Raw genomic sequence first — 112,805 nt, 5'->3', positions numbered from 1 at the left:
CAGGCGGTACCCACGCGGCCAGTTGTCTGTTCGATCCGGCGCTGACGGCGTCGCGCGGCGGCACCGGGCACGGTGTTGCCGGCCTGATTCTCGTGAGCGCCCGCCTGTTTGCCGACGTCGATCCGCGTAATCCGAATGCGACGCCGGTGCGTGCCTACTTCGGCGCCGATGAGACGCGATATGTCGAGCGTTCGCCGCTGACCCATGCGGCCCGTGACCCGGTGCCGACGATGATCGCCATTGCCGAGTATGAAAATCGCTTCCTCGATGAGTACGGCGCGGCGTTCTTCCTGACGTTGTCTCGCGTTCGCGGCGTGGCGCCGCGCTTCGTGCAGATGCGCGGGCACAATCACACGTCGATCGTCGCGCATTTCAACTCGGGAGAGGATTGGCTCGGACAGGAGATGCTTGCCTTCATGACTTCAGTGCCGCGTTGATCCTGTCGTGCGAAAGTGACCGCCAGATCGTGTACAGTCTACAAAAAGCCGTCGCTGCTATAAAATACGGTGTTTGTCGCGGTGCCGGGGGCTCGGGAACGGCCCGTCCGTCGGTGCGGAAATGTCGGTTTTTGGAGACTGGAATTATGGTGCGGGGAGCCACAGGGGCCAACGGTCGTGAGCCGATCATGCACCAGCAGCTTTCGGATCTGGTGATTGCCCGCCTGCGCGAGTCGATCACGTCGGGGGTATACAAGCCCGGCGACCGTCTCGTGGAGGGGCGGATCGCCGAGGAGCTCGACGTATCGCGCGTGCCGGTGCGAGAGGCGCTGCGTGCGCTTGCCGTCGAGGGACTGGTGGAAGTGCGGCCGCGCCATGGCGCCGTCGTCGCGTCGTTCGATCCGGCAACGGCGCGCGAACTGGTGCAGATTCGCGCCACGCTCGAAGGGCTCAATGCGCGCCTGGCTGCAGAACACTGCACGCCGGACTTGGTCAAGCGCATCGAAAAAGTGCTGCAGGAAGGTAACGCCAAGGTCGCCGCGGGAGAGACATCCGGTCTGCTCGAGCTGAACGCGCGCTTCCACGACTTGCTCTATTCGGCCGGCGCCAATGCGATGCTCGCCGAGCTCATGCGCTCGATGCGCGACCGCTCGCGCATGTTGTTCGTCAATGCCAGCGATGAAGAAGTGCGCATTACGTGGGAAGAGCACGCCGCGATCTTGAGAGCCGTTCAATCCGGCGATGCGGCATTTGCGGCGTTGCTCGCCGAGCGTCACGTCACCCGCGCCGCACAATACTATCTCGACAACATCGCCCGCTGACACGTTCGCCCGCTCGGGATCCCTACATCATCGAGAGAATTTTCGATGCCGGCGGCGCATTCGCCGCGCCGCGGCGTCAATCGTGTCAACCCGGCTGTCGATAGGCGCCGGACTCCGAATCGTCTGTCAAATGGCGGGCTCGGACGCCTCCTGCCTACCACCGAATGCGGTAAAAAGTCCAGTCGGCTCGTCCTTGACCAATGCGTGTCAACGGCGATAGCATCGACTCCGCTTGTTGGTGCTACCCGTTTTCCCTACATAAATGGTTCAGAGATCCGCCCGACGGCGCTCGCGCGGTGTGTTCACTTTCAACGGGTATCATCGCGATCGATGCGGGCAGTCGATTCGTTAGGACTGTTACCGACGTAGGTTCCCGTCGAAAGCGACAGGGAACGAGAGCCATTGGCTACCGGCGAACTCGCCCGATGCCAGCGCACAATGGTCGCTTTGCGTGGGGGGTGCCCGGCCGTCCCGAAATAACAACCAATAATTCTGACTCCCGGGGATGTTCGTGAAAAGTGTGCGGGCGAAATGTTGAAGATTAGGGTTTGGGCCATTTGCCTGGGGCTGGCGCTCTGCGGCCCCGTCACGGCGGTACAGGCCGTGCGCGACCGTCTCGAACTGGACGTGTCGTGTGACGGCTGCAAGCAGGTGGGCCGCAAGAGCGCCAACGCCGACGTGCGCCGCATTGTCCACTTCTCGCGCATGGCGTTGCTCTCGCTCCCCATGCATACGATCGACACGTCAACGCTCTGGACCACTTCCGCACGCTGGGAAGGACCTCGTCTGGCGGATGTCCTCGCCCGGGCCGGTTTCAAGGGCCGCATGCTTCGCGTCTACAGCTACGATGGCTCGGTGCAGGACATCCCCATTGCCTTTGTTCATCGTTATGAGCCGATTCTCGCCTACCGTGAGAATGGCGTGGAGCTGTCCCTTCGTAACTTCGGTCCGCTGTTTCTGATCTTCCCGCGCGACCAGCATCCCGATGTACTCGCCTCCGAAGTCGGTTCGCGCCGCTTCGTCTATCAGATCAAGCATATCGAGGTTCGATGATGGCTTCGGACGGCGTGTCGCGACGCATTCGGATCTTCATATACACGCTGCTCTTCGTGCAGCTCGTCGGCCTGTGGGCGTTCTCCGGCTACCTTTTCATTGCGTCCCGTACCCAGTCGGAGTCTGCCGGCCCTGTGGGCGCGGAGGCCAGTTTCGCCTCGGTCATCGGTACGGAGCAGGCCGTCGATCGCACGCAGATCGACATGCTCAAGGTTGCCAATGGGCTCGCGAGCACCGACGACATCGACGCCTCGCTCCAGATTCTCGAGTCTCGCATCGCGCAGATATCGGGGCGCGGCGCCATGTCGCGCTTCATGGAATATCCGCAGTATGTCGCGAGTGTCGACAAGGTCAAGACGATATATGCCGATATCGAGGCCATGCGCAATCAGGCAGGTAACGCCGTTACCTGGATCACGCCGGGGATTGCAAAATTCGACGAGATGCGCGCGCCGCTCTCGGAACTCGAGATGGTCGTCGGCGAGATCAATGCCCGTCGGCGCGACGAAGTTCGTGAAGACTATGAGCATCGTCGCAGCATGCTCATGGGGTCGAGCATCGGTGCGACGATTGTGCTGCTCACGCTCGCCTATCTGTTCGCATCGAACGCGCGCAAGTTGCGCGATGTCAGCGCGAAGCAAAAAGAAGCGCTGCAACGGGAGATGGCCGCCGCTTTGTCCGCCGCGAACGCCGTGAATGCGCGCAACGCCTTCCTGGGCATGATCGGGCACGAGCTTCGCACACCACTGCAGAGCATCATGGCCGCCACGGATGTGCTGGTGGAACGCAATTTCACCGGCACGGACAAGCTGCTAATCGACCAGTTGGCTCGCGCGGCCAACGTACTCGAAGCGCAGATGAAGGACCTGACGGACTTCTCGCGGATGGAGGCGGGACAACTCGCGCTGCGCAAACGCATCTTCAATCCCTACGGGGTTCTGAATGCCGCAGTGGAATCGGTTTCCGAGCGGGCGCGCCGCAAATCGCTGGCGCTTCGTCTGGAGTTCGAAGACTGGCAGGTCAAGGTACTTTCCGACCCGTTTCGAATTCAGCAGATCGTGACCAACCTGCTCGACAATGCGATCAAGTATGCCGATCGGGGCAGCGTTACCCTGCGTGCGAATCTCGAGCGGCTGCCCGGTGTCGACCGTCTCAGTGTCGACGTGATCGACACGGGCCGCGGCATCGACCGCGTGAGCCAGGAGCAGATTTTCCAACCCTTCACGCAGATCGATACGCCGGAGAGCAAGCGCGTCGACGGCATCGGCATGGGGCTGACGATCGTTCGTGGCCTCGTCGAGCTGCTGGGTGCGAAACTTTCGCTGGAGAGCGAAGTCGGCAAGGGGTCGAAGTTCAGCGTGGTGTTCGATCTCGAACATGTCGCGAGCGAGACGGAGGCGTCTGATTCTGAACCGGGCGCGGCGGCCGTCACCTTGCCGTTGGATGCCTCCGCTACCGACGACTCGCCGGCCACGACAATGACGCGCGCATCAGGGGCACCGGTCGCTGCCGATGCCAAGTCGGACGTCAGCGCGGTGGTGATGCCCGCCGGGCAGACACCGCGTCGCGTGCTGGTGATCGACGACCAGGCCGACGTGCGGCACACGATCGAGATGCTGCTTCGCGTGAACGGCATCGAGTGCGAGAGCGTGTCCAACGCACGTGAGGCGTATCGCCTCATCGAACGCACTCCGTACGACGCCATCATGCTCGATCTGAACATGCCGGAGATCGACGGCGTGTCGGCCGCCATGGAAATTCGGCGCATGGGCGGCATCAATGCGGATGTGCCGCTCATCGCCTTTAGCGCCCAGGCACCGGAGGTCATTCCCGCCCATCACCTGAGCCTGTTCGAGCATTACCTCATGAAGCCCGTGCGTGGCGATATTCTGCGGGTTGTCCTCGAGAGCATCTGGGCGACGCGCGGCGTCGGACTGTAGCGGCCCATGCGTGGAACCGAATGAGTCAGGGGGAGGGAAGCACGGGAAAGCCCGGCGAAGCGCCGGGCTTGTGGGCGCTCAGCGCTGCGCCAGCCGCTTGTTGAGCTCGGCGACAAGCAGCGGCAATCGCGCCGGTTTCTCCAGCACGTCGACGTCGAACGCCGTAATCGCCCGGGCGATGTCGGACTCGTTGACGTTGCCCGCCTGCATCTGTCCCGTCAGGATAAAGACCGGGGCGTCGGGATTGTCGGACGTGCGAATCTCCGAAAGCGCGGTCTCGGCCGTTTCGTGATCGAGCATCCAGTCGACGACGTAGGCGTCGAAAACCGTCTGCTTCAGTGCTTCGCGAAATGCCGCGGCGCTGTAAAACGCGCGAGCGTCGTACCCTTTGCTGTTCAGGTACATGCACACCGTGTCGGCCGTGCGTAATCCACCTTGCGCGTCGCTGCCGCCATCGTCGTCCACCACGGCTACGGTGAGGCGCGTCGGCACGAGCGACTTCGGCCGGATCTCGATCAGCTCCACCACGAACTTCTTGCCTCGCGGCGCCATGTCCGTCGGATAGAGGCGCCAGCTCCCCGCCGTCGACATCGCGACATACTCGGACCCCTGACCCGTCAGGATCTCCGGGCCTATCCACGCCTGGCACGCCACGAGATGGTTGCCGAAGTCGAGCAGCGCAGGCACGCCCTGCGCATGTTCCGATGTCTCGGGATCGAGCAGCGCCGTAATGGACGCGTTGAATGCGGCGGCCACGTCGCGAAGCTCGCCGTAAGTCCAGTTGCTCTGCCCGCGCATTTTTCGATGCGCCTGCGCGGGACTCAGCCCGAGCGTCTTGGCGAGCGCGCCGGTCTGCTTCGATTTAGGGATGGCGTGACGTTCCATCAATTGGCCCACACGCTGGGCCATCAACAGGTTGTCGTCCGAACTTTGCATGTGCGTTATGTCGTCCTGAATGAAAGGGAGGCGTTCCGCGTGCGGCCACGCACCTCACAGCGGCTGTCTCCGGGTCTTGCGTACGTCGTGGAACCGGCGCCTAACGCTAGCGCAAGTCCGAACTATCAGAAATGATGGGTTTGTTTCAATGTGTTACAAAAATGAATGCGAAAAGCGATTGAAAGCCAAAATTCACTTCGTATAATCTCGCAAAACGCAATTCAGTTTGCATTAAACGAGAAAATTTAGGACTTCTCTCTCTCATTTGATGCTAAGGGTGGAGCGTGTCGCTGCCGGTGGACGCCGGTGCCGTGATACGCGACGCCCATGACCGGGGCAATCCCGGCCGTCTTTTCCAGCAAACGAAATATGTCGTAACGCGAGGCTCTGCGCCCGGTCGCGTGGGGCCTTCTTTTGCCCGTAGCACCCTGCCGTACTTCTTACCAACGAGGAGCGTATCATGCTGCAACCCAAGACTGTTCGCAAATTTCGTCCCCGTCACCAGCGTGGTCAAGGGATGACCGAGTACATCATCATCGTCGCGCTGATTGCCGTGGCCGCCATCGGCGTCTACGCCGCTTTCGGCAAGACCATCCGCAACCAGACTGCCGGTCTGGCGCTGGAAATGGCGGGCGACTCGAACTCCAAGAAAGCCATCAAGAATGCGGGTGACGCTGCCCAGGATTCCAGCAGCAAGGCGAATCAGCAGAAGAACCTGAGCAACTACGCCGACGGTAACCAGTAACGACCGACTGGGCCGGCACGGCGGAGGATGCATCATGGACGTTCGATTCCGACGGCAGGGTCGCCGCGCTCGCGAGCGCGGTCAGGCCCTGCCACTCGCAGCGGTACTGATGGCGGCCGGGGCTGCCGCCATGTATCTGGCGTTCAATGCATCACAGCTGGTGCATGCAAAGACGAAACTCCAGGACACGGCCGACGCTGCAGCGTACAGCGTCGGCGTGCTCCAGGCGCGCGATCTCAATTTCGCCGCCTATACCAATCGGGCGATGATTGCCAATCAGGTGGCCACTGCCCAGATGATCAGTATCAAGTCGTGGATCGATGAGGTCGACGGCACCTATAAGAACGATCACTGGTTCGACACGCTCATCCAGAGCACGGTCACGCCGAACCAGCTGTGGACAATTCCCAAGAAGACGCTCGGCAGGGAAGTCAGCCTCGCCAAGCGTGTGCTGGACCGGGCGACCACGATCGCCACCCTCGGACTGGACCAGCTCGATTCCGCACTGAGCCTGGAGCAGTCCGCCTATCACAGCGCTATTGCCCTGCAGATCCCGCTCGTGGCCGAAGAGATCGCCCAGGCCAACGAGCCGAACACGCACGTCAGCAAGACCTATTTCGCAACACGCGGCGCGCTGTCGCTCTCGTCGGCGCTCGGTTTCCTGTCCAAGAACACGCCGCAGGGCAAGACAGGCAAGGACCGCTTCGCCGACGTGCTCACGGACAAGACCACGCTAGACGAATTCGTCAAGCAGCGCGGCGTCAACATCCGCACGCCCATGGTGCCTGTCGGCATGGTGCAGGGTTGCCCGGAGAGCTTCGTGACGGCCACCAACTGGCACGCGGGCGGAACGCAACTCCGTCAGGACAAGAAGGGATGGGAAGGGCTCGACGCCACCGACGTGAACGGGGTGTGGATCTGCGTGGTCGAGGTCTTTCCGATCATCATTCCGCTCAAGTGGACGGCCGGTTCGGGCGGCGCCGCCAACGGTCCGGGAGGACGCTATTCCGGGCGCACCGGCTACGGTGGCTACAAGGATTACGGCGGCTCGCTCACCAATATGCTGACCACGCTGGCCGCCAATTCACAATACAAGTCGGGGCCGGGCAAGTCGCTCTCGCGCAGCGGCGGACTCCAGCCGTATCTGGAACTCAAGACGCAATCGACGCCGACGAACGGCGCCGACTTCAATCGTGCCCCGACGCTCGTCATCGAGGCGCAGCGCGCTTCGCCCTCGATCAACACCACGGACCGGCTTCAGATCGCGCAAGGCTCGCTGGCCGTGTCCGACGGCACGGCGTCGCAACAGATGCGAGCGATGTCCAGCGCCAGCGCCTATTTCATTCGCCCGGGCGACAGCGGTGGCGTGGCGGGCGCGCTGCGCAACGCCGCGAACTGGCGGCGCGGCGACAACAAATGGGAGTACCCCAGCGTGTTCAATCCCTATTGGCAGTCGTCGCTCGTCGAGACGAGCACGCTCGCGCTCACGGCCGGCGATGCGGCTCAGGCATCGGGGGCGCCATGAAACACCGCCTGCTCATTCCTACGCGCGGGCGCCGGGCCATACCCCGCGCGCAACGCGGCCAGGCGATGGCCGAGACGGTCGTCATCGTGGGCAGCGCGTTGCTCTTCGCATTCTGGGCGATCAACATGATCGGCCATTTGTCGGACGTGCGCGATCGCACCGAGGCAGCCGCGCGCTATGCCGCGTGGGAGCGAACGGTCTACTACGACGACAACGGCTGGGCGCCGAAGTACGGAAACGCCGCGACCAAATCCGACGCCGCGATTCGCAGTGAGATTGCGCAACGCGTGCTGGGTCGTGGCACGAAGATCGATCGTGCCGACGGCACCCGCAATCAGTTGCCGTCGTCTGAAGAGCCCATGTGGCGAGACATCGCGGGCAACACGATCCTTCAAAAGTATGGCGACCTGCAGGTCTCGCACAACGTGGGCGGCACCGGCACGGTTGCCGATAAGGCCCTCAATGCGCTCGGCTCGCTCAGCGGCATTGGCGCCGGTTTCGACCTGCCGACGAAGAACCAGCAAAGCGCCAGCGTCTCGCTGCGCGTGGCCGGAGACAGCCCCAGCCTTGTCGCGCTGTGGCCAAACTGGGCTGGCGTGACGTTCAGCGACAGGCACGTTCTCCTGACGAACACCTGGACCCCCGACGGGAGCAACAACGCCAAGTCGGTCATCGCGGGCGCGGTGCCGACCGCCAAGGGGGCCGTGCTCGATTACGCCCTGGACGTGCTCGCCCCGGCGGCGATCGATATCACCACCCTCGACCTCGGACGCATCCAGCCCGACGTCGTACCTGCCGACCGCCTGGGGAACAAATGAAACGTGCCTTTGCAGTAATTGCGCTCGGTCTGGCCTGCATCGGTGCACCGGCGTGGGCGGACAGTGCTTGCGACGACGTGCCGGTCAAGGCGAAACAGGTGTCGTGGGCCGGCGAGGACATGGTCGTGAACGGCCTGAAGATGCGTGCCGCGGTCATGACCTTTTCCGAGCCCGTGAGCGCCGTGCGCGAGGCGTTTCTCTCGTACTGGCGCGCTCGCAATGCATCGATGCGCGCCGCGGACGACGGCAAGACCCTCACGCTCTCGGCCATTGACGGTCAGTGCAGCTACACGCTGCAGGTGCTCTCGAACGCCCAGGCGGACTACGCGGGCATTTTCAGCGTGGCGCATCTGGATCCGGAAGCGGCCAAGACGCCCCGCGTACTCCAGCCATCGAACTACCCGTTGCCCGAAGGGCGGGTCGTATTCGACATGCAGTCGCAGGACGGCGGCAACGTTGCGCGCACCGTCCAGTTGGCGTTGACGGCGGTCTCGGCGCGCCAGGCGATGGGGCGTTACGCGCAGACGCTGCGTCAGCGCGGTTGGCGGACCCTGGCGGCGGGCGCATCGAGTTATCAGCGAGCGAACCCGCAGGGCTACGCGCTGGCCATGCAGAAGGACGGCTACCGCCTGGACGCGTCGTTTACCGACGCCACGGGCAAAACCATGGTGATCGTCAATGTTGCCTTTACCAACGGATAAGTCGCGCCGGGCACGGCGCGCGGGCCTCGAGTCGCAACGTGGACAGGCCTATGTGGAGTACGTCGTGGTCGTGTTGCTGGTGGTGGTCGTATTGCTCGCGGGCAACGGCTCCGTCATGACACAACTGCTCGCGGCGTTCAAGTCGTTCTATTCGGCGTTTTCGTACGCCCTTTCGCTGCCCTGACACACGGGCAGGGCGATCAACCGACTGATGGATAAACAGAAATGATGTTGAAGAGGATCAAGACACAGGCGTTGATTCACAATCCGTGGGTCATGCTCGGGGTGGCGGTTTTCGCGGCGGCGCTGCTGACCGTGTGGATATACAAATACATGTCCGGCCGAGAAGAGGCGATGCGTCGGTCGCTCATGGAATCGATGAATTCGAACACCCGCGTTTCGGTGCTCGTGCCGACGTCGGACCTGAAAGCCGGCGCGATCGTGACGACGGGTAATTTCGCCGCGCGTCAGGTGCCGGCCGACTTCGTCTACGAGGACACCGTGCGCGCCGACGAATTCGACGCCGTCGAGAACCAGACGCTGGTGCGCGCGGTGCATCGCGGCTCGCCGATTCGTCGGGCGGACATTTCGGCCATGCAGGCGCGCGACTTCTCCGACATGCTCAAGGCGGGCACGCGCGCGCTGACGATCGACATCGACGCGACGAACTCGGCGGACAACATGCTCAAGCCGGGCAACCACATCGACCTGTTCCTGATCGCCAATCCGCCGACCAGCGCGCCGGGCTCGGGCAACGGTGGTTCAGGCACCAACGCGCAATCCGCCCAGCTGCTGCTCTCCGACCTCACGGTGCTGGCCACCGGGCGCGACGTGCGCCCGCGCGACTACGGCGAGCAGATGTCGCGTGATCGCAGCGAAGACACGCCCAGCGACGAATACGGCAGCCTGACCTTGCAGGTCACGCCCGAGCAAGCCGGCAAGATCGCCCTGGCGCAGAAAATCGGCAGCCTGCGCGCGGTGCTGCGCAACCGCTCCGACAAAGCCGCCACGCCCGACGTGGTGGTGCATCAGTCCGCGCTGTTCGGCGACGCGGGCGCCGACGGCATCCAGTACATCATCGGCGGCTCGCACGACAGCTCCGTGTCGGTGCGCCCCGAACTGGCGATGCCTGGCATGCGGACACCGATCGCCGACGCCGCAGCGGCGCCCCGGCCCGCGCTCACGCCGAGCGACGCGCAGCGCCGGGTCATGGAGCAGGTTCAGTCCGCACTGGCAGGACGACGGGGGCAGTAACGCGCCGGTCAGGCACACGGGGGCACACGCATTCGCCCAAGGCGAGGCGCGCATGACACGACATGACCGCGCGCCCACTCAAACGTAAGAAAACGACACGCACGACAATGAAAACCGAATTTCAGGGAGTGCCTTCGCGAGCCAAGCGAGGGGTTTGTTTGTTCACCGCGGTGAGCTTCGCATGGCTGAACATGACGGCCCCGGTCTTCGCGCAGCAGACATCGGCCGTCGCACCAAAGGCACCGAGCCAGCAAGTGCCGGCCACGGCACCGAAAGCCTCCGCACAGCAGCTCGCCGCTCGCAACGCGTCGGTCAACGACGCAGCGGCCGTGATCTACGAGAACCGCAACGCCCGCTCGGCCGCCAGCGCCCCCATGTTCATGTACAAGGGCGAAGTGCGCGTGATCCCGATCGAGGGCAAGGTCAAGCGTGTGGCCGTCGGGAACGGCGACCTGATCAATGCTTCCGTCGTCGACCATCAGTTGCTGCTGCTCGCGCAGGCCCCCGGGGAGACGTCGCTGGTCGTTTGGACCGACCAGGGCATGGCGATCAACACGAAGGTCTCAGTCTCCACCCTCGATCGCAACGCCACGCTCGCACGGCTGCAGCGTTCGCTCGGATTCGTCGAGGGGCTCAGCATCGACGCGAACGGTGGTCATTTCATCGTCCACGGCAAGGTCCACGCGGAGCAGGCCAAGATGCTCTCGAATGCGCTCGACGGCCTGCCCGACGTCATCAACCTGATCGAGACCGACGAGGGTTCGTCGCTCAAGAAGACGGTGCACTTCAAAGTCGACATTCTCGAGATTTCGAAGACCGCCGAGCGCAATCTCGGGATCAAATGGGACTCGCAGATCAACGGCCCGCAGGGATCGCTCGCCGGCAACGCCGTGCGCACGGGGCGTTATCGTCCGTTCCCCGATACCGGCACCGCCGTCTTCGACAATGCGCCGAGCTCCGCCGGCGGTTCGGTGGGCGGCGCCTTTCTCGGCATTGCCACGAGCATCACGTCGAAGATCAACATTCTTGCGGCGAACGGCGACGCGTTCGTGCTCGCCCAGCCTGAACTGAACTCGCGTAGCGGCGGCAAGGCGACATTCCTGTCCGGCGGCGAAGTGCCGATTCCAGTCTCGGCGGGCTTCGGCGCGCAGGACGTGATCTACAAGGAATACGGTATCCGCCTGGAGATCGCGCCGACGGTCGATGCGACGAACACGATCAGCGCCGACCTCATGACCGAAATCAGCCAGATCGACCCGTCGATGAACGTCAACGGCTACCCGGCGTTCCTGACACGGCGCTCGACGACGCAGGTATCGGTGCGCCCGGGCGAGACGTTCGCCATCGCGGGTCTGGTGAACGCCGACGCCTCGAAGGCCGTCGACAAGGTGCCGGCGCTCGGCGATATCCCGATTCTGGGCCATCTGTTCAAGTCGACCGATTTCCGTAACAACAAGAGCGATCTCGTCTTCCTCGTCACGCCGTACGTGGTAGATGCGAGCAGCCCGACGAACACAAGCCTGATCAATCGCGGTGCGGACGTGGACGCGAACTACCGCCACTCGTTCGGCGATCCGAGTCCGCTGCCCGAAGCGAACGCGCGGCGCGAGGAAGAGGTCCGCGAGCAGAACGCTCCGACGCCGCAACTGCCGAAGGCCGATCCCCAGGACCGTCCTTGAAGCTTGTCGATATCACGGCGACCCGCCAACGTCTGGAGATGGACATGAGCACCGAGAACGAAGTGCTTCCTTTGAAAATCCGCGTGCATGACCGCGCGGGCAAGGAGGCCGAGTACACCTTCGCCGGGCGCGCGTCGCTCGGCAAGGACCCCGGCTGCGATGTCGTGCTCAAGGGACTGCTCATCGGCAAGACGCAGGCCACGCTCGAACCGCGCAACGGTCATTGGTACATCGAGGATCAGGGCGGACTGGCCTCGACGCTCGTCAACGGCGAGCAGATCACGTCGTATGGCCCGCTCACGAGCGGCGACCGCATCGAGATCGGCGCGTTCCGGATCAGCGTGCACAGCGATACCGTCCACCGCCAACCGGCCACGGTGCAGCCAACGGTGCGCGCCGACGCGAGCAACGACGCCGTCCAGGCCGGGCAGGGCAGGGTTCAGGTGGCGCCCGCGGTGGCGTTGCGCGACGAAGCGCCGAAAGTCGTCAACGGGCTGAACCCCGTGCGCGCCGACGCCGCCGTCGGCGTCCCGCCATTGTCACAGGGTCGGCAAGCGCCGGGAGGCGGGGCGGTCCCGGTACGAGCCGCGCAGGTGAGCGTGCCGGCGGCGTCATCGGACGCCCCGTCGCGGCATCACGAAGCGACAGCCCGTCCGGAGCCCGTGCGCGCCGCGCCGGTGGCGCTCACGCCGACGCGCCCCGCGTCGCCGCCGTCGGTCGCACCTTCGGTCGTTCAGGTCGAGTCGACGGCCGCGCATCCCGACTCGGCCGGCCTGAACTCGCCGGAGGGCATCGAACTGCGCAAGACGGCGCACGACCGCCTGATCGCGGCGATGGATCTTCGGCGCGTCAACGTGGCCCGCATGAGCGAAGCCGAACTCTCCGAGACGGTCGGGTCGCTGCTGCGCTCGGTGCTCGCCGCGGACCCGATCTTCAAGACGACCACGATCTCGCACGATGCGCTCTTCAAGAGCATCTTCGACGAAGTGATCGGCCTTGGGCCGCTCGAATCATTGCTGGCCGACGATTCGATCACGGAAATCATGGTCAATCGCTACAACGAAATCTTCATCGAGCGTGGCGGTCGCCTGAGCCGCACCGAGACGACCTTTACCGATGACCAGGCCGTGCTGGGCGCCATCGAGCGTATCGTCGCGCCGCTCGGGCGGCGGATCGACGAGAGTTCGCCCATGGTCGATGCGCGCCTGAAAGACGGTTCGCGCGTGAACGCGGTGATTCCGCCGCTCGCGCTCAAGGGTCCGAACATTACGATTCGAAAGTTCGCCAAGCAGAAGCTGCAGGGCGACGATCTGGTGCGCTTCGGTTCCATCTCGCCGGCGATGATCGCGTTCCTGCGCGTGGCCGTGGAGCAGCGCGCGAACATCGTGATTTCGGGGGGGACGGGCTCGGGCAAGACAACATTGCTCAACGTACTGTCGAACTTCATTCCCGACAACGAGCGCATCGTGACGGTCGAGGACGCGGCCGAACTCAAGCTGGTGCAGAGCAATCTGGTGTCGCTCGAGGCGCGGCCGGCGAACATGGAAGGCAAGGGTGCGATCCACATTCGAGATCTCGTCAAGAACACACTGCGCATGCGACCGGATCGGATCGTCGTGGGCGAATGCCGTGGCGGCGAGGCGCTCGACATGTTGCAGGCCATGAACACCGGGCACGACGGCTCGCTCACCACGGCGCACGCCAACTCGCCGCGCGACTGCCTGTCGCGACTCGAAGTGATGACGCTCATGGCGGGGCTGGATCTTCCGGTCAATGCGATTCGCGAGCAGATCGTGTCGGCCGTCGACCTGATCGTGCAGCAAACGCGCTTCTCGTGCGGCACGCGGCGCGTGACGCACATCACGGAAGTGAGCGGCATCGAGTCGGGCACCGTGCAGTTGCAGGACGTGTTCGTGTTCAAGCAATCCGGCTACGGCGAGGATGGCCGGGTCCAGGGGACATTCCATTCGACCGGCTACGTGCCGGACTTCTACCAGGATCTGATTCGGCGCGGCATTCCGGTCGATACGTCGATCTTCGCCGATTGAGGCGGGCAGGGTGCGTCGGCACCCGCCCCGGGACTTGCATCAAGGAATATCGTCATGATGACCGCAGTGGTACTGGCTTCGTCATTCATCGTGCTCACGCTCGTGGGGTGGGCGCTCATCTTTCAGGGCAAGACGTGGTTCGTGCGTCGCTCCGCGCGTGTGGCCGATGAAGTCGGCACGGGGCTCGCCGACCTCTTCATTTTCATCAACACCAGCCAGGTGGCCATGCTCAGCGCGGTGGCGGTGGTAGCCATCCCACTGGTGGTGTTTGCGATTTCGGGCAACGTCGTGCTTACCGTCGTTGTGATTCCCCTGAGTCTGCTGGCTCCGCGCTTTCTGGTGCGCCGCATGCAGCGAAAGCGCCTGCTTGCCATCGAGAAGCAGTTGCCGGACGCATTGCTGATGGTGTCCGGCGCATTGCGTGCCGGTGCGAGCTTCCCGGTCGCGCTCGAGAGCGCCGCACAGGAGGTGCCGCCGCCGATCTCGCAGGAGCTCGCATTGCTCATTCGCGAGGTACGTCTCGGGGTGGACATGGCCGACGCCCTCCAGCACATGGAAAAGCGGCTGCCGATGCAGGACTTCCTGATGGCGACGGCTGCGATCTCGATTGCGCGCGAAGTCGGCGGCAATCTGGCCGAGACGCTCGAGACGGTGGCGCGCACCCTGCGCGACAAGCAGCAAATGGAAGGCAAGATCCGCTCGCTCACGGCACAGGGCAAGGCGCAGGGCCTGGTGATGACCCTGCTGCCGGTATTCCTGATCGTGGTGCTCGCGCAGATGGAGCCGGTCGCCATGGCGCCGCTGTTCGACAAACCGATCGGATGGGCCACGCTCACCGTGATCTTCATCATGGAAGTGCTCGGCTACCGATCCATCAGCAAGATCACCAATATCGACGTCTAAGCCATGTTCATCGCCATCGCTTTCCTTCTCTCGCTCGGGCTGATCATCTTCTTGGGCGTGATCGTGCGCTCGCTTACCACGCTCAGCGGCAGTATTCCCAGCGAGGACCGCGAATTTCTCGATCCACTGTCGCGTCCGCTTCGGATGTTGTGGCCGCTGGTGCGATTCGCCGAACACCACTTCGGCAGGTACTACCCCGCGAAACTGGTCGAGCGCACGCAGAATCAGTTGCAATTGACGGGGCGAAGCTTCCTGATGTCAGCCACGCAGTTTCTGTCGCTGTCGATCGTCGTGATGCTGATCGCGTTCGTGCTGGGCTCGCTGGTCAACCACTGGCTGGAGCTCAACACCATTCTGTTGCCGCTGGCCGCGGCGGTGCTGGGGTTCTTGCTGCCGCGGATGTGGCTACGTGACATTCGCGCCCGGACCGTCAAGCAAGTGACGCGTCAGTTGCCGGTCTACCTCGACTTCCTGACGCTCTCGATCGAGGCGGGCCTGAACATCAACGGCGCCATGACCCAGGCCGTGAGCAAGGGGCCGGCCGGCGCGCTCAAGCGCGAGTTCGAGCACGTGCTGCGCGACCTGAAATCCGGCTTGACGCGCGCGGACGCACTGCGTCGAATGGATAACCGGCTGCAGGTCAAGGAAGTCACGAACTTCGTGGGTGCCGTGGTGCAGGCCGAGCGCATGGGGGGCGGACTCGCGACCACGCTGCGTTTCCAGTCGGAGCAGCGTCGCACCGAGCGCTTCCAGCGCGCCGAGAAGCAGGCGATGGAGGCGCCGGTCAAACTGATCTTCCCGCTGGTGATCTTCATCTTCCCCGTGACGTTCATCGTGCTGGGCTTCCCGATCGTCATGAAGTTCATGCAGGAGGGCCTGTTGTGAAACCTGTCAACCTGTATCTCGGTGCGCAACCGCTGGCACTGGCGGCGCAATTGACGACACGGGCGCACGAGCGCATGCGGGGCTGGCTGGGCAAGCGTCACGTGGCCCCTGGCGATGCGCTGTTGATCGCGCCGTGCAACGCCGTGCACACATGCTTCATGCGAACGCCCATCGACGTGGTGTTTCTCGACAGGCAAGGGCGGGTGCTGGCCGTGCACGCCAACGTGGGCGCCTGGCGCTATCGCATGCACTGGCGCGCGCGCATGGCGCTGGAGCTCGCGCCAGGGCGCAGTCGTGCGCTCGGTATCGAGCGCGGCAAGGCGCTCAGCGTGCGCCCCATCGGATCTTAAGGAGAACGGAATGCGAGCCAGGCGTCGGCCCAACGCGCGCAACGGCAATGCGCCCACGTCAGGCGCAACCCGCGCCCAGCGGGGACAGGCCGCCACGGAGTTCATTATCGTGGCGCCCATCGTCCTGTTGCTTTGTCTTGGATTGATACAATTTGGTCTGCTATATCAGGCGAAGAGTACGCTAAACTACGCGGCACTCATGGCAGCACGCGCCGGCGCCGTCAACCACGGCACCAAAAGCGCGATGCTCTCCGGGCTCGCACGCGGACTGGCGCCATTGTTCACCCATCAGACGGGCCTCAGCGCCCAACAGATGGCGATCCTGAGCGCGCAGACCGAGGCGCGCAACCCGGGCATTACGAAACTGACCGTGCTCAGTCCGACGGCGGCCGCTTTCTCCGACTTTGCCCGCACGAACTATTACGCCGGCAAGACGGTTCGCGAGATTCCGAACGACACGTTGATGTACCGGGACAACACGCCCGGCAACGGATCGCGTATCTCGATCCAGGATGCCAATCTGCTGAAGATCAGTGTGCAGTACTGCTATGAGTTATATGTGCCGTTCATCAACCGGGTGATCTATTCGCTGGTCAACGGCACGAGCGATATCTTTTCGACCGGATCGGTCGACGGTTCGCTCGATTTCGGCACGGACGGCAATAGCTGCCGCGCCTATTCGGCGATCTCTGGCGGATATCGCATACCCATCCAGGCCGAAGCGGTGGTGCGCATGCAGTCGCCGTTTCGTGGAGGGTGAACGATGCGGCTGCGTGAAAGATTCGTGAAACATGCCGTCGTCATGCTGGTCGCCGTGTACGGCACCGCGGTGACGACGCCCGCCGACGCGGCGTCGGTCGTGTCGACGCGCAAGGAAGGCGGTGTGGAGATCATTTCCTCCCGAAGTGTGCCGACGCTTGCGCCTACGCCCGTCATGCCCGCGTCATCCGCTGCGGCGTCGGCATCGTCGGACCTGGCGACACCCGCACTCGTGCAGATGGGGCCTTCGACGACCCTGGGGAGTTCGCCGGGCACGGTCGTGACGGTCGAGCCCGACGCGGCGATGCCCGAAGGGCGGGAGGCGTTGAAGGGCCTGGGGGCAGCGAAGCCGTCGGGCCCGAAGACGCGTATCGACGAGACCTCGATTCGCGGCGATCACCGGCTGCGCGCCAATTTGCTTACGCGCAACGGCACGCCCAACGAAGAAGCGGACAACGAAGCGCACCGGCTGGTGCGCGAGCATCGCGCGAAGGTCGAGGCCGACCTCAAAGCGACGCTCATTGCGTATGACGAAGGCAAGCGCAATGGCGCCAGCCGTGAGAAGTTGAACAAGTTACAGGAACGTATTCGCGCGGATCTGGATCTCGTGTCCACGTTGTCCCGCGCGGAACAAAATTAGGAGCCAGTCTGCAGTGATGCATTCGAATTCCCGCCCGGCGCGCAAAGCGCTGGCATGCACGATCCTCGCGCTGGGATGCGCGCTCGCCCTCGCCGGTTGCCACAAGAAGGCGCCCGAGAAAAGCTCGGAGCCGTCGCTCGATTCGAACGCCGCGTCGGCGCCCAGCTCGTCGCAATCCGTCGCGTCGAGCCCGTCGAGCGCGCTGGGAGCCACGCCTGTCGCAGCGTCGCCGGCCACGCGGGAGGCCGGCGACGTCAACGTCGCATCGCTTCCTCAGGGCGCCTTTGCGCTGAACCAGAAAAGCGACGACGACGCCTGGTTCCGTCTGCTCAACGACGTCCCCGATTCGACAGGTATTCAGGACAGCCGGAATCCGTACACCATCTCGATCGCGCTGCCGGGTAACGCCACCATTCACGCCTTTCGCTTCGTGGCGAGCAACCAGGTCAAGGTCACACCGAACCACCTGAAGGTCGAGACGTCGGGAGCATCGGCCGACGGACCGTGGACCGTTGCCTACGACCAGGATGTGCCGGGCGCCGCCGATATCGCGCCGGGCAAGGTCATCGAAGCGGAAATGGCGGCGCCCGTCACGGCTCGCTGGCTTCGCCTGACGTTGTCGTCGCCACCGGGGGCGGCGCCCTACGGCATCGGCCTCACGCAGTTCGCCGCACTCGGCAAGTTCGACAATGCAGAGGCTCCGGTGCGCAACGTAGCCGGGCTATACCACTTTCCGCTGAACTTCGGCTCCGACGGGTACGTGTTGCTCAAGCAGCAAGGTGCCGGCATCGACGGCTGCTATTTCGAAGCGGCGCGCGGCGGCGGCAACGGCGTGCGTATCGGCAAGCTGCTCGGCACGATCTCCGGTGGCATCGAGCACGGCGGCGTGCTGCGCTTCACCCGTACCGAAGCGGGCAGCAATGCGGTCACCCCGGGCCTGATGACGTTCGAGCCCAATGGCAAGCACGTCTATACGGCGCTCATGCTGGGCGACACGCGGGACTTCGATCACGTCAAGGAAGTCGGCGGCAATCGCATCGGCGACAGTGCGCTGGAGTGTAAGGTCGGCAATGCGTCGCCTGCCGAAGCGCAGCTCGAGAAAACGGGCAAGCTGGCGCTCTACGGGGTGAATTTCGATCTCGACAAGGCGACCCTGCGTGCCGATGCGAAGCCGGTGCTCGATAACGTGGCCGGTATTCTCAAGGCACACCCGGACTGGAAAATCGAGATCGGCGGCCATACCGATTCGACCGGCACATCGGGTCACAATCAGACGCTCTCGACGGAACGTGCCGAAGCCGTGCAGCAATACCTGACGGCGGCGGGGGTGAAGGCGGACGGATTGAGTGCGAAGGGATACGGCGACACGCGCCCGATGGCGCCGAACAGCAGTGAGCTCGGCCGCTCCCAGAACCGTCGCGTGGAACTCGTGCGGCAATGAGGCGAGGCACCGCTCGGCGTTGGCGCGAGGGTCTGCGCATGGCGGGTGTAGCCTGGCTGCTCTCGCTCCCGGCATTGGCAACGGCAGGGGGTGTCGTATATATTGTCGGCGGTTCGGGCGCTGGCGCGGGGGCGCCGGCCCGGAACACGGCGACGGCGTTATCGCCGAGCGGCATGACCGGAGCGACTCCGCTGGCGGGAAAAGCGCGCGGCGTGCTGTTGAGCGGTGCGGCATTGCGAGCCGGATCTCCCGTTTCGAACGGCATCTTCGTTGCACCGGCGTCCGCGCGCAACGCCTGCGAGGGTTGCGATTACCGAGCGTTTTCCGCATTGATTGGTGCAGCCGCCAGCGCAACGCGCATCGATCCCGCGCTGGTCGCCGCGGTAATCGACGTGGAATCCGGCTTCGATCGCTCCGCGCGCTCGCATGCGGGGGCCGGCGGGTTGATGCAATTGATGCCCGGCACCGCAACGAGCCTCGGCGTGACGGATGTCACGGACCCGATGCAAAACGTGGTGGGCGGCACGCGGTATCTCGCCCAGTTACTCGACCGTTTCGGCGGCAACGTGCCCTTTGCATTGGCGGCGTACAACGCGGGGCAGGGGGCGGTGCTCCGTCATGGCGGCATTCCGCCTTACGCCGAAACTCAGGCGTATGTCCCGAAGGTGCTGGCGCGCTATCAGCATTACACCCGTTTGAACGCGGAAGGTGGCACGGAGACGCTCCGTGCACAGAACCCGATGAGAGCGCCGACGAGAGCGCTCCGTAAATTCCAACCAGATGACGGATCCGCTTTCCGGGGTGAACGAGCGCACGCGCAATTGATCGATTACCGCCGCTGACGCAATGCGCCGGCGGCGTCATGAAAATTGCCGTGCATGCCCACCATTTTGGAGAACGTTCGACATGAGTTCGACAACCCGTCTTCGACGCAAGGCGCTACTGGCCGCCTGTCTCGGCACGCTCGCATCCGCCGCCTGGGCAGGCGCATGCGATGCCCCATGGATGCATGAGGGCGGCGGTTTCACGCTCAGTGCGCAACCCGGCGCGCGCACCACGCGCTTCACGCTCACCCAATTCAAGAAGGATAACGGCGACCGATGCAGCGGCAAGCTCACGGCGCGCACGTCGATGAACGTGGGCGGGCGCAACTTCAACAGCGAAAGCGCGGTCGATCTGAGCATCGACCACGGCAAGTTCCAGGCTCGCGGCACGACGGGCAGCAAGCTCCCGGGCGACAAGCACGGCAAGGGGGTGGACTCGCTGGCCGGATCGACATCCGTCGAAGGCAGCGGGCTGATGAGCTACATCGGCCAGGTCTCCGCGCCCGGCCAGCGCCTGCCGGCAATGAAAATGACGCACAACATCAACGCGCAGATGGCTGCCATGGGCGCCAACATGGGTCAGGTGCGCATACCGCAAATGACCACGCAGACGTCGGAACGCTCGGTAGGCGCCTCCGAAACGCTTCAGACGGCGGGCGGGCGCCTGTCGTGCTGGCCGATCAGCTATGAGCGGTCGACCGACACCGGCAGCGTTCAAATGCCCGGCATGACGCGTCAGGGTAACACCAGGACACATATCGTCGACCATTTCTGTCCCGCGACGGGACTGGTGATGCGTCAGGACATCGAGCAGGGCGGGGAGCGCTCGTCGCTGGTCGTCACCGATATTCACTAACTTACGACGGAGTTTCATGACGATGATGCAAAAGACGACCGCACGCGCATGGATTTCAGCGGCCGCCTGTGCCCTGGCACTGGCGGGGAACGCGGCGCACGCGCAAACGGCGGAACAGACGAAAAAGCTGGTCGCGACGGGCGTGCAATTCGCGGCGAGCGACGCGCACGTTTCGATGGCGCTTTGCGGCGCCGATGCCAAACGCGTCGAGGAAATGAAGGCAAAAGCCAAGCGCGAATTCGCGGACGACCCGAATTTCGAGGCCGACTGGGCGCGCGGCTGGCAAGCGGCTCAGCGCACTATCACGGGGGCCAACGAAGTCAAGGCCAAAAACCCGTCGGAGTACGCCAGTACGCGCGAGGACATCTGCCGCGACGCGATGGCCCCCAAGTCTTGAGACGGCTGCCGGCGCGGGCGCGCATCGCGAGCGCGCGTCAGACGACGGGCCGCGCCAGCGGCCCGACAAGCAGTGAGACGACGCCGGCGATGGCAAGAAATGGACCGAAGGGGAAGGGATTCTCCCGGTCCATTTTTTTGAGCGCGATCAGCGCGAGGGTCGTAACTGCCGCGACGACCGACGAAACCAGGATCATCTCCAGCAGATGGCCGGTACCAAGCCAGGCGCCCAGCGCCGCGAGCAGCTTGAAGTCGCCGAATCCCATGCCTTCCTTTCGCGCCAACAGGCGAAACCCCCAGTACAGGACCCAGAGCACGCTGTAGCCCGCTGCCGCGCCGAGCACGGCCGATGCGAGCGGAGCGAACGTGCCTTGCACGTTGACGAGCAGGCCGGCCCAAAGCAATGGCAATGTCAACACGTCGGGGAGCAATTGGTGCTCCAGATCGATCACGGCAAGTGCCACGAGCAGGACACATAATCCCGCCGCCGCAGCCCCCTTGAAGTTGATACCGAATACCGCCAACGACGCGCCAATCAGAGCGATGCACATCACGATCACCCACCAGAACCTCGCGGTACCCAGCGAGGCGCGCAGCGTGATCGGCGGTGCCGGAGCGAGCGCCGGTGTCTGCGCCGACGCGTCTCCGAAGGCGCCGAGGTAGTCCTGAACGTCCGCGTGAAGGCGTCGCTCGACTGCCCAGGGAACGTGACGAATGAGCGCGTCGGCGGCAAGGCCGGCCACCAGGCCGGTCGGAATGGCGATGAAGGGGATCGAAAATTCCACGCGAGCGTGTCTGCGATTGAGTCAATGGGGGAGGCGCACACCTGGCATCGAGATCCGGGCGGGGCGCAATGTGCCGTGTTCAAGCCAAATGCGTATCGATTGGAATACCGGACTTCAGCGTGAGCGTCACGGGCGTGCGCTCTGCAATCTCGGCCAGGCGTGTCTTGCCGGCGTCGTCCAGCCCTTCGATCGTCAGTTTACGCTCGATTCGGCGTTCGTCGCCGCCGACGATGCGTAACGACACGTCAAGCGACGTCAACGGCCAGCCTTTACGCTGCGCATACATCTTGAGCGTGATCGCGGTGCAGGCGCCGAGGCTGGCGAGCAGCAGGTCGTACGGTGCAGGGCCGACTCCCTGGCCACCGAGTGCCGGTGGCTCGTCGGCCGTCAGGGAATGACCACCGACGACGATGTCGGTGCGGTATGGCGTCGATCCGATGTGGGCAGTGCCGTGCGTCATGGAGTAAGTTTCCTTGGGCGGAGAGGGCGGGAGAACCTGAGAACCTATCCGCCATTGTAAGAGCCGCCGCACGAATCGTCGCTGAAGTAACAATCTGAAATCTCTCTCCCCCAGCCCGTTACGGATCGTTACCCGATTTCCCTGGCTTCGCGGGAGCCGATTTTCTATAGTTTCGACAGCGGCAGCCGGCCTTTCCCGGCGCAGCCGTGCGGCCCCGGAGGGGCATACGATTCCCCACTTGCAGGAAGGTGTTCCATGGATGTTCAGCAACTTGTTTCCGAATTTCTGGCCTCGGAGCATGGCGATCAGGCGACCCAGGCGCTTGCGGCCCAGGGCATTAGCGGCGATGACGCCCAGCAGATGTTGAGCGAGGCGACGCAAGCCGCTCACGCCAATGCGGAAGAGCAGGGGGCGGGCCTGATGGGCGAGCATGCCGGAAAGAGCTTCTTCGCTGCGTTCGCCGCCGGTCTCGTGCGTGGCGACGGCTTCCTCAAGTCGCTGGGGGAAGGCGGCGAAGGCGTGTTGACGGGCCGCGTTGCCGAGTCGCTCGCCGCCCGCATGGGGATCGACCCGGCGACGGCGTCCACGGTCGCCGCAGCGGCCACCCCCTATATCGTGTCGTTCCTCAAGGAGAAGTTCGCCTGAGCTGAACGTCGGCGAGCGCTCCCGGCGTCATCCGGGAGCGTGCTGCAAAAAGGGCTGCCATATGTCGCCATATGCAGCCCTTTTTGCCCCCCCCCCGGGTTGCGCTCAGCCCGGCGACGCGCGCCAGATCTGTTTGCGGTTGGCCAGCAGCGGAATGACCCCGATGGCGATGCCGCCCATGCCCACGACATTGGTCACCCAGTCGAAGGTCGGAATACTGTAGAGCGCAATAAAGAAAAGGAACAGGCCGCTGGCCACCGGCCAGATCACGTGGGTCACGGCTGTCCACGGCCCCTTCGTGATCGACTTGCGGTAGTACCACCCGCAGGCAAGCCCGGTCAGCCCCAGGTAGAAACAGATCTGGAAGCCAATGGCGGTGATCGAATCCTGCAGGATCACGTTGATCGTCGGCAGGTACGAGGACATCAGCAACAGCGCCATGCCCGCGACCCAGATGAAGAAGATGGCGATGTGGGGGGTTTGCCAGCGCGCGTGCAGGCGCGCATAGCGGTGGTGGAGCGCGCCGTCGCGGCTCTTGGCGAACAGCGTGCGCGTGAACTGCAGGACCTGCGTCTCGACCGTGCCCACGGTGCTCAGCAGGACCGCGACGATGGCCACATAGCCCCACGTCTGACCAAAGAGCTTTTCCGAAATGGCGAAGATGATATTGGTGTTGTAATGCTGGATCTCGGCGTCGGACAGGCCAAGCAGCGTGATGACGATGAAGACGAGGAAAAACACCATGAGGAAAACCATCGACCAGAAGGCCGCGCGCCCGGGGGTGCGGTTCGAGTCCCGCGTCTCCTCGCTGAGGTTCATCGTCACGTCCCAGCCGTAGAAGAAGAAAATCGCCACCAGCGCGCCGTTGGCGAACTGTGCGGGCGTGAACGCCAACGGCGAGAACCAGTGCAGTTCGAACGGATGCTGGGGGGCGTGCGGGAAGACCAGGAAGCTCGCCACGATAATCGCCAGCAGGATCACGCCTTCGACGATCGTCATGAGCACCTGCACATAGCTGGTGAGCTTGATTCCCTTGACTACCACGGCACTCACGACGGTGAGCCACGCGGCGGCGATCAGCGTCACGTAATGGACGTTGTTCATCATCGGCCGGTCGAAGATGAGCAGCGTGGCGTTGGCCGCCGGAATCATCGCGGACACCATGAATACGCAGCAAAGCACCAGCAACGCCCAGCCGGCAAAGAAGCCGAGTGTGCGGCCGAATACCATGCTGACCCATGAGTAGGAGGTACCGGCACTCGCCACGGCGCGGTTCATATTGATGAACGCGAAGGCGATACCGAACATGATGAGCCCGCACACCAGAATACTGGCGGCAGAGAGCGTGCCGGACGTGCCGATGATGGTCGACGTCGTGATCTCGATGCTGTAGGCCGGCGCCGTGCCGGCAATGCCCATGATCACTGACTCCACGAGGCCCAGCGAATTGGCGTTGAGCTTGACGGGCTGATCCATGGGGGGGCGACTCGCGGTAGTTGACGATGGCTCCTTTTACTCTCACCTGAACCCGCACGCAAGTAGGGACTTGCCAGACTGTCGACGCTTTCCCCACGCAGCCCCCGTTGAACGGCGCGGGGCGCACGCCGGCGTGCGGGCGAGGCGGGTTAGCGCCCCCGGATCATCGCGAGAATCGCCGTCGAAAGATCGCTGCCGGATTCTCCGACACGGTCGACGGCGTCGAAATGGTGGCCGTCACGCTGGCGCACCACCTTGACGTCGAGCCCATGATCGTCGAGCCGCGTCTGGAATTGCGCCTGAAGCCGGTGAAATTCGTCGGATTCGTCGCCACCCACACTGAGAATATACGGCAGCGGCACGGGGGGGAGATGATGGATGGGACTGAAGTCCGCCACTTCGGACGGATCGAGCCGAACCGCCTGGTTCAGGTAGCACAGGCGGATCGGCTCAAGGTCGTAGAGCCCGCTGATGGCGCACGCCCCCTTGATCAGGTTCGCGGGCAAGTCGTAGCCCGTCCAGTCGGTGCCGGCCAGCGCCGCGGTGAGATGCCCGCCAGCGGAACTGCCGCACACGTACAGCGCATCGCGGTCGATGCCGAGCTCTGCCCCGTTGCGATACAGATGCAGTAGCGCCTGACGATTGTCCTCGACGATGTCGCCCATGCGCACTTCCGGTGCCAGACGATAGTTCACCACGGCGAAGTTGATGTCGTTCGCCTGATACAGGCCCGCGAGCGCGCTGAAATCAGACTTGTCGAGCGACTGCCAGTATCCGCCGTGAATGAACACCAGCGTTGGCCGGCCGGCGTGCTGCGCGGGGAACAGGTCATAGGTTTGCTTCGCGTGGTCGCCATAGGCGACATCTTCCCTGAACGTCGTGGCGCGGCGGAAGGCTTCCCCCGTGCGGGCCCAACGCGAAAATATCTCGAGATGATCAGGAATCCCTGCGCGCACGTTGTACTGACGATCGAGCGCCTCTTGATCAAACGAACGGTAAACCGGCATGCTAGCCTCACTCATCGAAATGGAAGTCGAATTCGCGCCGCGGAGTGGCGACGCAATGTCCGAATCTAAGAGAGGTGCGCCCCAACCGCGCGCGAACAAGTGTCAAATGATGCCGAGGTTACGCCATGTTTGGAAAGAGTGAGAACCGGGACGACTATCAGCGAATTTCACGACCGGTGGGCGGCATGGCACGCGACTTGCCCGATCGTTTCTTCATCGACGATCACGAGCATGTGCGCGGACAATTGATCTACGCAAGCTCAGGCTCCATTGTGGTCACCACGTCCAAGGGGACATGGGTCGTGCCGCCGCTGCGTGCCGTTTGGGTGCCGCCCGGCGTGCGCCATTGCATGCAGGCGGTCGGCGCCATCGAGATGCGCACACTGTACTTCGACCCGGCACACTCGCCGCTCGCGACGCAAGACTGCTGTGTCGTGTCGGTATCTGCGTTGCTGCGCGAGCTCATCGCGGCGGTCACACGCATGCCGCTCGATTACGCGCTGACGGGCCGGGATGCCGCCGTCGTGGATCTGCTGTTTCACGAGATCCGGCCAGTGGGCGTCGAGCCGTTGCATCTGCCGATGCCTTCGGACGAGCGTATTGCTCGCATCTGCCGGTGGATCCTCGCCAATCCTGCGGAAGAGACCTCCGTGGCGGCGTGGAGCAAAGTTGTCGGTGCGAGCGAGCGGACCATCATCCGCCTGTTTCCCGAGCAGACCGGGATGACGTTCACACGCTGGCGGCAACAGGCCCGGCTGCTCGAGGCGGTGCAGATGCTCAGCGCCAATCGCCCGGTCACCGACATTGCTTCGTCGCTGGGCTATGACAGCACCAGCGCTTTCAGCGCCATGTTCCGAAAGGCGCTTGGCTGCACGCCGACGGAATTCTTCCGCATCGACGCCGCCTGACGCCAATCGGCGTCGGCGCGACAAACGTCGGCGTTGGCGCGACATTTTCCGTAGACCGGATCGCCCAGAATGAATGGTCGCCGTTGCGGCGCCATTCAGGAGATTCCATGAACGTCTACGAACGCATCAACGCCGCCGGGCTCGAGCTGCCCAACCTCACGCTCGCGCCGGCCCCTTTCAAACCTTTCAAGCTGCACGGCGACACGCTGATCGTCTCGGGACAACTGCCGGTGCGCGACGGTGCGCCGGTCTGCGTTGGCAAAGTGCCGTCGGACGTCAGCGTCGACGACGCGCGACTCGCCGCGCGCCTGTGCGTCATGAACGTGCTGGGCTGGGCCCACGTTGCAACAGACGGCCGGCTCGAGCGCGTCGCAGGCGTGCTGCGGGTGGGGGGCTTCGTCGCGACCTCGGAAGGCTTTGCCGACGCCCCGTCGGTCATCAATGCCGCATCGGATCTGCTGACGCACATTTTTGGGCACGCGGGCGAGCACGCGCGCATTGCCATCGGGGTGGCCAGCCTGCCGCTGAATGCGCCCGTCGAAGTCGAAGCGACCTTCGCGCTGGCGTCATGAAGACACGCACGGGGTTTGCCGACGTGCTGGTCGGCATGCAGTACGGCGACGAAGGAAAGGCCAAGATCGTCGACCGGATCGCCGGCGACTATGACATCGTGGCGCGCTTCAACGGTGGCGCGAACGCGGGACATACGGTGCAAACGCCGCAAGGACAGGCACGGCTCGCGCAGATCCCCTCCGGCGTGTTTCATCCGGGCCTCTCGCTCTATATCGGCTCCGGATGCGTCGTGAACCTGACAAAACTGGCCGATGAAATCGCATCGCTCCGGGACGCGGGGGCACGCATCGACGGGCGGCTTTACGTCAATGAACGCTGTGCGGTCATCCAGCCGATGCACCTCGACTTCGACGCCAGACACGGTGCTGGCATCGGAACGACGGGCAACGGCATTGGCCCGTGCTATGCCGACCTGGCACTGCGATGGCACCGCGGGATGCGCTCGGTCGTGCAGGTCCGCGATCTCGTGGCCGATGACGCCGGCGCCTTCGAGCAGATGCTTCGATACGCGGCGCAGTTCGACGACGCACCGGCCGCACGCGCCGCCACGGCAGACAGGGTCGCGCGCATGCGCGCCGCCTGGCGAACCCTTCGGGAGACGATTGTCGTGACCGATGCGCTCTGGCTGACGCACCGGGTCAAAGCCGGGGCGCGCGTGTTATTCGAAGGGGCGCAGTCGGTCATGCTCGATGTCGCAGGAGGTGAGCAGCCCTACGTCACATCGAGCCATACGGCGCCAGCGTTCGCATTCGTGGGGGGCGACCTGTCCAACCGTTATCACCGCAAGACGATCGGCGTGGCAAAAGCGATCGTCTCGCGCGTGGGCGAGGGGCCGTTTCCCACCGAATTCGGCGGCGAGCGCTCCGCCCGGTACTGCGCGGACGCAGCGCTACGCGGCACGGGCTGGCGCGAGGAGCGCGACCGCTTCGACGCGGCGTCGATGCTCGCATCGGAAGACGACTTCGACATGGGAATCGCGCTGCGCATGCTGACCGGCGAATACGGCACGGGCAGCGGACGGCCGCGGCGTCTGGGGTACCTCGACCTTGCGGCGCTCGCGAGCGCGGTTGAGCGCCATGCGGTGGACGAGCTCTATCTGAACAAATGCGATTGTCTTTCGTGGTTTGCGAAGACGCATGCGGGAGAGATACCAGTCCTGGGCATCGCCCTATCCGAGGGCGGCCGAAGTGTCCCCGCGATTCGCCGTTTCACGGCGTTCGAAGCATTGCCGCGAAACGTCCACCGCCCGGAAGATCTGCCGGGCGCACTCCAGGCACTGCTGCAAGCCGTGGAACAAGCCACGTCATGCCGCATTGCCGGGATCGGCCTGGGTCCAGGCCGCAACCAATTGCTCACCCTTTCAGAAGGAGACGGCGCTCATGACGCCTGACTATCTCGATCCCGAAATGCGCCGCACCGATCTGGCGTGGACCGACTGGCCCGCCATCGAAGCGTTCCTGCGCGACGAACTGATCTGCCGGGTGGCAGTCAACGACTCACCGCATCCCTATGTCGTTCCGCAGAGCTTCACGTTTGCCGGCGATGCCTTCCTGATTCACTGCTCGCGCTTCGGAAAATTCGCAAAATTGCTCGCCGAAAATCCCCACGTCACCCTGGTGGTCGACCGCCCGGTCGCGTTGCTCAAGGCGCCAAAAGGGCAGAACACGAGCCTGGAGTATTACAGCGTCATTGCGCGATGCAAGGCGGTCATGCGCGAGCAAACGCAAGACGTCATTTCGCATCAGAATGCCGCGCTCGAAAAATTCCGGCCGGAGAAGGATTACACGCCGATCGAGTCCGGTGCGGCGAATCAGATCGTGGCCATCCGCTGCGAAATCGAACGGCTGAGCGCCAAGAAGCGCATCCTCGCCGACGGCCAGTATTCGCCGCCGGGACAGCCTCGGGCGCCGTACATGCGCTTTCCCTTCGAGCGCGGCGCGTCACTGTCCGGCCTCGCAGACGACGCGTTTGATCCGGACCGATTTCGTCCCGCGAAGTAGCCGCATGCGAGCGCTCCGATGAATCGGTCCGCAGGGGCTCCGCATGCACATGGTCGGGGCGGCATACCCCTTGCCATCGTGCAGCGGGCCGCAGGATTGCTGATAAGATCGCCCGCATGGATTTACTGGCCGCCATGCGCATCTTTGTTCGGGTTGTCGAGCGGGGCAGCATGTCCGGTGCGGCACGCGATCTCGGCATCGGACAGCCCGCCGTCAGCGAACGCATTGAACGACTGGAACAGTACCTCGGGGTACAGTTGCTTCGTCGCAACTCGCGCGCGCTCGCCTGCACGGATGAAGGGCTGTTGTTTCATACGAGATGCCAGCACGTACTGGACGCTGCCGAGGAGGCTTGCGCGGCCGTCGCCAAAGGCGCTGACGGGATTTTTGGCACGGTGCGCATTGCGGCGCCGCAGTGCTTCGGAGGCGTGGTGCTTCCCCGGGCGCTCTTGCGCATCCGGGAGCTGCACCCGCGATTGTGCATCGAGCTCGTCCTGAACGATCTCGTCGTCGACCCGGTGACCGAGGGCGTGGACATGTCGCTGCGGCTGGGGGCTACGGGCGAGGGAAACTTCATAGCGCATCCCCTCGGCCACGTGCGTCGAATGCTGGTATGCGCGCCGGACTACCTCGCCCGCCATGGCGACATCGCGTCCCCCAGGGATCTGGCAAACCATCCGTTCATTCACGTCAAAGGGCAGTTCAATAACGAGTACCTGCCGCTGATCGGTGCACGACAAAGCGAAATGCTCGTCCCCATTCGCCCGTGCATCGTCGTCAGTCATTGGCGGCCGATGTACGAAATGCTGCTGGCCGGCGCCGGGGTGGGAGTGGTTCAGGAACCTGCTTGCGCGGACGCCCTTGCCGTCGGCCGCCTCGTTCGGCTGCTTCCATCGCACGCCGTGCCCGCCGTTGAACTCAATGCTCTCGTCCCCGCCGCGCGGCCCGTGCCATTGAAAACGCAGGCGGTCGTGGCGATCCTCAAGGCGCACTTGCCGGGGGCTGCCGCGCTGGGAACCGGCCCGTTAACCGGGCCGGGCCAGCCCATCTGAGCCGGGCGCAACGCTCGCGCCGCACCAGCGCCGACCGGCGTTTTCAACCATCTCTTGGTTTTTCCAATACGTGTCATCGGTCGCGTCGGCCAGCCACGCCTTACGCTTCGACACTAGCCTCTTGTTGGCCAACGCCTTCCGCCTGGTGCGCATCCGAACAAGGGTGCGGGGGGGCAATTTCACGTCAACGATGGGGATCGAAAGCGATGGGAAAGCCATTCAGGATTGTGGGAAGCGAGCGGTCCGGAGCGCATGGGACGCCCGCCAAGCGAGTTACTTACCGGGAAGTGCCCGCGCGCAGCACTCGTCATCGTTTGCTGCGCACGGTCCTGGGTGCTGCTACGCTCGGCTGCCTCGCGGCGTCGCCTGGTGTCCACGCCACCACTTACCCGTATACGTCCTACTCGGTTGACTGTCCGGCCCCTACGGTCCAGCAGGGGCCGGATGGTGTCGTTCGAAAGGACAGCAAAAAGCCCGTGGACGGCACTGGATTCTGGTCTAACGTGATCGGTTGTTCGGCAAGCGGCGGCGATAAGCTGGGGGTTCAGGTGATCGGTCCGTATTCGACTGCCACCGGTAGCGGTGCCGTTGCCATCGGGTTCAGCACGACCGCCGCGCAACGGGCTACGGCCGTGGGGATAGCGGCGAGCGCCACTGCCATGGGGTCGACGGCACTCGGGCAATGGGCGAGCGCGACCGGCACCGGAAGCATCGCGATCGGTGGAAGCGACGCCTCCAACACGGCGGCGGCGGGTGCACAGGCCCCGGGCACGAATGCGATTGCGATCGGCGGGGAGTCTCGTGCGACCGGTGCCAGCGCCATCGCGCTGGGCAGAAATGCCATCGCCTCCAATGCGGGTGACGTGGCCCTCGGTGCTGGCGCCAGGACCGCCGTGGCCGTCGGCACGAGCGGCACGACGCTCGGTGGCAAGGCATACACGTTCGCGGGTGCAACACCGTCGGGCACGGTCAGTGTCGGCGATACCGGCAAGGAGCGGACCATCACCAACGTCGCAGCCGGTCGGGTCGACGGCACCAGCACCGATGCGATCAACGGCTCGCAATTGTTCGCGACATATCAGGCGTTGCTGTCTGCGTCACCCGCCGCAGGCGCCGTCGAGTACGACAAGACGCCTGAGGGCACCATCAACTTCAGTCGCGTGACGATGAATCCGGCCGGATCCCCCACGACCGTTACCAATGTCGCGCCCGGCAAACTGAGTCCCTCGAGTACCGATGCCGTTAACGGGGCGCAGCTCTATGAGACTAACCAGAATCTGCGAAACATTGCCGGCGATGCAGGACAAGCCGGCACAGACGCCAACGGTGTCGGTATTCGCTATGTACGCACAAACGACACGGGGCTCGATCGCAGGGACGCGTCGGCACGGGGGCAGGGCAGCACCGCAGTCGGGTACAACGCCCTGGCGGGTGCGGCGAGCGCCCTCGCCGTCGGAAGGGAGGCTCAGGCGACCGGTGCGCAAGCGATCAGCCTGGGCAATAGCAGTGTCGTAAGCGGTGCGCAGGCGGTGAGCCTGGGGGGATCGAACATCGTCAGCGGCGATGGCGCAATCGCGATCGGGAGTCGGAATGTTCTGGTACCGGCGAACGCTCTCGCACTGGGTAACGGCATCGCGGTACGCGACGCGACTCTTGCCGGCGCGGTCGTCCTGGGCAACGGATCGACCGCGACGGCTGCGGTGCCGATTCAGGGGCTCGTCGTCGACGGGATGGTCCATTCGTTTGCGGGCGGCCACCCGGCGCCCGGCGATGTGCTGAGCATCGGCAGTGTCACCGCGCCGCGCCAGATCCAGAACGTCGCGGCTGGCCGCCTGACGCAGGACAGCATCGACGCGGTCAATGGGTCGCAGCTGTACGTGACCAATCAACTCGTGCGGGCGCTTGACGAGGCTGTGAAAAATATCGGCGAAGGTGGCAATCGCGCCAAGTACTTCAATGCGGATGGCGGCGTGGCTCCGCCGCTTCCCGATTCACTTGCCGCGGGTCCCGGCAGCGTGGCAGCCGGGCCGATGGCGCTCGCCAAAGGCGTCGATTCCACCGCCGTCGGCAACGGTGCAATTGCCGGCGAGGATGGCGACGTTGCGCTGGGCGCGGGTGCCCTCGCGGCCCAGGGCAGACAACGCTATGTCGGTGACTATTCCGGCGCGATGAACGACACCGTGGGCTCGGTCGCGGTGGGCGCCGCGGGCGCGGAGCGGACCATCAGTCATACCGCCGACGGCCGCTTCGATACCGACGCGGTGAACAAGCGGCAACTGGACGGCGCCGTCAGTCGAGCCGTCGCGCTGGCCATCGGCCTTACCAATCAAACCCTGGTCAAGAGCAGCAACTCGCCCGTCGGCCCGGCCACCCCCCTCACGCGGCGCGACGGCAGCCTGAACGAGATTCGGCACGATATCGCGCATCGCATGGATGGCAACGGCGAGATGTTCAAGATCAATCCGGGCAAGACGATCCAGCCGCCAACCAGGGCGTCCGGCGAAAACTCGATGGCCGTCGGCGCCGGCGCCGAGGCGTCCGGGGAGAACAGCGTCGCTGTCGGCAATGGCGCAAAGGCGAGCGGCAACCATTCGACGGCGCTGGGCAATGGAAGTCGCGCGTCGGCGACCCAATCCGTTGCGCTTGGCGCGGGCTCGGTGGCGACCCGCGACAACACGGTTTCGATAGGCATCGCAGGCGGGGAGCGGCAAATCGCCAACGTTCGGCCGGGAACCGCCGGAACGGATGCCGTCAACGTCAACCAGCTTCGCGCCATTCACCGCGACTTCAGTCAGCAACTCGCCGGCGTGCGAGGGGACATGCAGCATCTGGAGGGAGAACTCAGCGCCGGCATTGCGGCCGCGATGGCCATGGCAGGACTGCCTCAGGCAACCGAACCAGGCAAACACATGTTCAGTTTTAGCGGCGCGACCTGGCGGGGAGAAGGCGGTCTGGCGATGGCATTGTCGTCGGTTTCCGCGGATGGCCGGTGGGTGCTGAAGGGCGTGGCGAACACGTCATCGCGCGGGGACGTTGGCGCTTCGGTGGGCGTGGGCTTCCTGTGGTGAGTCGCATTGGGAGACGGCGCTCGTACTGATCCGTGTTCACTTTTGGGGGCACCCAAAAATAGCATCTTGGCGTAACTTCGATTGCGCACGACATTTTCCAGCGCGCCCCTCCGCTTTTGGCGTCCGATATTGATGCAGGCGGTGCCGATCCCGGGACCGACCGACGAACAAAACGGCTCGGACCGAAACGGAGGAGGGCGTATGAAAATGAACTCGATTGAAGTAGGCCGCATCACGGCAGCGCAGCGCCTGGAGCGACTGCCCGTATGCGGGTACCACCGATGGTTGTTTCTCGTGATTGCGCTGGCGTTCTTCTTCGACAACGTCGATCTGGCAACGATGACATTCGTGCTGGGCTCGATCAAGACGGAATTCGGGTTGTCGAACGTGCATGCGGGGATGATCGGCAGCGCGAGCTTCGTCGGCATGGCGATCGGCGCGGTGTGCTCGGGCATGGCCGCCGATCGCTTCGGGCGCAAGCCGGTGTTCCAGATCAGCATGGTGGTATGGGGCGCGGGCAGCCTGCTGTGCGCGAGCGCTTCCGGCCCGGTCGAACTGGGCGTGTTCCGGCTGCTGCTTGGCGTTGGCATGGGCATGGAATTGCCGCTTGCCCAGACGCTGCTTTCGGAGTTCATTCCGACCGCGCGTCGCGGCAAGTACCTGGCGCTGATGGACGGCAATTGGCCACTCGCGTTCATCACGGCCGGGTTGCTCTCGTATGCGGTACTGGCACACCACAACTGGCGTGTTCTGTTCGCGCTGGAAGCCATTCCCGCCTTGTTCCTGTTCGTGATTCGGCGGTACGTGCCGGAATCGCCGCGATGGCTGGAGTCGCAGGGGCGCCATGCGCAGGCCGACGCCGTCGTGGGCGCGGTCGAGACATCGGTGATGCGCCGTCTCAAGCTCGACGTGCTGCCGCCGATCTCTCCCGCCAGCCCCGACGCCCAGACGCAGGCGCGGGGCATGCGGGTCATCTGGTCGCCGAGCTACCGGCGGCGCACGGTGGTTGTGGGCACGCTCTGGTTCTTCGCGTTGCTGGGGTTTTACGGACTGAATACCTGGCTCGGCGCACTTCAGCAGGCGGCCGGCGTCGTGGTGACGCAATCCGTGCTCTTCACGGTGTACATCTCGCTGGGCGGCATTCCCGGATTTCTCGCCGCCGCCTGGGCCGTGGAGCGTCTCGGACGAAAAGCGACCTGTGTCGGGACGCTCGTGGGCGGCGCGTGTGCGACGTATGCGTTCGGTCAGGTCCTGGTGACCGGTGCGGCGCCCTGGTCGGTCTATGCGGCAGGCGCGAGCATGCAGTTCTTCGCGTTCGGCATGTGGGCGGTCCTGTACGCCTACACGCCAGAGCTGTTTCCCTCGCGTGCTCGCGCCACCGGTTGCGGGTATGCGTCGTTCTGCGGACGCATCGGCGCGCTGCTCGGGCCTACGCTCGTGGGCGCGATCGTGACCTGGTCGACAAGCGGCATGGTGTTTGCCTTCGGCGCCGCGTGTTTCGGCGTCGCCGCCGTGTGCGTCTGGTGCTTTGGTGTGGAAACGCGGGGCGTTCAATTGGAGGCAGTGTCGCAGTGATACCGCACGCATCGCGCGACGTTATCTGATCTCGCCTGCGATGCGCGTCGCGCCGGTCGCCAGCCCACCAGAGCTCATCATCCGTCCCGGCAAGGCGGGCACTCCATGCCCCAGCGGAAGTGGCCGCTTCGCAGCAGGATCGGCGCGCCCTGACAGAGCTTGAGATAACGCGCCGTCATTTTCTCGATCGACGGGCGGTGGGCGCGGAAGGCAACCATCAGGTCCTCGGCATTGATGGACTTGGCGTCGCAGTGGTCTTCGAGTGCCTCGGCCGAAATGGCGCACACGATTCGCTTGCCGTCGCAGTCGACGGCAAACTCGATGGTCATGTCGTCGGCGTTGTAGACGGCGGCGACGCGGGGGAACTCAATCTTCACGGCCAGGCTCCTGTGGCGGGGGACGATGCGCCGACGCGAGGCCCGCGTCGGACAAGCTCACCTGCTCCATGAACTCCACGACATGGCACGGCCAATCGAAGCGCTCCGAAATACGTCTGCGCAAACTGTCGGACGCCGCAGGCTCCCCGTGATTGAGGAAGATGTGACGCACCGGCCGGTCGAACTTCGCGAGCCAGTTGAGCGTTTCAGCATAGTCGGCATGCGCCGACAGCGTATCGAGCTGTATGACTTCGGCCGTCACATGAACATACTCACCGAAGATCTTCACCTCGCTCGCGCCGTCGACCAACGTCGATCCGCGTGTGCCGGGCGCCTGAAATCCGGTAAACAGGAGGGTGTTGCGCCAGTTGCCCGCCATCGCCTTGAGATGGTGCAACACCCGGCCGCCCGTGGCCATGCCGCTTCCCGCGATGATGACCGACGGCATGGCCCGCGTGTCAAGCCACTTCGATTGATCGACGCTCGTTACAAAGGTAGCCGCGCCACACATTTGAGCGCATTGCGCCTGGTCCAGTCGCTGATCAGCCAGATGCGCCGAATACACCCGGGTCACGTCGATCGCCATCGGGCTGTCCAGAAACACCGGTATGTCCGGAATCTCGCCGGCCGCCTTGAGGCGCGCGATCCAGTACATCAGGCTTTGCACCCGGCCCACGGCGAACGCAGGCACGATCACCGTGCCGCCGCGTGCGAACGTCCGGTGGAGAATCTCGGCGAGTTGTCCGCCAGGATCGGTGCGGTCGTGCAGCCGATCTCCGTAGGTCGACTCCAGCACCAGATAGTCCGGCGTCTCCGGGTTTGCCGGCGCCGGCATGATCGGGTCGTCGGCCCGGCCAAGGTCGCCCGAGAATAGGATCTTTGTCGCGCCAACGTCGAACTGCGCCATGGCCGCGCCAAGAATATGACCCGCGTGACGGAATGTGACCTCGATGTCAGGCGAAATGGCGAACGGTGTGTCGAACGCCCTCGGCTTGAGCAGCCCGATGGCGCGCCTGGCATCCGCAGTCGTGAAGAGCGGAAGGGCGGGATGATGCTTCGATTTGCCGTGCCGGTTCAGAAAGTCCGCCTGTTCCTCTTCCAGGTGCGCGCTGTCGAGCAACATGATCTCGCACAGGTCGCGCGTGGCCGCCGTGCAGTACACCGGGCCCTGGAATCCATAGCGGGCCAGCACCGGCAGGTATCCGCTGTGATCGATATGGGCGTGAGTGAGCACGACGGCGTCGAGACGATGCAGATCGAACGCCGGCGGCGCCCAATTGCGCGCACGAAGGTTCTTGATGCCCTGAAACGCGCCGCAATCGATCAGCAACTGCCTTCCGGCAGCCGAAAGCAGGGTTTTCGATCCGGTGACCGTTCCGGCCGCGCCCAGAAAGCTCATCTGCATGGAAACACCTCTGACAGGGACCGGAGCGAATATCGTCTCCGGCACTGAGAGCATAGCCGTCGTGAGGCGAATCGCCCGGTGACGCGCGGCGCGACGTTGATGTGAGTCAATGCCCGGTCGCGTGCCGGCACACGGCGAGTGCCGGCGGCGCTACTGTCTAATCGCCAGCGTAACGTCACCGTAATGCCGGGCGAATCATGTCACCGGCGAGCGTCACGCACATTTCACCGCACTCTTCCTGTGAGGACGACGCAATGTCTCATCGAATCCTGCTTGCCACAGACGGCAGCGAGACCTCATGGCACGCCCTGCACGAAGCGATCCGGTTCGCCATGCCAGACGATGTCGTGAGGGTAGTCAATGTCATCGACGATCCGTTCACCCATTACCAAGCGGCGTTTGCCACCTACATCGACCTTGAAGCGATTCGGGAGGGCCTGATCGCCGAGGGCCAGCTCACCCTGGCGGACAGTTACAAGAAACTGCACGACGAAGGCCTGCAGGCCGACACGCGCTCGATCGATCTGCGCACCTGGGGTGGAACGGTCGCCGACGCGATCCTGCGTGAAGCCCAGCACTGGCAAGCCGATCTGCTGATCCTGGGCACGCACGGACGCAGGGGCGTCCGACGCCTGTTGATCGGCAGTGTCGCCGAGCAGGTGCTGCGCCGCGCGCACCGCCCCGTCATGCTGGTCACGGGAGCGGACGGCACCGCGCCACGCGCGGCGGGCCTGCCGACGGTCACCGAGGAGGGCGGACATCATGTATGAACGAATCCTGGTCGCTATTGACGGCAGTCCGACCGCTGACGCCGCGTTCGATTACGCATTGGCCATGGCAAAGGCACGCCGGGCGCGGCTGCACGTGCTGTTCGTGGTGGACATTCCCGTCGCCTATGTCACTGATGCCGATCCGTTCCCCTTTATCGAAGCCCTTCGGATGCAAGGGGAGAGCATGCGCCAACTGGCCACGAAGCGGCTCAACGACGAGGGCGTGAGCGGCGACGTGGAGATTCGCGACCTGCTGCCGCTGGGCGGAGACGTGGCGGTGCAGATCAATGCCGCCGCCGACGAGTGGCAAGCCGACCTGATCGTGATCGGCACGCACGGCCGGCGAGGCTTCCGGCGATTGGCGCTGGGCAGCGTTGCTGAGAACTGCGCGCGGCAGGCGCACCGCCCGGTGCTTCTGATCCCCCCGACAGGCGTCGAACCTTCCGAAGCTCCCGGGAATGTTCTATAGACGCCACCTGTCGAATGCGCCTGCCGGAAGCGTCAGGCCGCGTGTAGAATCGATTTCATGGACGCCCGGGCATGGGCGTGCGTGGGTATTGCACATGCAATGCATCGAACGGGGTATACGACAGAAAGGCGGGCAAATGACTCGCATCATCGTTGCGGACGATCACACGCTGGTAAGGGCTGGATTGCAGCGCATCCTGGCCGGCAATGAGGCCCTGGAGATTGTGGGCGAGGCATCGAACGGCGCCGAGGCGATGTCGCTGCTTCAGACCACGCCATGCGATGTGCTGCTGCTCGATCTGTCGATGCCCGGACGCAGCGGCGTTGACCTGATTGCCCATATCAAGGCCACGTTTCCGCGGCTTGCCGTGCTCGTGCTCACCATGCACGGCGAAGAGCAGTACGCGGTCAGGGCGCTCAAGGCCGGCGCCGCGGGCTACCTGACCAAGGAAAGCGCGCCGGCGGAACTGGTGAGCGCCGTGCGCAAGGTGCATGACGGCGGGGTATATCTGAGCCCATCGATGGCCGAGCGAATCGCCAGGGACCTGGCGAGCACGGTAGACGAGGGCCCGAGCTTCCGGCGCCTGTCCGACCGGGAATTCGATGTCTTCCTGATGCTCGCGCGCGGTCTCTCGCTCTCGGACATTGCGGACAGCCTGTGCGTGAGCGCCAAGACCGTGAGCACCTACAAGGCGCGCGTCCTGCAGAAGCTCCAGCTCAGAAGCCAGACGGAACTGGTGCACTACGCGATCCGCCACGAGCTGCTTCGCGACAATCCCTGAACGCACCGTTTGTAGTCCAATGCCTACAGGCTGTCGTGTCGGCTGACACGACGTCGCGCAACGCGCTTATTTTTTTTCCGGCGTCTGTCTCCAATACTTCAAGCGTGATGACTTGACTTGAGGCCGTTGAGACGGAGTTGCCATGTATGCCCCTTCTTCCCTTTCGAACCGTTCGCCCCTCGCCCCGATTTCGCCGCTCGCGCCCGTTCCCCGCGGTCCGGCCGATCCCTCGGAGACCTCGGGAATCGCAGCGCGAAGCATCCGGATCCATCGGGCTTTCGATGACGTCGACGCCAGCGCACCCCGTTGCAGCACCTGCCTGCTCCGGCAGTTCTGCCTGGCGGAAGGCCTCTCCGACGAGTCGGCACGCCGGCTCGATTGTGTGACACGGGTGCGCCGCACGGTCCGGCGGGGCGAGGTGCTATTTCGGCCCGGCGACACGCTGGAATACATCTATGCCGTGCGTGCCGGCTCGTTCAAGACCGTGCTGACGCACCCCGACGGTCGCGAACAGGTCACGGGCTACCTGATGGGCGGCGAGCTGCTCGGGCTGGCGGGGATCGCAGGCGGCCAGTACGTCTCCGAGGCCGTAGCGCTGGAGGACAGCCAGGTCTGCGCCATCCAGTTCTCCGAGCTGGAGTCGATCGGCACGCAGGCACCCGCCGTACAGCACCAGCTTCACCGTCTCATCGCCGCCGGCATCGTGCGGGAACAGCAACAGTTGCTGCGTCTGGGCACCGCCCGCGGCGAGGCTCGACTGGCGGGCTTCCTGCTGGACGTTTCCGCGCGTCTGGCCGCGAGAGGCTACTCGCCGAACGCCTTCCTGCTGCGCATGACGCGTGAGGAGATCGGTAGTTTCCTCGGATTGCAACTGGAGACCGTCAGCCGGATGCTATCCCGGATGCAGGCACAGAACGCGCTTCGCGTGCGCCAGCGCGAGATCACGCTGCTCGACATCCGGCAGTTGACGCTCATGGCGAATGCAGCACAATCCTGACGGCGGGACGGGACGGGCCGCGCAAGCGGCACGAGACATAAGCACACGTACGGCACGTACGAGACTTGGCGAGGCGCGGCCGCGCGAACCGGTATGCGAGCGATGCAACTCTCCGGGGCAGACCACAGATTGCGGCTGGTCGACATCCCGGTTCCCGAGCCAAGTCCCACCCAGGTTCTCATCCGGGTGAGCGTGTGTGGCGTGTGCCGTACCGACCTGCACGTCGTCGACGGCGACCTTCCGAACGTTCCCGACAAGATCATCCCGGGGCATGAGATTGTCGGTACGGTTACCGCGCTGGGAGGCCGTGTGGAGGATTTGCAGATCGGCGATCGTGTCGGCGTTCCATGGCTTGGTGCAACCTGCGGGTGCTGTCGGTTTTGCCTGAATCGGCGCGAGAATCTTTGCGACGACGCGCGATTCACCGGCTACACCCTCAATGGCGGCTATGCAGAGTACGTTGTCGCCGAATCCCGGTTCACGTTCCGTCTGCCGGATCGCTACGACGACGCCACCGCGGCGCCGCTGCTTTGCGCCGGCCTGATCGGCTATCGCTCGCTGTCGATGACTGGCGACGCCCGCCGACTCGGCATTTACGGATTCGGCGCGGCGGCACACCTGATCGCGCAGATTGCCAGCGCGCAGTCCCGCGAGGTCTACGCCTTCACGCGCCCCGGCGACATTCAGGGGCAGGCGTTTGCACTGGCCCACGGCGCCGACTGGGCCGGGCCCAGCGATGCGCCGGCGCCGCAGTTGCTCGATGCCGCCATCCTCTTCGCCCCGGTCGGCGAACTGGTTCCCCAGGCGCTCGCGTCGACAGACAAGGGTGGCGTCGTGGTCTGCGCCGGCATTCACATGAGCGATATTCCGTCGTTTCCGTACCGTCTGATCTGGGGGGAGCGCCAGGTTCGCTCGGTGGCGAATCTGACCCGAGACGACGGGCTCGAATTTCTCAAACTTGCCGACACGATTGCGCTGAAGGTGACTACGCACGAGTACCCGCTGGAGCGGGCCGGTGAGGCGCTCGACGATCTGCGCCGTGGCGCGTTCTCCGGCGCCGCGGTGTTGCGGGTCGGGGCGACGTGAACCCGGTGCCGGCGCGATCGCGCGCCGCGTCGTGCGCAACGAAAGCGCGGTGGGCCCTCAAACGGCGGGGGCGCCGGGTGAGGGCGGTTTCTCCAGCGGAATCACCGAGGTGACAACGGTGCCGCCCTCGGATGGGCTGCGCACTTCCAGCGACCCGCCAAGCAGGCGAGCTCGCTCGCGCATGCTGATCAGTCCCAGCGCGTCGGGCTTGGGCCGGGTAGGGGGTAGGCCCCGGCCATTGTCGGAGATGCGCAGTCGACATTCCCGGTCGCAGGACAGTTCGATCGTGATAGACGTCGCTCGCGCGTGTTTTGCGACGTTGTTCATCGCCTCCTGAACGATACGGAACAACGCGGTCGCCACGGCCGGTGGAACGGGCGGCAGGCCCTGGGCGCCGGTGACGTCGACGGCCACCCCGTAGCGCCGTGCAAAATCCTGCGCGTACCACTCGATCGCGGGACCGAGCCCGAGATCGTCGAGCATCGGCGGGCGCAGTTCGGCGGCCATCTGGCGCACCGCGCTGATCATTCCGTCGATCGCCATCTCGATACGCTTCACATCGGCGCTTGCGGGGGCATGGCCGTCGAGCGCGCGCTTGAGCATTGCGGCGTCCATTTTCAGCGCGGTGAGCCGCTGGCCAAGATCGTCGTGGAGTTCTCGCGCGATTCGCAGCTTCTCGTCTTCACGCACTTCAAGCAGGCGCGCGTTGAGTTTCTCAAGCTCGAGCCGGGAGTTCTGCAGCGCGTTCGCCATCTGGCGCTGCTCGGTCACGTCGCGCAGCACCACCGTATAGAACTTCCCTGCCGCGTCGGCGCTCTGGGAAATGGACGCCTCCATCGGAAACTCCTCGCCGTCCGAGCGCAGTCCCCACAGCGGCCTGCCGCGCCCCATCAGGCGCTCCGATACGCCAGTCGCCCCAAATCGCTCGATGTGACGGAAGTGAGCATCGCGGAACCGCTCGGGGATGAAACGCCCCAGCGGCTCACCGATCGCTTCCATCGCGCTGCATCGGAAAATGCTCTCGGCCGTCGGGTTGAATATCTGGATGCGCTGCCATTCGTCGATGGTAATGATCGCCTCGCGCACCGACTGGATGACGCTGAACAAGCGACTGTCGGAGCGCCGCTTGTCGAGTCCCTCGCGCTCGGCCACCGCTCGGGCATGCCGCCGTGACATCAACGCGACAGCCCAGGCGAACAAGGTGGCGGCGCTCATGATGATGCCGAATACGAGCGCCCAGTTAGACGTGCCTGCCCCTCGCAAGGCGGCAAATTCGCCGGATGCGGTGTAGGTGAGGTCCAGACCCGCCATGTTGGCGTAAGGCAAGTGCGTCGTCGCCCGATAGGTGGCGGACGGTCGCGGCTCGCTTGGCGGGCGAGGGGCCAGGCTGTCGAAAACCGGCTGGGGTTGATCGGTCGCCCCTGCCGTGGCAATGGTCAGCGTCAGCTCGTGCAGGATCGGGCCGATCGCCGCGTGCACCAGCATGTCGATGTCCGCGATGGCATAGGCGCACGACGGTGTCGCGCTCGCGTTGGCGAGGAAAACGAGATAGGCGCGCCCGGTCGACGTCGACGTGCGCGAGAACATGCGCTCCGCGGCCCCGGCGCCCCCCGACAGGTCCAAGGCAGGCACGGCACCGCCCATGGGCGAGTATGCGGCCACCCGCCGGACGCGGTCGCCGCTATGCTCGCACTCGCCCACGCTGACCAGGCCGGGCAGGCGCTCCGCGAGCCTCATGCGCTGTGCGTACGTCGTCACTGTGGTGTCGGTGGGCGCGGGCAGGTCCGCCAGATAATCCGATGCCCCATGGACCGCGTCGCGGTACGCGGTCAATACGCTCCCGAGCTTCTCGGTGGCGGCGTTGGTCCGTTGCGAGAAACGCGCGTCGACATTGCTGTGCAATACGGAGCGCACCACCAGCCAGTTGGCCGCGGCGATGCCCACGCTAAGCAGGCACACGGCAGCGAACAGCAGTCCGTCGGACTGCCGAATGGATCGAAGCATGCCACGCAGCGTTTTGGCCATCATGTCGCCCGAATTCGATGCAATGGCATCGGATGCTGCCGTTGTATCACCGTTTGCCCGGATTTCCCATACGCGTCATTCCGTAAATCGTCCTGCCGGTGCAACGGCAGGCAATCAGCCGCCGATCAGCCGGTCGGCGGGCGCTGTGCCGACACGGCGCGTCGTGGGCGGCCTTGATCCGCGTCAAGCGACAGGCGCCACGTCCGTACTAGGCTGGAAACGGATCCCATCTCCGTGGAGTGACGCCATGACCTATCGAACTTTGCTCGTACACGTCGACAACGGCGCACGCTGCCGCGCACGCGTCGAAATGGCTGCGGACTTTGCCTTCCGGTTGCCCGCGCACCTCACAGGGATCTACCTGCCGTTCCATCCCCCCGGATTTCCCGATGTCACGGGTCTGGCCGGGGCCGTACTCCCGCCGCCCCCCGTTCCCCTGAGCGATCCCGAACGCCTCGCGAAAGCCGAACGGATGTTCATGGATGTGTGTCGCCTACAGGCGCTGAGTCCGGAGTGGCTCACCCCGAAATACGATGAGACCCGCGAGATGCGCACGCATGCGCGTTACGCGGACCTCGTGATCATGGGGCAGGAGGACGTCACCGATCCGGAGTCCTCGCCGACTGTGGGCTTCGTCGCTTCGGTCGTGCTCGGTGGCGGCAGGCCTGTCCTGATCGTGCCTTACGCCGGCAAGCTCCCCAAGGCGTTCAACAACGTGCTGCTTGCCTGGGATGGCGGGCGTGAAGCGGCTCGCGCGGCCGTCGACGCCATGCCGTTTCTGCGCGCGGCCAAGAGGGTCGATGTCATGCACGTGAGCCGTGGCGATCGCGCCGACGGACTCGGTCCGATTCCAGGACTGGACATCGGCATGTTCTTCGCCCGTCATGGCGTTCAGGTCAATGTCACACCGGAGCGCGGCGCCAATGACGTCGCCGTGGGCGAAGCACTGCTCTCGCGCGCCGCAGACATGAACACCGACTTGATCGTGATGGGTGGATACGGTCACTCGCGCATGCAGGAATGGGTGCTGGGCGGCGTGACCCGCACCATGCTCGAGAGCATGACCGTGCCCGTTCTGATGTCGCATTGAATCCGTCTTGCAAGGAGCCACGCCATGAAAGCGCTCGTATTTCACGGTCCCCAACAAATATCGCTCGAGGATCGGCCCATGCCTGCAATCCAGGACCCGACCGACGCCATCGTGCGCGTTCTGAAAACGACGATATGCGGCACCGACCTGCATATCCTGAAGGGCGACGTGCCGACGGTCGAGCCGGGCCGGATCCTGGGCCACGAAGGGGTCGGTGAGATCGTGCAAACGGGCAACGCCGTCACAGCCTTCAAGCCCGGCGACCGGGTATTGATCTCGTGCATTTCGTCGTGCGGCAAGTGCGCGGCCTGTCGGCGCGGCATGTATTCGCATTGCGCCGCCGGGGGATGGATTCTCGGCAATCGCATCGACGGCACCCAGGCCGAATTCGTCAGAACCCCTCACGCGGACACCAGCCTTTACCACGCGCCAACCGGCGTGGACGACGACGCACTGGTCATGCTGAGCGACATTCTGCCCACCGGCTTCGAATGTGGCGTGCTCAACGGCAAGGTGCAACCTGGCAGCAGCGTGGCCATCGTCGGGGCGGGACCGATCGGGCTCGCCGCGTTGCTCACGGCGCAGTTCTTCAGCCCCGCCCAGATCATCGTCGTCGATCCCGACCTTGCGCGTCTGGAGGTAGCCACTCGATTCGGCGCCACCGCCGTGATCTCGCCCGCCAGGGAAGATGCCGCCGAGGCCGTCAGGCGCCTGACCGGCGGGCAGGGCGTCGACACGGCCATCGAGGCGGTGGGCGTGCCCGCGACGTTCGAACTATGCGAGGCGATCGTCGCTGCCGGGGGCACCATCGCCAACGTTGGCGTGCACGGCAGCAAGGTCGACCTGCATCTCGAATCGCTGTGGGACAGGAACATCAGCATCACGACCCGCCTGGTCGATACCGCGGCAACGCCGATGCTGCTCAAGACCGTGGCCTCGGGGCGCCTGACGCCGGGGGCGCTGATCACTCACCACTTCTCGCTCGCCGATATCCTCAACGCTTACCGGACGTTCGGCGATGCAGCCAATACCCACGCGTTGAAGGTCATCATCGCGCCGTAACGGCACATAGCGGCGGCCAGGGTCGCGCAGGAGCGCCCCCCCGACGCGCCGCCCGAAGCCCGGGCTCATTGCGCGTCGGGCAGGCTGTCGAGCAAGTCACGAACGGCGTCGGCCAACAACGGCGTCACATCGATGGCGTTCGTGGCATGTGCGACCGAGTTGCAGGTCACGACACGGCCGGCGCCCGCGGCAACGAGTTCGTCGACGCTCACGCCGTCAAACAGGCCGTGCACCGCAACGCATACGGGACTTCCGAACCCCGCTTTCACGAGCGCGCCGATGGTGGCCAGCATGGTTTGACCGCTGGCGAGAATGTCGTCGACGATCACCGGGTTCCGATGCGAAAACTTCGCCGGCACGTGCAGGCTCACGTCCACTTTCCTGTCCGCCTCGCGTGTCTTGCGGGCCACGACCGACGGGGCACCGATGCGGCTGGCGATCTGGGCGATCCAGGCCTCGCTTTCCTCGTCGGGGCCGACGATCAGCGGATCCGCTACGTTTTGCACGATCCAGCTGGCCGTCGCGGCAACACTGTGCGGCGCGCGCACGGGGATCGGGTAGACGACCGACAGGGAGGGGAGCCTGTGCAGGTGAGGCTCGATCGTCACCAGACCGTCGAAGTGGGCGCTGAGTACCCGGCCGAAACTGTAGGCGGAGATCGACTCGCCCGCGTGAAAGCGGGCGTCCTGTCTTAGATAGCACAGGTACGGCGCGACGAGAACCACGTGCTGCGCGCCGAGGTCTCGCGCCGTGTCCGCGGCGAAGATCAACGGCAGCAGCTTCGCGTCCGGCCGGTTCAGCGAGCAGACGATGACGATGGCTTTTCCGCTCAACGGTCCCTCCATCGACACCATTTGCTCACCGTCCGGGAAGCGATGGACCTCGAGCCGCTGCATTGGCGACTCGATCTGCGCAGCCAGCGCGCGGGCCAGCGTCTCGTTGCCAGGCAACGCGTACAGCGCGACGTCTTTCATGATTCCCTCACTGCGACGATGCCGGGGAAGCGACAGGCGTATTCGAATGCATATTCGAGCTCGCCACGGCTTTCGGCGTAGATGGTGAAGAGCGGCTGGCCGGTCGAGACCATGGCGCCGATCGGCGCCTCGTAGACGACTCCGGCACGCGCGGCTGTCGGCGCACCCGCCAGCTTGGCCACGCGCGACAGATGCCGGTTGTCGACAGCGGCGACGGTACCGCTGTGCCGAGCGGTGACAGGTCGGCTGTGGCGCCCGACGACCGGCTCACGCATGCCGCCCTGTGCTTCGCAGATTCGCTGGAACTGCTGCCAGGCGAGCCCGCTGGTCAGCGTGCGACGGGCGCTGGCCAGACCGTCGCCGGGAAGGGCCTTGCCGCCAATTTCGAGCAACCGCCCGGAAATCTCGAGGCTCTTGTTCATCAAATCGACCGGCGCCCGACTGAGGTTCTGAAGCACCGCGAGGACATCGCGCGCCTCGAGGCTCGGCCCGATGCCCCGGCCAACCGGTTGTTCGCCCTGGCACACGTAAGTGTCGATCTCGAGCCCCAGGGCACGGCCGATCGCGCGCAGGCGCTCGGAAAAGAGCGCGCTAGCATAACGCGTGCGGATCTTCGCAGTCTCGCCGACCGGAATGTCGATCAAGGCATGGGTCGCGCCGACAGCCAGCTTCTTCGACAGGATCGACGCCATCATCTGGGCCTCGCTGTCGAGATCCAGCGGGCGCTCCACCTGAATCAGGATGTCATCGGCGGGACTCAGGCCCGCGGCGCCCCCGAAGACGACGCAGCCCCCCACCTTGTCGACGACCTGGCGCATGTCTTCCGCGCTGAGGTCGACTGGCGCGAGTGTCTCCATCGTATCGGCGGTGCCGGCGGGCGAGGTGATGGCGCGAGACGATGTCTTCGGCATGACCAGTCCCTGCGAGGTCACGATCGCCACGACGATCGGGGTCGTCCGGTTGCCCGGCAGTCCGCCGATACTGTGCTTGTCGATGACGGTATCGGCTTGCCATTGCAGCGTCTTTCCCGTCGATACCATGGCGCGCGTGAGCGCGATGATCTCGTCGTCGTCGAGCCGGTTGCCGGTGCAGGCGGTCAGAAACGCGGAAATGTGAATCGAAGAGTAACGGCCCGCCGCGATATCGCCGATCACTTCGTCGAGTGCCGCCGGCGTGAAGGCCTCGCCGAACATCCGGCCCCGGACGTGCCGGAACGATTCGACAGGTGGCATATGCCGCACCCGCACCCATTCGCCTTCGTCCACTTCCAGGGCGAGCAGGGCCGCCTCGCTCAGACCGATCTCGTCGAGTTCCAGCCAGTCGCCGATGACCGTCTGAAGCGTGGCGACGACGGTGACGTCGCGGAAATCCAGTTGCAGACGGGTCTGGGCCGCAAACCCTTCGGAGCGGCAGATCAGGCTGTCGCGACGAAGATAGGCAACCGCTTCGCGCAGCGTATCCACCTGCATGCGTCTGGCGCGCAAGCGGCGTCCGGTCAATGGCGCGCCGTCTTTCGACGCCGCGTCGCGATCGTCGTCGGCGGGGCGATGCGCGTGTACCGCGATGTCGGGCGTTCGTTCAAAGTCGTCTGGCACGGTAAGTGGTCCTTGCAGGTGACGAAGGAGGGTGCCCGGCGGGCATCGTTCGATGCGATACCCGACACGTGCCTGCCTGAAAGCGTAGTTCCGATTCCGCGTGGGATCGGCGTTGTTCGTTCCCGGCTTGATACGAATCAAGCCGCATTGCTCGCGGCAAACCGTTTCGGGGAGGCATTGCACGGCAACAGGGGGCAACGCCCCGGACGTTGAGATATGTCAAACACGGCCATGCGCGGCGACGCTAAGGTGGAGTCATCGTCGGTGCGGGTTGGCCGATGCGTCGATTGCCCGATATTGCCGTGTGGTTGGCACTTGCGCCCGGATACGGCCCCGTTTAGGACGCAAGCAAGTTGGGTCTGTGCCCGCTACGGCGGGCATCTTTTTTTCCGCGAATTGTCGCGCCCGAGACGCAACGTTGACATGGCGCAAACGGCACGCGCAATACGCCGCTATGCTGAAACCTGCCGCGCCACGAGGTTGCCTCGCGCATCAGGAGGCAGAGGACGTCTTGCCTTCGTCCCTTGTGCCCGGCACTTGCGATGGGAGTCGTGAAGATGGCCACGGAACCGAATCCGTTACTGGGTCTGTGCAAGGCACAGATGCTTGCGTTGCTGGAAGCGCATCGACACTGGGTCGAAGATCTGCTCTGCCTGCGCCAGGTGCAGTTGCGCACCGACGAAGGCTTGCTCGACGCCGACAGGACTTTCGGTGCAGAACTGACAAGCGCCGCGGATTTCAACGCGATGCTGAACAGCCAGCTCGCCTTCATCAACCGGCAACTGGCGATGCAGCATGGCATTTGGCAGGGGTGGATGCAGATCGGCGCACGTGGCCCGACGGTGTGGGCCGAACAATACCAAGGTGCGCAAAAGGCGTGGCAACACGTGTTCTCCGACTCGGCGGCCGCCACCTCATCCGCCTCGGCCGAAAGCGGTTGGCAGGCCTGGGGCGACTTCACCCGATCGGCGATGGACGCAATGAGCGCCATGTCGAGCGAGGCGAATCGGGCCGTGGCGCAGCAATTGGCATGGCTCCAAGGTACCGCAGCCGGCCGGGTGAAGGTGAAGCCGACCAGGACCGGGCGCGCGGCGAACAGTGAAGGATGATGCCAATCGTGCGTTCGAGCCCGCCACATGTGCCAGCCGCGTCGGTCGGCATAAGGAGACTTTCGTGAGCCACATCCAGAACGATTTGCTGCGGGTATGGTCGGTCGACGAACACCGGTTTCCCCAACGCGCAACGGCGCGGGACAAACTGCAGTTCTGCCTCCAGTACGCCATTCTTGCGCCGTCCACGCACAATACCCAGCCGTGGCGTTTCGTACTGGGCGACGACACCGTGCTCGTATGCGCCGATCGCGCACGCGGATTGCCGGTGAGCGACACGTATGATCGCGAGTTGATCATCAGTTGCGGTGCGGCCTTGTTCAATCTGCGGGTCGCGCTCAGCCATTTTGGCTGCCCATACGCGATTCGGATATTGCCGACATCCGCCGAGCCCGACGTGCTCGCCAGCGTTCAATTGTCCGAAGACGGGTTCGTCGACAAGGACATCGCGCCGCTGTTCGGCGCGATTCCCGAGCGGGTCACGAATCGTCAGGTCTTCGACAACGCACCGATATCGCCGGCGGTATTCGCGCGACTGCAGGCAGCGGCCGAAGCCGAGGGCGCGCGGCTCAGCCTGGTTACCGCCCACAGCGAACGCCTGCATCTGGCCGAACTCATCGGCCAGGCAGACCGGATTCAACTGGGCGATCCTCGTTTTCGCCGCGAACTGGCGTCCTGGATCAGCGCATCGCGCCGGGAGGACGGCATGGCCGGCTACTCGGCCAACGCGGGCCATCTGCTCGACTTCGCGGCCCCCATTCTGACCTCGGTCATTCGCACGTTCGACGTGGGGGGCGGTATCGCAGCCAGCCATCACCGACTTGCCGAGGGTTCGCCGTTGCTGCTGTGCCTCTCGACGGCCGCGGATCATCAGGAAAGCTGGTTGAGTGCGGGGCAGGCAATGCAGCGCGTCCTGCTGACGCTGACCGCCAGCGGCCTGTGCGCCTCGTTTCTCAACCAGCCGATCGAAGTAGACGACCTGCGTCGCGCGATCGCGCAGGCGATGGGCACGACGGATTATCCTCAGCTACTGCTGCGCGCGGGGCGCGGCCCTGACATGGCACATACGCCGCGCCGAACGCTCGCCTCGGTCGTTTCCTGATCGCAGCGCCCGAAAAACCGCCTCACGACGCGGCCCGATGTTCAACATTCACACCAAGCGACACACGCGGACATGGGAATCGACCTGGGCGACCGACGATCGCCGACCTTGCGCGAGGCCCTGCGCAAAAGACTCCGTGAACATCCGCTCGCCCGGGTCGGTCCGGGACTGATTACCGGCGTGGCCGACGACGACCCCAGCGGCGTCGTCACCTATTCGCAGGCAGGCGCCCAGTACGGCTTCAACATGCTGTGGACGATGCCGTTGGCGTTCCCCCTCATGGCGGCCATCCAGTTGATTTGCGCCCGCATCGGCAGGGTGACCGGCAAGGGCCTTGCCGCCAACATCGGCACCGCGTTCCCGCCGGCCGTGCTGCGCGTCGTCGTGGCACTCCTGCTCACGGCGAACACGCTCAACATCGCGGCGGATCTGGCTGCCATGGGCGAGGTGGCGGAGCTCACCAGCGGGGTGGACCGGCACTGGATGACGATCGGTTTCGCCCTCGGCACGCTGCTGCTCCAGGTGTTCGTGCCATATCACCGGTATGTGACCTTCCTGAAGTGGATGACCATGTCGCTGCTCGCATACGCGGCTGTCCTGCTCACGGTGCACGTGCCCTGGCACACCGTGGCATTGCGAACGGTCTGGCCGACGTTCCGCCTCGATTCCGCCAGCGCGGCCGTGATCGTGGGGGTCTTCGGCACCACGATCAGCCCCTATCTCTTCTTCTGGCAGACCTCGGAGGAGGTGGAGGAAATGGCAAGACAGCCGGGCGCTCGCCCCTTGAGAGACGATGCCGCCGCCGCACCCGGCGAGTTGCGCCGCATCGGATGGGACACCTGGACGGGCATGTTCTATTCGGATATCACCGCGTACTTCGTCATTCTGGCCACCGCGGTGACCTTGCATGCGGGCGGCGTGACGAGCATAGAGACGGCGGCCCAGGCGGCCAGCGCGCTGCGCCCGCTGGCCGGCGACCTGGCGTTCGCGCTGTTCAGCGTGGGCATCGTCAGCGTGGGGCTGATCGGCGTGCCGGTGCTCGCGGGCTCGGGCGCCTATGCGCTCGCGGAGACCCTGCATTGGAAAGAGGGGCTCGAGCGCAAGCTCACGAGTGCGCAAGGTTTCTACGCCATCATTGCCCTGAGCATCGTGGCTGCCACCGCTATCCAATACTCCCCCATCAGCCCGATGAAAGCGCTCTTCTGGAGCGCCGTGATCAACGGCGTGGTGGCCGTGCCCGTGATGGCGGTGGTGCTACTGCTGGCAGCCCGGCGTTCGGTGATGGGGCCGTTCACGGCCCGTTGGCCGATCCTTGCGCTGGGCTGGATCGCCACTGCGTTGATGGGTGCGGCCGCCGTGGTGATGATGGTCGCGAGTTGAAGTTGAATGCGGCGCCGCCGCTGCGAGATGCTGCGAAACGCTGCTAATCGCGGCGGGCAGCGGGCGGCGCAAGGATGGGAGGTCCCGGACGCCGCGTTTCAGTGCGACAGCAATACCGGCGTGGACATATGCTTGAGTACTGTGCGGGTGGCGCCGCCGAAGACGAGCTCGCGCGTCGGTCCGTGTCCGTATGCCCCCATGACGAGCAGGTCCGCCTCGTAGGCTTCGGAGACGGACAGGAGCTGCACGCCGTCGCTGGCGTCCGTGTCCTCGCGGATGGATACGGGCTTCGCACGCAGGCCATGGGATTCCATAAGCCTTACGATGTCGGCCAGCGAGGGGTCATCTCCGCCCGGCGAACGATTGATGCCCACCACGAAGATGTCCTGGGCGCGGCCCAGCAGTTGCCAGGCGTCGCTGATGGCGCGGCGCGCTTCGCGCGAGCCGTTCCATGCCACCACAATGCGACGGATTTCCTGCGGCAACGTGACGTTGTGCGGCAACCCCATCACGGGCACGCCGGACGAGACGATCACGTCGCCCAGACCATCGACACCCAGGGCGCCGACGCCTCCCGGAGCATCCGGCTGCCCCACGATACACAGGTCGGTCGCCTTGGCAACGTTCGAGAGGATGGCGACGGCCGCGCCATACGGACTGTGCCAGTCTCCCTCGATATCGCTTTCGGCACACACCTGCGAAAACAGGTGCTCGGCGGCGTGCAATGCCGCGCGCGAGTGTGCCTCGGTCTGGAAGTGGTCGCCCGATGCTTCGCGCTGCCCCGAGTGAACCGTTCCCGGACGGTGTGGCAGATAGATGCCGCAGAGACTGGCGTCGTGCTGGCGCGCGAGCCGGGCGCTGAAGCGAAGTCGCGCCGCGCCCGTCGCCGTGTCGTCCATATGAACACAAATTCTCCGTAGGCTCATTTCGATCTCCCCACATGGGACTTCGCGAACTCGACCGCGACCTCGCGGCGCACCGAAGCCATGGCTACATTTATAGCGCCGCACACCACCTCGGTGCGCTCGCCCGGGCCGAACGGTTGACGTGAATCAAGCGCCGGCAAGACAGGAACGCGCGACCAAAGGCGTCGCGCTAAGGTGAAGAGGCCGAAGTAACTGCCCCGACACGGAGACACCTCATGAAAACGGATACCCAGCTCCAGCGCGACGTGATGGACGAACTCGCGCGCGACACCAACATACATGCCACCGACATCGGCGTGGAGGTGCGCGACGGCATCGTCACGTTATCCGGCGACGTGGGGAGCTTTCTGGAGAAGTGCGAGGCCGAACGCGTGGCGAGCCGCGTGGCTGGCGCACGCGCCATCGTCGTTTCGCTGGAAGTCCAGCCGGCGTCGCACGATCGCCATACGGATGCCGACATTGCGCGCGCGGCGCTGGCCATCCTGAAGTGGCACGCCGGACTGCCGCCGGACGGCATGCAAGTCAAGGTGGAGAACGGCTGGGTCACCCTCGACGGCAATGTCGAGCTCTACACGCAACGCGTACAGGCCGAGAGCGCGGTACGCGCGCTCCGGGGCGTGAAAGGCGTCATCAACGACATCAAGGTGCAAGGCAGCCCGCATCGCCGGGAGATTGTCGGGCACATCACCGCAGCGCTGACCCGTCAGGCGCAGCGCGAAGCCCAGCATCTCGACATCTCCCTGCTCGGTAACGGCGAGGTGCTGCTCACGGGCACCGTGCATTCACTCGCCGAGAAGGAAGCGATTCGGGGCGCGGCCATGTCCACGCACGGGGTCAGGGCCGTGGTCGATCGACTGACGGTCGCCTGACGGGCTTGCCGCTGCTGGACGGTATCGGAGAGCAAGGATGAACCCAGACCTGGAAGCCGTTGTCCTGGACATTCTCGACAGTTGCCGGGAATTGTCGCTTGCCACGCTCATGCGCGACGGCAATACGCAATCCGACGTCGTGTGCTTCGTGCATCAGGGACTGGACATCTATTTCGCAACGGCGCGCGACAGCCGCAAGATCGCCAATATCGAGCACGCCGCACAGGTGTCGTTCTGCATCTACAAACCGTACACGGGATGGCCCGACATCAAGGCGATCTCGAGCCACGCGTTCGCGGAGATCCTGCCCGACGAGTCGCCCGAGCGCTCGCTGGCGATACGCCTGCTCGACGCTCGCTTCCCGAACGCGTGGACGCGCATTCCCGAGCACGGGTCAAGTCGCACGACCATCGTCAAGCTGGAATCCTGGGCGCTCAAGGTGCTCGACTACAGCCGCGGCTTCGGTCACACGGATATGGTCCCCGTCGCGTCGAAACGCCGCTTCGATTAGGCGCGGCGCGACTGGCCGCAGGAACTGTTCAGGCGCAGGTGAGGAGCAATCATGTATCGCAACATTCTGGTGGCGTTCGATGCCAGCGAACCATCGCAGATCGCACTCACGCATGCGGCCCGGCTGGCGAAGGCGCTCGGCGCCAGCCTCAGGGTCGCGTATGTGGAAGTCGACCCGGCCCTGTATTTCCCATTGATGGCTGCCGCCTTGCCCTCGATCGCCGACGTCCGCGACTCGGTCGGCGCGGAGACGCTGGCAGTACGGGAAGCGGCGCTGGACTTGCTTGCGCGAGAAGGGGTTGCGGCGGAATTCGCCACGCTGCCGCTGATCGACAGCCACACGCATATTGCCGACCGGTTGCTCTCGGAAGCGACCCGCATGAAGGCAGACCTCGTCATCTCCGGGTCCCATGGCCGCCGGGGCCTGGCGCGCCTTACGCTGGGCAGCGAAGCGAATCGCCTGCTACAGCACGCCTCGTTGCCCGTGCTTATCGTGAAGTCCCACGCCGCATGACCCAAATGTCACGCGGCGGGGCTCGACGCCTCATCCGGCGACATTGACCACCAGGAGCGGGCGATCGATTTCGCGCGCCACGCGTTCGTTTTCGTGGCCTCTGAACCACGAAAACATGCCGCCGCGGTCCTGCGCGCCGAGGACCACGATGTCGGCGGCCCATTGCGCGGCTTCCCGCTTGATGGCGGCGGCCACGTCCTCGGTCATGCGGGTATGGGATACGAGCCGCTCGACCGCCATGCCGGCGCCGCATTCCGTCATGATGGCGAGCGCACGATCCAGCACGTTTTCCGCCGACTTCACGTCCTGCGCGGGGGAGAGCACGAATTTCCTGAGCTCGGCCAGATCGACGCCACGGTCTTCGATGAACATTGCCATCAAATGGGCATGCGCCGGTGCGAGTTGCATGCCCACGCGCACGGCGTGCAACGACGCTTCACTGCCGTCCACGGCAAAGAGGATACGCTGGGGCATGCGCAGCGTGGATGGCTCGGCAATACTCGGCACGACCAGAATCGCGCGGTGCGTATGTTCAGCGAGCGAGACGGAAACCTTCGAGGCCAGTAAGGAAAGAATACCCGCAGACGGCTCCGCGCCAACGATCACGAGATCCGCATTCCACTCCTGGGCCACGCGAGCAAGACCGGCGGAAATTTCGCCTTTCCCAAGCGCGGGCCCCAGCAATCGCAGTTGCACCGAGGCACCGCTTCGCTGCAGCGTGGTGCGTGCTTGCTCCAGTGCCTCGAGCTCGTCCCGTCGAAGTTCCTCGAAGGCCGCGCTGACGTCCGCCTGCGTGCGCGAATGCGGCTTCAGATAAGCCGCCGGGTCTTCGAAGAAGCCGAGGACCAGCACGTGCGATTGCGGCGAACACAAGCGACTGGCGTAGTCGACCGCCTTCATGGAGGCGCCGCCGGCGTCGACCGCCACGATCACGCGTTTGAACGGCCGGGGCGCGTCCTGCGGCGACGCGGGTTTCGATTCGGGTTGCATGGTCGATTTCGCCGGGCAGGGCGATCCGTGTAGCGATGGGAAGGATTACAGCATAGACGCCCGACACGTCAAAGCATTGCGCTCCGTCAATATCCGGACACGCTCCAGCGACGCATGCCGTGCGCGGCGTATGCTGAATGCGTTTCCGAAAGCGGTTCGGCCAACATTCGGCGATTTCATGGGGAAGCGATGACCGGAGCCATGCAAGACCTGTTGCCGTTCGCCACGGCGCTGGCGGTCGGATTGTTGATCGGCACCGAGCGAGAGCGGCGCAAGGGCGCCACGCGCGAACGCAATGCGGCCGGCATCCGGACGTTCGCGCTCGCGGCAGTGCTCGGCGCGGTGGCCATGCGCACGGGGGGCAACTGGATCGTCGCATCGGTCGTTCTGGCGCTCGGCGGATTACTGAGCATTGCGTATATGCGATCGCATGACGATCCGGGCATTACCACCGAGATTTCCCTGATACTGACGTTGCTCCTCGGGGCGCTGGCCCATCTTTCCCCCGGCCTCACGATCGCCATCGGCGTCGCCGTGGCCGGTGTGATGCAGGTGCGGTTCCATCTGCATCGCCTGGTCACGCGTGTCGTCACGGAGGCCGAGTTGCAGGACATCCTCTTGCTGGCGGTGGCGGCCCTGGTGATCCTGCCCGTCCTTCCAGACCACCCGATCGATACCTTCCAGTCATTCAATCCGTACACGATCTGGCGATTTACCGTCGTCATGCTGCTGGTCGCCGTCGCGGGGCATTTCGTGCAACGCGCCATGGGGCCCAATGCAGGGCTGAGCGTCACGGGGTTCGCGTCCGGCTTTGCATCGAGTATCGCCACCATCAGCGCGATGGGCTCTCATGCGAAGCGCAGCCCCGAGCTGGCGATGCCCGCAGCGGCGGGCGCCGTCCTGTCGAGTATCGCGACCATGCTGCAACTGGCCATTGTGATCGGTGCCATCTTTCCCGCCATGCTGGTTCATCTGGCGCTGCCGCTCAGCGCCGGGGCGCTCGCCGCGCTGCTTTACGGACTGTGGGTGCTGTGGCGCGCAAGCCGCTTCGTCGCGCCGCAAGCGGTCCCGATCGGCTCAGGCATCGATCTCAAGTCGGCGCTGGCATTGACGCTGAGCATCTCGGTCGTGATGTTCGCGTCGGGGGCACTCACGCACTGGTTCGGCAACGCCGGTCTGCTCGTGGTGGCCCTGGTGGGGGGACTCGCCGACGCGCATTCCGTTGCCGCCAGTGCCACCGCCCTCGCCGAGCAGGGCCATATGAGCCTTGCCGGCGCCAGCTTGCCGATCCTCGCCGGAGTGTCCTCCAACGCGCTCGTGAAAGGCATCGTCGCGGTGTTCTCCGGTGGCGCGAAGTTCGCCCGGATCGTGGTGCCCGGCATTGCACTGGGCGTTGCGGCCATGTGGGCAGGCTATGCGCTCTCGCTGATGCAAGGGTGAATGCGACGCCGTCGCGTCTCTTGATTTCGGTCAATCGACCACGCGCCATGGCCTATAGATTGGATATGTTGCGCACCGGTTCTGACCGGATATGCACAGCGGCCTTTCAACTTACGGAGTCAGCCATGGCAAACATCACCCGATTCGACCCCCTGAGCTTCGACGAACCTTTCGAGAACTTTTTTCGCAATGCATTCTGGCGCCCGCTCGCGATGGAGAGCAGCAAGCGCATGCAGATCAAGCTCGATGTCGAGGAAGACGACAAGCAGTTCACCGTGCGCGCCGACATGCCGGGCGTGAGCAAGGAGAACATCAAGGTGGCGCTCGACGGCAACCAGGTTTCCATCAGCGCCCACATCAGCAATGCGACGGAAAAAAAAGACAACGGCAACTTCGTGCATCGCGAGCGCTACGAAGGCGACATGTATCGCAGCTTCTCGCTGTCGCAAGCCGTTGACAAGGACAAGGCGCAGGCGAACTACCGCGACGGCGTGCTCGAACTGGTGCTGCCCAAGCGCGCCGACGCCGGCCAGCGTGAACTGACGATTCAGTAATCGCCGCGAACCGCCGCCAACGTCCAAGCGTGCACGGAGGCGGCCGCCGCCGAGGGCGTCCCGTGGGAAGCCGCGGGTCGGGTCCCTTCCGGCGAGATCGTGACGGTGAGAGGCGCTCATCATGCAAAAAGCCTGTTGCATCGCCGCGGCGGAAAAGCCTCTCGTCAGGTCGAGCTCGAACCGGAGGGGCCTGCGGCGCCTCGCCGTCCTGATTTTCGCCACCGCCCTGTGGGCAATCCTGACGAACGTCGGCGCCGCACCTGCACGGCATGTCGTGCTGATTCTCGTCTATCATCGGTTTTCGGCGCAATCGGCGGATTCCACCACGGTGCGCATCGACACCTTTACGTCGCAAGTGCGATTCTTCACGTTGCGCGGCTTTCGCATCGTGCCACTGGCCGACGTTCTCGCCTGGCACGCGGGTGGGCAGGACACATTGCCCGAGCGTGCCCTGGTACTGACGGCGGACGACGGTCATCGCTCCGTGTTCGAGGTGCTTTGGCCGGCACTCGCACCGCATCCGGTTCCCATCACGCTCTTCGTCTACCCGTCGGCGATCTCGAACACTACGTACGCCATGACGTGGGACCAGCTTCGCGGGCTGGCCAGGTCGGGCGAGGTCGATATCGAGTCGCATACGTATTGGCACCCGAATTTCAGGGCGGAGCGCGCGAGACGTTCACCCAACGACTTCGAACGCTTCGCTCGCGATCAGTTGCGCCGCTCGCGAGCACGTATCGAGGAGGAAACGGGCAAGTGCGTACGCCTGTTGGCATGGCCGTTCGGCATCTACGACGCGACGCTGGAGGCGTTGGCCCGAGAGGCCGGGTATCGCTATGCGTTCTCCATCGACGCCAGGCCGGTCACACCCGGTTCGGATGCGATGGCGATGCCGCGATACCTGATGACCCAGCAGTGCGGCACCAACTGCCTGAAAAACATGCTCCGCGATGCGCAGGCCGGCCATGATTAACCGGTTCATGCAATGGAGCGTGGCATTGCTGTGCCTGCTCGCGCAGGCGTCATGGGCCCAGCAATACCTGACGGCGAGGGTCGTCGATGCCGTCTCCCGTCAACCGATTGCCGGCGCAACGGTGGTCGGCGCGGGGTCCATCGTGCGCAGCACGCCGGACGGTTCGTTCGCCCTTGCGCTGACCGCGCCGAGCGGGGACGGCGCGAGTGTCTCGCTGTCGCTCAAGGCAGTCGGCTTCGCCCGGGTGGAAACCTCGCTTCGCGCGGGTGTCGCGGACAACGTCGTTGCCATGCCGCGCCTGCGCCCGAAAGCCGTCTACCTGTCGGTCTATGGCGTGACAAATCGGACATTGCGCGACGCGGCGCTCGGCCTGACGCAGCGCACGGTGATCAACGCACTGGTCATTGACGTGAAGGGCGATCGCGGCATGACGCCTTATCGAAGTCTCGCGCGCGAGCGCATCGGTGCACAGGCGTACGCCCCCCCAGGAACGCCTCGCATCGAGAATTTCGCGGCGTGGCTCAAGACGCTGCATGCGCGCGGCCTCTACCTCATTGCGCGCATCGTGGTGTTCAAGGACGACCCGTTGGCGCAGGCGCATCCGGAATGGGCCGTGCGCGACGCGCAGGGCGACATTTGGCAGGACCGCGAACATCTACGTTGGGTCGACCCCATGCTGCCTGCCGTCTGGGCGCATAACCTCGACGTGGCGGAGGAGGCCGCCCGGTCAGGATTCGACGAGATCCAGTTCGATTATCTGCGCTTTCCGGATGCCCCCGCCCTGCGTTTCGCCAGTCCCAGCACCGAAGCGCAGCGGGTTGCGGCCATTACCGGCTTTCTGTCGGCGGCCAACGAGCGCCTCGCACCATACAACGTCTACACGTCGGTCGACATCTTCGGGTATGTCTGCTGGAACCTGAACGACACGATGATCGGGCAACAACTCGAGACGCTGCCGCCGCTCGTGGACTACATTTCGCCGATGCTCTATCCGTCCGGATTCACTTGGGGACTTCCAGGCTGTCGTGCTCCGACCGAACATCCCGGGGAGATCGTGTCGCGCACATTGGCGCAGGCCGTCGACCGCACCCGGTTGCCGGGCATTCGATTCCGACCATGGTTGCAAGCGTTTCGCGACTACGCGTTCGATCGCAGGCCGTTCGGCGCCGCGGAGATCCGTGCGCAGATCGACGCGTCGGACGCAGCGCAAACCGACGGCTGGATGCTGTGGAATCCGCGCAACCAATACGACCCCGCCACGCTGCCGCGCCAGTGACCGCAGGCGGCGACCCTCGCCGCGGTTCGAGTCCTCGTGCCACGCCTGGCGGCGCAATGCGGCAGGATTTGATCCAGGCCAAATCGCTCGGCGTGCCGTCGCCTAGTGTTGGAATATCCGGCGCGCCAGTGGCAGGCGTGCCGGCATTGTGCCCCGGTACTCACGGACGCTGCCCGCGGTCGAACCGGTGCGGGGGCCCCGCCAGACACTCCAGGAGTCGCATCATGAAATTCAGAGCCCGGTCGGCCACGGTTCGCCCCGTGAGATGGGACCACTTTCCGGAAGAAGCGGTCCCCGACAGCTACAAGCAACCCGAGGCCGCCCCGGCACTGGCCGCCTGTCCCGTGTGTCACGCGATTTATCTTCGCGGGCGCTGGCAATGGGGCGTGATTCCTCCCGGTGCGGCCTCGCTGACCTGTTCCGCATGCCACCGCATCGCCGACGGTGTGGCAGCCGCGAGCATCGCGCTGGCAGGAGCGTTCGAAGCCGCGCATCGCGACGAAATTCTGGGACTCATTCGGCACCGCGCCCAGAGGCTGCATCGGGAACACCCCGTGGAGCGGGTGATGGCCATCACGTCCGATGAATCCGGAACGACCATCACGACAACCGGAGTACACATTGCGCGCGACATCGCCACCGCCATTCATCATGCCTACGGCGGACACCTCCACTTCGATTATCAACACGCGAAAGCGCAGCTGCATGTGCGCTGGCAGCGGCCGTGACTCCACGCAACCTGTGCCCGCGGCGGCGGGGGCCTTGAAAGGATTCCGACCATGAATGAGCTCAGATTTCCACCGTACGATGCATTGACGCACGTCCCCAAGGCGCGGGCCGCGTCGGGCGCACCCGCGCTCATCGACCTGCCGCCTCCGTTCCTGGGGAGCGGCACGCCGTTGATGGTCGCACTCGCGCGACGCAAAAGCGTGAGGGAGTTCTCGCAGGCGCCGCTGAGTGTCCAGCAGATAAGCGAACTGCTGTGGGCCGCGGACGGCATCAATCGCGCAGATTCGGGCGGGCGCACCGCGCCGTCGGCGCATGGCGTGAACGAAATCGACATATACGCCGCGTTGCCCGAGGGCGTGTACCGCTACGATCCGGCGGCGCACAAGCTGCGCCTGAAGCACGCCGTCGACGCTCGCAATCTCACCGGCTATCAGGACTTTGTGGCTCGGGCGCCGCTGGACCTGGTGTACGTGGTCAATCACGCCAGGGCCGATCAATTCCCTCAGACCGAACGCGACACGTTCGCCGGCGTGGCCATCGGCGCCATTTCACAAAACGTATCGCTCTATTGCGCGGCCTCCGGACTGGCCTGCGTCGTTCGCGGCTGGCTCAACCACCGGTTGCTGGCCAACGCCATGTCGCTCAACGAAGACGAAGTTCCGGTGCTGGCGCAAACGATCGGGCACGCTGTCGTTCCTGGCTGACGGATTGCATGATTGGCGCCTTGGGCGCGAGGAGGGTCAGACCTGATCCTCCTCGTCGCTGCGCACGAGCAGCACCGGCCTGGTGCTGGCACTGACCACGCCCTGAGCCACGCTGCCCACCACGAGTCGTGCGAGGCCACGTCGCCCGTGCGTACCGAGTGCGATCAGATCCGCGCGCCACGTCGCTGCATGCGCGAGGATCGTCTGGGCAATGCGCCCCGTGGCGACCGGGTGCGCCACGAGCTCGGTGGAGCACTCCACGCCGGCGGCTTCGCACAGCCGCTCGCAGGTCTCGAGCACGTCCTGCGCATAAGCCGTCATGCTGCGCACGACGCCGGGCTGATCGATCGCGGCGCTTCCCAACCCCGTGTCGCTGTCATCGACAACGTAGATCGCGCGGATCGTGGCATGGCTGAGTTTGGCCAGCTCGATCGCCTGCAGCGTGGCCAGACGCGATGCGTGACTTCCGTCGACGGCGATCAATATCCTGTGCAACATGGCCAAACCTCCGCAGACATTCTCGAGCCCCTCGGCGCGTTGGGGCGGCGCCCGCCTGACGCGCCCACGGGCCATAGCGCGAGCGCATTGACCGCCGCATCTGCGGCCGCAAGCTGAAGCACGAAGGCGATGACGTTGACCAGAGCGATGACGAGCGTCATGGCAGTGCGCCCCCGCTGGCCTAATGGAGCGTGCGTGGAAATGGGATGCAGCTCGGGGCCAGGACCGTACCGTCGAACTCGGGAAACTGCATGCCGTCGACGACTCGACGCGCATAGGCGATCGCGCAGCGGATCGCGCGGTAAGGGTCCGGATCCAGTCGATCGCTCAACGTGATTTCGATGACGACGCCGTCAGCCACCCCGTCCTCTGACTGTCCATCGCCATCGCGCGCCGCCGCGCCGCGCACGACGGCCACCGGCATGTAGCGTCGCTGGGCGCTCGGTACGGTGTACCCGCCGTTACCGACGAGCCTCGCGTGGGCTTCGATCACGAATTCCTTGTAATGCTGTCGCATTGAAGACATGGAGGCTCCTTCGAAAAACAGTGGCATCGGGCGCCTTCCTGGCGGTGGCCAGCGCCCGCGATATCTGCCATTTATAGAACGCTGCGCGATGCGCGCCATGATGCAGGTCAAAGCCCTTCACCAGCCCCCCGGGGAACGCCGGATCGACGTCGCGTTGACTTGCGACAAACCGGCCGGGCGAATCGGTGCCAAGCTTCAGTAGTCGGTCAGGCGCGGTGCGCCAACGCGAGCCGTCCGTCGGTCGACCGCCCCGGCGCGGCACGATCCCGCGCAGCGCAAATCCATCGGGAACTCAGGAGGAAATCGAATGAAGATCGAGGAAATCTGTTCGCGCCAGCCCGTGCATATTCCGAGCTCGCGTACGTTGCAGGACGCGGCGATGCAGATGCGCGACAAGCATGTCGGCGCGTTGATCGTGACCGAGGTCACCCCGGCCGGGGAGCGCGCCATCGGTATGCTGACGGACCGCGACATCGCCTTGAACGCGACCGCCAGCGGCCACGATCCGAGCGAGACGGCGGTCGCCGACGTCATGACGCCAGGCCTCGTGTCCATTGCCGGCAAGGACAATGTGAGCGACGCGTTGCAGGCCATGCTCTCTCACGGGGTGCGGCGTCTGGCCGTGCTCGACGGCGAGGCGGTGGTCGGCGTGGTCTCGCTCGACGACATCATGGGTGCGCTGGCCGCCGACTGGAACATGCTCGCGGCGCTCATTCGCAACGAACAGGATCGCGAGCGCGCAGGCAACGTGCAATCGACGCTCCGGGTCTGAACGCACCATGCAATTTCTCGACAGGGCCGACGCCGCGCGTCAACTGGCCAAGGCGTTGAGCCCATACGCAGACCAGCACCCTCTGGTTCTCGGCGTGCCCCGCGGCGGCGTGCCGATCGCGGCGATCGTGGCGCAGGCGCTCGGCGGCGATCTGGATGTCGTGCTCGTGCGAAAGCTCCGGTCACCGGACGATGAGGAACTGGCCATCGGCGCCGTGGACGAGAGCGGCAACACCTTTCTGTTGCCCGACGCGCGGATCGGCGATATCGAGAGCGCGTATGTCGAGCAGGAGAGGGCCTTGCAACTCGAGACGTTGCGCCGACGACGGGCGCATCTCACGCCCGGCCGTCGGGGCACCCGTGCGCAGGGAAGGGTGGTGATCGTGGTGGATGACGGCGTTGCGACCGGGGCGTCCATGCGTGCGGCCCTGCAAGCGGTGCGCCGGCAGGCACCGGAGAAGCTGGTATGCGCCATTCCCGTGGCGCCGCGCGAAGCCGTGCGCGAACTCGCTCACGACGCCGACGAAGTGATCTGTCTGCAAGTGCCGTTGCACTTCGACGCCGTGGGTAGCTTCTATCGCGCGTTTTCGCAGGTCGGCGACGACGAGGTGCTGGCATGGCTGCGCGACGCATAGCGCCGAGTACGCGTTGCGCAGTCGTGCCCGCAGCCAATCTGCGAGCGCGGCGATGAAGCGTCCGGCAAACAAGTCGGCCGGTCGCGCGGCACCGGCCAACGATGGCACCACGACCGTGCCACCCCCGGTAACGACGGCGGCATCGACCGGCGGCACGACCAATGCGAGGATCGTCGCCATCTTCAACGAAATCGCGGATCTGCTGGACGTCGAGCATGCGAATCCGTTCCGGGTTCGGGCGTATCGCAATGCCGCGCGCACGATGGGTGGACTCACGCAGGACGTGAGCGTCATGCTGGCCAACGGCATCGATCTGGACACATTGCCGGGCATCGGCGCCGACCTCGCGGGCAAGATCGAGGAAGTCGCACGCACGGGATCGAGCGAGCTTCTCGAACAACTGCGTCGGCAGACCCCGGGCGAGGTCCAGGCGCTGCTTAGCCTGCCGGGACTCGGGCCGCGCAGGGTACAGCGGCTCGGCCACGATCTGAATGTGCTGACGATGGACGACCTGGCGACGGCGGCGCGCGAGCATCGCATCAGCCCGCTGCCCGGATTCGGCCCCCGCACGGAACTCAGGCTGCTCGAAGCCGTGCAGGCCAGGCTGAACCGCCACCGGCGATTCACCCTGGACGTCGCCGCAAGGGTAGTCCCCCCCCTGATCGATTACCTGAAGCGCTCCGGCGCCGCGTCCGACATTGCCGTCGCGGGAAGTTACCGGCGAGGACGGGAAACCGTGGGAGACCTGGATATCGTCGCAGCATCGGCCGCGCCGCAGGCACTGATCCAGGCGTTTCTCGCCTACAGCGAGCGTCGCTCCGTGATCTCGGCGGGGCGCACGCGTGCCGGCATCGTGCTCGCCAACGACATGCAGGTCGACCTGCGCGTTGTCTCTGCCGCGAGTTACGGCGCCGCGCTCGTCTATCTCACAGGATCGAAGGCCCACAACGTCGCGCTCCGGAAAATGGCGCAGTCGCGCGGCCTGAAAATCAACGAGTACGGCGTATTCCGGGAGGGAAAAAAGTTGGCGGGCAAGGACGAGGCGTCGATGTATGGCGCGCTGGGGCTGCCCTGGATTCCCCCCGAATTGAGAGAAGACGCCGGCGAGCTGGACGCGGCGCGTGACGAAACGCTGCCGCACCTCGTGTGTGCCGGGGATGTCAAAGGGGACTTGCATGTCCACACGTCATGCAGCGACGGCGTCGACACACTCGAGGCCATGGCGACGGCCGCGGGGCGACGCGGCTTTCGGTATCTCGCGATCACGGATCATTCGGCGCACCTTCGGATTGCGCACGGCATGGACGCGGGCCGCCTGGCTGCGCAGTCGGATGCCATCGACGCGCTCAACGCCCGGGGCGGGCTCCCGACGATTCTCAAGGGCATTGAAGTCGACATTCTGGAAGACGGCTCGCTGGATCTTCCTGACGGCGTACTCGGGAAACTCGACCTCGTGGTCGGCGCGATTCACGATCACTTCGACCTGCCCGCGCAAAAGCAGACCACCCGGCTGCTGCGAGCCATCGATCACCCGCACTTCAGTGTCCTCGCGCACCCGTTAGCGCGTCTGATCGACGAGCGCCCGGGCTGTCAGTTCGACGTGGCAAGTGTCCTGTCGGCCATGGCGGAGCGGGGCTGCTTCGTTGAGGCCAACGGACAACCCCGCCGGCTCGACCTCGCCGACACGGGGTGCCGGCTGGCAAAGTTGCACGGCGTGAAGGTCAGCGTGGCTTCGGATGCGCATCGTGTCGCCGATTTCGACAATGTGGCGTGGGCGCTCTCGCAGGCCCGGCGCGGCTGGCTCGAGGCGGCGGACGTCCTCAACACCCGCTCCGTCACGCAGTTGCGAGCCCTGTTACGAAAGACGATGTAAGCGGCGCGCGGCGAGGGACGGCCCCCGATGGCATGCCGCATCGCCTGGACGCGTCGACGTCACGTTGCGCGAATTTGTCCCATGTCATGGTACGTCGGCGCCGACTACCTATATTGGACTGAGCCGATGCACCCGCTCGCGGGTGCCACATCCCTCACTTGCGGAGTCAGACATGAACGACATTCGTCAAAATGACCAACACGACCGCCAGACGCTCATCAACGACGCCGATGCCCTTCTGGCGGATGTGAAGGCGTTTCTCAAGGACCTCGCCGAGCACGATGAGGTCGGGGCCGCCGAACGTCCCGCTTTCGGCGCACGTCTGCGCGATCTGAATTCGCAGCTGGATTCGTTGCGTCACACGAGCCGTGAAACCGTCGCCCGGGTTGCCAGGACGACCGACGGTTACGTTCACGAACATCCGTGGAAGAGTGTGGCCGCGGCAGCTTCCATTGCGGCGCTCGCAGGTGTGGCCGGGGCGATGACGATCCCTTTGATCGCGCGGCGCCACCACAAGGCGGCGTCGGAAGACGTGCGGCTTTGACCGGCCCGCCAGCGTGGCCGCGATCCGGGTCGGCGCGACATGAAAAGCGTCCCGGCGCCGGCGATATGCCGCGTCATACTGAATCAGCGTTACCTGGCACCGGGTGAGACCACCTACGACGACGTCTTTCGTCGAGTCGCGCGTGCGCTTGCCGCGCAGGAGCGCGTCGAGCACCGCGCTCGCTGGACACGTCGGTTCTACGCCAACCTGATTCGGGGCGCCATCGGCGCCGGGCGTATCATGGCTAACGCCGGCACCCGCAAGGACGCCACGATGGTGAACTGCTTTGTGCATCCGATCGTGGCGCCGGAGGCGCGCGTCGCATCCCCACAGAGCGTGTCGCTTGCGCTGGCGCAGGCATGTCGCACGCTACGCATGGGCGGCGGCGTGGGGTACGATTTCTCGGCGATCGCGCCGGTGGGGGCGCGGGAACAGGGCGCGGACACCGGAACCGGCGGCGTGTGTGCCGTCATCGATCGCTTCGACCTTGCCTGCCGCTCGCTACCGTTGCCGGATACGCGAGGCGGCGCCCAAATGGCGGTGTTGCGTTGCGATCACCCGGACCTCGGGGACTTCGTGAGCGCAAAGCGAGGGCGTCGGCGTTGGACAACGTTCAACGTCTGCGTCGCCGTCACCGACGATTTCATGAATGCCGTCGAATGCGACGCCGCGTGGCAGTTGCGCCATGTCGCCCCCCCAGACGCGCAACGGCTTGCAAACGGCGCACGCCTTCTGGCCGACGGGGACTGGTGCTACGCGAGCGTCCCGGCGCGCCGGCTCTGGCAGCAGATCGTCGAGGCCGCGCGCGACAGCGCAGAGCCGGGGCTGCTATTCATCGACACGATTCGTCGCGCTGACGACCTGGCCGATATCGAAGCCATCGCCGCGACGAACCCGTGTGGCGAACAGCCCCTGCCGTCCTGGGGAAGCTGTGTGCTCGGCCCGATCGACCTCGCGCGCAGGGTGCGTCGGCCATTCGCCATTGGAGGCTCGCCGGCGTTCGATTTTGCCGAACTCGGCCGCCTCGTCCATACACAGGTCAGGATGCTGGACAACGCCATCGACATCACGAAATGGCCGCTGCACGCCCATGAGGTCGAAGCCAAAAGCAAGCGCCGGATCGGGGTCGGGGTGACGGCGCTGGGCGATACCCTCACGATGATGGGGCTTCGGTATGAATCGCAGGCCGCACGTGATCTGGCGAGCGCGATCGCACGGTGCTTGCGCGACAATGCCTATGCCGCGTCGGCGACATTGGCGGCGGAGCGTGGGGCCTATCCGTTGTTTCGCGTCGAGCGCAGCCTCTCACCCGGGCATTTCACGTCGTCGCTGCCGGGGGCGGTACGCGAACTCATCGCCCGGCACGGATTGCGCAACAGCCATCTGCTGTCGTTCGCACCGACCGGTAGCGTCAGCCTGGCGTTCTGCGGCAACTGTTCCAGCGGAATCGAACCGGCTTTCGACTGGGTGTATCGGCGCCGGATGCGCCTCTCGAACGACCCCGAAGTCCCGCCGTGCGATTACCGTATGGAGAATCGCGCCTATCGCATTTTCCGTGCATTGCGAGGCGATCGCGCCGCCTTGCCCGAAAGCTTCGCGACGGCCGCGCAGATCGACGGCATCGACCATCTGCGAATGCTCGCCGCCTTGCAACCGTTCGTGGACGGCGGCATTTCCAAGACGGTGCCGTTGGCGGCCACTGCGTCGGTGGAGCAGGTCGCGGCGCTGTTCCGGCACGCGTGGCGGGCGGGGCTGAAGGGCGTGACGGTCTTCCGCCTGGAAGCCGCCGACGCGGTGATGCACGCACTGACACCATCGGAAGAGCGTCCGCTCTGCGTTTGCGGACAATAGCGCGTGCCGTTACGCGGGCGATGCGCCCCGGCGCGGGCGAAGGAAGGGCGCAGGAACGTCAGGCGCCGCGAATCGCGCCCGAGGCGAGTACCGGCCCGGTCGGAAGGCCCGTCGGTGAGCCGCCCGGCGGTTCCTGGGATACGGCGAGCACGGCCTTGTCGTCCATTTGCGCGAGAATCTCAGCCGGTATCGGCATCGATGCCGGTTGATTCGAGGGGAATACGCCCAGTGCGATCGGCTTGCCGTCGTGAGGGATCAGCCAGAGCTCGGTCGAGTGCCCGGCAGCGACGACCGGCGCTTCGATCGGCACGACGACCATGTTGCTGCGGCGAAGATCGACCGTCGCGGTCCACTGTGTCACGCCATCCTGCCTCGCCATGGCCGCCACCATGTAGGTGCCGGTCGACGCGACTTGCGAAGTGGGCGGAAAGACGAGCGAGCTCATGTTGACGGCGACCAACGCCAGAACGGCGGCACTCGCGGCCAGTCCGACCCAGCGCCACAGCCTGACGCTGTCCCACAATGAACCGCGGCTTTCCGGGACTGCGGGCGCGGTCACGTCGAAATTCAAGTCGCGCTGAATGCGCTGCCAGACGCGTGTCGACGGCTCGACCGGCGCCACGTCCTCGGCCAGGCACGCCAGGCGATCCTGCCATTGCGCCAATGCACGTTGCAGACGCGGATCCGCATTGGCGGCTTGTTCGAGCGCTCGCCGTTCGGACGCATCGAGCACGCCGAGTGCGTATTCAGCACAGCGCAGCTCATCGTCGTGGTTGATGGGGGTATTCATCGTTCAAGGCACCGCTTCAGTTGCAACAAGCTGCGACGTATCCAGCTCTTCATCGTCCCTTCCGGAACTTCGAGACGGGCGGCCAGCTCGCTATAGCTCACGCCGCCGAAGAAGGCCTCGCGCACTGCAGCGCGCGGTTGCCGATCGAGCCGTTGCAGGCATTCCTCGAGGAGCCGCCGTTGCTCGCTGGCCTCTGCGAGTGCTGCCGGCGTCGGATCCTCGGATGGCGGGTCGGGATCCTGGGCGTCGTCGAGACGGGTCTCGCGCGCTTCCCGCAACCGATCGATCGTGCGGTTGCGAGCGAGCGCGGTGAGCCACGTCATGGCGTTACCTCGCTCGGCATCGAAGGCATGCGCCCGACGCCACACGCTCACGAAAACGTCCTGAAGCAAATCTTCGGCCTCGGCCCGATCCCGCACCATCCTCACAATGACGCCGAAGAGCCGCGAGGCGCTCAGTCGGTACAGCTCTCCAAATGCCGTGCGATCCTCCTGAGCCACCGCCAGCAACAGCTGGTTGAGGAATTCGCGGCGCGCGGTCATGGCTACGCTCTCGCCGACCGGTACGGAGCCCGAGGCGGTGGCGTGGCCGGAATCCTTTGAAATATCGTTCATGCGGACGCGGTGGTGTCTCGGTTCGGGGCTTGGACGCTCCGCGCAATATATCACCTTGGCTGCGCGGCGGCGCGCAGGCATCGGGAAGCCGGGGCATGCTTGCGTCATGGTGTGGATCCGTAGCATCGGTGTCGCCCGCTGGCGCTGAGCCGGTCGTCGGCGACGTTGCGACGTGGTTCCTCGATGTCGACCTTCAATGGCGCCTCGTGCCGGGTAAGCCAGGCGAGTCGGCACGAGGCGCTCCCAGGGCGTGCCCGAGCCATACCAGGGCAGGGAGGAAGATGGCCCACCCGCTCGCCAGCAATGCATAGGCCTGCGCCTCCTTCACGAATTGAACCGCCCCCAGCATCGCTCCCGCCCTGAATGACAGGGCACCGCCCACGGCGCCGAGCAACATCGACAGCAGGGGGTACGGGCGCAGCCAGCCGAGCAACGTATTGACCTGCAGCGCGAAAAGCGCCCATAGCCCGGCCATCCAGTAAGGGGCGCCCCACGCCAGAATCCAGCCGTTCGGATAAACGAGAACGCCCGTCGCCTGTACGAAGGATTCCCACGTCCAGCCAAGCACGGTCACGACAATCACGAACCGCACCTCCCGGGCGGGAAATGGCGAGAGACGCAAATGGCCCGCCGCGAGGAGCGCCACCGCGCAACACCCCACCCAGCCAACGCCCCGCGCCGCACTGGACACGCAGACCAGCCACCCCAGTTGCCCGAGAATGAAATAGCTCCACCTCGTGCGTGAGGACACCACGCGCGTTGCGGACGAATGCGTCGACGCCATCATTCACGAACCTCCACCAAGCAACCGCTCGCGCAGCGATGGAGCACGGGTGCGGGGGTCGAGCCAGATTCCGAAGAACGCGCGCGCGAAAGCCTCGTCGTCCACCTGGGCCGTGGCCACGCCGTTGGCATAAAACCGCGCACCGCGCCCGGGCAGGTAAACGCCGCACAGTTCGTCGCCCCGCGATACGTCGCCGAAGGCACGCTTCATGTCGTCGCGCCACGCTTGCACCGTGGCGCTCGGTAGCGGCCGCGTTGCCAGCCGCTCGATCTCGGAGATGCCGGTGGCCACCATCTTCTCGGCGCTCACGCTGCGCTCATAGTTGAGCACCAGCGCGAACGGCGCGTCGGGAGAGAACCGGGGCCGCGCCGACCAGAGTTCCGCCTTGTAGAGGCAGAACCCCAGGACGCAAAACTCCCCGGTGCCCACGCGAGTCGTCGCAGCGATGTCGCCACGACAGCCGGCGGCCGAGGCCACCGGTACATGCGCGCCGGCGAGCAGGAGCGCGATCAGGCTGGTGCAGAGCGCGCGGGCGGCCATGTCACGCCCCTCGCGTGAGCAGGAACTGATTGACGTCGATGCGCCCCTCGTCGAAAGCGGCCTCGCAATACTTCAGGTAAAGGCGCCAGGTGCGGATGAACGTCTCGTCGAATCCTTGCGCACGGACATCGTCGATTTGTGATGCAAAGGCCGCGTGCCAGCAATTGAGCGTACGTGCATAGTCCAGTCCGAATGCCAGCGTCTCGCTGGCTTGCAACCCGCAACTGCGCGCCGCCGCGACAAAACGCGGCACGCTCGGCAACATGCCGCCCGGAAAGATGAACTCTCGAATGAAGTCGCTGGATCCGCGGTAGGCGTCGAACACCGAGTCGGCAATCGTGATCGTCTGAATCAACGCCCGTCCGGAAGGGCGAAGCCGCTGCGCGAGAGCGTCGAAATATCGCGTCCAGTAGGCCTGCCCGACCGCCTCGAACATCTCGATCGACACCACGGCATCGAATTGCCCCTGAACATCGCGGTAGTCGGTGAGCGAGACCGTTGCCATGTGCGCCAGGCCCGCGTCGGCGATGCGCGATTGCGCGAGGGCAAGCTGCTCGTGCGACAGCGTGATGCCGTGGATCGAAATGCCCTGGCTCGCCGCATGCAGGGCAAAGCCGCCCCAGCCGCAACCGATCTCGAGCACCCGGTCGCCGGGGCGCAGGCCGAGTGTGTCGACGATGCGCTGGTACTTGGCGCGCTGCGCGTCGGCGAGCGAGCGCTGCGCATCACCTTCGAACAAGGCGCTCGAATAGGTCCAGGTCGAATCGAGCCACAAGCCGTAGAACCGGTTGCCGAGATCGTAGTGCGCATGAATGTTGCGGCGGCTTCCGGCGCGTGAATTCCGGCGCATGGCGTGCCGCAGGCGGAACCAGATCCGGCTCAGACGCGACCCGACGATGGACCTGTCGATCGACGAATGATTGCGTAGCGCCAGACGAAGCAGTGCGCCAATGTCGGGCGTATCGATCCACCCGGCAATGTAGGCCTCTGCAAAGCCAATGTCCCCTGCGCGCATGATTTGCCGACAGGCTCGCCAGTCGTGGATCTGAAGTGTGGCGCCGGGCGCCTCGCTGGATTTTCCGAAAACCTGTATCGAGCCGTCGGGGGCGACGAGCGTCAGGTGCCCGACGCGAATCCGCTGCAACAGGGCGCAAAAAACGCGAGCGCCAAGGGGAATGTCAGTGTGCGGCGAGAGAAGGCGAAGCAGCGTCATGGTCTGATCTCCTGATCGGATGGCGTGGCAGACGGTGACAATTCGCGCACGCGTCCCGCCCTGTGTGTTGGCGTGTCGACAAGCGGTCCCGATGGCGACTTCCCATGGAACGGCACCCGCTTGAGAGATAAGCGCAGCGCCTGCCAATGAATTCGGAACATGACGTTCAGTGCATTGAACGGCGCGCGCACCATGGCGTTGAGCATTCCGACGCCCCTGAACGGCTCCGCACGCATGCCGATGGCGGTTCGAAGGAGCCATTTGCCGTCCACGCGGTAATCGATGCCTACCGACCATGACCGGCCATGCCGATTGACGCGAAAGACATACTCGCCTTCGACCTTGCAGAACGGCGAGACGTGAAATACCTTGCGGCATTCCAGCGCGACGTCGCCGCGGATGGCGGCCGCGCCAGGCGCGCACAACAGGTAGCCGTGATGCTGGCCGAATGTGTTGTTGACGTCGGCATAGATCGCGCGCAGCTCGCCAGCTTTGTCGTGGCAATACCAGAAACTGACCGGGTTGAAGGCATAACCCGCGATACGGGGAATGGTCTGCAGCCAGATGGCGCCGTCGGCGGGTATCGCGGCTTCGGCAAGTCGCTCGCGCATCCAGGCATCGAGCGGGCGGCCGTCCCTCGGGCCATAGTCGGACGAGCGCAGGCTCAAAATGCGGCGTCGATCCACCGCGAACCACCAGCGCGACAAGGCATCCATGCGCGCAACGTCGCATGAGATCTGGAACAGCGGGTACACGAACCTGTGCCGCACGGGGGACAGGCGCTCGTGAATCACACGGCCTCGGAGCAGCCAGGCGGCCGGGGCATCGATCGGATCGGTCTGATTCATAGCGAGGCCCATGACGGGAGTACATCGAAATCCCGTGCCACGCGCAGTGCGGATTTCAGGCCGTCCTCGTGAAATCCGTAGCCGGTCCAGGCACCCGCGAACCAGGTTCGTCGACGACCTTGCAACGCCGGAAGGTGCGACTGAGCGTCGACGGCCGCGAGATCGAGCAGCGGATGCTCGTAAGCGTAGCGGCCAAGCACCGTGGAAGGCGCAGGCTCGCGCACCGGGTTGAGCGTCACGACGACGGGTGTGCTGAAGGGCAGGGCCTGTAGCTGGTTGATGAGGTAACTCACACAGACCGGATGATCGGAAGCGGTCGTCCGGGTCGCGTGGCTCACGTAATTCCACGCCGACCACACGCGCTTGCGCCGGGGGAGCAGTGTCGGATCGGTGTGGAGGACCGCAATGTTCGGTTGATAGCGCACGGCGCCGAGCACCCGGCGCTCCGTTGGGCATGCGTCTCCAAGCAACTGCAAGCTGGTTGGGGCATGGCTGGCCATCACCACCGCGTCGAAGCGCTCCGCCTGAGCGTTGCCGAACCGAACCATCACCCCGTCGGCGTCGCGCTCGACCTGCCTCACCGGGGTTCCGAGTCGAACGTCGTCGAGCGTGGCGCAAATGCGCCTGACATACTCGCGCCCGCCACCGGCGACCGTACGCCATTGCGGCCGATCCCGGATCTGCAAAAGGGCATGGTTCAGGCAGAACCGCAGGAATGTCACGGCAGGAAACCGCAGAATGTCGGCGGCGCGGCTCGACCAGATCGCCGCCGCCATCGGCAGCAGGTAATGCTGCTGGAACGGCTGGCCATAACCGTGCGCGAGCAACAGCTCCCCGACCGACTGCCGCTCGCGCGAGGCGCTCTCCAGATGCCGTTCGGCCGACGCGTTGAACCGCAGGATGTCGCGCAGCATGCCGAGAAAGCTGGGCGAGCACAGATTCCTGCGTTGCGCGAAAACGGTGTTCAGGTTGGTCCCCGCCCATTCGAGCGCGCCGCCGCCGACGGACACCGAGAACGACATGTCGCTGGCGATGGAGCGCACGCCCAATTCGTCGAATAGGGCGATGAGGTTCGGGTAAGTGCGCTCGTTGAACACGAGGAAACCCGTGTCGACGGGCGCGCGCATTCCGTCGAGTTCGACGTCGACGGTGTTCGTGTGTCCGCCCGCGTATTGCCCGGCCTCGAATACCGTTACCCGGTACTTTCGTGCGAGGAAATACGCGCTTGCCATGCCCGCGATGCCGGCGCCGATCACCGCGATCCGCTTTCCGGGAGGCAGAACGGCCGTCATTGAGCTCATCGCGCGATCTCTCCGTCAGTGTGGGCCGCTCGAACGGCGAAGACGACCGTAACGAGGCAGTGGGGGCTTGAAGTCATATACGTGTGCGAGGCCATGTCGGATGCAGAAAAATTTCGGAACCGGGTGTGCTGCGTCGGGTTGCGACGCTCAGTCGTCGCGCCCCGGCGTGGCGAATCCGGGCTGACCGAGCTGTTCCGGCAGTTGCGGCACGCGCCGGAAGCGCGATGTGTCGTAGCCCATGGCCTCGAGTCGGGTCAGCAACGAGCGATACGTCGCATCGTCCATCGTCGGCTCGCGCGAAAATACCCAGCCGAGCGATTTGTCCGGGTAGCCGAGCAGCGTGTAGCGATAATCCGGATCTACGTACAGCGTGAGTTGGGAGACATAGATCGGCCAGAAAAGTCGAACACGCCAATGGCCGCCACCGCTGCCCGGCACGACACTGTCGAGAAACTGGTAATGGCTCTCGGGTTGGTCGAACCCGCCTTTGCGGCCGTAGAAGTGATCGTCGATGCGCCCGTCTTCCCGAAGCACCCATTCGGCCCGACTCGCGACGAAGCCGCGCTCGGCGAAGTAGGGAATGTTGGCAATGACATACCAGCGCCCCATGTAACGGGGCAGATCGACCGATGCCACCTTGAGCGGAACTTCGGCGAGCGGATTCGGGTTGGGAGGTGCGCCGGAGCAACTGGTCAGCGTCGCACATGCCAGCACCGCCCCGGTCACCCAAAGTCCTCGCATGGATTGCGATGCGGCACGCTGCATGCGCAGTGCCAGGGAGACGAGCTTGTCCACAAGCCGGCGACGGGTAGTGAAATGTCCTTTCATGCCACGTCTCCTGCGCTCGCGCCGCGCTTTTCGAACAGGTAATGCCCCACACCCCACTGTTGCCCCCCCGCGTAGCCGAACAATTCCGCAACGGCCATGTAGAACATGCGCCAGCGCTGAAATTGAAGCCGCGCCTGCGTCCCGTAGTTCGCCTCGAGGATCGGCAGCGTCGTTTCTCTGGACGCATCGAGCGCTTCCAGCCAATCGTTGGCCGTGCGCGCGTAGTGCCGCCCGTCCACCCACCAGCGCTCGGCGATGCGCAGGTCGTCCTGGAAGTGCAGCAGCAGATCGGCGCTTGGCATGGTGCCGCCAGTGAAGAAGTGGCGCGACATCCAGTCGGAGCCGTCACGGTCCTGGAAGTGATAGGCAAGATGGCGATGGGCGAAGATGTGCACGAAAAGCATTCCCTGATCGTTCAGCCAGTGGGCGATCTTCTTCATCAACGCACCGTAGTTCTTCATGTGCTCGAACATCTCGATCGACAGGACCCGGTCGAACTGCGCGGGGACGTCGTCTGAAAAGTCGAAGTCGGCCACATTGCCGGTCACGATCCGAAGGTTGTGCAAGCCCCGCTTGGCGGCAGTAGCCTCGATGAAACGGCGTTGACCATGGGAGTTGGACAGCCCGACGATCTGCGACCCCGGGTAGCGCTCGGCCAGCCAGAGCGCGAGCGAACCCCATCCGCAGCCGAGGTCGAGAATGCGCTGGCCGTCGGCAAGCTGAGCGCGCTCGGCATAGCGGGCCAACATCGCCTGCTCGGCCTGCTCCAGTGTCGTGGCCTCGCTCTCGTAGTAGCAGCACGAATACTTCATCGCAGGTCCCAGGTGCGCGAGGAAGAACTCGCTCGGCACCTCGTAATGCTGGGCATTGGCTTCCTGGGACGCGATCGCGATGGGGCTTGAGCGCAGTTCCTTCACGAGGTCGGCCAGCGCCGACATGCCACGCTCGACATCGTGCGCGTGCTCCTGTTTCAGCCGTTGGCGCATCAGCTGGCGCATGCCGGCGCGCAACAGCGCGTCGGGCACCACGCCCAGCTCGCAAAGCCGAATGAGCCCCGATTCTTCGGTCGGGTCAGCGCTGGCCGAGGGCGGTCGTGTAAGGGAGACAGTCATAGTGTCGAACTCCATGTGTGCGCGACGTCCGTCATGACGATCGCGTCTGACGAGAGGATTTCGGAGGCCAGGGAACCAGCGAGCTGGTGGTTTGCATGTACTCCCGGTATGCCGGGCGCGTGGCCATGAGGTGCGCCTCCAGCAGCGGGATTCCGGACACTTTCAGCAGCAGCCATGCCATGAGCAGCGGGGGAATGAGCGTTGTCCAGCCCCACGGCATCGAGATCGAGAGCGCGGCATAGCTGCACCAATGCAGGCACTCGAAGAAATAGTTGGGGTGACGCGAATAGCGCCACCACCCCTTGCGGCAGACCTGTCCGCGATGCGCGGGATCGTTCACGAAGTCGCGCAACTGGCGATCTGCGCTCGCTTCTCCGATGATCGCCCCCGCCCAGACGACGACGGCGACGATCAGGTTCAGCGGCGACGCGGCCTGCAAGCTGAACGCCGGAACGAAGAACGCGACGGCGAGCAGCATCGCAACCACACCCTGGAACTGGAAGAACCAGAACATGTTGCGATCGGCCGCCGCCCCCCATCGTTCGCGAAAGACCCGGTAGCGCGCATCTTCCGGCTTGCCCCAGTTGCGGCGCCAAAGATGCAGGGCGAGACGCGCCCCCCACAGCCCGCCGGCCACGCCGACGAACGTTCGGTTGAGCGCGTGTCCGGTGCCTTGCGCCGCCACGAACACCGCCGCCAAAGCGAGTGCGGCAGCCCAGACGGGGTCGACCAGACCGGCGTTTTTCGTACGTTTTTGCAAGAGCCACGCCAACGCGAAGGCGAAGATCATTCCGCAGAAGGCCACTACCGCAGTCGATAGCATGGGAGATGTGTCCGGCAATTGAGTGTCGTTGTGACGTATACGTAGATCGGCAGCTTTCGGATGCACGCTCGATAAAAAAATTTTTTGAGGGCGATCGGCCAAGAATGTGCTCGGCGGGTGCATCCGAAAGTCGGTGTCATCCGTATCTGTGATGGCTTCCACATCGGAGAAGCGCCATCAATCGGGTGAACGAATGAAGACAATCAAGTCAGCCGGATTTCTCGCAGTACTCCTGTCTGTCGGGGCCGCTGCCGGCCTCCAGGCGGTCACGGCCACAGCCGCCATGGATGCGAAGGAGCCAACGGTCATGGTGGGCGGTGCGGCCATGTACCCGTCGAAGAACATCGTCCAGAACGCCGTCAACTCGAAGGATCACACGACGCTGGTTGCGGCCGTGAAGGCGGCGGGACTCGTGGACACCCTCTCGGGTCCGGGCCCTTTTACGGTCTTTGCGCCGACAAACGAGGCCTTCGCGGCACTTCCCGCAGGGACGGTCGACGGATTGCTCAAGCCGGAAAGCAAGCCAACCCTCGTCAAGGTGCTGACCTACCACGTCGTGCCGGGCCGCCTCTCGGCCCAGGATCTGATGAAAGCGGTAAGCGATGGCGGGGGCAAGGCGATGCTGAAGACGGTCGAAGGCGATTCGCTCACGGTGATGCAACAAGGCGATCACCTGACCGTGACCGACGACAAGGGCGATACCGCACGCGTGACGATTGGCGACGTCATGCAGTCGAACGGCGTGATCCACGTCGTCGACAAGGTATTGCTGCCGTAACGACGTGTGAGGGACGGGCGCACGTTCAGTGCGCCGCTTCCAGCCGCCGCGCGATGAGGCGCTTCATCGCGCGTATCCGACCGGTGGGGAAACGGACCGGCGTTCCCTGCTGAATACTTCACCATGCGCCATGGCAAAAATTCATTTCTCCAGCATTCTTTCAGCCCTGTCGGCGTGCGCGACACTTTGCGCCTGCGCGCCGATCAACATGGTCAACGCGCTCACGCCAAGCAAGACCTACCATGCCGTCACCGATGTGGCCTATGGCGATTCGGAGCGGCAACGGCTCGATGTCTATGTGCCCACGCGGGCCGAGGTTTCCGGCAGGGGCATGCCGGTCGTCGTGTTCTTCTACGGCGGCAGTTGGCAGAACGGCGACCGCGCGGAGTATCGCTTCGTCGGCGAAGCCCTGGCCTCGCAGGGCTTTCTGGCGATTCTGCCGGACTACCGGACCTATCCCGAGGTCACGTTTCCTGCGTTCATGGACGATGCGGCAAGCGCTGTGCGATGGGCCGCCGATCACGCACGGGACTTCGGCGGCGACCCCGGTCACTTGTTCCTCATGGGGCATTCAGCAGGGGCGCAAATCGTGACCTTGCTGGCGACCGACGAACGCTACCTGCTTGGCGCCGCCCTTTCGACATGTGCGATCTCCGGTGTGGTTGGGCTGGCCGGCCCATACGACTTCCTGCCGCTGCAAAGTGCGGCGCTTCGCCGGGTCTTCCCGGCGCCTGTGCGAGACGCTAGCCAACCGATCCGGTTCGTCACGGGACGTGAGCCGCCGATGTTTCTGGGGGTGGGGGACGCGGACCGCATTGTCGAGCCGGGAAACACCACTCGATTCGGGCAGCGGTTGCGGGAGATGCGGGCCAAGGTCGAGATTCGGCACTACGACCTTGGCCACGCGTTGATGCTGGGTGCGATCAGCGCGCCGTTGCGCCGATTCTTTCCGGTACTGAGCGATATCGCCGCTTTCGTGAATGCAAATTCGCGGCGCACTACCCGTGTGGCCTGCACGCAGACGGACCGGGTTGCCGCTGGCCAAATGTCACCCCGGTAACCTGTTGCCGCCGCCGGGCCCTTTGCGGTCCGGTGTCATGCTGGGGCACGATGTCGCCGGCAACGCTCGGAGCAGTACTTCACTTCCTCCCAGGTCCTTGCCCAGCGCTTGCGCCAGACGAACGGACGGCCACACGTCTGGCAGACCTTGCTCGGAAGAAAGGGCTTGCGGTGCATCTCACTGCGCGGGGTCGGTGCGATTGTGACTCACCCAGATCAACGATGCCGTATCGACGCCCAGCGCTTGCGCACGCGCCACGATCTGCTTCAGCTGTGCGTCGTCGAGGTGCTTTTCCCGCGCCAGGATCCAGCAGTAACCGGTATCGGGTCCGAGCACCAGCGCCCATCGATAGTCGGGATCGAGGGCGGCGACATGATAACCACCGTAAAACGGCCCGAAGAACGATACCTTCAACGAGGCGACATCAGGCGCGCCGGTGAAGCGGGCCTTGCCGATCGCCTCCTTCCAGCGTCCGCTTGCCGGATCGAATCCGCGATTCTGCACCTTGACCGTGCCGTCCGGCTCACGCGTGTACGTTGCTGAGACGTCGGTCATGCCACGCTCGAACGAATGGTCCAGGCGTGCCAATTCATACCAGCGGCCCTCGTAGCGCCCGATATCGAAAGGCGATACGGGAACGACACCCGGCGGCGGCTTTGTGCTCGCGCAGGCGGACAGGAAAATCAACGCAAACGAAAGCAGACCTAACAGCGGCAGGCGCAGTGACGACTTGGTGCGAATGTTGTCTCTCATGGGGTACCTTCAACGGTTGATGAAAAGAAAACGTTCGGTATGGGTTTGGGATCGGTTCGGTGTCCGCAAGACGCACCATCCATGTTATCGGCATGGCTCCCCCCTTGCGACCTACATGCGAAGGGAGGGTTCATTCCTCGGACATCTGGCGAGGCGCGGCTTCCGGCACCGACCAGCCTTCTTGCGCGACAACCGCGGCCAGCGCGTCTTCGAACAGCGCCGCGGCACGGTTGGCGGCATCGCCAAGATGCTGGTGGAGCAGGGCGTCAGCGGCGGAGCGCGACACGCATTCGTCGCTGTATCGCTCGAATGCGGCGATCTGCAGTACCAACTCCACAAGATGCTTGGGACATTCGCAAGCGATCGTGGACGACTGTTGCGCCAGTCGGGTCAAGGTGGCTTCGTCGAACCGGCGCGGCGATCTTGACCAGAGCCGGTCTCGACTCGCGCCGAAGCCATCCTTGTGCGCCATCGACTGCACGAAATCGTAAAGCACGTCGTGCGCATGGAGCAGGGCGTCGGAAATGCGCGCGAGCTGCATTCCTTCGAGACGCGCAAGATCGACGGCACGCCGCGTGCCGAATGCGTAGACGACAAGCACGTGTGCGCAATGCGCCCGGCGCGCCGCGGCGACGACGGACATCACCGTGTCTTCGTGCAATGCCTCGACCCGCACGACCAGGCCACGCAACTTGCCGGCAGCGTCTTCGGCGACAGGAATCTCGTCGGCTTGATGAAATGCCTGATGCGCGACACCCTCGGGCAAATCGATCGCGACGCCTTCGCCAAAGCCCACGATGAAGAGATTCGTGCCATGCGACGCGTCCACCGAAGCGGCAGCGACGGCGGAGCCACTCGCCAACCGGCCCAACTGCTCGTTGTCGAGATGCGCGATGGCGCCGATCGCGTGCCCCTTGTCGACCAGCGACTTGATCGTTCTCAGACGGCTCACATCGACGTCGGAATAGAGGCGCTGCCCCGAGGCACTCGTCGGCGGCGAGATGACGCCATATCGCTGTTCCCAGATCCGCAACGTGGCGGCCGGCATGTCGACGAGCTTTGCGGCCTCGCCACTTCGATAACGCCGAACTGAATTCACCGTGTCTTCCATCCCGAGCTTGTTGCCATTTCAAAACACTTTCACACAAACCTTAACTCGCGCGCCGGATCGAGTCAATAAATTGACTCATACGATGTGTCGCCTCACGGAATGAGTTTGAAATTAGACTCGGCGTCGCGGTCGGCAGTGTTCGAAATGCGCATGTCACGAGGTTACCGTGCGCTGCGGAAGGTGAACGACACCCGGAATCGACGCCGCGCGATACCGGCATATCGGCGTGCGCGTGTGGATCAGGGATAATGGGGACTGGTCGCGGGTGGATCATCGTTTCGCTGAAGCGATCACCGTCGCGCGACGTCCTTTTTCAGAGATTCGTAATGCGTGACATCATCGACGGCTTCCTGCGCTTTCAGCGCGAGGCGTTTCCTCAACGTGCCGAGCTTTTCAAGCAGCTCGCCACGAGTCAAAACCCCAAGGCCCTCTTCGTCACCTGCTCGGACAGCCGCGTCGTTCCGGAACTGTTGACGCAGCGTGAGCCGGGAGAGCTGTTCGTCATTCGAAACGCAGGCAACATCGTGCCGTCGTATGGTCCTGAGCCCGGGGGGGTTTCCGCCACCGTCGAATATGCGGTCGCGGTGTTGGGCGTGCAGGACATTGTGATTTGCGGTCACTCGGACTGCGGCGCTATGGGCGCCATCTCTCGCTGTACCTGTCTGGACCACATGCCGGCCGTCGCCAATTGGTTGCGTCACGCAGACGCCGCGAAAGCGATCAATGCTGCGCATACGTTCGATGATCCGCGCGCCAAGCTCGACGGTCTGGTGCGCGAGAACGTGATCGCGCAACTGGCAAACCTTCGCACCCATCCGTCGGTGGCGCTCGCGCTGGAGCAGGGGCGCATGACCCTGCACGGTTGGGTCTACGACATTGAAAGCGGCGGCATCGTTGCGCTTGACGGCACTACGCGCAAGTTCGTATCGCTTGCGGATTCGCCCAGCACGGTGGCCGTTGCGTCGCGCCGCCCCGACGACACTCCGACAAGGTGAGATCATCCGCCCGCACCGCAGGGCTGCCCTGACCCAAGATCGTCCGAAACCGTCACGCGGCGCGGGCCGCCTGACAGCGACGCCGCCGCGCATATCGGGTGTGGCTTCCTTCAATGCAGGGAGGGGCAGGGCAATTCCACCTCTCGCTGGTCAGCCCCATTGACACATGGTCCCGCCAGGAACTTCGTAGGCACTTGCCGGGATCGTCGATGCTGCCGTGATTGCCCTCGGCAACGGCAGGTCCGTGACTACCACTGCATGGCATTCTCCCACCTGACGGCCGGCACCGAAGCCGCGCGGCCGTCGAGACAGGCAAGGTGAGTTTCAGAGGCCGAGATCGGACAGTCCAGGATGATCGTCGGGCCGACGCCCGAGCGGCCAGTGGAACTTGCGCTCGGACGCCTTGATTGGCAGATCGTTGATGCTGGAATAGCGATTCGACATCAGACCGTCCGGGCCGAACTCCCAATTCTCGTTGCCGTACGAGCGGAACCAGTTGCCGGAATCGTCCCGCCATTCGTACGCGTAGCGCACCGCAATCCGGTTATCGGTGAAGGCCCATAACTCCTTGATCAGGCGATAGTCGAGCTCCTTGGCCCATTTGCGTTCGAGGAATGCCTGGGCGTCGGCACGGTTGTTCACGAACTCGGCCCGGTTGCGCCATTTCGTATCGACGCTGTACGCGAGCGCGACCTTGGCGGCGTCGCGGCTGTTCCATCCGTCCTCGGCGAGGCGAACTTTCTGAATAGCGGTTTCGCGGGTGAACGGCGGAAGCGGCGGGCGGGTTTCGTTTGTGGATGACATGGTGGGTGACCTCAAAGTTCGGGTTCGGATTCGGGTTTGGGTTGGGGCACGGCAAGAAGCCGACACGCTACGCGTGCGGCAGTGTCGGCGGCTTCAGTGCCACCGAAAACGAGCGCAACCGAAATCGCGCCGTCAATCAGGACAAGCAACTCGTCCGCAAGCGAATCCGGCTCGGGCAAGCCGCTCGCGGCGGTAAGTTCGCGCAGGTAGTCGCGCAAACGTCGTTTGTGCCATTGCGACACCCGCCGGATGCTGTTGGCCGGGTCGCCGATCTCGCCGGCCGCGTTCAGGAACGCGCAGCCGTGGAAGCCCTCGGACGCGAACCATGTGCGAAGCGCGTCAAAGCACGACTGCAGGCGCTCGACGGGATCGTCCCTTGTCGAGGTCGCCGCAATGAACCACTGCATCCAGCGCTCGTCGCGCCGCAGGAGCGCAGCCTCAACCAATGCCTCTTTGTTCGGATAGTGCCGGTATAGCGTCTTGCGCACCACGCCCGACTCCTTGACGATGGCATCGACGCCAGTCGCGTGGATGCCGCCCGCGTAGACCAGGCGCTCCGTCGTGTCGAGAAGCGCGAGTTGAGCGGGAGAGAGATCGGCGGCTTGGCTTGAGGAGGTCATCGCGCAACGTGGAGAATGATCGTTCTCTAGAGTGTAGAACGATCATTCTCCTGTGTCAAAGCGAATTTCACTGGGCGCTGTGACAGTGCAGAAAGGGGCCCGGGTCGAACGGCACGGCTGCGGCTATGCCGTGCCCGGGGAGCGCTGAGCCGTTTGGCGCCGCACGATGCGCAACAATGCATCGAGGTCCGATGCGTGTTGCGCATTCCTGTAGGCGAGGCCAAATCCGATCCAGAATTCCTTTTCCTTGAGCGGTCTGAACGTCGCGCCGGCGCGGCGCACTTTGGTCATCGATTTCGGGATGAAGCCAATGCCCCGTCCGTTCGCCACCTCGGCCAGCAGCAAGTGGTGATCCACGGGTTCCGCGAGTCTGCGGCTCGGCGCATGCCCTAGCTTTGCAAACACTTCCTCGTAATGATCGAAGAATCCGGGATTTGTCCGGCGCTGCGGCCAGAACAGCGGTTGGTCCTTCAACTGCGCGATCGAAAGAATTTTGTGTCGCGCGAGCGGATGCCGTGCAGGGATGACCGCGACCAGCGGCTCTTTGTGCAACTGTTCAACCACCAGTTCCCCTGTTGCGCTGGGCAGTCCGATCAAGGCCACGTCAAGCGCGCCGCGCTGCAGGCGCCGGATAAGTTCGACGGAAACGCCCGCAACGACAACCAGAGCCCCGTCAGGAACCGCGTTCTTGAAGGCGGGCTCGAGAGAAGGGAAGACCTCCGGGTCAAACACCTTCGTATAACCGATCTTGAGCTGCCGGGACGTCCTCGTGGAATACCGCCGTGCGGTTTCGACCGCCTCCGCGGCTTGACGCAACGTCTTCCTGGCTCCCTTCAGGAAGGCGCGGCCCGCAGACGTAAGTTGCGCGCCCGCTGAATCGCGATTGAGCAATGTCACTCCGAGTTCGCTCTCGAGCTGCTTCACCTGACGGCTTAGCGGCGGTTGCGACATGTGCAGTCGTTCAGCCGCAGCGCGGAACGTGCCTTCCTCGGCCACGGCAACGAAGCACTCCAACTGGCGCAGATCGATTCGTATCCTCATGCAGAAAAGGTATCACGAATTTGGTCTTAGCCAATGGCCCCTTGTGCCCATAAGCTTTGGGTTACTGAATTCAACGAGGAGCGAATCGGACATGGAAACGCGCAATCAAAGAGACATTTTGCAGAGCACTGCCGCAGCCGAAAAGATGCCGGACGCCGAAGGCATTTCACAGATGGGCGGGTCCGAGACCGAGGTGGACATGCCGACTCTCCTTAGTGCATGCGCTGGCGAAACCCGTGCTGAACGCTACTCTCGAGGCACCGAAGTGCTCAAGCGGATCGGCGGCGCGGGCTTCGATATCCCGATCCACCGTCTGGCGCGGGTCGCCCCGGATTTGGCACGATTCACGGTTGAGTTTGCCTATGGAGATGTCCTCTCGCGGCCGGGGCTGGATCTGAGCCTTCGCCAGGTCGCCACCGTTGCCGCATTGATGGCCAACGGCAGCGTGCAGCCGCAACTGAAATATCACATGACCGGCTACCTCAATGTTGGCGGCGAGCCGGCGGAACTGGTCGAAATGCTTTTCCTGGCGATCGCAATTCTGGGGTTTCCGGTTGCGATCAATGCGGTAGGCATCGTTCGCGAGATTTTTCGAGAGCGCGGTCTTGTTTTCGATCCCCCGGAACCGGCGTCAGACGATGGCACAGCACGATTCCAGCGGGGTCTCGAGGTGCTCGACGAACTGATGGTCAATCCCGAGGCGTACATGGAAACGCTGCACGGCACTTCCCCCGAGCTCGCCCGCTGGTCGGTCGAGTTTGCGTTCGGTGAGATTTTCGGCCGCCAGGGACTCAATGCAAAGGCAAGGCAGATCGCGATCATCTCGATGCTCGGCGCCGCCGGCAATCGCAACGATCTGTTGCGCCTTCATATCGAAGCCGGCGTCAAGGCGGGCCTGTCCCCCACGGAAATCACCGAAGCGCTGATGCAACTGGCGATCTATGCCGGATTCCCGAGCGCTCTCAATGCCTTTGGCATTGCGAACGCCGTCTTCACGAAGCCGGACCAACAAGAGAGGGACGGGGAAGGGGACGGGGACGGGGCACGCGGCGGGGTACGCGGGAATGCCATCGTCTCTGAAACTCGCGCGGCTCGCCGCGAACGTGGACTGGCGACGCTCGCCAAGACTTCTGCCCAAGCGGGCGCGACCGTGGTCGACAGCTTCAACGATCTGGCTCCGGACATCGGCCGCGCGATCATCGAGCACTCCTACGGCGACATCTTCAGCCGCGCGGGGCTCGACGCGATAACGCGCGAACTCGCGGCATGCTCAGCGCTCGCCGCGGTGGGAAGCAAGGCGACGGAGACGCCGCTGCGGGTCCATGTGAATGCGGCCCTGACGGCGGGCGCGACGCCGGCGGAAATCGTCGAGACGCTGCTAAACGTCCTGCCTTACCGAGGATATCCTGCTGTCGAGGAAAGCATGCGTGTCGCCGGCGAGGAATTCAGAAAGCGCGGCGACAACGGCCAAAAGGCGGCGGCAGAGCGGCAATGAATCCCGGTTTTCCAAACGGAAACGCCGGCCGGTCCTAACCCCTTGCAGCCAAGTGGCCGGTTACCCTCCGTTTGCGCTGCGCACTTTCCTCACCCCGCACCCGCATCCGACACTGATCACGGCCGCGGCACTTGGCGGTGCCCGCCGCGCGACGGCGACGCACCGTTCGCCGACGCCAGGCCCACCCGGCCGGGGCGTCGAACCCTCCGCTAAGGGTTTCCCATCATCTTGACTTCCGATTTTCTTTCGCCAATACTTTGTCCGTACAAAGTAATAAACACCGAACAAAGTCGGCAAACCTGGCCAAGCATCGTATTCAGGAGGAGGGAGACATGGACGGACTGCAACCCCAGACGGAGACCACGCGACGCATTCGCGCGAGCTACGGGCGCTATCTCGAGGACTTCGAGATTGGCGACATCTATGAGCATCGCCCCGGGCGCACCATCACGGAAGCCGACAATATCCACTTCTCGCTGCTGACGATGAATTTCCATCCGATGCATTGCGATGCCGCACACGCAGCCAAGAGCGAATTCGGCCAATTGCTCGTCAACAGCGGCCTGACCGTCGCCATCGTGCTCGGCATGACCGTCAACGACGTGAGCGGAAAAGCCATTGCCAACCTGGGCTGGAAAGAGATCAAGCTCACCGCCCCGGTGTTCTGCAACGACACGCTCTACGCCGAATCGCAGGTGCTTGAAAAGCGCGAATCGCGCTCGCGCCCCACGCAGGGTATCGTCACCGTGCATACCCGCGCCTTCAACCAGCACGGCGTGCAGGTCATGGAGTTCGTGCGCAGTGCACTGATTCCGAAACGCGGCCACGGTGTCGGCGACTGAGCAGGGCAGTGCGGCTCACACGGTAGTTCCAATCGACATCACGCGGGGTGCCCCGAGACGCTTGGCACCCGCCGCTTCACACCCCGCGTTACGGCTCGCCGTGATGGCGTGGCGATGGAGGTAAGGATGCAAGGCAATATCCCGCAAGGGGGTACAGCGCCGAAATCCGACTCGCTCGGGCAATCCCGAGACGCCGGTCGGACCGCGTACCGTTCCGCGCCCTCTGCCGAAGGATCCGGCGAACCCGACGCCACCAGCGCCGCGCGCTGGGTCGATCAGTTCGGCTCGGCGCCCCTGAGTCCGGTGCATGCGCTCGCACTCGTCAATGCCGCGCATGGCATTACCGACGCCGCGGCAGGGGCCGCGCGCGCGCTCGACTGGCTGACGCCCGATGCCTTCCATGCCACGCTGCGCCAGCAGGAGACAAGCGATGCGAACGCTGCACGCCAAGGATAACGGCCCGGCGACGGACGCCGCGGTGGTGCGCGACTTGTCGGGCGCCGCTTGCGTCGAACGCACGACCGTCGCGCTCGATGAGGCGAGGGCGGCCGGCCTGGCGGGCGGCTTCGTGCGCCTGCGCAACGATTCCGCTCTCGATCAGGCACGAGCCGTCGACCATGCGATCCGCGACGACGTCGCGCAGCCCAACCGCCGCTTGCTTGGGGCAATCCTCGCGCACAAGGACATGTTTTTCCGCGCCGGCGAACTGAGCGAATGCGGCAGTCGCATCCTCGCCGGGCATCGGCCGTCGCAGACGGCCACGGTGCTCTCGCGTCTCGATGCCGCGGGCGCCGTGGATCTCGGTGCCTTGCACATGGCGGAGTTTGCCATGAGCCCGACAGGCTTCAACGCGCATCTCGGGCACGGCCGCAACGCCTGGTCGCCGGATCACGTCAGTGGCGGGTCGTCCAGCGGCAGCGGCGTGGCCGTCGCGCGTGGCCTGGCGTTCGCCGCCCTCGGCTCCGATACCGGGGGCTCGGTTCGAATTCCCGCAGCAGTCAATGGCGTCACCGGCATCAAGCCGACCCAGCACGCGGTCTCCACGCACGGCGTGATGCCGCTGTCCCCAAGTCTCGATTGTGTTGGTGTGCTGGCGCGTACGGCGGCCGACGCGGCGGCAGTGCTTGAAACCGTCTGGGGGCCGGACGTTAACGATCCCCATTGCCTCGTCAGTCAGGCGCGCGATTTCACGCGCACGCTGGCGCTGCCCTTGAGCGAGCGTGATGTCGTCGCGGTGCCCGACTTTGACGCCTCGGCGCTGATCTCCGACGAAATTCGTGCGGCCGTTGCCGGGGTGAAGCAGGCGCTCGAAGCCTGTGGCGTGACGATTCGCCAAGTCCCGCTGCCCGATCTGCGCGAGGCCGGAGCGCTGGCCACGCTGATGCTGGGCGCCGAGGCCGCGTCGATCCACGGTCCGTGGCTGCGTGAGCGTCGAGACGCCTACGGCGAGCAGGTGTTGCGCCGGCTGGAGCGCGGCCTGCTGTATCCGGCCACCCGTTACGTCGACGCGCTGCGCCTGCGTGCCGGCTACTCGCAATCGTTCGTCGAACGCTATCTGGCAGGGGCACAAGCGTTGCTGCTGCCGACCTTGCCGTATGCGGTGCCGACTATTGCCGAGACGCTCGACGGCGACGCGGACGCGATTGAGCGACGCTTCGGCGACTTCTCGTACTGGACACGCGGCATCAACTACCTCGGTCTGCCAGCGGTTGCCTTGCCGGCGGGGCGCACACAGAACGGATTGCCGACCGGGGTTCAGTTGATCGGTCGCGCATGGCGGGAAGCCGCGCTGCTGCGTCTCGCACACCAGTTGCAACAACACACCGGCTGGCATCTGCCGTCGGTGAACCGAGTTGGACCGCTCGACCGCGCAGCGATGCCGGCGGGTCTTGATACGGCGGGATCGCCAGTGTCGCAGTCGTCGATGGAAAGGATGGAGTAACGCAAGCCGGGAACGAGGACGCCGTCGTTCGCCGCACGTCATTTTTTGCTCGCATCACGTTCGCTTCAGACGAACGGATGCCGCCAACGTTCAGGAGACAACCGTATGAACGCAACCTCCGTCAACGCAGGGGCCCGGCTCGACCGGCTTCCCCTGGCGAGGTTTCACTGGAAGATTCTCGGACTCATCAGTGGTGGCGCGCTACTCGACGCCTTCGATGTCTATCTCGCCGCCGGGGTGCTCGCGGCGCTGGTCAAGAGCGGCTTCTCGACACTACAGCTCAACGCGGCCTTCATCTCGGCCACGTTCTTCGGCATGCTGATCGGCTCGGCGCTGGCCGGTTACGTGGGTGACCGTTTCGGTCGACGCTATTCCTACCAAATCAATCTCGCCGTGTTCGGCATCGCCTCGCTGCTTGCATGCTTCGCGCCGAACATGCCCACGCTGATCGTGCTGCGCTTTATCATGGGCCTGGGCCTTGGCGCGGAGCTTGTCGTGGCAGCCGGTACGCTCTGCGAATTCGTGCCGCCGGCCTACCGGGGGCGCTGGATTTCGTTGATGGGGCTCATCATCAATTCGGGCCTGCTGATCGCCACGAGTGTCGGGTACATCGTGATCCCGAACCTCGGCTGGCGCTGGATGTTCGCCATCGCAGGCGCGGGCGCGCTCGCCATCTGGATCATGCGCAAGCGCATGCCGGAATCGCCGCGCTGGCTCGAATCGGTGGGTCGCACCCAGGAAGCGGAAGCCACGCTCGCCGACATCGAGGGCCAGGTGAAGCGTCAGTTCGGCGCGCTCCCGCCGGTGCCGCCCGCACAGCCGGTGATGGCACGCAACGTGCCCCTGTCGGTGCTGTTCTCGAAGCCCGTGATCGGACGCACGCTGACCGCCGCGCTCACCTGTGTCGCGATCAATGTGGCCGTGTATGGCTTCGTGGCCTGGCTGCCGACGTTCTTCGTCAAGCAAGGCTTGACGGTGGTGCAGTCGCTCGGATTCACGACGCTGATGGCCTTCGGTGCCCCGGGCGGTGCGTTGGTCGGCTATCTGCTCGGCGATCGACTCGGGCGGCAGCGCGGCCTCGTGTTGTTCTCGGCGGCCACGATCGTGCTCGGCTTCCTGTACCCGCAGATGCGTGATGCGATGTCGATCTCGATCGTCGGCTTCTGCCTCGTGACGTCGATCTACACGATCGTCACACTCGGACTGTACGGGTATATCCCCGAGTTGTTCCCCACGGCGTTCCGTCTGCGCGGTACGGGCTTTGCCGGCGTATGCGGCCGTGCGGCATCGATGAGCACGCCGTATCTGGCCGTCGCTCTGTTCCAGCACTTCGGCATTTCCGGTGTGTTGGCGATGGTGAGCGGCGTGCTTGGCCTGTTGATCGTCGCGCTGCTGGTACTGCGCGTGGAAACCAATCAACAGTCGCTCGAAGACATCGGCGTGCCCGGCGACGCCAATCTCGGTGGCACCGCCGCAACCGCTGCCATGCATGCCGAGCACTAGCCCCAACACCTTGCATCCGTTCAGGAAGGAGACAGCATGACTTCAGAAGTGAACCACACGCCCCAGGGGATCTCGGCAACGCTGGCCTCGTTCGCCTTGGGCCTGTCGCTGGACGCCGTGCCGGCGGTCGTGCGCGAGCGCGCCAAGCACCTGCTGCTCGACGCGATTGGCCTGGCCTACGCATCGCAGCCGGCCGACTTCACGCGGGTTACGCTCGACGGCCTCACCGCGCTGAGCGCCGGCGACAAGCCGGGCGCGACGGTGATCGGCCGTGGCCATCGCCTCAACACCCGCGACGCGATGGTGATGAATGGCGTGTTGGTGCATGGCCTCGACTTCGACGATACGCACTCGCGTGGCGTGATCCATGCCACCGCGAGCGTATTGCCGTGCGTGTTCGGCGTCTCGGAGGCGCGCGGCGCCGATGGTGCGCAGACACTGGCGGCTTACATCGCCGGCATGGAAGCGGCCACGCGCATCGGCTCGGTGGCGAAGGGCGGCTTCCACCAGGTTGGGTTCCATCCAACCGGTGTGGTGGGGATCTTCGGCTGCACGCTCGCGGCCTCGCGCTTGCTTGGCCTGAACGCGCACCAGACCGCCATGGCGCAGGGCATCGCGCTGTCGATGGCCAGCGGCAGCCTGGAATTCCTGCAGGACGGCGCCTGGACCAAGCGCATGCATCCGGGCTGGGCCGCACAGTCGGCGTTCACTGCCGCAACCCTGGCCGCGCATGGCTATATCGGCGCATCCGCACCCTATGAAGGGCGCTTCGGTCTGTTCTCGAGCTACCTCGGCGAGCAGCGCGGCAATGCCGATCTGTCGCTCGCTACCGAAGGCCTTGGCGAGCAGTGGCAGATCGAGGAAGTGGCGATCAAGCCGGTGCCGGCCTGTCATTTCACGCACGCCTTCGCCGATGCGGGCACTGAGTTGCACAAGCTATGGCAACAACGCGGCGCGAAGATAAGCGAACTGGACGAGCGGATAGCCCGCATCCGCGTGAAGGTGCCCGAGGCAGTCGTCAAGACGGTATGCGAGCCGGTGACGAACAAGCGCCGTCCGGCCAACAGCTACGATGCGCAGTTCAGCGTGCCTTACGTGGTGTCCAGCGCGCTGATCAAGGGCCGCTTCACGCTCGACGAGCTGGAGCCGGGGGCACTGCGCAATGACGCGGTGCTCGCGCTGGCCGCGAAGGTTGAGTACGAGATCGACCCGGCCAGCACCTTCCCGCGCCACTACACGGGGGAGGTCGTGCTGGAATTGCGTGATGGCACCACGCTCGCGCATCGCGAGGCCATCAATCGTGGCAGTGCGGATCGTCCGCTCAGCAACGAGGAAATCGTGGAGAAATACGTTGCCAACGCCGCGCGTGTGTTGCCGCAGGCGCGCGTCGACAAGGTGCGAGAGACCGTGCTCTCGCTCGACCGGTTGCCGGCCGGCGCCCTGCACGCCGTGCTCGGCGAGTCGGTCTGAGCCGCGCATGAATGTCTGGAGATAGTGTGATGACGCAAGTGCAAAACAACATCGCGGAGCAAGGCGAGGACGACAACCTGATCCTCGATATGCTCGAGCGATTCCTCAAGGTCGAGGTCAAGCCCTACGTGCATGCCCTGGAGAAGGCTGACGAGTATCCCGCCGAGATCGTCGAGCGGATGAAGGAGATGGGGCTGTTCGGCTGCCTGATCGCGCCCGAGTACGGCGGATTGGGGCTTTCGACGCGCACCTATGCGCGCATCATCGAGCGCATGTCGGCGGTGTGGATGTCGCTGAGCGGCATCGTCAACTCGCATCTGATCATGGCGATGACGGTGCAGCGCAACGGCACGCCGGACCAGAAGGCGGAATTCCTTCCGCGCTTCGCGACGGGCGAACTGCGTGGCGGCATTGGCCTGACCGAGCCGGATTGCGGCACGGACCTGCAGGCGATCCGCACGAGCGCCACGCGCGATGGCGATCACTATGTGGTCAATGGCGCGAAGACCTGGATCACCAATAGCCTGTATGGCAATTGCCTGGTGCTGCTCGTCAAGACCGATCTCACGACCCAGCCGCGCCATCGCGGCATGAGCTTGCTGATCGCGGAGAAGGGCCCGGGGTTCGAAGTCAGCCGCAAGCTGGAGAAGCTCGGATACAAGGGCATCGACACCTGCGAACTGAACTTCGACAACTACCGCGTGCCGGTCGACCGCCTGATCGGTGGCGAGGAGGGGCGGGGCCTGCAGCAGATTCTGAGCGGGCTCGAGCTGGGCCGCATCAACGTCGCGGCACGCGGCCTGGGCATCGCGGTGGCGGCACTTGACGCCTCGGTGGCCTACAGCCAGCAACGCAAGACCTTCGGCAAGCCGATTTGCGAGCACCAGGCCATCCAGCTCAAGCTCGGCGAGATGGCCACACGCGTGCATGCGTCGCGATTGCTCGTTGACGCGGCGGCGCAGGCGTACGACCGCGGGGAGCGTTGCGACATGGAAGCCGGTATGGCGAAGTACTTCGCCACCGAGGCCGGCGTCGAGAACAGCGCGGAAGCAATGCGCATCCACGGCGCCTACGGCTATTCAAAGGAATTCGACATCGAGCGTCTGTATCGCGATGCGCCATTGCTCGTGATAGGCGAGGGCACCAACGAATTGCAGCGCATCATCATCGCGAAGCAACTGATCGAGAGGAACCCGGTATGAGCCTGCCACTTTCCGGACTGCGCGTGATCGCGGTCGAGCAATACGGTGCCGGCCCGTTCGCCACGCAGCACCTGGCCGATCTTGGCGCCGACATCATCAAGATCGAGAACGCGAAGGACGGCGGCGACGTCGGTCGCGCGGTCGGCCCCCACTTCTTCGGCGAGGGTGACAGCCACTTCTACGAAGCGTTCAACCGCAACAAGCGCAGCATTGCGCTCGATCTCAAGAGCGCGGAAGGCAAGGAGATCCTGCTCAAGCTGGTCGAGTCGGCGGACGCCGTGTTCGACAATTTGCGCGGCGATCTGCCGGTCAAGCTCGGGCTCGATTATGTGTCGCTGTCGCGCGCGAACCCCGCGCTGGTATGCGTTCACCTGTCGGCGTATGGCCGCACCGGTTCGCGCAAGGCGTGGCCGGGCTATGACTACCTGATGCAGGCCGAGGCCGGCTATCTGTCGCTGACGGGCGAGCCGGACGGTCCGCCGGCACGTTTCGGCCTGTCGATCATCGACCTGATGACCGGCACGACGGCGTCGATGGCATTGCTTGCCGGGGTGCTCGAAGCGCGCAAGACGGGCAAGGGGCGCGACCTCGATGTGAGCCTGTTCGACGTGGCGATGCACAACCTGGCCTACGTCGCCACCTGGTATCTGAACGGCGGGCACATGACGCGGCGCGAGCCGCGTTCGAGCCACCCGTCGCTCACGCCCAGCGAGCTGTATCGCACGCGCGACGGTTGGATCTTCCTGATGTGCAACAAGGAGAAGTTCTGGGGAGTGCTGGCGCAGGAGATCGGCAAGCCGGAATGGATTACCGACCCTGAGCTAAGCAACTATGCGGCGCGCCTGAAGCATCGCGACCGCGTGCGTCGCGAGCTCGACGAAGTGTTGATGACCGAGGACACGGCGACGTGGATGGAGCGCTTTGCGGGCAAGGTGCCGGCGGCACCGGTGCACGACGTCGCCCAGGCGCTCGACAGCCCCTTCGTTGCCGAACAGGCCCGCGTGATGGACTTCGAGCATCCGGAACATGGCCCGATCAAGGGCGTGGCGTCGCCGGTGAGAATCGACACCCCGCTGCCGGCACGTGCGGCGCCGCGCATGGGCGAGCATACCGACGAGGTGCTGCGTGAGGCCGGGTTCGGCGACGACGCGATTGCTTGGCTGCGCGAGCAAGCTGTGGTGCAATGACATCATTACTCCTCACCGGCAATGCCGACCACGCGCATGACCCCATTGCTCAACCAGCAGCCACGCTATCTGCAACTGGCGCAGACACTGATCCAGGAGATCCGCGATGGCCGATACTCGGTCGGTGACTTCCTGCCGACCGAGTTCGATCTGTGCGAGCAGTTCGGCGCTAGCCGCTTCACGGTTCGCGAGGCGGTCAAGCGCCTGGTGCAGATGGGATTGGTGGATCGTCAGCCCGGCGTCGGCACGCGCGTACTGGCGCGCGAGGCGGTCAGCGGCTACCAGCAGGTGATGCGGCAGCTGAGCGACTTGCAGCAGTACACAGCCGACACCGAGCTGGAGATCCTCGCGCGCGATCTGGTCGAAGTGGACGAAACGCTGGCGCCGGTGCTGCGTGCCGGCAATGGCGAGTCGTGGCTGCACATTTCGGCACTGCGGCGCAGTGGCGCCGAGCCGGAGCCGATTTGTGTCAGCGACATTTACATCCATCCGGCATTTCGTGCGCTGGAGGGGATCGAGGGCAGTTCGCATGTGCCGATTTACACGCTGATCGAAGAGCAGTTCGGCGAGCACATCGCGGCCGTGCAGCAGGAGATTCGGGCCACGTTGATCACAGCGGCGCAGGCACGCTGGCTCAACGTCAAGCCGAAGTCGGCGGCCTTGTGGATTTGCCGGCGGTATTTGAACCGCCGTGAGGAAATTGTCGAGGCGGCGATCAGCATTCATCCGGCCGACCGCTTCAGTTATTCCGAAACATTTCAACGCGACTGGCGCGCCGCTTCCTGACAACCCGTCAATGCATGGGGAAGGGCGCCCGCGCAAAGGGGCTCCCATGCAAGCAGCATCGACGTATCTTTTCGTTCCGGGTGATCGTCCGGATCGCTTCGACAAGGCGCTCGCCACCGACGCCGCCTTTGTGATCCTCGACCTCGAGGACGCGGTGTCTCCCGAGAACAAACCCACGGCGCGCGACGCCTTGTTCACATGGCTGGCGCAGCACGGAGAGGATCCGCGTGTGCTGGTGCGCATCAACGGCGTGCATACGCCCTGGCACACCGACGATATGCGCCTGGTCGAAATGCCGGGTGTCGCCGGAATCATGTTGCCAAAGACGGAGCGTGCCGACGAGATGCGGGCGTTGCGCGCCTGCTTGCGCGAGGCACAGACGTTATATGCGCTGATCGAGACGGTCGATGCGGTGGTGCGTCTGCGCGAGATCGCAGGCGCGCCGGGGGTGACACGCCTGGCCTTCGGTACGGTCGACTTCTGTGCGGATGCGGGTATCGGCGACGACGGCGCCGCGCTCGATGCGATTCGCACGCAGTTCGTGATCGAGTCCCGCTACGCACGGTTGCCGGCGCCCATCGACGGGGTCACCGTCGCGATCGGTGACGACGAGGCACTGCGGGCCGACGTGCGCCATTCGCGCACGTTCGGATTCGGGGCAAAGCTTTGCATTCACCCGAAGCAGATCGCGATTGTACGCGACGGCTATCTACCGACACGGCAGGAAGCCGATTGGGCGATGCGGGTGCTCGATGCGGTTGCCACGGCGGGCGCAGGCGCGATCGCCGTGGACGGCAAGCTCGTCGACCGGCCTGTCGTGGAACGGGCCAGGGCGATCATGGGGCAGTTGAGCTAGCGGTTGGCACCAAATGCAATTCATTAACCAGAATGGTTTACGCCGAAGAGACAGAGGCCCCGCGTGTCGGCGGGGGCCTCTTGGCTAGCGCTTCGTCACGCCTCATCCTTCAACGCCTGCGGTGCCTGACGCAGCACGCGGCGGGCGAACATCGCGAAGCTCGCCTTCACGATGCTCGGCTGCAACAGGAAGTCGTGTGACTCCTTCGCCAGCACCGGGTTGAGTTCCGTCACCGGCCCCATCGTTTGCGCCATGATCTGGTTGCGCGCCGCCCGCTCGATCAGCATCGACAGATACGCCGTCTCCTCCACCGACGACGTCGCGGCCAGGAACCCGTGGTGTGCCAGCAGGATCGATCGGCACTTGCCCAACGCTGAGGAAATGATCTCGCCCTCGTCATCCGCAATCGGCAACCCCGGCCACTCCTTCAGGAACGCACAGTCGTCGAAGAACGGCGTCGCATCCATATGCGCCACGCGCAACGGCTGCCCCGTCATCGACAACGTCGACACGTACGGCGGATGCGTATGCACAATGCTCTGCACATCCGGCCGGCGACGGTACACCCACAGGTGAAAACGCACCGCCGGATTCGGCATTCCCACCCCCTCAAGCACCCGCAGCGAATCGTCCATGCGAATCACGTGGCGCGGCTCGACTTCGTCGAACGCCACCGCCAGCGGCGTCGTCAGGAACGTACCGTCGGCACACCGCACCGTGATCTGTCCCGCCAGCGTCTCCGAGTGATTCTCCATCGCAAGCATCCGGCACGTCAGCACGACCTTTTCCTTCTCGGTCCAGTCCCCCAGGTCCAGACGCGACGCCATCTCCGTCACTGCACGATCGGTTACCGCCTGTTTGGCTTCATCCAGCATCCCATCTCTCCTTCGTCAGCAATTACTGCAAACTCTCGTCAGGCATTGCATGTCGCTCATGCCGCTCATGCCGCTCATGCCGCTCATGCCGCTCATGCCGCTCATGCCGCCTTCGCCGCCGGCAGCCCCGGCATCGACACGTAGCCCGGCAGCGCCGCAATCCGGTCGATCCACGCCATCACATGCGGAAACTCGTCCAGCGGCAACTTACCCTCGCGCGCCATCGCCACGTACGGCAGGCACGCCAGATCGGCAATCGTCGGGCGCGCCGCCGCCAGCCACGGCTGCTGTGCCAGCCTGGTATCGAGCACGCCCAACACACGCAGGCCTTTCGCCGTCACGGCCGCAATGTCGACCTTCTCGCCAAGCAGGTAATACAGTCGCGCCGGCTGCAGGCTGTTGCCAATCTCGTTCGCGGCAAACGACAGCCACTGCACCACGCGACCACGCTCCTCTGCCGAATCGCCCAGCCACGCCGGGTCGTGCTTCCACGCGAGATACGTCAGGATCGCCTGGCTGTCGCACGCGATATGGCCGTCGTCGTCGATTGCAGGAATCTCGCGCAGCGGATTGATCTCGCCGTACCACGGCGCGTGATGCGCCTCGTTCGGCACGTCGACAAACTCGCTCTGCCACGTCAGGCCAAGCATCGACATCAGCAGGCGCACCTTGTGGCAATTGCCGGACAGTGGATGGTCGTAAAGGGTGATCATGAATAAGGTCCGATTGAAGGCGCGTCAGCGCGCGCCAGGGAACATAAGCGCCATCACTTGCGCGGTGCGGGGTCCGACGGGGACGGTTTCATCTTCCACGCACTGAACGCGCCGATCAGGCCGAGCACGCTGAGATAGATGCCCACCGACCCGATGCCGCCCATGCGTGCCACCAGCGTGGCCGCAATCAGCGGGGCAAGGCCGCCACCGAGGGCTGCGGCCACCTGGATGCCGATCGAAATGCCCGAATACCGCAGCTCGGCCGGGAACTGCGCCGCATACAGGCTCGACTGCGGCCCGAAGATGATCGCGTAGTTCAACGCCAGCGTCAGCACGACCGCGAACGTGTACAGCGGCAGCGACCCGGTACCCATCACGTGGAACAGCGGGATCGCCGTCACGGCCAGCAACAGCGTGCCGAAGATGTACAGCCGGCGTGCGCCGATACGGTCGCCCAGCCAGCCGAACAGCGGAATCGTGAAGACCTGGCACAGCGAGCCGATCAGCACCGCGTTCAAGGCATCGCCGCGCGTAAAGCCGAGTCGTGCCGTGGCATACGAAATCGAAAACACGATGATCGTGTACACCAGCGTGACTTCGGCCAGCTTGCCGCCGATGGCCTGCAACAGCGGACGCCAGTGCTTGATCAGTACTTCCTTCGCCGGCAACGTGGCGACCTTGCGCCGGGTCTTCACCGCGACGAACTCCGGCGACTCCTCGACCTTCATGCGAATGAACACGCCCACCAGGATCAGCGCCGCGCTCGCCAGGAACGGCACGCGCCAGCCCCATGACAGGAACTGGTCGTTCGGCAGCAGGTTGACCAACGCGAAAGCGCCCGTCGACAGCAGGATGCCGATCGGCGCCCCCGCCTGCGGCAAGCTGCCGTAGAACGACTTGGACCCCGCCGGCGCATGCTCGACGGCCATCAGCACCGCACCGCCCATCTCTCCGCCAAACGAGATGCCCTGGCCGATACGCAACGCCACCAGCAGCACCGCAGCCCAGATGCCGATGTCGGCATAGGTCGGCAGCAGGCCGATCAGCGTGGTGCACACCCCCATCAGCACCAGACTCAGGATCAGGATCGACTTGCGCCCGATGCGGTCGCCGAAGTGACCGAACAGAATGCCGCCGATCGGGCGCGCGAACAGGCCCGAGGCAAACGCGCCGAACGCGGCCAGTGTGCCCGTCGACGGATCCAGGCTTGGGAAGAACAGCTTGTTGAACACCAACGCCGCGGCCGTGCCGTAGGCGAGGAAATCGAAGGCCTCGATCGCCGTGCCCGCCATCGACGCCGCCGCCACGCGGAACATGCGCCGATCGGATGGGGCACCGCTTTGCGTCATCGTCGACGCCTCGTGCTGGGTCGTGTCCATGTGAGTTTCGTCCTGTCGTACGCGTCGCCGCGCTGTATTGTTGTCCGGTTTCGTCCATAAGACAACTGCGTTGTCCTATGGCACCCAGTCTATTCGTTTAGAATGCGTTATGCCCCCCTGTCAAAATAGGTGTTTACGAGTAATTACAAGCCGTTGCGGACGCTGCTGGGGCAGGGCGACGGCACCAAGCGAGAGACAACTTTTGTCCACAGAAAGACGGCACACTCCGGCGCGCAAGGGCGCTCGGGCGACGGCAGAAACGCAGGGCGGGGCGACGGACGCTGCCACGCAGCATCCGGGCGAACTGGTGCGGGCCATCCGTCAGCGACGCGGTCTCACGCTCGACGAGCTGGCCACGCTGGCCGGCATGAGCAAAGGCCATCTCTCACGCTTCGAGCGGGGCGAGAAGACGGTGTCGCTGGCAGGCTTGATGCGCGTGGCGCAGGCGCTCGACACGTCCGCCGCGTCGCTGCTTGGCGAGCAGGTCGACCGCAGCGTCCTGCACATGGTGCGCGCGGGGGATCGCCATTTCCGCAAGGACACGGGCGGCGAGTACGAGTACGCGCCGCTCAGCCGTGCCAACGGCGGCGAAGGTCCGACCGCGATGCTGCTGCGCCTGTCGGCCGACGCGAACGTGAAGGAAGCCGCGTTCCACTCGGGAGATGAAGTGTTCTACGTGCTGTCAGGGGCGATCGAGATCGAGCTGGCGGATCAGTCGCTGATCCTGCGCGAAGGCGATTTCGCGCAGTTCCCCGGGCTGGTCAAGCACCGCATTCGCAGCGTGGGAAGCGACGCCGAAGTGCTGATCGTGGTGACCGGAAAGGGGCGGGGCGATCACGAGTGAGGAATGAGGGCGGCGCGTTCGCCGCTTGGCTTGATCGCTTGCTCGATGAAGGCTTCAGGCGTATAGGCGGCGTAGCCATCGAATGGCGCGGCAAAGCCGGCGCTGCATTGCGTCCGCCGACGGAAGCCGACCCTCATGTCCGATTGTGCTTGCATATTCATCATTTAACATAATGTACATTATGCGAATATCGATTGTAGTGGCTAAGTTGTAATGTCCGGTTCCAGCCAAGTTCAAATGTCCGTGTTCGAGCCGTTCGTGTGGTATCCAGATGCCCCGATCATGAATGCGAGGCAACGAATCGATGGCGCGAACCGGAGTCATTAAAGTGAGCAGACCGAGTAACAACCGGCTCACCGCGTCACGTGAGGCCGTCGCTTTGACGATTATTCGTGAGAACTATGCGGACGTTGGACCGACGCTGGCTTGTGAGAAGTTGCGCGAGATTCACGGCCTATGCCTCGCCAAAGAGACCGTACGTAAGTTGATGGTCGCTGGCGGGCTCTGGATGCCCGACCGCCAAAGGTCTACCAGCCACGTAATCGCCGCGCCTGCCTCGGCGAGCTTATTCAAATCGACGGTAGTGATCATCGCTGGTTCGAGGATCGAGCGCCAGCCTGTACGGCATTGGTCTGCGTCGACGACGCAACCAGCCGGATCATGGAAATGCGCTTTGTGCCGTCCGAATCCACGTTTAGCTACTTTGAGGCGACCCGGTCGTAATCAGTACGATGGATGCAGCCAATGCCTTCATCCCTGAATTCATTGCGGACCACAACGTACGGTTCGGCAAGCCACCACGCAATGAACACGACGCGCACCGTCAGTTGCGCGCCGACGAGAACCTGGACCTGATTTTCACCTGGCGCGAGCCGCGTTGCGTATCCAAGAGTCTGACGCTTCAATACGACGAGAAGCTGTATCTCCTGACCGAAACGCCAGAGACGCGCAAACTGGCAAGCCTGTACATCGAGGTCTACCAATACCCGGACGGTACGATCGAACTCCGGGCAAATGGCGCTGCCCTTCCCTACACCATCTACGATCGCCTATCGCAGGTCGATCAGGGAGCGATCGTGGACAACAAGCGTCTTGGGTACGTACTCCAGCTTGCACAGTGCGTTCAGGAGAAGCGGGACAACCGTCGGTCCCAGTCGCTGCCGTCAGCATCAGTTGAGGACGCGCCGCGCAAGCGAGGCCGGCCGCCCGGCAAAAAATCGCAAAGATCCTTGGGACAGGATGACGTACTTGAGGCATTGCAACGCCTGCAAAAACGCGAATGGCCGTTAGACGGGACAGCAAGACAATAGCCAGCTTTCTGCGCTTTCTATTCAAAAGCCTCGGGGTGGTCTGTTATCCACTTATGCAGCGCGTGTATTTCCCGCGAGGGTTGAACGCCCAGATATCGAGCGTTGAAAACACATTCTTCGGCAAGACCTCCAAGCTCATGTGCCGGTGGACAACGCTTGCTCAATTTTTAATATTTTTGCAGTGCTCTTTGAGCCAAATCCCATTGCTGGCAGTGGTGAATCCGCGATATTAATACGACTTTTCTTAACGCGCTGTTTTTTGGGCCTTCACTCGGCGAGGCAAGCACTAAGGCGATTCCGGTTCACCTGTGGCTCACGGACGATGGCGGCACCCCGATCAAAGGCTCTTCGACCGTGACGGATAGAGAGAACAGTATCGAGGTCATCAGTTTCAGTCACGGCCTGAACTTGCCGATTGATCGCCACAGCGGACAGATTACGGGCACGCGTCAACACTCGTCGATGATGATTGAGAAGGAGTTCGATGCATCGTCCCCGTATCTCTATCAAGCGGTCTCGAAGGGTAAAATTTTGCAAGCAGCCGACCTGCACTGGTATCGCATCAACAGTGCCGGGCGGGAGGAAGTGTTCTTCAAAATGTCGCTGAAAGGCATCAAGATTGGTGCTGTTAATCCAAGCATGGCAAATATAAAGCTCGCCGGGGACTTCAGCCTGAATCCCACCGAGTCCGTGAGCCTGATGTATGACTCCATCACCTGGTGCTATGTGGATGGCAACATCGAGCATACCGACTTATGGGACGACCGCTAGAGCGGCGCTGAGGATTATCTATGGCGCTCTTCGGCACATTCACTGTCAACAATCAGTTCTTCTCGCCCCTGACGATCTTCGGAGTTGGCACTTTTCAGGCCTACTCGGGCGACCAAGGCTATCGGAACCGTGGCGGTTGCACTGCCGTCCCAAACAAGGGGCCCATACCTGCGGGTCGCTACTGGATCGTTGAGCGACCCGAGGGTGGGCTCAGATCCAAGATGCAAGCCGGGATATGGGATTTCTATCACTCGCTCAACGGAACGCCAACCCATCGGGACGAATGGTTTGGATTATCCAAAGACGACGGGCAAATCGATGACACCGTGCAAGTGAACGGGGTGGCGCGAGGGAATTTTCGACTCCATCCATCCGGCGGCTCGGGCGTGTCGTTTGGCTGTATTACCCTGCAAAGTTACACTGACTTCGCAGCCATACGGCGGGCTTTACTGAACACGATCCGGATGCCTATTGGGAACACCGGACTTACGGCGTATGGCTTTATTGAGGTCACGACCTATGGGAACACTTGCCCGTAGAGCGGCCAAGACGGGGCTGTTCGTCGTCGTGGCGACGGTGTCGCTTTTTTACGTAAGGACCTATCCGCAGCCAATGCCATTGAGCCAACTGGATGTATGGTGGGCTATCGCTGACTGGCTAGCGGTCGGCCACCCAGATAACGTGATTGTTCCCGTGATGCTTACGGCCAAGCTCGTGGTGACCGTGGTTGTGTACGTGGCTCTCATTCGGCTTATCCGAATGTGCCGCCAGCGATTCCAGCATGACGACCCGCGCGCAGAATGACACCTTAACGACCCGCAGAATACCCTCAGGTCGTTATTCTAGAGCTCGTTAAGGATCTTCGCAAAGTGACGGGACTCAGTGCGCCATGACCAAAATGGAAGTTAAACGCGCGATGTTGCTGGCGGGCATCTGTGCACTGGGTGGCGTGGCGTGCCTCTACGTCGGATATGTGAAGACCTACCTCGACCACGAGGAGCAAACAACGTTCTTCTTCAAGAAGTCCCCGACGTTTCAGATCGAGTTCTACGACCCGTTCGCCAATGAGGGGGATGATGCGCCAATCGACAAGCTGTCACCGCGTGCCCGGTCTGAGTTCGCCAAGTATTGCAAGAATCGGTTTGGCTGGTCCGACGACACAACGCCTGCTCTCAGTGCGTGTAAAGCACAAATCCCCAACTATATGTGAGTGACGGCATTACATTAAAGAATGAGGCGACCTTCGATGCAGGTCACGGCGTCGCCGCCGATCCAAACTTTGTCGCCGACCTGCGTGACCTCGATGCAGCCGGCACGCCCCATGGTCAGGCCCTGGCTCACGCGGTATCGCGCAGGCGCCAATCCGGCCCCGAGCAGCCACTGGGCGATGCCCGCGTTCAGGCTGCCGGTCGCCGGATCCTCCGGCATTCCGTCGCCGGCGATGAAGGCCCGTACCTCGAACTGTGCGTCGCTGTCGTCGCGCTGCGGATCGCAAGGCGCAATCACGCCGACGGCCAGTCCGAGCAGCGCCTGATAGTCGGGTTTCAAATTCAGCACCTGCTGACGATTGGCCAGCATCACGGCCAGCCAGCCCGCGCCGTTGTCGACCCATTGGGCGGCGATGATCGCCCCCGGAGCCAGCCCCAGTCCCTGACGCACGCGCTCCAGAAGCTCGGGCGCCAGTGGTCCGCTACGCAGCAATGGCGGCGCCAGGAACGCCAGTTGCCGCCCCTCACGGCGGATGCGCACCAGCCCCACCGCGCATTCCTGAACAATCTCCTCGCCTTTGGGCTCGCCACCCGACTCGAGCCACGCATGGCAACTGCCAAGCGTTGGATGTCCGGCGAACGGCAGCTCCTCCCGGGTGGTGAATATCCGCAGACGGTAATCGGCCCGCGGATCGGTCGGCGCAAGAATGAAAGTGGTCTCGCTAAGGTTCGTCCAGTTGGCAAATGTCGCCATCTGCTGGTCGTTCAGCGCTTCGGCATCGAACACCACTGCCACCGGGTTGCCCTTTAGCGGCACGGAACTGAAAACGTCGACCTGCTTGAATCTCGTTGAACTCATGGAATGCCTGCCTCGTGCCCTCGTAGGATGGCGAGTCTACGCCCAATTCAATCAGCGCTCCTATCCGTCCTATCCGACCAGGCAACAAGCGCGAAACGGCGAAACACCGTTCGCTTGCCCCGATCCAAAATCAAAGCGAACACGGCAACCGCCAGGATCAAGGCGCCGACGAGCGCTACTGGAACCGCATCCATCAGCGTCCCGGTCACTGCCAACGCACACACCAAAACCACATCGACGATGCTGACCCACGCCATGAGCTTGCCCGGCGCCACGGCCCACATGGGACCGTCGCTGCGCAAAACGTAAGTGTTGGCCTGTGTCGTAAAGACAAGCAGCAGGAAAACCAGCGTTTGTCTCTGTGGCTCGCTCAACCCCAAGAGCGAGCGCGCACCGAAATATAGCGACAACGTGAAAACGAGCGAAACCGCGCCGAGCACGGCAGCAGCCCCCATGAGCTGCCCGACGCGCCAGCGTTGAGGCATCGCCGCCGGCTCGGCGCGATCGGCGGCAATACTCATCGTGACGAAATCGTTCGCGAACAACAACAGCACGAGCAACTTCGGGGAAATGGCAAATCCATCGGTCAGCCAAAGCCCTAATGTGAGGAAAACCACGATCTCCAACGTCTTCACGACCTTGTTCAACACATACGTGAGCATGCGCCGGTGGACCTCTCGCCCCACACGGACCACCGTCAGCACCCCACCCAGGCCAGCATCGGTCAAGACGACGCCCGCCGCAGCCTTGGCTACGTCGGTGGCGCTTGCCACGGCAATGCCAAGCTCCGCCTGCCTGAGCGCCGGCGCGTCATTGACGCCGTCCCCGGTCATCCCCGTGACATGCCCTGCCCGCTGCAGCGCGACGACAATAGCGTGCTTTTCCTCAGGCAGGACCCGGGCGAAGATGTCGCACTGCTCCGGCTTGTCAAGATCGTTGCCGCTGGGCACGCAGATCCGCACTCCCAGCCCGAGTCGGGCTCCCATCGCCCGCGCGGTTTCGAGTGCGTCGCCAGTCGCCATGCAAACACGCACGCCCAGCCGCCGGAGTGCTGCGATGAGCTCCGCCGCATCGTCGCGCGGAGGGTCCGAGAGCCCGATCAGGCCGATCGGCCGAATTGCCCCTGCCGGCCCCGCGGCCACGGCCAGGACTCGGGCGCCGCCACCGGCCACTTCCCTTCCCCGCGCCTGCGCCATCTGAAGTTGCGCCGCATCGGCTTCGCAATGCTCGAATACCGCGCGGGCCGCTCCCTTGAGCGCGTGCCATGGACGCCCCTCCACCTCATAAATGCCTTCGCTGAATCGAGTCGACGGATCAAACGGCCGAAAGTCCGTACGCACAGGCAAGCTGTCCGTCTGTTCACTTCCGCGATAAGCCGCAAGAATTGCCAGATCCAGCGGATCTTGCGACGCATCGTCACTGGCCATAGCGGCAGTGCGAAGCACCGTCTGCTCGTCCACATCCGCCAACGTCCTGACCTCGGAAACGCCAAGCGCATTCTTCGTGAGCGTGCCGGTCTTGTCCGAAAGGAGCGTGTCCATTGCCGCGGCCTCCTCCACCGCAGGCAACCGCGTGACCAGCACGCCCTGCTTCGAAAGTTGTGTGCTCGCCATGGCAGTGGCCAACGTATAGGTCGCCGGCAACGCAACAGGAACCGAAGCGACGAGCAGCAGCAGCGCGAACACCACGGTGTCGCCCGGCGCAAGACCGTGCGCGACTGCGTGAAGCGTGACCAGCACCACGAGCACGAAGTCGAAGGCCACCAGCCACTTCACGATGGCGAGAATGGTGCGCTGCATGTGGCTGGGCGCGTTGGATGTGCGCACGAGCTCTGCGGTCCGGCCAAAGCGGGTGCGCGACCCGGTGGATATCACTTCGCCGCTCGCTTCTCCCTGATGCACGATCGATCCGGTATAGGCGGGCTGCCCCGGGCCCGCGTCGACGGGGAGTGACTCACCGGTCAGCGCTGACTGGTCCAGCGTCACGGCGCCGGCGAAAAGCACGAGGTCCGCGGGGACGATATCGCCGGCTCGCAGATGCACCACGTCTCCCGGCACCAACTGTTGCGCGGAAATACGCCCCCATCGGGCGTCGCGCAACACGCGAGCGCTGACCTGAAGCTGCCTGCGCAACAAAGCCAGCGCGTCTTGCGCGCGACGCTCCTGCAGGAAAGCGGCCAACGCATTGAACACGAGCAGAAGCAGAATGATCAGCGCTTCCTGATCTCGGCGCAGCAACACCTGCAGGACGATCACCCCTTCGAGCATCCACGGTACCGGCCCCCAGAACTTTCCCAACAGTTGGCGCCATCCCGGTGTGCCAACCTCTTGAACTGCATTGACGCCATACGATTGCAGCCGGGATTGCGCCTGCGCGGAGGTGAGCCCCGTCAAGCGGTCGGTGGGCGGCAACGTTGCCGCGACTTGCACAGGTGGTTCAGCCGTGATCGTCATCGTCGGGCGGGATCCATTGTCCAGGGCCGTAAACGCCAGTGATGTCGGCTTGAGCAAACGTTTCCGGCCTTGCGCAAGCATACTCCGCGGCAAGGCGAGAGCGCTCGTCCTGCGTCGTCGCCAGCCCCCCGATACCGACCCCGGCCGCTATTGCGATCCCGCCAAGCCTCGGGCCGCCACAATGCCGTGTGCCTGCGGTTCGCCCCGCTAAGGATTTGCTAAGGCTTCACGCCTACGATCGAATCGAAGGTTCTGCGATGGCATCGATATTCGCGCCTTCCTTTTGATCGTCAACGTTAGGAGCTCAATCATGAAGATGTCTTATGTTGCCGCCCTGCTCGCCCTGCTGGGATCGTTCGGCGCCGTTCAGGCAAACGCCCAGGCGGCGTCCCTCCCATCGTCGATGCAATCAACGATGTCCCTCCCCGCCACCACCGATTCGCTGACGCCGCTGACCCGGGCGCAGGTGTACGGACAGCTTGTGCGCGCGCAACGACATGGCGCGCTTCAACAAGGCGACACCGTCTATCCGAGGACCGCGACGAGCCATCGGTCGAACGCCAACCTCACACGAGCCTCTGTAGAACAAAGCCTGCGCCGCGCCGAACGGCAAGGCTTGCTGACCGAGCCCCGTAACGCGTACCCTGTTCTCCACGTCGCCCCTCGTACAAGCCTGGCCCGGACGGCAAAGATTCAGGTCGCCGGCGAGTCGTCGATCCAGCATCTTTATGAAAATCCGTAATCCCCTGGCAGGACCGGGCCGCCCGCCTCGGGCAACCCGGGACCACCGATGCGGGCATGCTAAGTCTTTGCTAAGCGTCGTGCCTCACAATGTGCCCGTGTGAGGCACGACGTTCCGCAAGGGGATGCCGATCAGGCCCACCGCCGGCAATGCGCTCCGACGAAAGCGCATTGCCATGCCACCTCAGAGACCAGGACATGCGAATTTTGCTCGTCGAAGACGATCCGATGATTGGCCGCGTCGTGCGCGACTCGCTCAGAGATGCGTCGTTCGCGGTCGATTGGGTCAACGACGGACAGGCGGCCCTCGCCGCCGCCGAGTGTCAGCATTACGATCTGGTATTGCTCGATCTTGGCCTGCCTCGCAAGGATGGCCACACCGTTCTGCAAGACCTCAGAGCCAAGGGGCGACGGGTTCCGGTCATCATCGTTACCGCCCGTGACGCATTGCCGGAACGACTCAAGGGCCTGGACGCCGGCGCTGACGACTACATCCTGAAGCCGTTCGAAATGGCGGAATTGCTCGCACGCATTCGCGCGGTGATGCGTCGCCAGTCCGGACAGGCGTTGCCCGTCATGACGAACGGCGTCGTCACCCTTGATCCGGTAACGCGGGAGGCGCGAACAACCGCATCGGCCGCAGTCCAACTGTCCAATCGGGAGTTCGCATTGCTCGAGGCGCTGCTCACTCGCCCCGGCGCGATCCTGTCGCGCAGCGACCTCGAAGACCGGATTTATGGATGGGGCGAGGAAGTCGAGAGCAACGCGATCGAATTCCTCATCCATTCGCTTCGCAAGAAACTCGGTACTGACACGATCCGGAATGTGAGAGGCGCGGGATGGATGGTCACAAAGCGCGACTGAGCGACTCGCTTCGACTTCGCCTGAGCCTATGGCTCTCGGTCGCCATCCTGGTGTTTGCCGTCATTGCCGGCGTGATCTCGTTTGGCGCTGCCTTCGACGAAGCCCATGAACTCCAGGACGACATCCTGCGGCAGGTCGCCGCGCTCGTCGACAATAACCACCTCCCAACGAGCGAGTTTCAGGACATCCAGGCGCCGCAGGCAAACAGTGACGACGCACGCGTCGTTGTCCAGCGCCTCGGGGTCTCCCCGCCGCCCGGCAGCGGTCCAACCGATGGCGACGACAAGCTGCCACTGCCGTTGACGCTGTCGATTCCGGATGGGCTCGCGACCGTGAAGGTCGGCGGAGAACCTTACCGTGTGCTCGCCAAGACACTGAAATCCGGTGAGCGCATCGCCGTCGCGCAGGAAACCGATGTCCGGGACCAAATCGCACGCACCAGCGCCATTCGCACCGTCATGCCGCTGATTGCCTTCGTCCCGGTGTTGCTGCTCGTTGTCGGCTGGCTTGTTCGGCGAATATTCCGCCCAGTGGCGAGCCTCTCCCGCGAGATCGACCAGCGCCAGTACAGCGAGCTGCATGCCGTTCCGACGGAACATCTGCCCAGCGAAATTCGACCGTTCCTCCACGCGATCAACAATCTCCTGGCGCGCGTAGCCACGTCGGTCGATGCCCAGCACCGCTTCGTCGCCGACGCGGCCCACGAGCTTCGCACACCGCTCACGGCGCTTTCCCTGCAAGCCGAGCGGCTCGCCGAAGCGCCGATGTCCGAGTCCGCAAGCGAACGGCTGGTGGAATTGCGGCAGGGCATCGAGCGAAATCGATATCTGCTGGATCATCTGCTTGCGCTCTCCGGTGTGCAGGCAACCCAGCAAGACGCCAAAGCCCGCACCGACTCCGCCCTCAAGGTTTTCCGTCGCACGCTCGAAACGCTGCACCCGCTTGCCGAAGCCAAACAGATCGACATCGGCATCGAAGCGCAGGAGGACGCCGCCCTGCCGGTGAGCGAGACGGACCTGGAGGTGCTGATGAAGAATCTTGTCGACAATGCGATTCGCTACACGCCGTCCGGTGGGCGCGTCGACCTCATGCTCGAGTCGGATCCCCGTCAGGTCGTGCTTCGGGTCAGGGACACCGGACCCGGCATTGCCCCGGAAGAACGTGAGCGTGTGTTCGACCCGTTCTATCGCGTCCTTGGAACCCAGACCACGGGCTCGGGCCTTGGGTTGGCGATTGCGAAGGCCGTCGCCGACAAATCCGGGGCGCGGATTCATCTCTCCTATATCAACGAAAGCACGTCCGACGAAAGCGCCCGCTACGGCTTGGACGTGAGCGTCATCTTCCCGCCAATGTCCGTCGACCACATCAAGGGATAATGCACTGGCACGTCTGTCAGCCGCGACAGGAAAACGTCTACACTGGGAATCCGGTGACGTACGGGAAACACGCGCCTTGTCGTCCCGCGGACGCACGGGCGCTCAAGAAAACGACGCATATGACGCGCACGGCGGCCAGCCACGGAGAGTCCTCTCATGAAACGCCATTTGTACGCCGCTGCTGCGGCATCCCGGTTTCTTCTGCTGGGCGCCCTCGCGCTTGCACCGTCGGCGCGCGCCAACGACACTCCGCGCCAGATGGATGTGTCGCGACGCGGCGCCGATGTCATGCCGTTCTCCCTTGCGGCGACGACCCACGTCTTTTCGAAAACTGCCGACGGCGGCATTCAGCAGGTCGTGACCAGGACGCACGATCCGAAGCAGGTCGCTCTGATTCGCGAGCACCTGTCGGCCATCGCCCGGCGTTTCTCCGCCGGCGATTACGAAGCGCCCGGTCAGATCCATGGCGCGGACATGCCCGGTCTGGCTGCGCTTCGCGCCGCGAAGCCAGGGGAACTTGACATTCACTATCGAGATTTGCCCAACGGCGGCGAAATTGCCTACCGGTCGAAGCGGGGGCGCCTGGTCGCTGCACTGCATCAGTGGTTCGACGCCCAGCTATCGGACCATGGCCACGACGCAACCGACAAACCGGATGCCGGCATGACGCACCATCACTCGATGGAAATGCCGGCGAAATAGTCGAAGGTCCCTGGCTTGGCGCCAACCTCCCCTCGCCTTGCGCGCTCGCCTCGACCAACAAGTGGCGATGCGCCGTGCCGGGGGCGTTGATCCACGTCAACGCACGATGCCGAGTGTGACCTACGCTTGCGTATCATGCGCTGCGCATGGACAGGAGGTCGCCCGTGAGCCCCAACGTTCTGATTTCGCCGGCAGCATTGTCCGCCATGCTGAACACGGAGGCCGCCGTCGTCGTCGACACGCGCGACGCGGCCAATTACGCCGAAGCCCACATCCCGGGGGCCGTCAATATTCACGAGATCTTTACCTATCTTGCGACCTCGACGCCCGAGGGCCTGAATGCGCTTCACGACACGTTTGCCAACGCCTTCGGCAACGCCGGGCTGTCCGGCAAGGAAACCGCCGTGATCTACGAGCAATCGATGGAAACGGGGTTCGGGCAGTCCTGTCGGGGTTATGTCCTGCTGCGCTTTCTCGGCTACCCGCGCGACAAGATCAAGGTACTCCACGGCGGCTTTGCGGCGTGGCGCGCGGCCGGGCTGCCCAGCTCGACCGAGGTTCCGCATCCGACGCCCGTGACGTTTCCGCAGAACGCCGGCGCGCGCGACATTCTCGTCGATCTCGACGCAATGAAGATCGCCGTCGCCGATAAACGCATCGTGAAACTCGATGTGCGTGACGTGGACGAATGGATCGCCGAGAGTTCATCGCCGTACGGCAAGGACTTCTGCCCGCGCAAAGGGCGAATTCCCGGTTCGGTCTGGATCGAATGGTATCGAATGATGAAACCGACCCCGACGGGCAAGATGTTCAAATCGCCCGGCGAAATTCTCGCCGAATGCGCCACGGTCGGCATTTCCCGGGATACGCCCGTCATCGTGTTCTGCTTCAAGGGCGCACGCGCATCCAACACGTTCGTCGCGCTCGAAGAGGCCGGGATCAGGAATGTGCGGTTGTACTTCGGCTCCTGGAACGAGTGGTCCCGCGACCCGTCGCTGCCGATCGAAGAAGGACTTCCCTACTCGGTGTGAGGGGCGTATCCCCTGCCCCCGGGACAGGAGGACACGCCGCTGCGGTCATTTGACCGACCGGATGAATCCGGTGTGGCGGTTCACCTCGTAACGCTGCACGAGCACGTCTTTCTCTGCTGTGACCACATCGGCGGTGATCGTATCGGCATCGCGCTCCGCGACCTTTCCCAGCTTCAGGCGTGCATTGCCGGACCGTTTGAGCCACTGATCCATGTTGCTACGCACCTGGTCCACGCTCAGGTTCAGGTTTTCGCGCTGGGGCGCGCCATCCGGCCCCGCACAGGGACCGCATCCGCCAGACCAGTCCATCATGCCGGGCCCCATCATCCGACCGGCGTACCCGTCGCGCATCATCCCTGGGCCATAGCCCTGAGCGCAGCCCCAGCCGCCGCCCGACGGCTGCGCCATGGCCGGTGCCGCCGCGACCGCCAGGGCGCCCAGGGCCACCCGAAGGGCGACGAACAATCCTCGCTGTTTCATTTCTCTTTGCATGGCAATCCTCTCCTCTGCGATGAAGACGGGGGCATCGGCACCCACCGCGCGCACCGATCATGGGCACGTGTATCAACGCTAGTCGCGCTGAACACGCTCGACTTGAGGCACGTCAAGAGAATCGCGCCGAACACACGCCGGCGCTCGCCGTGCGCGCGGCAATCCGTCCGCCATTGACATCCATCAACACACGTCCGGCCGGCGATGTCCATTCTTGAATTATTGATTCGTCTGGAGAATTGTCATGTTCCGGGAAGCTCGCCACCTGACGCGCCTGCTCGCGCTAGCGCTCCTCGCCTGCTGTTTCACGTCGCTGACGGCAAGGGCGGCGCCAGGCCAGCCCGTTCAGGCGGGCGACGAGGTCAGCTACATCACCGGCGGCATCGGCGAAGACGAGGTGCGCGAATTCCGTGAAGCCGCGCCGAAATACAACCTTCGCATGACGTTTTCCTCGAAAACGGGAAGCTATCTTTCCGACGTCGACGTCACCATCACGACGCTAACGGGACACCAGATGCTGGCCGTGCGAACCGAGGGCCCGTTCCTTTTCGTTCGCATTCCGGCGGGCGGCTACCGCATCGTGGCGCAAACAGCGCGCAACTCGGAAGTGCGGAAGGTGAGAGTGCCGACACGCGGCAACCTCGATCTGCACTTCGCATGGGACGATCCCGACTACTTCGGGAATATGTATCTCTGCAAGGGCTGCCCGAAACCGCGCCGCTGATCGGCAAACGCCCTCCCCCCGACATCCGGCGGTCCCGTGTTCGGAACGCGCGAATCGTTGGCGCCCCCGCCTCCCGAACCGGCAGTTGGCATCGAATGCCCGCAACTGCCTTGTGCCGACGCCGATCGAGGACTCTCGGCGCTTCAGGTGACGCAACAACGCGCCCGCCATGGAAGCAACGTGGTGGACGCCCGAAGCCGCGGCGACTGGCGCTTCGTACTGGCCGACGTCCTTCGCGAGCCCATGTTCCTGCTGTTGCTCGCGGCCAGCGGCGTCTACTTCGCCCTGGGTGACCGTACTGAAGCGCTGACACTATGTGCGTTCGTGCTCGGCGTGGTGAGCCTGACGGTCTATCAGTCCCGCAGGGCCGGCCAGGTCCTCGATTCCCTGCGGGAGCTGTCCGCGCCGCGCGCCGAGGTGCTGCGTGACGGCGAGCGGCGATGGGTGCCCGCCACGGAACTGGTCCCGGGCGATATCGCCTTCGTGGACGAGGGCAACCGCATACCGGCCGACGGCATCGTGATCGAAGCCCACGAACTCAGCGTGGACGAAGCGCTGCTCACCGGAGAATCCACCCCGATCGACAAGCGTGGCGGTGGCCCGCCTGACGGCGCCGATGCGTCACCAGACCGCCTGCTGTTCCTCGGGTCCATGGTCGTGCGGGGGCAAGGTCGCATGCGCGTGATCGCCACCGGGTCCGATACCGCCCTCGGTCGCATTGGCAAGTCTCTGGGCGACATCTCGGAGGCGCCATCGCCCCTGCAGCGCCAGGCAAAGTCGTTCGTGAACGGATTTGCCCTCATCGCGCTGGTACTGGTCGTGGCGCTGAGCGTCATCTATCGGTGGCGTTTCGAGCAATGGTTGCCCGGGTTGCTCGCCGGCATCACGCTGGCGATGGGCATACTGCCGGAGGAAATTCCTGTCATCTTCGCCGTATTCTTCGCGCTCGGCGCCCGACGCATCGCCAGGGAGGGCGTGCTGACCCGGCGGATGAACGCCATCGAGACGCTGGGACAGACCAGCGTGCTATGCGTGGACAAGACCGGAACACTCACGCAAAACCGGATGTCGGTCAGTGCGTTGGCGGTCGGCGACCGGTTGCTCGACATCGGCCCGGACACGCCCCACATCGACGAACCCTTTCACGAGCTCATCGAATACCTCGTGCTCGCCAGCGAGATCGACCCCGTCGATCCGATGGAGCGCGCCTTTCACGCCATGGGCCGCTCGGCGCTCGCCGGCACGGGGCGCCTGCACACGGATTGGTCGCTGGTGCATGAATACGCGTTGACGCCTGAACTGCCCGCCATGTCGCATGCGTGGCGCATGCAGACGGACAGCGCGCATCACGCCATTGCGTGCAAAGGCGCGCCGGAGGCGGTTTGCGCCCTATGCCGGATGAGCGCGACACAGGCCGCGCAAGTCCTCGAGCGGGCGCGCCACATGGCCACGCGAGGTCTGCGCGTGCTGGGTGTCGCAAAATCGGAATACCTGCCCGGCGAATGGCCCGCGCACCAGCACGGCTTCGCGTTCGCGTTCGTCGGACTCGTGGGCCTGTCCGACCCGGTTCGTCCGGAGGTCGCGGGCGCCATCGCCGAATGCAGGACCGCCGGCATCCGCGTGGTCATGATGACGGGCGATTACGCTACCACGGCGCAGGCCATCGCGTCCGACGTGGGGATCGACAATCGCCATGTCGTCACTGGGCGCGATCTGGCGTCCATGAGCGGTGCGGCGCTGCGCGAGGCGGTGAATGCGTCGGAAATCTTCGCTCGCATCAGCCCCGGCCAAAAGTTGCAACTGGTGAACGCGCTGCGCGAAAACGGCGAAATCGTGGCAATGACGGGCGACGGCGTGAACGATGCCCCCGCCCTCAAGGCCGCGCATATCGGCATCGCCATGGGGCTGCGCGGCGCGGAGGTCGCCCGCGAGGTCGCGGCGTTGGTGCTGTTGCGTGACGATTTCAGCCCGATCGTCGAGGCGATTCGCCTGGGGCGGCGCATTTACGCCAACATCGTGCTCGCGGTCAATTTCACGGTCGCCGTGCATATTCCGATGGTCGCGGCCGCGACCTTGCCGGTCGTCGCCGGTCTGCCGCCGATGCTAGCGCCCGTGCACATCGTTTTCCTGCAGTTGATCATCGATCCCGTCTGTTCGATCGTCTTCGAAAACGAGCCGGGGGCTCGGAACCTGATGCGCG

Annotated in this window: 113 protein-coding genes and 1 pseudogene (2 of these 114 running past the window's edge); 78 read left to right on the top strand and 36 right to left on the bottom strand. The window is 64.4% G+C overall.

Features of this window, described 5'->3' with window-relative positions:
• From PMO31116_RS01240 to PMO31116_RS01225, 4 genes are all read left to right on the top strand, one after another.
• Positions 1-437: the end of an alpha/beta hydrolase gene (locus PMO31116_RS01240; protein WP_150565098.1), read on the top strand. 523 nt of this gene lie to the left of the window's left edge; only the last 437 of its 960 coding nucleotides appear in the window; its start codon lies off the left edge, out of view; it ends in the stop codon at positions 435-437.
• 146 nt (positions 438-583) lie between these two features.
• The gene (locus PMO31116_RS01235) at positions 584-1,258 is read left to right on the top strand and encodes a GntR family transcriptional regulator (RefSeq protein WP_150565097.1); all 675 of its coding nucleotides are present in this window, start codon (positions 584-586) and stop codon (positions 1,256-1,258) included.
• A gap of 531 nt (positions 1,259-1,789) precedes the next feature.
• A complete protein-coding gene (locus tag PMO31116_RS01230; protein WP_150565096.1) occupies positions 1,790-2,311 on the top strand; it encodes a putative pterin-binding protein in 522 nt (173 codons plus the stop codon).
• Positions 2,308-4,251, top strand: a complete 1,944-nt coding sequence (locus PMO31116_RS01225) for an ATP-binding response regulator (RefSeq protein WP_150565095.1) — start codon at positions 2,308-2,310, stop codon at positions 4,249-4,251. The genes PMO31116_RS01230 and PMO31116_RS01225 overlap by 4 nt, the downstream gene beginning before the upstream one ends.
• A gap of 78 nt (positions 4,252-4,329) precedes the next feature.
• Here the strand turns inward: PMO31116_RS01225 and PMO31116_RS01220 are convergent, their stop codons facing one another.
• Positions 4,330-5,187 (bottom strand): helix-turn-helix domain-containing protein, encoded by an 858-nt coding sequence (locus PMO31116_RS01220; RefSeq protein ID WP_150565094.1) that lies wholly within the window; start codon positions 5,185-5,187, stop codon positions 4,330-4,332.
• 460 nt (positions 5,188-5,647) lie between these two features.
• On the opposite strand from PMO31116_RS01220, the gene PMO31116_RS01215 reads away from it, so the two are divergent.
• From PMO31116_RS01215 to PMO31116_RS01135, 17 genes are all read left to right on the top strand, one after another.
• A complete protein-coding gene (locus PMO31116_RS01215) occupies positions 5,648-5,932 on the top strand; it encodes a Flp family type IVb pilin (protein WP_023595956.1) in 285 nt (94 codons plus the stop codon).
• Positions 5,933-5,966: 34 nt separating this feature from the next.
• Positions 5,967-7,457, top strand: a complete 1,491-nt coding sequence (locus PMO31116_RS01210) for a pilus assembly protein TadG-related protein (RefSeq protein WP_150565093.1) — start codon at positions 5,967-5,969, stop codon at positions 7,455-7,457.
• Positions 7,454-8,275 (top strand): hypothetical protein, encoded by an 822-nt coding sequence (locus PMO31116_RS01205; protein ID WP_150565092.1) that lies wholly within the window; start codon positions 7,454-7,456, stop codon positions 8,273-8,275. The genes PMO31116_RS01210 and PMO31116_RS01205 overlap by 4 nt, the downstream gene beginning before the upstream one ends.
• Positions 8,272-8,976: a hypothetical protein gene (locus PMO31116_RS01200; RefSeq protein ID WP_150565091.1), complete on the top strand. Its 705-nt coding sequence runs from the start codon at positions 8,272-8,274 to the stop codon at positions 8,974-8,976. The genes PMO31116_RS01205 and PMO31116_RS01200 overlap by 4 nt, the downstream gene beginning before the upstream one ends.
• Entirely contained in the window at positions 8,954-9,160 is a 207-nt protein-coding gene (locus tag PMO31116_RS01195; RefSeq protein WP_150565090.1) for a hypothetical protein, read from the top strand. The genes PMO31116_RS01200 and PMO31116_RS01195 overlap by 23 nt, the downstream gene beginning before the upstream one ends.
• A 41-nt stretch (positions 9,161-9,201) precedes the next feature.
• Complete coding sequence (cpaB, locus tag PMO31116_RS01190; protein ID WP_246185092.1) at positions 9,202-10,230, top strand: Flp pilus assembly protein CpaB; 1,029 nt, start codon at positions 9,202-9,204, stop codon at positions 10,228-10,230.
• Positions 10,231-10,337: 107 nt separating this feature from the next.
• The gene (locus PMO31116_RS01185; RefSeq protein WP_174970714.1) at positions 10,338-11,909 is read left to right on the top strand and encodes a type II and III secretion system protein family protein; all 1,572 of its coding nucleotides are present in this window, start codon (positions 10,338-10,340) and stop codon (positions 11,907-11,909) included.
• Between the two features lie 44 nt (positions 11,910-11,953).
• Positions 11,954-13,957 (top strand): TadA family conjugal transfer-associated ATPase, encoded by a 2,004-nt coding sequence (locus tag PMO31116_RS01180; RefSeq protein WP_150565088.1) that lies wholly within the window; start codon positions 11,954-11,956, stop codon positions 13,955-13,957.
• Positions 13,958-14,011: 54 nt separating this feature from the next.
• The gene (locus tag PMO31116_RS01175) at positions 14,012-14,860 is read left to right on the top strand and encodes a type II secretion system F family protein (protein ID WP_150565087.1); all 849 of its coding nucleotides are present in this window, start codon (positions 14,012-14,014) and stop codon (positions 14,858-14,860) included.
• 3 nt (positions 14,861-14,863) lie between these two features.
• Positions 14,864-15,745: a type II secretion system F family protein gene (locus PMO31116_RS01170; RefSeq protein WP_150565086.1), complete on the top strand. Its 882-nt coding sequence runs from the start codon at positions 14,864-14,866 to the stop codon at positions 15,743-15,745.
• On the top strand, positions 15,742-16,095 hold the full coding sequence (locus PMO31116_RS01165; protein ID WP_246185091.1) for a DUF192 domain-containing protein: 354 nt from the start codon (positions 15,742-15,744) through the stop codon (positions 16,093-16,095). The genes PMO31116_RS01170 and PMO31116_RS01165 overlap by 4 nt, the downstream gene beginning before the upstream one ends.
• A gap of 10 nt (positions 16,096-16,105) precedes the next feature.
• Positions 16,106-16,855 (top strand): TadE family protein, encoded by a 750-nt coding sequence (locus tag PMO31116_RS01160; RefSeq protein ID WP_150565085.1) that lies wholly within the window; start codon positions 16,106-16,108, stop codon positions 16,853-16,855.
• Positions 16,856-16,879: 24 nt separating this feature from the next.
• The gene (locus PMO31116_RS01155) at positions 16,880-17,494 is read left to right on the top strand and encodes a hypothetical protein (protein ID WP_150565084.1); all 615 of its coding nucleotides are present in this window, start codon (positions 16,880-16,882) and stop codon (positions 17,492-17,494) included.
• A gap of 16 nt (positions 17,495-17,510) precedes the next feature.
• Complete coding sequence (locus PMO31116_RS01150) at positions 17,511-18,935, top strand: OmpA family protein (protein WP_150565083.1); 1,425 nt, start codon at positions 17,511-17,513, stop codon at positions 18,933-18,935.
• A 173-nt stretch (positions 18,936-19,108) separates the two neighbouring features.
• Complete coding sequence (locus PMO31116_RS24205) at positions 19,109-19,777, top strand: lytic transglycosylase domain-containing protein (RefSeq protein WP_150565082.1); 669 nt, start codon at positions 19,109-19,111, stop codon at positions 19,775-19,777.
• Positions 19,778-19,841: 64 nt separating this feature from the next.
• The gene (locus PMO31116_RS01140; RefSeq protein ID WP_150565081.1) at positions 19,842-20,615 is read left to right on the top strand and encodes a hypothetical protein; all 774 of its coding nucleotides are present in this window, start codon (positions 19,842-19,844) and stop codon (positions 20,613-20,615) included.
• 16 nt (positions 20,616-20,631) lie between these two features.
• On the top strand, positions 20,632-21,012 hold the full coding sequence (locus tag PMO31116_RS01135) for a hypothetical protein (RefSeq protein WP_150565080.1): 381 nt from the start codon (positions 20,632-20,634) through the stop codon (positions 21,010-21,012).
• Between the two features lie 37 nt (positions 21,013-21,049).
• Here PMO31116_RS01135 and PMO31116_RS24200 read toward each other — a convergent pair whose 3' ends face one another.
• Both PMO31116_RS24200 and PMO31116_RS01125 read right to left on the bottom strand, forming a co-directional pair.
• Positions 21,050-21,796: a prepilin peptidase gene (locus PMO31116_RS24200; RefSeq protein WP_281350066.1), complete on the bottom strand. Its 747-nt coding sequence runs from the start codon at positions 21,794-21,796 to the stop codon at positions 21,050-21,052.
• Positions 21,797-21,875: 79 nt separating this feature from the next.
• Positions 21,876-22,256 (bottom strand): OsmC family protein, encoded by a 381-nt coding sequence (locus tag PMO31116_RS01125; RefSeq protein ID WP_150565079.1) that lies wholly within the window; start codon positions 22,254-22,256, stop codon positions 21,876-21,878.
• 255 nt (positions 22,257-22,511) lie between these two features.
• Between PMO31116_RS01125 and PMO31116_RS01120 the strand changes: the two genes are divergently transcribed.
• Positions 22,512-22,901, top strand: coding sequence for a hypothetical protein (locus PMO31116_RS01120; RefSeq protein WP_023595975.1), 390 nt, complete (start codon positions 22,512-22,514; stop codon positions 22,899-22,901).
• A 105-nt stretch (positions 22,902-23,006) separates the two neighbouring features.
• Here PMO31116_RS01120 and PMO31116_RS01115 read toward each other — a convergent pair whose 3' ends face one another.
• Positions 23,007-24,377, bottom strand: coding sequence for an APC family permease (locus PMO31116_RS01115; RefSeq protein WP_023595976.1), 1,371 nt, complete (start codon positions 24,375-24,377; stop codon positions 23,007-23,009).
• 149 nt (positions 24,378-24,526) lie between these two features.
• Positions 24,527-25,384 carry an alpha/beta hydrolase gene (locus PMO31116_RS01110; protein WP_150565078.1) on the bottom strand — a complete coding sequence of 286 codons (858 nt, stop codon included), beginning with the start codon at positions 25,382-25,384 and terminating at the stop codon, positions 24,527-24,529.
• Positions 25,385-25,509: 125 nt separating this feature from the next.
• On the opposite strand from PMO31116_RS01110, the gene PMO31116_RS01105 reads away from it, so the two are divergent.
• The 7 genes from PMO31116_RS01105 to PMO31116_RS01075 all read left to right on the top strand — a co-directional run bounded on the left by PMO31116_RS01105 (position 25,510) and on the right by PMO31116_RS01075 (position 34,560).
• Positions 25,510-26,292: an AraC family transcriptional regulator gene (locus PMO31116_RS01105; protein ID WP_150565077.1), complete on the top strand. Its 783-nt coding sequence runs from the start codon at positions 25,510-25,512 to the stop codon at positions 26,290-26,292.
• A 107-nt stretch (positions 26,293-26,399) separates the two neighbouring features.
• Complete coding sequence (locus PMO31116_RS01100) at positions 26,400-26,864, top strand: RidA family protein (RefSeq protein WP_150565076.1); 465 nt, start codon at positions 26,400-26,402, stop codon at positions 26,862-26,864.
• A complete protein-coding gene (locus PMO31116_RS01095) occupies positions 26,861-28,255 on the top strand; it encodes an adenylosuccinate synthetase (RefSeq protein WP_150565075.1) in 1,395 nt (464 codons plus the stop codon). Before PMO31116_RS01100 ends, PMO31116_RS01095 begins: the two co-directional genes overlap by 4 nt.
• A complete protein-coding gene (locus PMO31116_RS01090; RefSeq protein ID WP_174970711.1) occupies positions 28,245-28,865 on the top strand; it encodes a pyridoxamine 5'-phosphate oxidase family protein in 621 nt (206 codons plus the stop codon). The genes PMO31116_RS01095 and PMO31116_RS01090 overlap by 11 nt, the downstream gene beginning before the upstream one ends.
• 116 nt (positions 28,866-28,981) lie before the next feature.
• Positions 28,982-29,917 (top strand): LysR family transcriptional regulator, encoded by a 936-nt coding sequence (locus PMO31116_RS01085; protein ID WP_150565074.1) that lies wholly within the window; start codon positions 28,982-28,984, stop codon positions 29,915-29,917.
• A gap of 476 nt (positions 29,918-30,393) precedes the next feature.
• On the top strand, positions 30,394-32,985 hold the full coding sequence (locus tag PMO31116_RS01080) for a YadA family autotransporter adhesin (RefSeq protein WP_174970708.1): 2,592 nt from the start codon (positions 30,394-30,396) through the stop codon (positions 32,983-32,985).
• A gap of 201 nt (positions 32,986-33,186) precedes the next feature.
• Complete coding sequence (locus tag PMO31116_RS01075; protein WP_150565072.1) at positions 33,187-34,560, top strand: MFS transporter; 1,374 nt, start codon at positions 33,187-33,189, stop codon at positions 34,558-34,560.
• A gap of 77 nt (positions 34,561-34,637) precedes the next feature.
• Here the strand turns inward: PMO31116_RS01075 and PMO31116_RS01070 are convergent, their stop codons facing one another.
• On the bottom strand, positions 34,638-34,937 hold the full coding sequence (locus tag PMO31116_RS01070) for a DUF1488 family protein (protein ID WP_023595986.1): 300 nt from the start codon (positions 34,935-34,937) through the stop codon (positions 34,638-34,640).
• Entirely contained in the window at positions 34,927-36,342 is a 1,416-nt protein-coding gene (locus PMO31116_RS01065) for an MBL fold metallo-hydrolase RNA specificity domain-containing protein (protein WP_150565071.1), read from the bottom strand. Before PMO31116_RS01065 ends, PMO31116_RS01070 begins: the two co-directional genes overlap by 11 nt.
• A 254-nt stretch (positions 36,343-36,596) precedes the next feature.
• Here PMO31116_RS01065 and PMO31116_RS01060 point away from each other — a divergent pair, with 254 nt between their 5' ends.
• From PMO31116_RS01060 to PMO31116_RS01040, 5 genes are all read left to right on the top strand, one after another.
• Entirely contained in the window at positions 36,597-37,112 is a 516-nt protein-coding gene (locus PMO31116_RS01060) for a universal stress protein (RefSeq protein WP_174970703.1), read from the top strand.
• Positions 37,105-37,581 carry a universal stress protein gene (locus PMO31116_RS01055; RefSeq protein WP_150565069.1) on the top strand — a complete coding sequence of 159 codons (477 nt, stop codon included), beginning with the start codon at positions 37,105-37,107 and terminating at the stop codon, positions 37,579-37,581. Before PMO31116_RS01060 ends, PMO31116_RS01055 begins: the two co-directional genes overlap by 8 nt.
• 136 nt (positions 37,582-37,717) lie before the next feature.
• Positions 37,718-38,362 (top strand): response regulator, encoded by a 645-nt coding sequence (locus tag PMO31116_RS01050; protein ID WP_150565068.1) that lies wholly within the window; start codon positions 37,718-37,720, stop codon positions 38,360-38,362.
• 142 nt (positions 38,363-38,504) lie between these two features.
• Entirely contained in the window at positions 38,505-39,359 is an 855-nt protein-coding gene (locus PMO31116_RS01045; RefSeq protein ID WP_150565067.1) for a cyclic nucleotide-binding domain-containing protein, read from the top strand.
• A gap of 93 nt (positions 39,360-39,452) precedes the next feature.
• The gene (locus tag PMO31116_RS01040) at positions 39,453-40,445 is read left to right on the top strand and encodes a zinc-dependent alcohol dehydrogenase family protein (protein WP_150565066.1); all 993 of its coding nucleotides are present in this window, start codon (positions 39,453-39,455) and stop codon (positions 40,443-40,445) included.
• A 57-nt stretch (positions 40,446-40,502) separates the two neighbouring features.
• Here the strand turns inward: PMO31116_RS01040 and PMO31116_RS01035 are convergent, their stop codons facing one another.
• Positions 40,503-42,449: a PAS domain-containing sensor histidine kinase gene (locus tag PMO31116_RS01035; protein ID WP_174970701.1), complete on the bottom strand. Its 1,947-nt coding sequence runs from the start codon at positions 42,447-42,449 to the stop codon at positions 40,503-40,505.
• Between the two features lie 268 nt (positions 42,450-42,717).
• On the opposite strand from PMO31116_RS01035, the gene PMO31116_RS01030 reads away from it, so the two are divergent.
• Together PMO31116_RS01030 and PMO31116_RS01025 are read left to right on the top strand one after the other, a co-directional pair.
• A complete protein-coding gene (locus PMO31116_RS01030) occupies positions 42,718-43,560 on the top strand; it encodes a universal stress protein (RefSeq protein WP_174970698.1) in 843 nt (280 codons plus the stop codon).
• A 24-nt stretch (positions 43,561-43,584) separates the two neighbouring features.
• Positions 43,585-44,622 (top strand): zinc-dependent alcohol dehydrogenase family protein, encoded by a 1,038-nt coding sequence (locus PMO31116_RS01025; protein WP_150565063.1) that lies wholly within the window; start codon positions 43,585-43,587, stop codon positions 44,620-44,622.
• 65 nt (positions 44,623-44,687) lie between these two features.
• Here PMO31116_RS01025 and PMO31116_RS01020 read toward each other — a convergent pair whose 3' ends face one another.
• A complete protein-coding gene (locus PMO31116_RS01020) occupies positions 44,688-45,596 on the bottom strand; it encodes a ribose-phosphate diphosphokinase (protein ID WP_150565062.1) in 909 nt (302 codons plus the stop codon).
• Complete coding sequence (locus tag PMO31116_RS01015; protein WP_281350085.1) at positions 45,593-47,095, bottom strand: thymidine phosphorylase family protein; 1,503 nt, start codon at positions 47,093-47,095, stop codon at positions 45,593-45,595. Before PMO31116_RS01015 ends, PMO31116_RS01020 begins: the two co-directional genes overlap by 4 nt.
• A gap of 653 nt (positions 47,096-47,748) precedes the next feature.
• Here PMO31116_RS01015 and PMO31116_RS01010 point away from each other — a divergent pair.
• The 3 genes from PMO31116_RS01010 to PMO31116_RS01000 all read left to right on the top strand — a co-directional run bounded on the left by PMO31116_RS01010 (position 47,749) and on the right by PMO31116_RS01000 (position 50,782).
• Complete coding sequence (locus tag PMO31116_RS01010) at positions 47,749-48,300, top strand: hypothetical protein (RefSeq protein ID WP_150565061.1); 552 nt, start codon at positions 47,749-47,751, stop codon at positions 48,298-48,300.
• Positions 48,301-48,373: 73 nt separating this feature from the next.
• Positions 48,374-49,402 carry an Acg family FMN-binding oxidoreductase gene (locus tag PMO31116_RS01005; protein WP_246185124.1) on the top strand — a complete coding sequence of 343 codons (1,029 nt, stop codon included), beginning with the start codon at positions 48,374-48,376 and terminating at the stop codon, positions 49,400-49,402.
• Positions 49,403-49,474: 72 nt separating this feature from the next.
• Complete coding sequence (locus PMO31116_RS01000; RefSeq protein WP_150565059.1) at positions 49,475-50,782, top strand: NRAMP family divalent metal transporter; 1,308 nt, start codon at positions 49,475-49,477, stop codon at positions 50,780-50,782.
• Positions 50,783-50,880: 98 nt separating this feature from the next.
• Here PMO31116_RS01000 and PMO31116_RS00995 read toward each other — a convergent pair whose 3' ends face one another.
• Complete coding sequence (locus PMO31116_RS00995; RefSeq protein ID WP_174970695.1) at positions 50,881-51,681, bottom strand: universal stress protein; 801 nt, start codon at positions 51,679-51,681, stop codon at positions 50,881-50,883.
• Between the two features lie 242 nt (positions 51,682-51,923).
• On the opposite strand from PMO31116_RS00995, the gene PMO31116_RS00990 reads away from it, so the two are divergent.
• The 3 genes from PMO31116_RS00990 to PMO31116_RS00980 are packed head-to-tail and all read left to right on the top strand — an operon-like array spanning position 51,924 to position 53,601.
• The gene (locus PMO31116_RS00990) at positions 51,924-52,577 is read left to right on the top strand and encodes a BON domain-containing protein (RefSeq protein WP_150565057.1); all 654 of its coding nucleotides are present in this window, start codon (positions 51,924-51,926) and stop codon (positions 52,575-52,577) included.
• Between the two features lie 37 nt (positions 52,578-52,614).
• Positions 52,615-53,088 (top strand): pyridoxamine 5'-phosphate oxidase family protein, encoded by a 474-nt coding sequence (locus PMO31116_RS00985; RefSeq protein ID WP_150565056.1) that lies wholly within the window; start codon positions 52,615-52,617, stop codon positions 53,086-53,088.
• Positions 53,089-53,139: 51 nt separating this feature from the next.
• On the top strand, positions 53,140-53,601 hold the full coding sequence (locus PMO31116_RS00980) for a universal stress protein (RefSeq protein WP_150565055.1): 462 nt from the start codon (positions 53,140-53,142) through the stop codon (positions 53,599-53,601).
• Positions 53,602-53,631: 30 nt separating this feature from the next.
• Here PMO31116_RS00980 and PMO31116_RS00975 read toward each other — a convergent pair whose 3' ends face one another.
• Entirely contained in the window at positions 53,632-54,591 is a 960-nt protein-coding gene (locus tag PMO31116_RS00975; protein WP_150565054.1) for a universal stress protein, read from the bottom strand.
• Positions 54,592-54,780: 189 nt separating this feature from the next.
• Between PMO31116_RS00975 and PMO31116_RS00970 the strand changes: the two genes are divergently transcribed.
• The 6 genes from PMO31116_RS00970 to PMO31116_RS00945 all read left to right on the top strand — a co-directional run bounded on the left by PMO31116_RS00970 (position 54,781) and on the right by PMO31116_RS00945 (position 60,267).
• A complete protein-coding gene (locus PMO31116_RS00970; protein WP_174970692.1) occupies positions 54,781-56,031 on the top strand; it encodes an MgtC/SapB family protein in 1,251 nt (416 codons plus the stop codon).
• Between the two features lie 125 nt (positions 56,032-56,156).
• Entirely contained in the window at positions 56,157-56,585 is a 429-nt protein-coding gene (locus PMO31116_RS00965; RefSeq protein ID WP_150565052.1) for an Hsp20/alpha crystallin family protein, read from the top strand.
• A 121-nt stretch (positions 56,586-56,706) separates the two neighbouring features.
• On the top strand, positions 56,707-57,558 hold the full coding sequence (locus tag PMO31116_RS00960) for a polysaccharide deacetylase family protein (protein WP_150565051.1): 852 nt from the start codon (positions 56,707-56,709) through the stop codon (positions 57,556-57,558).
• The gene (locus PMO31116_RS00955) at positions 57,551-58,834 is read left to right on the top strand and encodes a putative glycoside hydrolase (RefSeq protein WP_150565050.1); all 1,284 of its coding nucleotides are present in this window, start codon (positions 57,551-57,553) and stop codon (positions 58,832-58,834) included. Before PMO31116_RS00960 ends, PMO31116_RS00955 begins: the two co-directional genes overlap by 8 nt.
• 224 nt (positions 58,835-59,058) lie before the next feature.
• A complete protein-coding gene (locus PMO31116_RS00950) occupies positions 59,059-59,562 on the top strand; it encodes a BCAM0308 family protein (RefSeq protein WP_150565049.1) in 504 nt (167 codons plus the stop codon).
• A gap of 51 nt (positions 59,563-59,613) precedes the next feature.
• Positions 59,614-60,267 (top strand): nitroreductase family protein, encoded by a 654-nt coding sequence (locus PMO31116_RS00945; protein WP_150565048.1) that lies wholly within the window; start codon positions 59,614-59,616, stop codon positions 60,265-60,267.
• Positions 60,268-60,303: 36 nt separating this feature from the next.
• On the opposite strand, the gene PMO31116_RS00940 is transcribed toward PMO31116_RS00945, so the two are convergent.
• Both PMO31116_RS00940 and PMO31116_RS00935 read right to left on the bottom strand, forming a co-directional pair.
• A complete protein-coding gene (locus PMO31116_RS00940; RefSeq protein ID WP_150565047.1) occupies positions 60,304-60,765 on the bottom strand; it encodes a universal stress protein in 462 nt (153 codons plus the stop codon).
• A gap of 181 nt (positions 60,766-60,946) precedes the next feature.
• The gene (locus PMO31116_RS00935) at positions 60,947-61,291 is read right to left on the bottom strand and encodes a hypothetical protein (protein WP_150565046.1); all 345 of its coding nucleotides are present in this window, start codon (positions 61,289-61,291) and stop codon (positions 60,947-60,949) included.
• A 307-nt stretch (positions 61,292-61,598) separates the two neighbouring features.
• On the opposite strand from PMO31116_RS00935, the gene PMO31116_RS00930 reads away from it, so the two are divergent.
• The 5 genes from PMO31116_RS00930 to PMO31116_RS00910 all read left to right on the top strand — a co-directional run bounded on the left by PMO31116_RS00930 (position 61,599) and on the right by PMO31116_RS00910 (position 66,965).
• Positions 61,599-62,063, top strand: a complete 465-nt coding sequence (locus PMO31116_RS00930) for a CBS domain-containing protein (protein ID WP_150565045.1) — start codon at positions 61,599-61,601, stop codon at positions 62,061-62,063.
• 7 nt (positions 62,064-62,070) lie between these two features.
• Positions 62,071-62,697 (top strand): phosphoribosyltransferase, encoded by a 627-nt coding sequence (locus tag PMO31116_RS00925; protein WP_150565044.1) that lies wholly within the window; start codon positions 62,071-62,073, stop codon positions 62,695-62,697.
• Between the two features lie 52 nt (positions 62,698-62,749).
• On the top strand, positions 62,750-64,570 hold the full coding sequence (gene polX / locus PMO31116_RS00920; RefSeq protein WP_150565043.1) for a DNA polymerase/3'-5' exonuclease PolX: 1,821 nt from the start codon (positions 62,750-62,752) through the stop codon (positions 64,568-64,570).
• Positions 64,571-64,742: 172 nt separating this feature from the next.
• Positions 64,743-65,114: an ElaB/YgaM/YqjD family protein gene (locus PMO31116_RS00915; RefSeq protein WP_150565042.1), complete on the top strand. Its 372-nt coding sequence runs from the start codon at positions 64,743-64,745 to the stop codon at positions 65,112-65,114.
• A 39-nt stretch (positions 65,115-65,153) separates the two neighbouring features.
• On the top strand, positions 65,154-66,965 hold the full coding sequence (locus tag PMO31116_RS00910) for an adenosylcobalamin-dependent ribonucleoside-diphosphate reductase (RefSeq protein ID WP_150565041.1): 1,812 nt from the start codon (positions 65,154-65,156) through the stop codon (positions 66,963-66,965).
• A 58-nt stretch (positions 66,966-67,023) separates the two neighbouring features.
• Here PMO31116_RS00910 and PMO31116_RS00905 read toward each other — a convergent pair whose 3' ends face one another.
• The 10 genes from PMO31116_RS00905 to PMO31116_RS00860 form a co-directional block, all read right to left on the bottom strand.
• Positions 67,024-67,755, bottom strand: coding sequence for an anti-sigma factor (locus PMO31116_RS00905; RefSeq protein WP_150565040.1), 732 nt, complete (start codon positions 67,753-67,755; stop codon positions 67,024-67,026).
• Positions 67,752-68,369 (bottom strand): sigma-70 family RNA polymerase sigma factor, encoded by a 618-nt coding sequence (locus PMO31116_RS00900; protein WP_150565481.1) that lies wholly within the window; start codon positions 68,367-68,369, stop codon positions 67,752-67,754. The genes PMO31116_RS00905 and PMO31116_RS00900 overlap by 4 nt, the downstream gene beginning before the upstream one ends.
• Positions 68,370-68,562: 193 nt before the next feature.
• On the bottom strand, positions 68,563-69,156 hold the full coding sequence (locus PMO31116_RS00895) for a DUF2878 domain-containing protein (RefSeq protein ID WP_150565039.1): 594 nt from the start codon (positions 69,154-69,156) through the stop codon (positions 68,563-68,565).
• A complete protein-coding gene (locus PMO31116_RS00890; protein WP_150565038.1) occupies positions 69,157-69,693 on the bottom strand; it encodes a chalcone isomerase family protein in 537 nt (178 codons plus the stop codon).
• Between the two features lies 1 nt (position 69,694).
• Positions 69,695-70,906: an SAM-dependent methyltransferase gene (locus PMO31116_RS00885; protein WP_150565037.1), complete on the bottom strand. Its 1,212-nt coding sequence runs from the start codon at positions 70,904-70,906 to the stop codon at positions 69,695-69,697.
• Complete coding sequence (locus PMO31116_RS00880; protein ID WP_150565036.1) at positions 70,903-71,754, bottom strand: DUF1365 domain-containing protein; 852 nt, start codon at positions 71,752-71,754, stop codon at positions 70,903-70,905. Before PMO31116_RS00880 ends, PMO31116_RS00885 begins: the two co-directional genes overlap by 4 nt.
• Complete coding sequence (locus PMO31116_RS00875; RefSeq protein ID WP_150565035.1) at positions 71,751-73,055, bottom strand: NAD(P)/FAD-dependent oxidoreductase; 1,305 nt, start codon at positions 73,053-73,055, stop codon at positions 71,751-71,753. Before PMO31116_RS00875 ends, PMO31116_RS00880 begins: the two co-directional genes overlap by 4 nt.
• 147 nt (positions 73,056-73,202) lie before the next feature.
• Positions 73,203-73,796: a lipocalin family protein gene (locus PMO31116_RS00870; RefSeq protein WP_246185122.1), complete on the bottom strand. Its 594-nt coding sequence runs from the start codon at positions 73,794-73,796 to the stop codon at positions 73,203-73,205.
• An 83-nt stretch (positions 73,797-73,879) separates the two neighbouring features.
• Positions 73,880-74,995, bottom strand: a complete 1,116-nt coding sequence (locus tag PMO31116_RS00865) for an SAM-dependent methyltransferase (RefSeq protein WP_150565034.1) — start codon at positions 74,993-74,995, stop codon at positions 73,880-73,882.
• 31 nt (positions 74,996-75,026) lie between these two features.
• On the bottom strand, positions 75,027-75,818 hold the full coding sequence (locus tag PMO31116_RS00860) for a DUF1295 domain-containing protein (protein WP_150565479.1): 792 nt from the start codon (positions 75,816-75,818) through the stop codon (positions 75,027-75,029).
• Positions 75,819-76,011: 193 nt separating this feature from the next.
• Between PMO31116_RS00860 and PMO31116_RS00855 the strand changes: the two genes are divergently transcribed.
• Both PMO31116_RS00855 and PMO31116_RS00850 read left to right on the top strand, forming a co-directional pair.
• On the top strand, positions 76,012-76,596 hold the full coding sequence (locus PMO31116_RS00855; protein WP_023596029.1) for a fasciclin domain-containing protein: 585 nt from the start codon (positions 76,012-76,014) through the stop codon (positions 76,594-76,596).
• Positions 76,597-76,624: 28 nt separating this feature from the next.
• Positions 76,625-77,656 carry an alpha/beta hydrolase gene (locus tag PMO31116_RS00850; RefSeq protein WP_246185090.1) on the top strand — a complete coding sequence of 344 codons (1,032 nt, stop codon included), beginning with the start codon at positions 76,625-76,627 and terminating at the stop codon, positions 77,654-77,656.
• A gap of 35 nt (positions 77,657-77,691) precedes the next feature.
• Here PMO31116_RS00850 and PMO31116_RS00845 read toward each other — a convergent pair whose 3' ends face one another.
• The 3 genes from PMO31116_RS00845 to PMO31116_RS00835 all read right to left on the bottom strand — a co-directional run bounded on the left by PMO31116_RS00845 (position 77,692) and on the right by PMO31116_RS00835 (position 79,508).
• A complete protein-coding gene (locus tag PMO31116_RS00845; RefSeq protein WP_150565033.1) occupies positions 77,692-77,832 on the bottom strand; it encodes a DUF2256 domain-containing protein in 141 nt (46 codons plus the stop codon).
• 1 nt (position 77,833) lies between these two features.
• A complete protein-coding gene (locus tag PMO31116_RS00840) occupies positions 77,834-78,409 on the bottom strand; it encodes a lipocalin family protein (RefSeq protein WP_150565032.1) in 576 nt (191 codons plus the stop codon).
• Between the two features lie 130 nt (positions 78,410-78,539).
• On the bottom strand, positions 78,540-79,508 hold the full coding sequence (locus PMO31116_RS00835; RefSeq protein ID WP_174970689.1) for a MerR family transcriptional regulator: 969 nt from the start codon (positions 79,506-79,508) through the stop codon (positions 78,540-78,542).
• Positions 79,509-79,846: 338 nt separating this feature from the next.
• On the opposite strand from PMO31116_RS00835, the gene PMO31116_RS00830 reads away from it, so the two are divergent.
• A complete protein-coding gene (locus PMO31116_RS00830; protein ID WP_031627247.1) occupies positions 79,847-80,515 on the top strand; it encodes a carbonic anhydrase in 669 nt (222 codons plus the stop codon).
• A gap of 324 nt (positions 80,516-80,839) precedes the next feature.
• Here the strand turns inward: PMO31116_RS00830 and PMO31116_RS00825 are convergent, their stop codons facing one another.
• The 3 genes from PMO31116_RS00825 to PMO31116_RS00815 form a co-directional block, all read right to left on the bottom strand.
• Positions 80,840-81,319 carry a nuclear transport factor 2 family protein gene (locus tag PMO31116_RS00825; protein WP_150565030.1) on the bottom strand — a complete coding sequence of 160 codons (480 nt, stop codon included), beginning with the start codon at positions 81,317-81,319 and terminating at the stop codon, positions 80,840-80,842.
• A gap of 11 nt (positions 81,320-81,330) precedes the next feature.
• Positions 81,331-81,939 (bottom strand): TetR/AcrR family transcriptional regulator, encoded by a 609-nt coding sequence (locus PMO31116_RS00820; protein ID WP_150565029.1) that lies wholly within the window; start codon positions 81,937-81,939, stop codon positions 81,331-81,333.
• Positions 81,940-82,062: 123 nt separating this feature from the next.
• Positions 82,063-82,980, bottom strand: coding sequence for a LysR family transcriptional regulator (locus PMO31116_RS00815; protein ID WP_150565028.1), 918 nt, complete (start codon positions 82,978-82,980; stop codon positions 82,063-82,065).
• Positions 82,981-83,071: 91 nt separating this feature from the next.
• Between PMO31116_RS00815 and PMO31116_RS00810 the strand changes: the two genes are divergently transcribed.
• The 10 genes from PMO31116_RS00810 to PMO31116_RS00765 all read left to right on the top strand — a co-directional run bounded on the left by PMO31116_RS00810 (position 83,072) and on the right by PMO31116_RS00765 (position 94,263).
• Complete coding sequence (locus tag PMO31116_RS00810) at positions 83,072-84,475, top strand: carboxymuconolactone decarboxylase family protein (protein WP_150565027.1); 1,404 nt, start codon at positions 83,072-83,074, stop codon at positions 84,473-84,475.
• 332 nt (positions 84,476-84,807) lie between these two features.
• Entirely contained in the window at positions 84,808-85,317 is a 510-nt protein-coding gene (locus tag PMO31116_RS00805) for a MaoC family dehydratase (protein ID WP_023596038.1), read from the top strand.
• A gap of 126 nt (positions 85,318-85,443) precedes the next feature.
• Positions 85,444-85,773: a hypothetical protein gene (locus tag PMO31116_RS00800; protein WP_150565026.1), complete on the top strand. Its 330-nt coding sequence runs from the start codon at positions 85,444-85,446 to the stop codon at positions 85,771-85,773.
• Entirely contained in the window at positions 85,748-87,259 is a 1,512-nt protein-coding gene (locus tag PMO31116_RS00795) for an amidase (protein ID WP_174970686.1), read from the top strand. Before PMO31116_RS00800 ends, PMO31116_RS00795 begins: the two co-directional genes overlap by 26 nt.
• A gap of 105 nt (positions 87,260-87,364) precedes the next feature.
• Entirely contained in the window at positions 87,365-88,762 is a 1,398-nt protein-coding gene (locus tag PMO31116_RS00790; RefSeq protein ID WP_150565024.1) for an MFS transporter, read from the top strand.
• A gap of 36 nt (positions 88,763-88,798) precedes the next feature.
• Complete coding sequence (locus PMO31116_RS00785; RefSeq protein ID WP_150565023.1) at positions 88,799-90,232, top strand: MmgE/PrpD family protein; 1,434 nt, start codon at positions 88,799-88,801, stop codon at positions 90,230-90,232.
• A 29-nt stretch (positions 90,233-90,261) separates the two neighbouring features.
• A complete protein-coding gene (locus tag PMO31116_RS00780; protein WP_150565022.1) occupies positions 90,262-91,434 on the top strand; it encodes an acyl-CoA dehydrogenase family protein in 1,173 nt (390 codons plus the stop codon).
• Positions 91,431-92,621: a CaiB/BaiF CoA transferase family protein gene (locus PMO31116_RS00775; RefSeq protein WP_150565021.1), complete on the top strand. Its 1,191-nt coding sequence runs from the start codon at positions 91,431-91,433 to the stop codon at positions 92,619-92,621. Before PMO31116_RS00780 ends, PMO31116_RS00775 begins: the two co-directional genes overlap by 4 nt.
• Positions 92,622-92,657: 36 nt before the next feature.
• Positions 92,658-93,407, top strand: a complete 750-nt coding sequence (locus tag PMO31116_RS00770; protein ID WP_031627249.1) for a GntR family transcriptional regulator — start codon at positions 92,658-92,660, stop codon at positions 93,405-93,407.
• A 46-nt stretch (positions 93,408-93,453) separates the two neighbouring features.
• On the top strand, positions 93,454-94,263 hold the full coding sequence (locus PMO31116_RS00765; RefSeq protein WP_150565020.1) for an HpcH/HpaI aldolase/citrate lyase family protein: 810 nt from the start codon (positions 93,454-93,456) through the stop codon (positions 94,261-94,263).
• A gap of 95 nt (positions 94,264-94,358) precedes the next feature.
• Here PMO31116_RS00765 and PMO31116_RS00760 read toward each other — a convergent pair whose 3' ends face one another.
• From PMO31116_RS00760 to PMO31116_RS00750, 3 genes are all read right to left on the bottom strand, one after another.
• Entirely contained in the window at positions 94,359-95,138 is a 780-nt protein-coding gene (locus PMO31116_RS00760; protein WP_150565019.1) for an aldolase, read from the bottom strand.
• A gap of 101 nt (positions 95,139-95,239) precedes the next feature.
• Positions 95,240-95,851, bottom strand: a complete 612-nt coding sequence (locus PMO31116_RS00755) for a glutathione S-transferase family protein (RefSeq protein ID WP_150565018.1) — start codon at positions 95,849-95,851, stop codon at positions 95,240-95,242.
• A gap of 53 nt (positions 95,852-95,904) precedes the next feature.
• Positions 95,905-97,230, bottom strand: a complete 1,326-nt coding sequence (locus PMO31116_RS00750) for an MFS transporter (protein WP_246185089.1) — start codon at positions 97,228-97,230, stop codon at positions 95,905-95,907.
• A gap of 202 nt (positions 97,231-97,432) precedes the next feature.
• Between PMO31116_RS00750 and PMO31116_RS00745 the strand changes: the two genes are divergently transcribed.
• The 5 genes and pseudogenes from PMO31116_RS00745 (at position 97,433) to PMO31116_RS00725 (ending at position 101,365) form a co-directional block, all read left to right on the top strand.
• Positions 97,433-98,074, top strand: a complete 642-nt coding sequence (locus PMO31116_RS00745; RefSeq protein ID WP_174970683.1) for a helix-turn-helix domain-containing protein — start codon at positions 97,433-97,435, stop codon at positions 98,072-98,074.
• Between the two features lie 343 nt (positions 98,075-98,417).
• A pseudogene (locus PMO31116_RS00740) lies at positions 98,418-99,384 on the top strand (transposase family protein); the annotation flags it as partial.
• A 252-nt stretch (positions 99,385-99,636) separates the two neighbouring features.
• Complete coding sequence (locus PMO31116_RS00735; protein ID WP_281350084.1) at positions 99,637-100,155, top strand: Hcp family type VI secretion system effector; 519 nt, start codon at positions 99,637-99,639, stop codon at positions 100,153-100,155.
• A 20-nt stretch (positions 100,156-100,175) separates the two neighbouring features.
• Complete coding sequence (locus PMO31116_RS00730) at positions 100,176-100,694, top strand: DUF2778 domain-containing protein (RefSeq protein WP_150565015.1); 519 nt, start codon at positions 100,176-100,178, stop codon at positions 100,692-100,694.
• 350 nt (positions 100,695-101,044) lie between these two features.
• Positions 101,045-101,365 carry a hypothetical protein gene (locus tag PMO31116_RS00725; protein ID WP_246185088.1) on the top strand — a complete coding sequence of 107 codons (321 nt, stop codon included), beginning with the start codon at positions 101,045-101,047 and terminating at the stop codon, positions 101,363-101,365.
• A gap of 14 nt (positions 101,366-101,379) precedes the next feature.
• On the opposite strand, the gene PMO31116_RS00720 is transcribed toward PMO31116_RS00725, so the two are convergent.
• Together PMO31116_RS00720 and PMO31116_RS00715 are read right to left on the bottom strand one after the other, a co-directional pair.
• Entirely contained in the window at positions 101,380-102,222 is an 843-nt protein-coding gene (locus tag PMO31116_RS00720; protein ID WP_150565014.1) for a PhzF family phenazine biosynthesis protein, read from the bottom strand.
• 47 nt (positions 102,223-102,269) lie between these two features.
• Positions 102,270-104,675 carry a plasma-membrane proton-efflux P-type ATPase gene (locus PMO31116_RS00715; protein ID WP_150565475.1) on the bottom strand — a complete coding sequence of 802 codons (2,406 nt, stop codon included), beginning with the start codon at positions 104,673-104,675 and terminating at the stop codon, positions 102,270-102,272.
• A gap of 310 nt (positions 104,676-104,985) precedes the next feature.
• Here PMO31116_RS00715 and PMO31116_RS00710 point away from each other — a divergent pair, with 310 nt between their 5' ends.
• The 5 genes from PMO31116_RS00710 to PMO31116_RS00690 all read left to right on the top strand — a co-directional run bounded on the left by PMO31116_RS00710 (position 104,986) and on the right by PMO31116_RS00690 (position 109,389).
• Complete coding sequence (locus PMO31116_RS00710; RefSeq protein WP_150565013.1) at positions 104,986-105,417, top strand: DUF4148 domain-containing protein; 432 nt, start codon at positions 104,986-104,988, stop codon at positions 105,415-105,417.
• A 197-nt stretch (positions 105,418-105,614) separates the two neighbouring features.
• Positions 105,615-106,280 carry a response regulator transcription factor gene (locus PMO31116_RS00705; protein WP_150565012.1) on the top strand — a complete coding sequence of 222 codons (666 nt, stop codon included), beginning with the start codon at positions 105,615-105,617 and terminating at the stop codon, positions 106,278-106,280.
• A 50-nt stretch (positions 106,281-106,330) separates the two neighbouring features.
• Complete coding sequence (locus PMO31116_RS00700; protein WP_343038588.1) at positions 106,331-107,656, top strand: sensor histidine kinase; 1,326 nt, start codon at positions 106,331-106,333, stop codon at positions 107,654-107,656.
• A gap of 156 nt (positions 107,657-107,812) precedes the next feature.
• Entirely contained in the window at positions 107,813-108,358 is a 546-nt protein-coding gene (locus tag PMO31116_RS00695; protein ID WP_150565011.1) for an aspartate carbamoyltransferase, read from the top strand.
• A 164-nt stretch (positions 108,359-108,522) separates the two neighbouring features.
• Positions 108,523-109,389 carry a sulfurtransferase gene (locus PMO31116_RS00690; RefSeq protein ID WP_246185087.1) on the top strand — a complete coding sequence of 289 codons (867 nt, stop codon included), beginning with the start codon at positions 108,523-108,525 and terminating at the stop codon, positions 109,387-109,389.
• Positions 109,390-109,434: 45 nt separating this feature from the next.
• Here PMO31116_RS00690 and PMO31116_RS00685 read toward each other — a convergent pair whose 3' ends face one another.
• Positions 109,435-109,881, bottom strand: coding sequence for a hypothetical protein (locus PMO31116_RS00685; protein ID WP_150565009.1), 447 nt, complete (start codon positions 109,879-109,881; stop codon positions 109,435-109,437).
• A gap of 244 nt (positions 109,882-110,125) precedes the next feature.
• Between PMO31116_RS00685 and PMO31116_RS00680 the strand changes: the two genes are divergently transcribed.
• Positions 110,126-110,605 (top strand): carboxypeptidase regulatory-like domain-containing protein, encoded by a 480-nt coding sequence (locus tag PMO31116_RS00680; protein ID WP_150565008.1) that lies wholly within the window; start codon positions 110,126-110,128, stop codon positions 110,603-110,605.
• 90 nt (positions 110,606-110,695) lie between these two features.
• Positions 110,696-112,805: the 5' portion of a cation-translocating P-type ATPase gene (locus tag PMO31116_RS00675; RefSeq protein WP_246185121.1), read on the top strand. It continues 359 nt past the right edge of the window; 2,110 of the gene's 2,469 nt are visible here — the first part of the coding sequence; the start codon lies at positions 110,696-110,698; its stop codon lies off the right edge, out of view.

It is taken from the genome of Pandoraea morbifera (assembly GCF_902459575.1).
Lineage (GTDB): Bacteria > Pseudomonadota > Gammaproteobacteria > Burkholderiales > Burkholderiaceae > Pandoraea > Pandoraea morbifera.
The sequence above is the reverse complement of the archived record's forward strand: the minus strand, read 5'-3'. Positions and strand labels throughout refer to the sequence as shown.

Coding starts and splice junctions, on each gene's coding strand:
- PMO31116_RS00760 (WP_150565019.1), bottom strand. CDS start 95,138: ATGCTGGATGAAGCCAAACAGGCGGTAACCGATCGTGCAGTGACGGAG.
- PMO31116_RS00795 (WP_174970686.1), top strand. CDS start 85,748: ATGCGAACGCTGCACGCCAAGGATAACGGCCCGGCGACGGACGCCGCG.
- PMO31116_RS01200 (WP_150565091.1), top strand. CDS start 8,272: ATGAAACGTGCCTTTGCAGTAATTGCGCTCGGTCTGGCCTGCATCGGT.
- PMO31116_RS01175 (WP_150565087.1), top strand. CDS start 14,012: ATGATGACCGCAGTGGTACTGGCTTCGTCATTCATCGTGCTCACGCTC.
- PMO31116_RS00765 (WP_150565020.1), top strand. CDS start 93,454: ATGCAAGCAGCATCGACGTATCTTTTCGTTCCGGGTGATCGTCCGGAT.
- PMO31116_RS00960 (WP_150565051.1), top strand. CDS start 56,707: ATGCAAAAAGCCTGTTGCATCGCCGCGGCGGAAAAGCCTCTCGTCAGG.
- PMO31116_RS00800 (WP_150565026.1), top strand. CDS start 85,444: ATGCAAGGCAATATCCCGCAAGGGGGTACAGCGCCGAAATCCGACTCG.
- PMO31116_RS01050 (WP_150565068.1), top strand. CDS start 37,718: ATGACTCGCATCATCGTTGCGGACGATCACACGCTGGTAAGGGCTGGA.
- PMO31116_RS00815 (WP_150565028.1), bottom strand. CDS start 82,980: ATGAGGATACGAATCGATCTGCGCCAGTTGGAGTGCTTCGTTGCCGTG.
- PMO31116_RS00725 (WP_246185088.1), top strand. CDS start 101,045: ATGACCAAAATGGAAGTTAAACGCGCGATGTTGCTGGCGGGCATCTGT.
- PMO31116_RS00970 (WP_174970692.1), top strand. CDS start 54,781: ATGACCGGAGCCATGCAAGACCTGTTGCCGTTCGCCACGGCGCTGGCG.
- PMO31116_RS01065 (WP_150565071.1), bottom strand. CDS start 36,342: ATGCAGATGAGCTTTCTGGGCGCGGCCGGAACGGTCACCGGATCGAAA.
- PMO31116_RS01060 (WP_174970703.1), top strand. CDS start 36,597: ATGTCTCATCGAATCCTGCTTGCCACAGACGGCAGCGAGACCTCATGG.
- PMO31116_RS00685 (WP_150565009.1), bottom strand. CDS start 109,881: ATGCAAAGAGAAATGAAACAGCGAGGATTGTTCGTCGCCCTTCGGGTG.
- PMO31116_RS01235 (WP_150565097.1), top strand. CDS start 584: ATGGTGCGGGGAGCCACAGGGGCCAACGGTCGTGAGCCGATCATGCAC.
- PMO31116_RS01120 (WP_023595975.1), top strand. CDS start 22,512: ATGGATGTTCAGCAACTTGTTTCCGAATTTCTGGCCTCGGAGCATGGC.
- PMO31116_RS00870 (WP_246185122.1), bottom strand. CDS start 73,796: ATGCGAGGACTTTGGGTGACCGGGGCGGTGCTGGCATGTGCGACGCTG.
- PMO31116_RS01075 (WP_150565072.1), top strand. CDS start 33,187: ATGAAAATGAACTCGATTGAAGTAGGCCGCATCACGGCAGCGCAGCGC.
- PMO31116_RS01085 (WP_150565074.1), top strand. CDS start 28,982: ATGGATTTACTGGCCGCCATGCGCATCTTTGTTCGGGTTGTCGAGCGG.
- PMO31116_RS01220 (WP_150565094.1), bottom strand. CDS start 5,187: ATGCAAAGTTCGGACGACAACCTGTTGATGGCCCAGCGTGTGGGCCAA.
- PMO31116_RS00965 (WP_150565052.1), top strand. CDS start 56,157: ATGGCAAACATCACCCGATTCGACCCCCTGAGCTTCGACGAACCTTTC.
- PMO31116_RS00775 (WP_150565021.1), top strand. CDS start 91,431: ATGAGCCTGCCACTTTCCGGACTGCGCGTGATCGCGGTCGAGCAATAC.
- PMO31116_RS01110 (WP_150565078.1), bottom strand. CDS start 25,384: ATGCCGGTTTACCGTTCGTTTGATCAAGAGGCGCTCGATCGTCAGTAC.
- PMO31116_RS01035 (WP_174970701.1), bottom strand. CDS start 42,449: ATGCTTCGATCCATTCGGCAGTCCGACGGACTGCTGTTCGCTGCCGTG.
- cpaB (WP_246185092.1), top strand. CDS start 9,202: ATGATGTTGAAGAGGATCAAGACACAGGCGTTGATTCACAATCCGTGG.
- PMO31116_RS00980 (WP_150565055.1), top strand. CDS start 53,140: ATGTATCGCAACATTCTGGTGGCGTTCGATGCCAGCGAACCATCGCAG.
- PMO31116_RS24205 (WP_150565082.1), top strand. CDS start 19,109: ATGACCGGAGCGACTCCGCTGGCGGGAAAAGCGCGCGGCGTGCTGTTG.
- PMO31116_RS00930 (WP_150565045.1), top strand. CDS start 61,599: ATGAAGATCGAGGAAATCTGTTCGCGCCAGCCCGTGCATATTCCGAGC.
- PMO31116_RS00825 (WP_150565030.1), bottom strand. CDS start 81,319: ATGTCATCCACAAACGAAACCCGCCCGCCGCTTCCGCCGTTCACCCGC.
- PMO31116_RS01020 (WP_150565062.1), bottom strand. CDS start 45,596: ATGAAAGACGTCGCGCTGTACGCGTTGCCTGGCAACGAGACGCTGGCC.
- PMO31116_RS00940 (WP_150565047.1), bottom strand. CDS start 60,765: ATGTTGCACAGGATATTGATCGCCGTCGACGGAAGTCACGCATCGCGT.
- PMO31116_RS00890 (WP_150565038.1), bottom strand. CDS start 69,693: ATGGCCGCCCGCGCGCTCTGCACCAGCCTGATCGCGCTCCTGCTCGCC.
- PMO31116_RS00995 (WP_174970695.1), bottom strand. CDS start 51,681: ATGGACGACACGGCGACGGGCGCGGCGCGACTTCGCTTCAGCGCCCGG.
- PMO31116_RS00885 (WP_150565037.1), bottom strand. CDS start 70,906: ATGACGCTGCTTCGCCTTCTCTCGCCGCACACTGACATTCCCCTTGGC.
- PMO31116_RS00840 (WP_150565032.1), bottom strand. CDS start 78,409: ATGAGAGACAACATTCGCACCAAGTCGTCACTGCGCCTGCCGCTGTTA.
- PMO31116_RS01095 (WP_150565075.1), top strand. CDS start 26,861: ATGAAGACACGCACGGGGTTTGCCGACGTGCTGGTCGGCATGCAGTAC.
- PMO31116_RS01135 (WP_150565080.1), top strand. CDS start 20,632: ATGACGATGATGCAAAAGACGACCGCACGCGCATGGATTTCAGCGGCC.
- PMO31116_RS00780 (WP_150565022.1), top strand. CDS start 90,262: ATGACGCAAGTGCAAAACAACATCGCGGAGCAAGGCGAGGACGACAAC.
- PMO31116_RS00830 (WP_031627247.1), top strand. CDS start 79,847: ATGCGTGACATCATCGACGGCTTCCTGCGCTTTCAGCGCGAGGCGTTT.
- PMO31116_RS00880 (WP_150565036.1), bottom strand. CDS start 71,754: ATGAATCAGACCGATCCGATCGATGCCCCGGCCGCCTGGCTGCTCCGA.
- PMO31116_RS01045 (WP_150565067.1), top strand. CDS start 38,505: ATGTATGCCCCTTCTTCCCTTTCGAACCGTTCGCCCCTCGCCCCGATT.
- PMO31116_RS00875 (WP_150565035.1), bottom strand. CDS start 73,055: ATGAGCTCAATGACGGCCGTTCTGCCTCCCGGAAAGCGGATCGCGGTG.
- PMO31116_RS00945 (WP_150565048.1), top strand. CDS start 59,614: ATGAATGAGCTCAGATTTCCACCGTACGATGCATTGACGCACGTCCCC.
- PMO31116_RS01010 (WP_150565061.1), top strand. CDS start 47,749: ATGGCCACGGAACCGAATCCGTTACTGGGTCTGTGCAAGGCACAGATG.
- PMO31116_RS00925 (WP_150565044.1), top strand. CDS start 62,071: ATGCAATTTCTCGACAGGGCCGACGCCGCGCGTCAACTGGCCAAGGCG.
- PMO31116_RS00900 (WP_150565481.1), bottom strand. CDS start 68,369: ATGAACGATATTTCAAAGGATTCCGGCCACGCCACCGCCTCGGGCTCC.
- PMO31116_RS00990 (WP_150565057.1), top strand. CDS start 51,924: ATGAAAACGGATACCCAGCTCCAGCGCGACGTGATGGACGAACTCGCG.
- PMO31116_RS01025 (WP_150565063.1), top strand. CDS start 43,585: ATGAAAGCGCTCGTATTTCACGGTCCCCAACAAATATCGCTCGAGGAT.
- PMO31116_RS00855 (WP_023596029.1), top strand. CDS start 76,012: ATGAAGACAATCAAGTCAGCCGGATTTCTCGCAGTACTCCTGTCTGTC.
- PMO31116_RS01115 (WP_023595976.1), bottom strand. CDS start 24,377: ATGGATCAGCCCGTCAAGCTCAACGCCAATTCGCTGGGCCTCGTGGAG.
- PMO31116_RS01030 (WP_174970698.1), top strand. CDS start 42,718: ATGACCTATCGAACTTTGCTCGTACACGTCGACAACGGCGCACGCTGC.
- PMO31116_RS00790 (WP_150565024.1), top strand. CDS start 87,365: ATGAACGCAACCTCCGTCAACGCAGGGGCCCGGCTCGACCGGCTTCCC.
- PMO31116_RS00785 (WP_150565023.1), top strand. CDS start 88,799: ATGACTTCAGAAGTGAACCACACGCCCCAGGGGATCTCGGCAACGCTG.
- PMO31116_RS00805 (WP_023596038.1), top strand. CDS start 84,808: ATGGACGGACTGCAACCCCAGACGGAGACCACGCGACGCATTCGCGCG.
- PMO31116_RS00720 (WP_150565014.1), bottom strand. CDS start 102,222: ATGAGTTCAACGAGATTCAAGCAGGTCGACGTTTTCAGTTCCGTGCCG.
- PMO31116_RS00715 (WP_150565475.1), bottom strand. CDS start 104,675: ATGACGATCACGGCTGAACCACCTGTGCAAGTCGCGGCAACGTTGCCG.
- PMO31116_RS00935 (WP_150565046.1), bottom strand. CDS start 61,291: ATGTCTTCAATGCGACAGCATTACAAGGAATTCGTGATCGAAGCCCAC.
- PMO31116_RS01125 (WP_150565079.1), bottom strand. CDS start 22,256: ATGACGCACGGCACTGCCCACATCGGATCGACGCCATACCGCACCGAC.
- PMO31116_RS00730 (WP_150565015.1), top strand. CDS start 100,176: ATGGCGCTCTTCGGCACATTCACTGTCAACAATCAGTTCTTCTCGCCC.
- PMO31116_RS01140 (WP_150565081.1), top strand. CDS start 19,842: ATGAGTTCGACAACCCGTCTTCGACGCAAGGCGCTACTGGCCGCCTGT.
- PMO31116_RS01000 (WP_150565059.1), top strand. CDS start 49,475: ATGGGAATCGACCTGGGCGACCGACGATCGCCGACCTTGCGCGAGGCC.
- PMO31116_RS01210 (WP_150565093.1), top strand. CDS start 5,967: ATGGACGTTCGATTCCGACGGCAGGGTCGCCGCGCTCGCGAGCGCGGT.
- PMO31116_RS01230 (WP_150565096.1), top strand. CDS start 1,790: ATGTTGAAGATTAGGGTTTGGGCCATTTGCCTGGGGCTGGCGCTCTGC.
- PMO31116_RS01150 (WP_150565083.1), top strand. CDS start 17,511: ATGCATTCGAATTCCCGCCCGGCGCGCAAAGCGCTGGCATGCACGATC.
- PMO31116_RS01170 (WP_150565086.1), top strand. CDS start 14,864: ATGTTCATCGCCATCGCTTTCCTTCTCTCGCTCGGGCTGATCATCTTC.
- PMO31116_RS00755 (WP_150565018.1), bottom strand. CDS start 95,851: ATGATCACCCTTTACGACCATCCACTGTCCGGCAATTGCCACAAGGTG.
- PMO31116_RS00865 (WP_150565034.1), bottom strand. CDS start 74,995: ATGACTGTCTCCCTTACACGACCGCCCTCGGCCAGCGCTGACCCGACC.
- PMO31116_RS00860 (WP_150565479.1), bottom strand. CDS start 75,818: ATGCTATCGACTGCGGTAGTGGCCTTCTGCGGAATGATCTTCGCCTTC.
- PMO31116_RS00950 (WP_150565049.1), top strand. CDS start 59,059: ATGAAATTCAGAGCCCGGTCGGCCACGGTTCGCCCCGTGAGATGGGAC.
- PMO31116_RS00975 (WP_150565054.1), bottom strand. CDS start 54,591: ATGCAACCCGAATCGAAACCCGCGTCGCCGCAGGACGCGCCCCGGCCG.
- PMO31116_RS00895 (WP_150565039.1), bottom strand. CDS start 69,156: ATGATGGCGTCGACGCATTCGTCCGCAACGCGCGTGGTGTCCTCACGC.
- PMO31116_RS00845 (WP_150565033.1), bottom strand. CDS start 77,832: ATGCACCGCAAGCCCTTTCTTCCGAGCAAGGTCTGCCAGACGTGTGGC.
- PMO31116_RS01040 (WP_150565066.1), top strand. CDS start 39,453: ATGCGAGCGATGCAACTCTCCGGGGCAGACCACAGATTGCGGCTGGTC.
- PMO31116_RS00695 (WP_150565011.1), top strand. CDS start 107,813: ATGAAACGCCATTTGTACGCCGCTGCTGCGGCATCCCGGTTTCTTCTG.
- PMO31116_RS01215 (WP_023595956.1), top strand. CDS start 5,648: ATGCTGCAACCCAAGACTGTTCGCAAATTTCGTCCCCGTCACCAGCGT.
- PMO31116_RS00810 (WP_150565027.1), top strand. CDS start 83,072: ATGGAAACGCGCAATCAAAGAGACATTTTGCAGAGCACTGCCGCAGCC.
- PMO31116_RS00985 (WP_150565056.1), top strand. CDS start 52,615: ATGAACCCAGACCTGGAAGCCGTTGTCCTGGACATTCTCGACAGTTGC.
- PMO31116_RS01225 (WP_150565095.1), top strand. CDS start 2,308: ATGATGGCTTCGGACGGCGTGTCGCGACGCATTCGGATCTTCATATAC.
- PMO31116_RS00915 (WP_150565042.1), top strand. CDS start 64,743: ATGAACGACATTCGTCAAAATGACCAACACGACCGCCAGACGCTCATC.
- PMO31116_RS01195 (WP_150565090.1), top strand. CDS start 8,954: ATGTTGCCTTTACCAACGGATAAGTCGCGCCGGGCACGGCGCGCGGGC.
- PMO31116_RS01105 (WP_150565077.1), top strand. CDS start 25,510: ATGTTTGGAAAGAGTGAGAACCGGGACGACTATCAGCGAATTTCACGA.
- polX (WP_150565043.1), top strand. CDS start 62,750: ATGAAGCGTCCGGCAAACAAGTCGGCCGGTCGCGCGGCACCGGCCAAC.
- PMO31116_RS01090 (WP_174970711.1), top strand. CDS start 28,245: ATGACGCCTGACTATCTCGATCCCGAAATGCGCCGCACCGATCTGGCG.
- PMO31116_RS01055 (WP_150565069.1), top strand. CDS start 37,105: ATGTATGAACGAATCCTGGTCGCTATTGACGGCAGTCCGACCGCTGAC.
- PMO31116_RS00770 (WP_031627249.1), top strand. CDS start 92,658: ATGACCCCATTGCTCAACCAGCAGCCACGCTATCTGCAACTGGCGCAG.
- PMO31116_RS01180 (WP_150565088.1), top strand. CDS start 11,954: ATGAGCACCGAGAACGAAGTGCTTCCTTTGAAAATCCGCGTGCATGAC.
- PMO31116_RS00910 (WP_150565041.1), top strand. CDS start 65,154: ATGAAAAGCGTCCCGGCGCCGGCGATATGCCGCGTCATACTGAATCAG.
- PMO31116_RS00705 (WP_150565012.1), top strand. CDS start 105,615: ATGCGAATTTTGCTCGTCGAAGACGATCCGATGATTGGCCGCGTCGTG.
- PMO31116_RS00680 (WP_150565008.1), top strand. CDS start 110,126: ATGTTCCGGGAAGCTCGCCACCTGACGCGCCTGCTCGCGCTAGCGCTC.
- PMO31116_RS01205 (WP_150565092.1), top strand. CDS start 7,454: ATGAAACACCGCCTGCTCATTCCTACGCGCGGGCGCCGGGCCATACCC.
- PMO31116_RS00820 (WP_150565029.1), bottom strand. CDS start 81,939: ATGACCTCCTCAAGCCAAGCCGCCGATCTCTCTCCCGCTCAACTCGCG.
- PMO31116_RS00905 (WP_150565040.1), bottom strand. CDS start 67,755: ATGAATACCCCCATCAACCACGACGATGAGCTGCGCTGTGCTGAATAC.
- PMO31116_RS01160 (WP_150565085.1), top strand. CDS start 16,106: ATGCGAGCCAGGCGTCGGCCCAACGCGCGCAACGGCAATGCGCCCACG.
- PMO31116_RS00955 (WP_150565050.1), top strand. CDS start 57,551: ATGATTAACCGGTTCATGCAATGGAGCGTGGCATTGCTGTGCCTGCTC.
- PMO31116_RS01100 (WP_150565076.1), top strand. CDS start 26,400: ATGAACGTCTACGAACGCATCAACGCCGCCGGGCTCGAGCTGCCCAAC.
- PMO31116_RS01185 (WP_174970714.1), top strand. CDS start 10,338: ATGAAAACCGAATTTCAGGGAGTGCCTTCGCGAGCCAAGCGAGGGGTT.
- PMO31116_RS00750 (WP_246185089.1), bottom strand. CDS start 97,230: ATGGACACGACCCAGCACGAGGCGTCGACGATGACGCAAAGCGGTGCC.
- PMO31116_RS00710 (WP_150565013.1), top strand. CDS start 104,986: ATGAAGATGTCTTATGTTGCCGCCCTGCTCGCCCTGCTGGGATCGTTC.